At 57.7% G+C, this 115,343-nt stretch carries 97 protein-coding genes, 1 tRNA gene and 2 pseudogenes (1 of these 100 running past the window's edge); 50 read left to right on the forward strand and 50 right to left on the reverse strand.

From position 1 onward, the window contains the following. Window positions 1-205: 205 nt before the first annotated feature. From GFER_RS11110 to GFER_RS11130, 5 genes are all read right to left on the reverse strand, one after another. A complete protein-coding gene (locus tag GFER_RS11110) occupies window positions 206-1,534 on the reverse strand; it encodes an L-lactate MFS transporter (RefSeq protein WP_040099928.1) in 1,329 nt (442 codons plus the stop codon). Between the two features lie 771 nt (window positions 1,535-2,305). Then, a complete protein-coding gene (locus GFER_RS11115; protein ID WP_052446309.1) occupies window positions 2,306-3,562 on the reverse strand; it encodes a cytochrome-c peroxidase in 1,257 nt (418 codons plus the stop codon). A 535-nt stretch (window positions 3,563-4,097) separates the two neighbouring features. Next, window positions 4,098-4,952, reverse strand: coding sequence for a universal stress protein (locus tag GFER_RS11120; protein ID WP_040099642.1), 855 nt, complete (start codon window positions 4,950-4,952; stop codon window positions 4,098-4,100). A 12-nt stretch (window positions 4,953-4,964) separates the two neighbouring features. Continuing rightward, window positions 4,965-6,452 carry a SulP family inorganic anion transporter gene (locus GFER_RS11125; protein ID WP_040099645.1) on the reverse strand — a complete coding sequence of 496 codons (1,488 nt, stop codon included), beginning with the start codon at window positions 6,450-6,452 and terminating at the stop codon, window positions 4,965-4,967. A gap of 368 nt (window positions 6,453-6,820) precedes the next feature. Then, entirely contained in the window at window positions 6,821-7,384 is a 564-nt protein-coding gene (locus GFER_RS11130; RefSeq protein WP_040099647.1) for an elongation factor P, read from the reverse strand. 174 nt (window positions 7,385-7,558) lie between these two features. Here GFER_RS11130 and efp point away from each other — a divergent pair, with 174 nt between their 5' ends. Both efp and epmA read left to right on the forward strand, forming a co-directional pair. Then, window positions 7,559-8,122, forward strand: a complete 564-nt coding sequence (efp, locus tag GFER_RS11135) for an elongation factor P (protein WP_040099649.1) — start codon at window positions 7,559-7,561, stop codon at window positions 8,120-8,122. 6 nt (window positions 8,123-8,128) lie between these two features. Next, the gene (gene epmA / locus GFER_RS11140; RefSeq protein WP_040099651.1) at window positions 8,129-9,043 is read left to right on the forward strand and encodes an EF-P lysine aminoacylase EpmA; all 915 of its coding nucleotides are present in this window, start codon (window positions 8,129-8,131) and stop codon (window positions 9,041-9,043) included. Between the two features lie 86 nt (window positions 9,044-9,129). Here the strand turns inward: epmA and katG are convergent, their stop codons facing one another. Together katG and GFER_RS11150 are read right to left on the reverse strand one after the other, a co-directional pair. Then, the gene (gene katG, locus GFER_RS11145) at window positions 9,130-11,325 is read right to left on the reverse strand and encodes a catalase/peroxidase HPI (protein ID WP_040099653.1); all 2,196 of its coding nucleotides are present in this window, start codon (window positions 11,323-11,325) and stop codon (window positions 9,130-9,132) included. A 105-nt stretch (window positions 11,326-11,430) separates the two neighbouring features. Then, complete coding sequence (locus GFER_RS11150; protein WP_040099655.1) at window positions 11,431-11,868, reverse strand: Fur family transcriptional regulator; 438 nt, start codon at window positions 11,866-11,868, stop codon at window positions 11,431-11,433. A gap of 224 nt (window positions 11,869-12,092) precedes the next feature. On the opposite strand from GFER_RS11150, the gene GFER_RS18920 reads away from it, so the two are divergent. Continuing rightward, window positions 12,093-12,242 (forward strand): hypothetical protein, encoded by a 150-nt coding sequence (locus GFER_RS18920; protein ID WP_153304545.1) that lies wholly within the window; start codon window positions 12,093-12,095, stop codon window positions 12,240-12,242. A 152-nt stretch (window positions 12,243-12,394) separates the two neighbouring features. On the opposite strand, the gene GFER_RS11155 is transcribed toward GFER_RS18920, so the two are convergent. From GFER_RS11155 to GFER_RS11175, 5 genes are all read right to left on the reverse strand, one after another. Then, window positions 12,395-13,456, reverse strand: coding sequence for a KamA family radical SAM protein (locus GFER_RS11155; protein WP_040099656.1), 1,062 nt, complete (start codon window positions 13,454-13,456; stop codon window positions 12,395-12,397). A 91-nt stretch (window positions 13,457-13,547) separates the two neighbouring features. Further along, the gene (locus GFER_RS11160) at window positions 13,548-13,988 is read right to left on the reverse strand and encodes a MauE/DoxX family redox-associated membrane protein (RefSeq protein ID WP_040099657.1); all 441 of its coding nucleotides are present in this window, start codon (window positions 13,986-13,988) and stop codon (window positions 13,548-13,550) included. 15 nt (window positions 13,989-14,003) lie between these two features. After that, window positions 14,004-14,504 (reverse strand): rhodanese-like domain-containing protein, encoded by a 501-nt coding sequence (locus GFER_RS11165; protein ID WP_040099660.1) that lies wholly within the window; start codon window positions 14,502-14,504, stop codon window positions 14,004-14,006. A 3-nt stretch (window positions 14,505-14,507) separates the two neighbouring features. Then, window positions 14,508-14,702 (reverse strand): SlyX family protein, encoded by a 195-nt coding sequence (locus GFER_RS11170; RefSeq protein WP_040099662.1) that lies wholly within the window; start codon window positions 14,700-14,702, stop codon window positions 14,508-14,510. Window positions 14,703-14,779: 77 nt separating this feature from the next. Beyond that, window positions 14,780-15,256, reverse strand: a complete 477-nt coding sequence (locus GFER_RS11175) for a hypothetical protein (RefSeq protein ID WP_040099664.1) — start codon at window positions 15,254-15,256, stop codon at window positions 14,780-14,782. Window positions 15,257-15,529: 273 nt separating this feature from the next. Here GFER_RS11175 and GFER_RS11180 point away from each other — a divergent pair, with 273 nt between their 5' ends. Then, window positions 15,530-16,069, forward strand: coding sequence for a glycine cleavage system transcriptional repressor (locus GFER_RS11180; RefSeq protein ID WP_040099667.1), 540 nt, complete (start codon window positions 15,530-15,532; stop codon window positions 16,067-16,069). A 5-nt stretch (window positions 16,070-16,074) separates the two neighbouring features. Beyond that, entirely contained in the window at window positions 16,075-16,575 is a 501-nt protein-coding gene (gene def / locus GFER_RS11185; protein ID WP_040099669.1) for a peptide deformylase, read from the forward strand. An 11-nt stretch (window positions 16,576-16,586) separates the two neighbouring features. On the opposite strand, the gene hemG is transcribed toward def, so the two are convergent. From hemG to GFER_RS11205, 4 genes are all read right to left on the reverse strand, one after another. Then, window positions 16,587-17,999 (reverse strand): protoporphyrinogen oxidase, encoded by a 1,413-nt coding sequence (gene hemG, locus GFER_RS11190; RefSeq protein ID WP_040099671.1) that lies wholly within the window; start codon window positions 17,997-17,999, stop codon window positions 16,587-16,589. Window positions 18,000-18,060: 61 nt separating this feature from the next. Continuing rightward, complete coding sequence (locus GFER_RS11195; RefSeq protein ID WP_052446310.1) at window positions 18,061-18,597, reverse strand: tetratricopeptide repeat protein; 537 nt, start codon at window positions 18,595-18,597, stop codon at window positions 18,061-18,063. A gap of 164 nt (window positions 18,598-18,761) precedes the next feature. Continuing rightward, window positions 18,762-19,175, reverse strand: a complete 414-nt coding sequence (locus GFER_RS17760) for a cysteine peptidase family C39 domain-containing protein (RefSeq protein WP_161807405.1) — start codon at window positions 19,173-19,175, stop codon at window positions 18,762-18,764. A gap of 144 nt (window positions 19,176-19,319) precedes the next feature. Next, a complete protein-coding gene (locus GFER_RS11205) occupies window positions 19,320-19,727 on the reverse strand; it encodes a PA2779 family protein (RefSeq protein WP_052446312.1) in 408 nt (135 codons plus the stop codon). A 155-nt stretch (window positions 19,728-19,882) separates the two neighbouring features. Between GFER_RS11205 and GFER_RS11210 the strand changes: the two genes are divergently transcribed. Next, complete coding sequence (locus tag GFER_RS11210) at window positions 19,883-20,782, forward strand: DnaJ C-terminal domain-containing protein (RefSeq protein WP_040099674.1); 900 nt, start codon at window positions 19,883-19,885, stop codon at window positions 20,780-20,782. Between the two features lie 96 nt (window positions 20,783-20,878). Here the strand turns inward: GFER_RS11210 and GFER_RS11215 are convergent, their stop codons facing one another. The 5 genes from GFER_RS11215 to GFER_RS11235 all read right to left on the reverse strand — a co-directional run bounded on the left by GFER_RS11215 (window position 20,879) and on the right by GFER_RS11235 (window position 25,615). Next, on the reverse strand, window positions 20,879-21,064 hold the full coding sequence (locus GFER_RS11215; protein ID WP_040099676.1) for a hypothetical protein: 186 nt from the start codon (window positions 21,062-21,064) through the stop codon (window positions 20,879-20,881). Next, complete coding sequence (hemH, locus tag GFER_RS11220; protein ID WP_040099678.1) at window positions 21,061-22,047, reverse strand: ferrochelatase; 987 nt, start codon at window positions 22,045-22,047, stop codon at window positions 21,061-21,063. The genes GFER_RS11215 and hemH overlap by 4 nt, the downstream gene beginning before the upstream one ends. Before the next feature lie 11 nt (window positions 22,048-22,058). Beyond that, window positions 22,059-23,087, reverse strand: coding sequence for a uroporphyrinogen decarboxylase (gene hemE / locus GFER_RS11225; protein WP_040099680.1), 1,029 nt, complete (start codon window positions 23,085-23,087; stop codon window positions 22,059-22,061). A gap of 130 nt (window positions 23,088-23,217) precedes the next feature. Next, window positions 23,218-24,333, reverse strand: a complete 1,116-nt coding sequence (locus GFER_RS11230; protein WP_040099684.1) for a radical SAM/SPASM domain-containing protein — start codon at window positions 24,331-24,333, stop codon at window positions 23,218-23,220. 175 nt (window positions 24,334-24,508) lie between these two features. Beyond that, a complete protein-coding gene (locus GFER_RS11235) occupies window positions 24,509-25,615 on the reverse strand; it encodes an NAD(P)H-dependent flavin oxidoreductase (protein WP_040099686.1) in 1,107 nt (368 codons plus the stop codon). Between the two features lie 136 nt (window positions 25,616-25,751). On the opposite strand from GFER_RS11235, the gene GFER_RS11240 reads away from it, so the two are divergent. Beyond that, complete coding sequence (locus GFER_RS11240; RefSeq protein ID WP_082048040.1) at window positions 25,752-26,699, forward strand: sensor histidine kinase; 948 nt, start codon at window positions 25,752-25,754, stop codon at window positions 26,697-26,699. Then, the gene (locus tag GFER_RS11245) at window positions 26,696-27,409 is read left to right on the forward strand and encodes a response regulator transcription factor (RefSeq protein WP_040099690.1); all 714 of its coding nucleotides are present in this window, start codon (window positions 26,696-26,698) and stop codon (window positions 27,407-27,409) included. Before GFER_RS11240 ends, GFER_RS11245 begins: the two co-directional genes overlap by 4 nt. A 28-nt stretch (window positions 27,410-27,437) precedes the next feature. Here GFER_RS11245 and GFER_RS11250 read toward each other — a convergent pair whose 3' ends face one another. Both GFER_RS11250 and GFER_RS11255 read right to left on the reverse strand, forming a co-directional pair. Further along, entirely contained in the window at window positions 27,438-28,112 is a 675-nt protein-coding gene (locus GFER_RS11250) for a nitrite/sulfite reductase domain-containing protein (RefSeq protein ID WP_040099693.1), read from the reverse strand. A gap of 120 nt (window positions 28,113-28,232) precedes the next feature. After that, complete coding sequence (locus tag GFER_RS11255) at window positions 28,233-28,616, reverse strand: response regulator (protein ID WP_040099695.1); 384 nt, start codon at window positions 28,614-28,616, stop codon at window positions 28,233-28,235. A gap of 328 nt (window positions 28,617-28,944) precedes the next feature. On the opposite strand from GFER_RS11255, the gene GFER_RS11260 reads away from it, so the two are divergent. After that, the gene (locus tag GFER_RS11260; RefSeq protein WP_040099697.1) at window positions 28,945-29,931 is read left to right on the forward strand and encodes an NAD(P)H-quinone oxidoreductase; all 987 of its coding nucleotides are present in this window, start codon (window positions 28,945-28,947) and stop codon (window positions 29,929-29,931) included. Window positions 29,932-30,008: 77 nt separating this feature from the next. Here the strand turns inward: GFER_RS11260 and mltA are convergent, their stop codons facing one another. Continuing rightward, window positions 30,009-31,151 (reverse strand): murein transglycosylase A, encoded by a 1,143-nt coding sequence (gene mltA, locus GFER_RS11265; RefSeq protein WP_082048042.1) that lies wholly within the window; start codon window positions 31,149-31,151, stop codon window positions 30,009-30,011. 215 nt (window positions 31,152-31,366) lie between these two features. On the opposite strand from mltA, the gene GFER_RS11270 reads away from it, so the two are divergent. Next, window positions 31,367-33,949, forward strand: coding sequence for a PEP/pyruvate-binding domain-containing protein (locus GFER_RS11270; RefSeq protein WP_040099700.1), 2,583 nt, complete (start codon window positions 31,367-31,369; stop codon window positions 33,947-33,949). Between the two features lie 75 nt (window positions 33,950-34,024). Here the strand turns inward: GFER_RS11270 and gdhA are convergent, their stop codons facing one another. The 3 genes from gdhA to GFER_RS11285 form a co-directional block, all read right to left on the reverse strand. After that, window positions 34,025-35,374: an NADP-specific glutamate dehydrogenase gene (gdhA, locus tag GFER_RS11275; RefSeq protein WP_040099703.1), complete on the reverse strand. Its 1,350-nt coding sequence runs from the start codon at window positions 35,372-35,374 to the stop codon at window positions 34,025-34,027. A gap of 319 nt (window positions 35,375-35,693) precedes the next feature. Further along, a complete protein-coding gene (gene priA, locus GFER_RS11280) occupies window positions 35,694-37,931 on the reverse strand; it encodes a replication restart helicase PriA (protein WP_279615506.1) in 2,238 nt (745 codons plus the stop codon). 81 nt (window positions 37,932-38,012) lie between these two features. Next, window positions 38,013-39,209 (reverse strand): FprA family A-type flavoprotein, encoded by a 1,197-nt coding sequence (locus GFER_RS11285; protein ID WP_040099707.1) that lies wholly within the window; start codon window positions 39,207-39,209, stop codon window positions 38,013-38,015. 293 nt (window positions 39,210-39,502) lie between these two features. Here GFER_RS11285 and GFER_RS11290 point away from each other — a divergent pair, with 293 nt between their 5' ends. Beyond that, window positions 39,503-40,366, forward strand: coding sequence for a metallophosphoesterase (locus GFER_RS11290; protein WP_052446313.1), 864 nt, complete (start codon window positions 39,503-39,505; stop codon window positions 40,364-40,366). Window positions 40,367-40,397: 31 nt separating this feature from the next. Here GFER_RS11290 and aroF read toward each other — a convergent pair whose 3' ends face one another. Further along, complete coding sequence (aroF, locus tag GFER_RS11295; protein ID WP_040099709.1) at window positions 40,398-41,408, reverse strand: 3-deoxy-7-phosphoheptulonate synthase; 1,011 nt, start codon at window positions 41,406-41,408, stop codon at window positions 40,398-40,400. 264 nt (window positions 41,409-41,672) lie between these two features. Here aroF and GFER_RS11300 point away from each other — a divergent pair, with 264 nt between their 5' ends. After that, window positions 41,673-41,993: a c-type cytochrome gene (locus GFER_RS11300; protein WP_052446314.1), complete on the forward strand. Its 321-nt coding sequence runs from the start codon at window positions 41,673-41,675 to the stop codon at window positions 41,991-41,993. A gap of 99 nt (window positions 41,994-42,092) precedes the next feature. Here GFER_RS11300 and GFER_RS11305 read toward each other — a convergent pair whose 3' ends face one another. The 3 genes from GFER_RS11305 to GFER_RS11315 form a co-directional block, all read right to left on the reverse strand. Further along, window positions 42,093-43,007: a hypothetical protein gene (locus tag GFER_RS11305; RefSeq protein ID WP_040099936.1), complete on the reverse strand. Its 915-nt coding sequence runs from the start codon at window positions 43,005-43,007 to the stop codon at window positions 42,093-42,095. A 36-nt stretch (window positions 43,008-43,043) separates the two neighbouring features. Further along, complete coding sequence (locus GFER_RS18710; RefSeq protein WP_074669441.1) at window positions 43,044-43,841, reverse strand: hypothetical protein; 798 nt, start codon at window positions 43,839-43,841, stop codon at window positions 43,044-43,046. A gap of 204 nt (window positions 43,842-44,045) precedes the next feature. Continuing rightward, window positions 44,046-44,732 (reverse strand): FKBP-type peptidyl-prolyl cis-trans isomerase, encoded by a 687-nt coding sequence (locus GFER_RS11315; protein WP_040099714.1) that lies wholly within the window; start codon window positions 44,730-44,732, stop codon window positions 44,046-44,048. A gap of 329 nt (window positions 44,733-45,061) precedes the next feature. Between GFER_RS11315 and GFER_RS11320 the strand changes: the two genes are divergently transcribed. Next, window positions 45,062-46,657 carry a sensor histidine kinase gene (locus tag GFER_RS11320; RefSeq protein WP_040099716.1) on the forward strand — a complete coding sequence of 532 codons (1,596 nt, stop codon included), beginning with the start codon at window positions 45,062-45,064 and terminating at the stop codon, window positions 46,655-46,657. Between the two features lie 76 nt (window positions 46,658-46,733). Here the strand turns inward: GFER_RS11320 and GFER_RS11325 are convergent, their stop codons facing one another. Beyond that, window positions 46,734-48,155, reverse strand: coding sequence for a sigma-54-dependent transcriptional regulator (locus tag GFER_RS11325; protein WP_040099718.1), 1,422 nt, complete (start codon window positions 48,153-48,155; stop codon window positions 46,734-46,736). Window positions 48,156-48,767: 612 nt separating this feature from the next. Here GFER_RS11325 and GFER_RS11330 point away from each other — a divergent pair. From GFER_RS11330 to GFER_RS17765, 6 genes are all read left to right on the forward strand, one after another. After that, the gene (locus GFER_RS11330) at window positions 48,768-49,469 is read left to right on the forward strand and encodes a cytochrome b/b6 domain-containing protein (protein ID WP_082048043.1); all 702 of its coding nucleotides are present in this window, start codon (window positions 48,768-48,770) and stop codon (window positions 49,467-49,469) included. 81 nt (window positions 49,470-49,550) lie between these two features. After that, the gene (locus GFER_RS11335) at window positions 49,551-50,432 is read left to right on the forward strand and encodes a HAMP domain-containing protein (protein WP_040099720.1); all 882 of its coding nucleotides are present in this window, start codon (window positions 49,551-49,553) and stop codon (window positions 50,430-50,432) included. 22 nt (window positions 50,433-50,454) lie between these two features. After that, complete coding sequence (locus tag GFER_RS11340; RefSeq protein WP_040099722.1) at window positions 50,455-50,991, forward strand: hypothetical protein; 537 nt, start codon at window positions 50,455-50,457, stop codon at window positions 50,989-50,991. Between the two features lie 124 nt (window positions 50,992-51,115). Beyond that, a complete protein-coding gene (locus GFER_RS11345) occupies window positions 51,116-51,403 on the forward strand; it encodes a cytochrome c3 family protein (RefSeq protein WP_040099724.1) in 288 nt (95 codons plus the stop codon). Between the two features lie 201 nt (window positions 51,404-51,604). Next, complete coding sequence (locus GFER_RS11350) at window positions 51,605-52,288, forward strand: 4Fe-4S binding protein (protein WP_235264075.1); 684 nt, start codon at window positions 51,605-51,607, stop codon at window positions 52,286-52,288. Between the two features lie 75 nt (window positions 52,289-52,363). Next, window positions 52,364-52,969 carry a putative metalloprotease CJM1_0395 family protein gene (locus GFER_RS17765; RefSeq protein WP_052446316.1) on the forward strand — a complete coding sequence of 202 codons (606 nt, stop codon included), beginning with the start codon at window positions 52,364-52,366 and terminating at the stop codon, window positions 52,967-52,969. On the opposite strand, the gene GFER_RS11360 is transcribed toward GFER_RS17765, so the two are convergent. Further along, window positions 52,909-54,108, reverse strand: a complete 1,200-nt coding sequence (locus tag GFER_RS11360) for an MFS transporter (RefSeq protein WP_052446317.1) — start codon at window positions 54,106-54,108, stop codon at window positions 52,909-52,911. The genes GFER_RS17765 and GFER_RS11360 overlap by 61 nt on opposite strands. Before the next feature lie 212 nt (window positions 54,109-54,320). On the opposite strand from GFER_RS11360, the gene GFER_RS11365 reads away from it, so the two are divergent. The 8 genes from GFER_RS11365 (at window position 54,321) to GFER_RS11400 (ending at window position 61,495) form a co-directional block, all read left to right on the forward strand. Then, a tRNA-Thr gene (locus GFER_RS11365) sits at window positions 54,321-54,396 on the forward strand. Window positions 54,397-54,471: 75 nt separating this feature from the next. Beyond that, window positions 54,472-55,557, forward strand: a complete 1,086-nt coding sequence (locus GFER_RS11370) for a threonine aldolase family protein (RefSeq protein WP_052446354.1) — start codon at window positions 54,472-54,474, stop codon at window positions 55,555-55,557. Window positions 55,558-55,671: 114 nt separating this feature from the next. Further along, the gene (locus GFER_RS11375; protein WP_040099726.1) at window positions 55,672-56,574 is read left to right on the forward strand and encodes a selenium metabolism-associated LysR family transcriptional regulator; all 903 of its coding nucleotides are present in this window, start codon (window positions 55,672-55,674) and stop codon (window positions 56,572-56,574) included. 51 nt (window positions 56,575-56,625) lie between these two features. Then, the gene (trmB, locus tag GFER_RS11380; protein WP_040099729.1) at window positions 56,626-57,318 is read left to right on the forward strand and encodes a tRNA (guanosine(46)-N7)-methyltransferase TrmB; all 693 of its coding nucleotides are present in this window, start codon (window positions 56,626-56,628) and stop codon (window positions 57,316-57,318) included. Next, window positions 57,315-58,553: a tRNA pseudouridine(13) synthase TruD gene (gene truD, locus GFER_RS11385; RefSeq protein ID WP_074669440.1), complete on the forward strand. Its 1,239-nt coding sequence runs from the start codon at window positions 57,315-57,317 to the stop codon at window positions 58,551-58,553. The genes trmB and truD overlap by 4 nt, the downstream gene beginning before the upstream one ends. A 92-nt stretch (window positions 58,554-58,645) precedes the next feature. Then, entirely contained in the window at window positions 58,646-58,978 is a 333-nt protein-coding gene (locus tag GFER_RS11390) for a DUF4212 domain-containing protein (RefSeq protein ID WP_052446319.1), read from the forward strand. 8 nt (window positions 58,979-58,986) lie between these two features. Next, on the forward strand, window positions 58,987-60,513 hold the full coding sequence (locus tag GFER_RS11395; RefSeq protein ID WP_040099732.1) for a sodium:solute symporter family transporter: 1,527 nt from the start codon (window positions 58,987-58,989) through the stop codon (window positions 60,511-60,513). Window positions 60,514-60,616: 103 nt separating this feature from the next. Continuing rightward, a complete protein-coding gene (locus tag GFER_RS11400) occupies window positions 60,617-61,495 on the forward strand; it encodes a sugar phosphate isomerase/epimerase family protein (protein WP_074669439.1) in 879 nt (292 codons plus the stop codon). 28 nt (window positions 61,496-61,523) lie between these two features. Here the strand turns inward: GFER_RS11400 and GFER_RS11405 are convergent, their stop codons facing one another. Next, a complete protein-coding gene (locus tag GFER_RS11405; protein ID WP_040099735.1) occupies window positions 61,524-61,976 on the reverse strand; it encodes a universal stress protein in 453 nt (150 codons plus the stop codon). 320 nt (window positions 61,977-62,296) lie between these two features. On the opposite strand from GFER_RS11405, the gene GFER_RS11410 reads away from it, so the two are divergent. Both GFER_RS11410 and GFER_RS11415 read left to right on the forward strand, forming a co-directional pair. Next, window positions 62,297-63,079, forward strand: coding sequence for an IclR family transcriptional regulator (locus GFER_RS11410; protein WP_040099737.1), 783 nt, complete (start codon window positions 62,297-62,299; stop codon window positions 63,077-63,079). A gap of 92 nt (window positions 63,080-63,171) precedes the next feature. Next, the gene (locus tag GFER_RS11415) at window positions 63,172-63,981 is read left to right on the forward strand and encodes an alpha/beta hydrolase (protein WP_161807406.1); all 810 of its coding nucleotides are present in this window, start codon (window positions 63,172-63,174) and stop codon (window positions 63,979-63,981) included. Here the strand turns inward: GFER_RS11415 and coaE are convergent. Then, entirely contained in the window at window positions 63,920-64,582 is a 663-nt protein-coding gene (gene coaE / locus GFER_RS11420) for a dephospho-CoA kinase (protein ID WP_235264076.1), read from the reverse strand. The genes GFER_RS11415 and coaE overlap by 62 nt on opposite strands. A gap of 135 nt (window positions 64,583-64,717) precedes the next feature. Here coaE and GFER_RS11425 point away from each other — a divergent pair, with 135 nt between their 5' ends. From GFER_RS11425 to GFER_RS11435, 3 genes are all read left to right on the forward strand, one after another. After that, complete coding sequence (locus GFER_RS11425; RefSeq protein WP_052446321.1) at window positions 64,718-66,535, forward strand: AMP-dependent synthetase/ligase; 1,818 nt, start codon at window positions 64,718-64,720, stop codon at window positions 66,533-66,535. A gap of 137 nt (window positions 66,536-66,672) precedes the next feature. Then, a complete protein-coding gene (locus tag GFER_RS11430) occupies window positions 66,673-68,304 on the forward strand; it encodes a HEAT repeat domain-containing protein (RefSeq protein WP_040099741.1) in 1,632 nt (543 codons plus the stop codon). Then, window positions 68,294-69,604, forward strand: a complete 1,311-nt coding sequence (locus tag GFER_RS11435) for an HD-GYP domain-containing protein (RefSeq protein WP_052446322.1) — start codon at window positions 68,294-68,296, stop codon at window positions 69,602-69,604. The genes GFER_RS11430 and GFER_RS11435 overlap by 11 nt, the downstream gene beginning before the upstream one ends. 60 nt (window positions 69,605-69,664) lie before the next feature. Here the strand turns inward: GFER_RS11435 and GFER_RS17770 are convergent, their stop codons facing one another. From GFER_RS17770 to GFER_RS11505, 15 genes and pseudogenes are all read right to left on the reverse strand, one after another. Then, window positions 69,665-70,243, reverse strand: coding sequence for a HEAT repeat domain-containing protein (locus GFER_RS17770; protein ID WP_052446323.1), 579 nt, complete (start codon window positions 70,241-70,243; stop codon window positions 69,665-69,667). Window positions 70,244-70,255: 12 nt separating this feature from the next. Further along, window positions 70,256-70,525, reverse strand: a complete 270-nt coding sequence (locus GFER_RS11445; protein WP_040099743.1) for a DUF3024 domain-containing protein — start codon at window positions 70,523-70,525, stop codon at window positions 70,256-70,258. 98 nt (window positions 70,526-70,623) lie between these two features. Next, window positions 70,624-71,175, reverse strand: a complete 552-nt coding sequence (locus GFER_RS11450) for a response regulator (protein ID WP_040099745.1) — start codon at window positions 71,173-71,175, stop codon at window positions 70,624-70,626. After that, window positions 71,172-73,631 carry an ATPase, T2SS/T4P/T4SS family gene (locus tag GFER_RS11455; protein WP_040099747.1) on the reverse strand — a complete coding sequence of 820 codons (2,460 nt, stop codon included), beginning with the start codon at window positions 73,629-73,631 and terminating at the stop codon, window positions 71,172-71,174. Before GFER_RS11455 ends, GFER_RS11450 begins: the two co-directional genes overlap by 4 nt. Continuing rightward, on the reverse strand, window positions 73,624-74,928 hold the full coding sequence (locus GFER_RS11460; protein WP_040099749.1) for a sensor histidine kinase: 1,305 nt from the start codon (window positions 74,926-74,928) through the stop codon (window positions 73,624-73,626). Before GFER_RS11460 ends, GFER_RS11455 begins: the two co-directional genes overlap by 8 nt. Before the next feature lie 87 nt (window positions 74,929-75,015). Further along, a complete protein-coding gene (locus tag GFER_RS11465) occupies window positions 75,016-75,684 on the reverse strand; it encodes a GTP-binding protein (protein WP_040099752.1) in 669 nt (222 codons plus the stop codon). A 4-nt stretch (window positions 75,685-75,688) separates the two neighbouring features. Beyond that, window positions 75,689-77,020 carry an HD domain-containing phosphohydrolase gene (locus tag GFER_RS11470; protein ID WP_040099753.1) on the reverse strand — a complete coding sequence of 444 codons (1,332 nt, stop codon included), beginning with the start codon at window positions 77,018-77,020 and terminating at the stop codon, window positions 75,689-75,691. Between the two features lie 96 nt (window positions 77,021-77,116). Then, window positions 77,117-77,950 carry a response regulator gene (locus tag GFER_RS11475; protein WP_040099754.1) on the reverse strand — a complete coding sequence of 278 codons (834 nt, stop codon included), beginning with the start codon at window positions 77,948-77,950 and terminating at the stop codon, window positions 77,117-77,119. Further along, complete coding sequence (locus tag GFER_RS11480) at window positions 77,940-78,860, reverse strand: sensor histidine kinase (RefSeq protein WP_074669438.1); 921 nt, start codon at window positions 78,858-78,860, stop codon at window positions 77,940-77,942. Before GFER_RS11480 ends, GFER_RS11475 begins: the two co-directional genes overlap by 11 nt. Next, window positions 78,857-81,211, reverse strand: coding sequence for an ATP-binding protein (locus tag GFER_RS17775; protein ID WP_052446325.1), 2,355 nt, complete (start codon window positions 81,209-81,211; stop codon window positions 78,857-78,859). The genes GFER_RS11480 and GFER_RS17775 overlap by 4 nt, the downstream gene beginning before the upstream one ends. Continuing rightward, on the reverse strand, window positions 81,211-83,571 hold the full coding sequence (locus GFER_RS11490; protein ID WP_052446326.1) for an ATP-binding protein: 2,361 nt from the start codon (window positions 83,569-83,571) through the stop codon (window positions 81,211-81,213). Before GFER_RS11490 ends, GFER_RS17775 begins: the two co-directional genes overlap by 1 nt. A 179-nt stretch (window positions 83,572-83,750) precedes the next feature. Next, entirely contained in the window at window positions 83,751-84,239 is a 489-nt protein-coding gene (locus GFER_RS11495; protein ID WP_040099757.1) for a single-stranded DNA-binding protein, read from the reverse strand. Window positions 84,240-84,965: 726 nt separating this feature from the next. Further along, window positions 84,966-86,516 carry an AAA family ATPase gene (locus tag GFER_RS11500; protein ID WP_052446327.1) on the reverse strand — a complete coding sequence of 517 codons (1,551 nt, stop codon included), beginning with the start codon at window positions 86,514-86,516 and terminating at the stop codon, window positions 84,966-84,968. A 46-nt stretch (window positions 86,517-86,562) separates the two neighbouring features. Then, window positions 86,563-87,042, reverse strand: a pseudogene (locus tag GFER_RS19770) (TM0106 family RecB-like putative nuclease); the annotation flags it as partial. After that, window positions 87,039-87,935 (reverse strand): WYL domain-containing protein, encoded by an 897-nt coding sequence (locus GFER_RS11505; protein WP_052446328.1) that lies wholly within the window; start codon window positions 87,933-87,935, stop codon window positions 87,039-87,041. The pseudogene GFER_RS19770 and the gene GFER_RS11505, both read right to left, overlap by 4 nt. Before the next feature lie 204 nt (window positions 87,936-88,139). On the opposite strand from GFER_RS11505, the gene GFER_RS11510 reads away from it, so the two are divergent. The 18 genes and pseudogenes from GFER_RS11510 to brxL all read left to right on the forward strand — a co-directional run. Then, the gene (locus GFER_RS11510; RefSeq protein WP_052446329.1) at window positions 88,140-89,222 is read left to right on the forward strand and encodes a CBASS cGAMP-activated phospholipase; all 1,083 of its coding nucleotides are present in this window, start codon (window positions 88,140-88,142) and stop codon (window positions 89,220-89,222) included. A 22-nt stretch (window positions 89,223-89,244) separates the two neighbouring features. Further along, window positions 89,245-90,282: a cyclic GMP-AMP synthase DncV-like nucleotidyltransferase gene (locus GFER_RS11515; protein ID WP_040099759.1), complete on the forward strand. Its 1,038-nt coding sequence runs from the start codon at window positions 89,245-89,247 to the stop codon at window positions 90,280-90,282. A gap of 154 nt (window positions 90,283-90,436) precedes the next feature. Then, window positions 90,437-90,691, forward strand: a pseudogene (locus tag GFER_RS19775) (E2/UBC family protein); the annotation flags it as partial. A 279-nt stretch (window positions 90,692-90,970) separates the two neighbouring features. Further along, window positions 90,971-92,029: a ThiF family adenylyltransferase gene (locus GFER_RS19365; RefSeq protein ID WP_235264078.1), complete on the forward strand. Its 1,059-nt coding sequence runs from the start codon at window positions 90,971-90,973 to the stop codon at window positions 92,027-92,029. Beyond that, window positions 92,026-92,502 carry a Mov34/MPN/PAD-1 family protein gene (locus GFER_RS19780; RefSeq protein WP_074669435.1) on the forward strand — a complete coding sequence of 159 codons (477 nt, stop codon included), beginning with the start codon at window positions 92,026-92,028 and terminating at the stop codon, window positions 92,500-92,502. Before GFER_RS19365 ends, GFER_RS19780 begins: the two co-directional genes overlap by 4 nt. 142 nt (window positions 92,503-92,644) lie before the next feature. Beyond that, the gene (locus GFER_RS11525; RefSeq protein ID WP_040099762.1) at window positions 92,645-94,054 is read left to right on the forward strand and encodes a Wadjet anti-phage system protein JetA family protein; all 1,410 of its coding nucleotides are present in this window, start codon (window positions 92,645-92,647) and stop codon (window positions 94,052-94,054) included. Further along, window positions 94,047-94,706, forward strand: a complete 660-nt coding sequence (locus GFER_RS11530; protein WP_052446330.1) for a DUF4194 domain-containing protein — start codon at window positions 94,047-94,049, stop codon at window positions 94,704-94,706. Before GFER_RS11525 ends, GFER_RS11530 begins: the two co-directional genes overlap by 8 nt. Further along, entirely contained in the window at window positions 94,690-98,175 is a 3,486-nt protein-coding gene (locus GFER_RS11535) for an SbcC/MukB-like Walker B domain-containing protein (RefSeq protein WP_040099768.1), read from the forward strand. The genes GFER_RS11530 and GFER_RS11535 overlap by 17 nt, the downstream gene beginning before the upstream one ends. After that, entirely contained in the window at window positions 98,175-99,365 is a 1,191-nt protein-coding gene (locus GFER_RS11540) for a Wadjet anti-phage system protein JetD domain-containing protein (protein ID WP_040099773.1), read from the forward strand. Before GFER_RS11535 ends, GFER_RS11540 begins: the two co-directional genes overlap by 1 nt. Window positions 99,366-99,454: 89 nt before the next feature. Continuing rightward, the gene (locus GFER_RS11545) at window positions 99,455-100,432 is read left to right on the forward strand and encodes a DUF4917 family protein (RefSeq protein WP_040099775.1); all 978 of its coding nucleotides are present in this window, start codon (window positions 99,455-99,457) and stop codon (window positions 100,430-100,432) included. A gap of 543 nt (window positions 100,433-100,975) precedes the next feature. Beyond that, the gene (locus tag GFER_RS11550) at window positions 100,976-102,214 is read left to right on the forward strand and encodes a hypothetical protein (protein WP_040099777.1); all 1,239 of its coding nucleotides are present in this window, start codon (window positions 100,976-100,978) and stop codon (window positions 102,212-102,214) included. 230 nt (window positions 102,215-102,444) lie between these two features. After that, window positions 102,445-102,978, forward strand: coding sequence for a BrxE family protein (locus GFER_RS11555; protein WP_052446331.1), 534 nt, complete (start codon window positions 102,445-102,447; stop codon window positions 102,976-102,978). Then, window positions 102,968-103,759: a BrxA family protein gene (locus tag GFER_RS11560; protein WP_040099778.1), complete on the forward strand. Its 792-nt coding sequence runs from the start codon at window positions 102,968-102,970 to the stop codon at window positions 103,757-103,759. Before GFER_RS11555 ends, GFER_RS11560 begins: the two co-directional genes overlap by 11 nt. After that, entirely contained in the window at window positions 103,740-104,339 is a 600-nt protein-coding gene (locus GFER_RS11565) for a BREX protein BrxB domain-containing protein (RefSeq protein ID WP_040099780.1), read from the forward strand. Before GFER_RS11560 ends, GFER_RS11565 begins: the two co-directional genes overlap by 20 nt. Before the next feature lie 17 nt (window positions 104,340-104,356). Further along, a complete protein-coding gene (brxC, locus tag GFER_RS11570) occupies window positions 104,357-107,977 on the forward strand; it encodes a BREX system P-loop protein BrxC (protein ID WP_040099782.1) in 3,621 nt (1,206 codons plus the stop codon). A gap of 2 nt (window positions 107,978-107,979) precedes the next feature. Next, the gene (gene pglX, locus GFER_RS18715) at window positions 107,980-112,011 is read left to right on the forward strand and encodes a BREX-1 system adenine-specific DNA-methyltransferase PglX (protein WP_074669434.1); all 4,032 of its coding nucleotides are present in this window, start codon (window positions 107,980-107,982) and stop codon (window positions 112,009-112,011) included. Continuing rightward, window positions 112,008-114,524, forward strand: a complete 2,517-nt coding sequence (locus GFER_RS11580; RefSeq protein WP_040099784.1) for a PglZ domain-containing protein — start codon at window positions 112,008-112,010, stop codon at window positions 114,522-114,524. Before pglX ends, GFER_RS11580 begins: the two co-directional genes overlap by 4 nt. Then, a protein-coding gene (brxL, locus tag GFER_RS11585; protein WP_040099786.1) for a BREX system Lon protease-like protein BrxL crosses the window boundary here: on the forward strand, window positions 114,521-115,343 show its 5' end (the start). It continues 1,292 nt past the right edge of the window; the window shows 823 of its 2,115 coding nt (coding positions 1-823); its start codon is at window positions 114,521-114,523; the stop codon falls past the right edge of the window. The genes GFER_RS11580 and brxL overlap by 4 nt, the downstream gene beginning before the upstream one ends.

The raw sequence follows: 115,343 nt of genomic DNA on the forward strand, positions 1-115,343 counted from the left end.
CTTCTGCCTTCTGCCTTCTGCCTTCTGCCTTCTGCCTTCTGCCTTCTGCCTTCTGCCTTCTGCCTTCTGCCTTCTGCCTTCTGCCTTCTCGCTTTCTCGCTTTCTCGCTTTCTCGCTTTCTCGCAACTGACAACTGACAACTGACAAAAAAAAACCCCGCTTGCGCGGGGTTCATCTAACCTCATTCAAATGTCAGGGGTTCGTGTCAGTCAGCCTTTTGGAAAACCAGTTCTTCCTCTTCCACAGGGGCTGCTGCGGGTGCAGTCGCCAGAGCTTCGACTTTCTTGGGCCGCAGGGAGAGGGACAGCATGGCACCGACCAGGAGCAGTACGCCGGCGACGGCGAAGGGCATGGCGAAGCTGCCGGTCTGGGCGCGGAGCATTTCAGAGAGCCGCACCAGGACAAAGCCGCCGACGCCCCAGGAGGTGAAGAGGATGCCGTAATTCATACCGAAATTCTTCAGGCCCCAGAGATCCTTGGCAAATGAGGGGAACAACGCGAGGTTAGTTCCGTAATTAAAGCCGATAAAGGTGGCCAGCAGGACAATGACAACCGCGCTGGTTCCCTGATTGCCGATCACAGGGATGGCCGCGAACATCAGAGAAGCTTGAAGGACGAGCATAATGATCAGGGTGTTGGCGCGGCCGATTTTGTCAGAGACGATACCTGCGACGATGCGACCGGCGGCGTTACCGATGGCAAGAATCGCAACAGCGAGAAATGCCAGGGTTCCCATGCTCGCCTTGGCCATACCGGCGACGCTGCCGATAACCATGAGGCCCGCGCCGGCACCGATGAAAAAGACCATCCACAGGGTGTAGAATTGACCACTTTTAAAAAGCTGCGAAGGGGTCATGTCGACGCTGGGCTTGGCAGGAGCCGCGGTCGAAGCGGCGGCAGTCTGAGCAGGTGCGCCGACAGGAACGTAACCCTTAGGCGGATTGGTGACCAGCAGTGCCAACCCACTGACGAGCACGGCAAAGGCGACACCAAAGATCAGCATGGATTGCTGAAGACCATAGGCACCGAGCATATACTGGGCCAAAGGAGCGATGTACACCGATGCCAGACCGAACCCCGACACGACGATACCCGCGATCAAACCGGTCTTTGCCGGAGGAAACCACTTGAGCGCCGGTGGCGTGGCGGCCGAATAACCAAAACCGATGCCGGCACCCGCCATCACCCCAAAACCGAGGACCCAGGCCCAATAGGCGGTGGACTGAGAAACCAGCACGAAGCCTGAAGCGACCAGCAACCCACCGATCATGATGGTTAGGCGCGGGCCGAATTTGTCCTGGCACTTGCCGGCCAGAATCATGGAAAAGGCAAACACCAGACAACATACCGCGTAAGGATCGTTGATGGCGGCAGGATTCCAATTAAATGCACCAGCTCCGCCTTGTGCGACCGAATCGGCAATGGCGCCACGGAAAATACTCCAGGTGTAAAGAATGCCGAGTGCCAGGTTGATCCCGGTTCCGGCAAGAACAACGGTCCAGCCCTTGCGGTTGGAAGTTTGCGTTGCGTTCATGGCCTGTTCCTCCTTTTGGTTGTGCTGAATTAGTGAACTGCGAGTGGCAACGTATCGAACCTGAAAGGGAAGCGGCCAGCGTACCGAAAAATTGACCACCGGCTTGCCTCCACCCATAAAAACTTGCCCCTGCCCCCCGGCCCCTGTGGATCCCCTACCGTAGGCCGACCTTTGAAAAAAACTGCACTCCTGATACCGGTCACTGCAAAAAAGATCCTTCCTGCGCGCCTCGCCTGAAGGGACCGCTTTGCAGCGATCTTCTTGTACGGCAAAATAAGGACAAAGACTCGCGTTCATGATCAAATTCTCCCGGTGCGGTTCCGATTTGCCCTTCTTGCGTATACATACAGAGCAACGCGCGTACCAACCCCGGAGATTCTTAAAAAAATCGTTCTATTTCGTTTAATTTCAACGGCTTAGAAAGACCGATCCGTTGGGGGGAGATTCCTATCCAGAGAAGTCCATTTGCAAATGTGCGAATCAGCAGGCCGCAGCACAGCTGTGAAGAAAATCGCTGATCGCGACTGAGCGAGGCTGAAAGCCGCCTGGCGGGCCTTGTGCGGGGAGAGGGGCTACTTTAAAACAAGGTTTTGCAGGACTGCAAAGAAAGGATTTCTGCATTTTCGCAATTGTGCAAATTGCGCAAATCGCTGAGAGGTGACCAGCCTTGATACTTAACAAAAAACTATGGGGGCCGGCGCATGCTTCGCCGGCCCCCACTTTCAAAATGCTCGCGGGCCGCGGAGCGGTCCCGAATTCTGCTTATTCCCGTTATTTGCTCTTACCCTTGCCCTTGCCCTTGCCTTTGACTGCATATCCATCACTCAGGGTCTGCATAAAGGCGACGATGGCCGCCTCTTCATCGGCGGTCAGACCCAGATCGCCCAATTCGTCCTCGTTCATGTTCTCCCAGACCTCCGGAACGATCATACCGGCGGCAATCATGGCGTCGCGACTGTTGTAGAAGCTGACCACCTCTTCAAGACTCTTAAGAGAACCGTTGTGCATATAGGATTTGGCAAATCCGGGGCCGGGGCGCTTGTCGGCATTGCGCAGGGTCGGCACCTTGTGCTTGCCAAAGCTTTCGGCTACGGCAGTTTCTTTATCCAGACCCCACTCGTCAAACACACTTTGCGGCAGGGTTTCCAAGAAACCGGCCAATCCCGGATCGACCCAGGCCGCCCCTTCGGGATTGATGGGCATACCGTCGACATAGACGGTATCCATGCGGTAAAAGGGATTTTCAGGATTTTTCGGAACTCCGAGATTGTCATAGGTAAAATCGGTGAACAGGGGCGCCGGATGGCATGCGCTACAGCGACCCTTGCCGTTGAACAGTTGCAGGCCCCAGGCTTCCTGCTCGGTAAATTCAGCTTCTCCGGCCATCACATAGTCGAACTTCGAATTGAAGGGGCTCACTTCCACGGAACGCTCGAAGGCGGCGACGGCCAGAGCAAAATTCTTGTAGGCGCGCAAATGTCCGTCGGCGTCATAGGCGCTGCAATCCAGGGGCTCGCCGTAGACCACTTCGTAGAGATAAGCATACTTGGATTGCTCCACAATCATGCAGGCGGCTTCTTCACTGGGGAGATTCTGTTCGACGGGGTTGAGGTAGGGCCCCATGGCCTGATCGGCCAGGGGATCGCCGGTCACCCAGCCCGTGGCGCGGCCGTCCCAGAACATGCCGCCGGCAAACAACCATTCGTCCTCGTCCATATCATAGACATAATCAAAGACAGGGCTGTCGCCCGCATAGGAGGCAGTCGGCGGACGCCGGTTGCCGAAACGCTGGCGCTCGGCTCCAGGATAGACAGCTCCTTGCTTGTTGATGCCGGGGATATGCCCGCTGAAACCGCTACGCTCTTCGTGGCAGAAGGCGCAGGACTGATTGTTGGGGCTGGATAGTGAACTATCGAAATAGAGTTCCTTGCCGAACTGTTCCTCAGGAGTCAACTCGGCAGCAGCAGGCATGCCAACCAGGAGCCCTAGCACGGTGAGTGCTAGAGCCTTGCAGATAAAGCTTTTCATAAATGACGTCCTCCCTGAAACATAGTGCGTGTTGAGAAAAAAACCGAAGACCCTCTGCCCGACCACTGAATGAAACAAATGAAAGCCGCCCTGGAACACAGCCAGCTCACCTCCCTTCTCTCAGATTCCAGATGTGCGGCAACAGGGGTTACCAGAAGTAGACGAAATTGCACCTACCCTTTTGTTAGCAGGGAATCACGCCTTGTCAACAAAAGATAAACCTCCATATTTTATGGATTTTTAAGTTTCCCCCGCAAGTTACGCGGGTTTTTCGACCACGGTCGACTCGGTTTTTTTTACAATTATTTTCCCCCAATCTCAAAGCGCCAAAGTCCTTGGTTCAGCTGCGGCCGAGCCTAAAACGCCGCCATGAGGATATTCTTACACCGGGCACAAAAAAACCTCCTTGATAACCAAACCAAGGAGGCGTGTATAGGCAGGCGCAACAAACCGCCAAGCTGTGTGCCTGGCCGATGGCCCCGGGGGCAACGTCGCCGCGTTGCGGCCCACATCTGGTCGGACTAGCGAAGCACAATCACCGCAGCAGCAGCAAAGGCACGGTGGATTTAAGCATCATCTCGGTGGTGGTGCTACCGATGAGCAACTGGCGAATGCGCGAATGGCCATAGGCGCCCATGATCATCAGATCGATTCCATGCTCCTGCTGGTACTGGCTCAAGACGCTGCTTGCCTCACCGGGCAGGATCACCGCCGGTGTTTCGAAGCCGGCAGACTCCAGACGCAGGCGGGCACGCTCCAACTGGGCGCGTGCCTCGGCGGTATCCGGTCCCACCATCACCAGATGACAGGGCAGGCCCTTGAACAAAGGGCTGGCTGCCACCATATCCACCCCTTTGCGAGTGGTGGCGCTGCCGTCAAAGGCGAGCATGATTTTTTGCGGCGCGCGAAATTCGGCGGTTGTCACCAGGATCGGGCGGCTCATGGCACGGATCACCCGCTCCAGGTGGCTGCCCAGATGTTCCTTTGCGACATCGGCCGCCTCACCACGTCGACCGAGCACTAATAGACGGATTCCGCCTTCCAATTCGCTCAAGGTTTCCACCAGTCCGCCATGGCGCTGCAGCGCCTCGGGCGAAGCCACCCCGGCATTTTTCGCACGTTCCTTGGCGGCAGCCAGAATCTGGCGACCGCGCTCCTGGGCCAGTTTGCCGCGCTTGGCATCGAGTTCCGCCAATTCTTCAAGCAAGGATTCGCGCGCACCCAGACCGAGACTGCCGCTCAAGTCGGCCGGGCGGGGTTCCTGCGTTTTGCTCAGAACATGGAGAAAGGTCAGCGGCGCTTCGAGCCGCAGCGCCGCCCAGGCGGCCGCGTCGCACACGGCCGGGGCATAGGTAGAGCCGTCAATACAGGCAAGTACGAGGGTTTTCATGGCAGAGCTCCTTTAATGGCCCATGAGGCGTTCGACCGCGTCGGGCTTGTCATGCACGGCAAACCGATCGACCATGGTTTCGCTGGCCTTGTTGAGGCCGATGATTTCGACCTCGGTGCCCTCACGACGGAACTTGAGGATGACCTTGTCCAGGGCGCCGACCGCGGTAATGTCCCAGAAGTGGGCCCGACTGACGTCAATTTGCACCTTCTCCACCGCCTCCTTCAAGTCAAAAGAGGCGATAAAACTTTCGGCGGAGGTGAAAAACACCTGGCCGATAACCTGATAGTGGCGCACCCGACCATCCTCCGACAGGTGGGTGCCAACATACAGAATTTTACCGATCTTGTAAGCAAAGAACAGGGCACTGAGCAGCACCCCGACCATAACCCCCAGCGCCAGATTGTGCGTCGCGACCACCACGATCACAGTCGAGGTCATTACGATGCTCGAACTTTTGGGGTTCTTGCGCAGATTGCGGATCGACTCCCAGCTGAAGGTACCGATGGCCACCATGATCATCACCGCCACCAGTGCCGCCATGGGAATGCGCGCCACCCAGTCGCCGACAAACACCACCATCAGCAACAGAAACACGCCGGCCAACAGCGTCGAGAGCCGCCCGCGGCCGCCTGATTTGATATTGATGACAGACTGGCCGATCATCGCGCAACCAGCCATGCCGCCGAGAAATCCGGCGCCGATATTGGCCACACCCTGACCGACGCATTCACGGTTTTTGTTACTCGCAGAATCGGTAAGGTCGTCAACGATGGTGGCGGTCATCATCGACTCGAGCAGACCAACAATCGCCAGAGGCACTGAATAGGGGAAAATAATCCAGAGGGTTTCAAGGTTCAGCGGAATGTCGGGGAGCAGAAAAACCGGCAGGCTATCCGGCAAAGCCCCCATGTCGCCCACCGTGCGCACATCCACACCAAAAAAAACCGTAAACGCCGTCAGGCCGACTATGCAGATCAGTGGCGAGGGAATGGCCCGGGTGACATAGGGAAAGAGATAGATAAGGCCGAGACCCGCCGCCAGCAGGGCATAAACTTGCCAGCCGACGTTGGTGATTTCCGGTAATTGCGCCAGAAAGATGAGAATCGCCAGGGCGTTGACAAAACCGATCACCACCGAGCGCGACACGAAACGCATCAGCCCCCCCAGGCGAAAAACACCCGCCAGAATCTGTAGCAGACCCGTCAGCACAGTCGCCGCAAGCAGATACTGCAGACCATGATCTCGCACCAGCAACACCATGAGCAACGCCATGGCGCCGGTGGCACCTGAAATCATGCCGGGGCGGCCACCGACAAAGGCCGTGACCACGGCAATGCAGAAAGAAGCATAGAGGCCAACCTTGGGGTCGACCCCGGCAATGATGGAAAAAGCGATGGCTTCGGGAATCAGCGCCAGGGCGACGACCATTCCCGCAAGAACATCTCCACGCAAATTGAAGAACCAGTTAAGCCGAATCGAGTGCAAAGCATGGATCATTGGTGCAATTCCTTGAAAAAGAGAGTGCTCTCAAACCGGACGCAGTCGCACCTGAGCCCGAAAAAAAGGAACTTTGGGCGCACGGGACCGGAACAGCAGGGGACGAAAGACGCTGAGGGTAAACGCTTATGGCGGGGTTGCGAGGCAGGCGCTAAAAACAGTCAGGGTGGTCAAGGGGAAAGCTTCTTCGCAGATGAGGAACTCTAAATTCAAAAACCAAACATGACGCGCAGGACAAGGCGGCGACCCTATGCCTAATCAGCAAAAAATGCAAGACAAAAATCAACCCTAAGAATAGACACCGGAAATTAAAAACCGCCGCCCGTTCAAGCAGGCGGCGGTTTGCAAAGCAATTCGAGATAAACGCCTCAGGCGCGCGACACGAAACGCCCATCGCGGGTATCGACCTTGATCTTTTCCCCGGACTCCAGATAACCCGGCACCTGCAAACGCAAACCGGTTTCCAGCAATGCCTCCTTGGTCTGGGCGGTCGCCGTGGCGTTCTTGATGGCCGGCGCGGTTTCCGTCACCACCAGTTCCACCACCATGGGCGGATCAACACTCACCACCTGCCCCTGAAACACGCCCAGGGTCACTTCGGCGCCTTCCAGCAGATAGCCCTGCACGGGGGTGAAAAGTTCTTCGTTCAATTCGTACTGCTCGTAATTCTCCAGATCCATGAACACCCCGCCATCGCCGGAAGGGTAGAGAAACTGGCCTTTGCGCCTCTCGAAATCGGCCTCGTCGACCTTGTCGCCGGCCTTGAAGGCTTTCTCCAGAACCTGGTTTGTAAGCAGATTGCGGTACTTGGTCTTGACCAGGGTATTGCCGCCACGCGCCGAGGGCGACTGAAAGCTGACATCGAGCACCAGACACGGCGCCTGATCAAGCTGAATGACCAGCCCGCGCTTGAGATCATTGGTAAGGATCATGGTTGAGGCTCCTTGAAGTTGTGAAGGCTGCGGAAACTTACCATAAAACAAGTCGGCGACACAACGCTCACCACACAATTTTCCCATGACAAAGCCCCCTTGGTTATGTTCTAATTGAGAGCTTTTTCGGCAACCCTCCGCCACCAGAGGGAAAAGACCAAGGAGAACAAGAATATGTACAACTGTTCCGACCTCAAGAAGGGCCTCAAGCTCATGGTCGACGGCGAGCCGCATGTCATTGTCGCCTTCGACTTCACCAAACCCGGCAAGGGTCAGGCCCTCTACAAATGCAAGCTGCGCAACATGATCACCGGCTCACTGTTCGATCGTACCTACCGCTCCGGCGAATCCTTCGAGCCCGCCAGCCTGGAAGACCGCGACATGCAGTACCTTTACCAGGACGAGTCCGGCTATGTCTTCATGGACCAGAAGAATTATGAGCAGGTCACCCTCAGCGCCGAGACCCTGGGCGACGACAAGTACTTTCTCATCGACAATATGGACGTGAAAGTCCTCATGTTCGGTGATCGCGCCATCGGTATCACCCTGCCCAACTTCGTCAACCTCAAGATCACCCAGACCGACCCTTGGGTCAAGGGCGACACCGCCGCGGGCAACAATAAACCGGCCACCGTCGAAACCGGCTACACCCTGCAAGTCCCAAGCTTCGTCGAGGAGGGCGATCTGATCCAGATCGACACGCGCACCGGATCTTACAATACCCGCGTCAAGGAATAAGCCCCCATGGTGGAGCCCAACTGGCGGCTTGCCGGCAAGCGCGCCAAGTTGATGGAACGGGCCCGGATCATCCAGATGATCCGGGCTTTTTTCATCGAACACGATTATCTGGAGACCGAAACGCCCCACCGCGTGCCGGGCAACGCCCCCGAGGGCTACATCGCGCCGGTGGCCAGCGAGACCTGGTTTCTGCACACCTCGCCCGAGTTGGCGATGAAACGCCTGCTTGCCGCAGGCTATCCGCGCCTCTTTCAGATCTGCCGCTGCTGGCGCCACGCCGAACGCGGCAGCCGCCACCTGCCCGAATTCACGATGCTCGAGTGGTACCGCGCGCAGGCCGATTACCGCGATCTGATGGCGGAATGCGAGATGCTGCTGAACAGGCTGGTACCGGGCGGCGAGCTCGTGCGCGCCGGCAGAGCCATCGACCTGAGGCCGCCCTGGGAGCGGCTGAGCGTCGCCGAGGCCTTTGCCCGCCACACCGCCACCACCCCGCAACAGGCGCTGGCCGCGGATCGTTTCGACGAAATCATCGCCTTCGAGATCGAACCGCACCTCGGCTCGGGCAGGCCGACTTTTCTCATCGACTACCCCGCCCCCCTAGCCGCCCTGGCACGAAAAAAGCCCGACAACCCAGAGATTGCCGAGCGTTTCGAGCTGTACATCGCCGGCTTGGAGCTGGCCAACGCCTTTTCCGAACTTACCGAGCCCGTCGAGCAGCGCGCCCGCTTCGCTCAGGAGGAAACCATACGGCGCAGCGCCGGCCAGCCCCCCTACCCCATGCCCGAAAAATTTCTCGCCGAACTGGCGCACATGCCGCCCGCCGCGGGCATCGCACTGGGCATTGATCGCCTGGTCATGCTGCTCACGGGTGCGGCGGCCATCGACGAGGTTGTGGCGTTTACGCCGGAGGATTTGTAGCCTGGGGAGCAAGCCCCCCAGGCTACCTGATTAACCAACCGTTTTCTTCGACCAGTCGGAAACCGGCACAGACGTTAATGCGACGTTCAGACGATGTCGAAACGATCCAGGTTCATGACCTTATTCCACACCGCAACAAAGTCGTTCAAAAACTTCTCCTGGGCGTCCTCACTTGCGTAGACTTCCGCCAAAGCCCGAAGTTGGGAGTTCGAACCGAAGATCAGGTCGACCCGGGTACCCGTCCATTTTAGTTCGCCGCTCTTGCGGTCACGACCCTCAAACAGGTCTCCGGCTTCCGAGGTCGCCTTCCAGGTGGTGCTCATATCGAGCAGATTCACGAAGAAGTCATTGGTGAGCGCTTCTGGTCGCTTGGTGAAGACGCCGTGTTTGGACTGATCGACGTTGGCATTCAAGGCGCGCATACCGCCAACCAGGACCGTCATCTCAGGGGCGGTCAGCGTCAGCAATTGCGCACGATCAATCAACATTTCCTCGGCCGAGACGGTGTATTTGGTTTTGAGATAGTTGCGGAACCCGTCGGCCTCCGGTTCAAGTACGGCGAATGCTGCCACGTCGGTTTGCTCCTGCGAGGCATCCGTGCGCCCCGGCGTGAAGGGTACGCTGACATCGTGGCCGGCATTCTTCGCCGCTTGCTCGACACCTGCGCATCCGCCCAGAACAATCAAATCGGCGAGGGAAACCTTCTTCCCGCCTGACTGCGCGCTGTTGAATTCCTTCTGGATTCCCTCGAGGGCTGCAAGCACCTTCGTCAGTTGCTGCGGCTGGTTAACCGTCCAATCTTTCTGCGGCGCCAAACGGATGCGCGCCCCGTTCGCCCCACCACGTTTGTCGGAGCCGCGGAAGGTGGAGGCCGACGCCCAGGCGGTCGCGACCAGTTGGGGGACCGACAGCCCTGAAGCAAGGATTTTTCCCTTGAGAGAGGCAATATCGGCCGCATCGATCAGCGCGTGATCGACAGCGGGGACCGGGTCTTGCCAGATGAGTTCTTCGGCCGGGACTTCGGGACCGAGATAGCGCGAGATCGGGCCCATGTCGCGATGGACCAGCTTGAACCAGGCGCGCGCGAAGGCATCGGCGAATTCTTCAGGATTCTGCAGGTAGCGCCGCGCGATCGGTTCATAAATCGGGTCGTAGCGCAGGGAGAGGTCCGCCGTGGTCATCATCGGCCGGTGTTTCTTCGACGGATCGTGCGCGTCAACCACCATGTCCTCGTCGTCCACGTCTTTAGCCAGCCACTGATGCGCGCCGGCCGGGCTCTTGACCAGCTCATACTCGTACTTGAACAGCACCTTCAGATAGCCCATGTCCCACCTGGTCGGATGCGGTTTCCAGGCGCCCTCGATGCCGCTGGTGATCGTATCCCCCCCTTTGCCGCTGCCGAAGCTGCTTTTCCAACCGAGGCCCTGCTCTTCGATGGGAGCAGCTTCGGGCTCGGGACCGACATGGGCGGCATCGCCTGCACCATGGCATTTGCCGAAGGTATGCCCACCGGCGACGAGGGCAACGGTTTCTTCGTCATTCATCGCCATGCGCGCAAAAGTTTCGCGAACGTCGCGCCCCGACGCGACCGGATCCGGCTCGCCGTTCGGCCCTTCCGGATTCACATAGATCAGACCCATCTGCACGGCAGCGAGAGGATTTTCAAGTTCGCGGTCGCCTTCATAGCGCTTGTCGCCAAGCCACTCAGCTTCAGAACCCCAGTAAATATCCTCTTCCGGCTCCCAGATGTCTTCACGTCCGCCGGCAAAGCCGAACGTCTTGAATCCCATCGACTCCAGAGCGCAGTTGCCGGCGAGGATCATCAGATCGGCCCAGGAGATTTTCTTGCCGTACTTCTGCTTGATCGGCCAAAGCAAACGGCGCGCCTTGTCGAGGTTGGCGTTGTCCGGCCAGCTGTTGAGCGGCGCGAAACGCTGGTTACCGCTTCCGGCGCCGCCGCGGCCGTCACCCATGCGATAGGTGCCTGCGCTGTGCCACGCCATGCGGATGAAGAGCCCCCCGTAGTGACCGTAATCAGCCGGCCACCAGTCCTGCGAGTCGGTCATCAGCGTATAGAGGTCCTGTTTCACAGCATTGAGGTCGAGACTCTTGAACGCCTCAGCGTAGTTGAACGCCTCGCCCATCGGGTCTCCCATGGGAGGGTTCTGGTGAAGAATCTTGAGGTTCAATTGATTCGGCCACCAGTCCTTGTTTGACGTGCCCCCGCCTGCAATAGGCTTGTCAGTGCGACCTGTGACCGGACACTTTCTTTCTTCGCTCATCTTTGTTCTCCTTTAAAGGGTTCAACTTCTTGAGCAAAAATCCACCAAAAAAAACTTAATAAATACTACCTGGTAAGAACCTTTCCTACAATTGGGCCAAAAAAATCAGGAGTTCATGCAGTCCTTGCAGATTCCATAGATAACGACATTTTTCCTGCCGATTTTCCCCCAACGCGACAAACCCTCCGGAAGCTCAATACATTCAATTGACGGCCACTGAAAATCGGAAATTTTTTTACACTTCTCACAGATCAGATGATGATGTTGCGCCTGGACCACTTCAAACCGCGCCTGGCTCTCCACCGTATCGACCCGGTTGACCAGACCATGCTGAACAAAAGTCGCCAGTGTACGGTAAATGGTGTCAAGGGAGAGTGTCGGCATTTTTTTGCACAGACGCTGATAAAGTTGCTCTGCACTCGGGTGATCTTCTGACATTGCCAGCGCTGTGAAGATTTCAAGACGCTGTGGCGTCAAGCGCAGCTCATGCTCGCGACATTGCTGTTTAAATTTCTTGATCTGCTCTTTAAGAATCGGCGTCATGGAATCCACAATATTTCATAAGAATATTTACTAACAGGGTATCTCATGCAGGAAAAAAGTCAACCAACAAGGACAAATAGGGTAAACTGCCTAAGAGCCGGGCTGGTTCGCGCAGCGTCGCGCAGCCTGGATGGCGGTCCAAAGACCCCTGCGTTCTCTGACGCCACGAACCACATGCGACACCAGGCGACAACTCTTATGCTTGGAATTGAAAGGAGCGATCAATGATGATCAAGCAAGTGATGACCTGGCTGATAACCCTGATGCTGATAATCGGGATGGCCGGATGTGCTGCCCTGGCGCCAGAGCCTGAAACCCGTGTCATCTGCCCGGCGTGCGGATACGACTTCGATACGCCCAAGCAGCATAACTGATTTGGTTGCCGGCTCCCGGGCTGCCGATCGGAAGTTTTTTCGTTGTCCCTGGATTTCAAGAGCCCCGCAGATAAAGAGGCAAGGCGAAAGGGGGAGCAAAACCGTCGGGTCGCGCCCGGCCTGCGCCGAAACCGGCAACGAACTTGTAACGATTATGCAGAAGGATTGTCAGAACAAAGATACTGGGGAAACTCCACCCGCTCGCCGCGGGGCGCGCGCAGCACGGCCACGTCGCCGAGCTTTTCGACGGATTCAGGAACAATCGGCACCTTGCCGCGACCGCCGGGCAGATCGACGACGTAATGAGGAATGGCCAGACCGGAGAGGGTTCCGCGCAGAGCGGCCATAATCTCCAGGCCGGTTTCGAGGCGGGTGCGGAAATGGCCGGTGCCGCGCACCAGATCCATATGGTGCAGGTAATAGGGCCGCACACGCAGTTTGAGCAGTGCGCGGAACAATTCTTCAAGGGTCGCAGCATCGTCGTTGACGCCGCGCAGCAGCACCGTCTGGTTGCCCACCGGCACTCCGGCATCGGCCAGGCGCAGGCAGGCTTCCATCGCCTCGGGGGTGAGCTCGCGGGGATGGTTGAAGTGGGTGTTGACGAACAGGGGGTGGCATTGTCGCAACAGGGCGCAGAGACTTGGTGTAATGCGCGCCGAGAGCACCACCGGGGCGCGGGTGCCGATGCGGATAATCTCGACATGGGGAATGCGCCGCAGGCGTTCAAGGATTTCCTTAAGCAGCAGATCGGACATGAGCAGCGGCTCGCCGCCGGACAGGATCACATCACGCACGCTGGGCGTGCGAGCCACGTATTCGATGCCGGCCATGACTTCGCCGAAAGAAACTTCCATGCCTCGACACCCGACCTTGCGCTTGCGTGTGCAGAAGCGACAGTAGGTGGCACAAGTGCCCGCCACCAGCAACAGCACTCGGTCGGGGTAGCGATGCACGGCATGGGACAAGGGCGCGAGGTGGTCTTCGTTGAGGGGATCGACCTGGGCCTGGTCGTCATGCAATTCCCGCACATCGGGCACGCATTGGCGCCAGATGGCGTCACCGGGCTCTTCGATGAGATCAAGATACTGGGGTGTGATGCGCAAGGGGTAACGGGCGCAGACGGCTTCCAGTGCCGCGGCGTCCAGCGCAAAACGCTCGGCCAGTTGTGCAGGCGTGGTGAGGCTCGCCTTGAGTTGCTGCTGCCAGAGTTCCATGGAATAACCGGTGGGAAAAGGTGATAAGTGATGAGTAACGCCTGATCCTTCAGGTCGAAGAATGTCAGGGGCAAGGGAAATCCTGGGGAAATCAGGCGCTCTCTTTGACCTGATCGCCGCGCAGCCACCAAGTGGCAACCACCAGCACCATAATGCCCAGATCCCTGATCAGCGCCTCGAGGGCGCTGGTATGACCATCGCCGCCGGGGTTGAAACAACCGCAGTCGATGTCAAGGCCGCGCGCGATAACGGTCGCCAACACGATAATGAACACCAGGTTGAGTCCGCCGATCACCAGGGCTGCGGGGCGCACCCGCTGATTGAGGATCAGCAAAATGCCGGCCAGGATTTCTACATAGGGCAGGGTTGCCGCCACCAGGAAATTCCAACTGTAGGGCAGAATCTGGTAATTGGCGACACTGCCGGCAAAAGCGGTGACGTCCGCCGCCTTGATCCAACCGGCATAGAGAAAAATGCCGCCCAGAGACAGGCGCGCCAGATGATAGATGGAAGTCTTCAGGGAAAGAGTCATGACCGGAACCTTCGCCTAACGCGGCGCTTTTTCGACAGGCAACCCAGCGGCCCGCCACTCGGGCATGCCGCCTTCGTAGGACCAGACGTCACGGTAGCCCTCGTCGATGAGGCGCAGACCCAGATCGAAGGAATCAGGGCAACCGTAACCACTGCAATAAAGGATTAGCTGCCGGTCCGGAGCGACCCGGGCGCGGAAATCTTCCAGGTGAGCCTCCACATCGGCAAGGGGCAGGGAAATCGCCCCGGCGATATGCCCATCGCGATAAACCTCGAAAATCCGAGCATCAACCAAAACGGCGCCGGCCTCGCGGGCCGCGATAACCTCGGCGAGACCGATGGGTTGCGGATAAGCCATGACAGGCTGGTCGGGGACGTGCTGAACCACGGGCGCAACCACCTTACCTGAAAATGCATTGAATATCAGGCGATAGTTGATGGAAAGCCCGATCACCACGCCCAATGAGAGGATGATGACGGCTTCAAACACAATGCGCAGTTTTTCGTCGTGGGTCATGGATCAGATATCTTTGGGGGGCATGGGCACATTCTCGCTCAGGCGGGCCAAGTGAAGGCGCAGGAGACGCAGATCCTCTTCAAGTTCCAGAATTCTGCCGTTGCACTCGGTCACCACCTGGTTGAGATCTTCCACTACGCGCTCGTAGTGGGCCTGGCGTGTTTCCAGGGTGAGCAGACGCTCCTGGGTATCCTCCATCACACTTCTCCAGAACACAAAGTTGGAGAATATTCTAACAGATACCGTGCCCTGGAGCAAGGCAATGAGCCCGCAGCTCAACTCTGGGCAAGGCTCGCAAGCAGCGTCTGACGCTTCTTGAGCAATTCCTCCAGATCCTCGAGCAGACCCGCAAGCAGCGCCTGCATGTTCGGACCGCCGCCCTCACGGTCGATACCATCCACGGCACCAGCCAGGGCGGCCGTCTTATCAAGCAGGTTGAGGTCGAAATCCAGCAGCGCCTCTTCCTTTTCGGGAGAAACAGAAATCGAACCTGCCTGCTGCGAATCTGCCTCGACAAGGGTCGCCTTGATCTGCGCCAAGCGGCGTAAAGATTCGCTCAGCGCCGCGCGCGGCCCGCCTTCGGGAAGCCCGGCGACGAAATCGGCCAGCCGTTCACGAATTTCGCCGAGGCGGCCGGAGAGAAAATGTCGCAACAACCGATCGGTTTCCAGATGATGAATCGCCCGGTAACCAGGAAATTCAGGGACATGCCGACCGATAATCTCAATTTTAGGGTGCCGATCTCTCTTCATGATCCATCCTGAAATAACGTCCGCCTGAATAATACGCATTGCAAGCGGCTCCACTAATTTCGCCCGCGGGAACTACCTAAAACTTAGCAGCCCCAAGCAGAGTGTCAACGTTCGGGGCGGCGAAGCTGCTGCGTGGGAAAAAAGGCTGTCCATGACCGCCAATTGGCGCCGCACATCCCGGGAGACTGGCATTTTTTTTCGGGCAATGCTAAAAAAGAGAACGCCGAATTCTGCAGCGTTCCCTTTTTTCTATTTTTCGGGAGGAGATCCGTTATGCCCCATTTCGCACTGACCATCATCGGCCGCGACCGACCCGGCATCGTCTCGCAGGTAACGGAGATTCTTTACCGTCTCGGCTGCAACATCGCCGATTCGAGCTGCTCCATTCTTGGCGGTCAGTTTGCCATGATCCTGATCATCTCGCACCCTGAATATACCGACCGCGCGAGTTTCGGTGATGTTTTCGCGCCCTTGGAGGAAACCAACCTTTCGGTTTTTCTGCGTACCCTGCGTCCCGGCGGCGAGAAACGCCCCGACCTGCCTGGCGAGATCTGCATGATTTCGGTCTATGGCTCGGACAAGCCGGGCATCGTCTATCGCGTTGCCAAGGAGCTGGGTGATCGCCGGATCAATATCACCGACCTCAACACCAAGCTGATCGGCAGCGAAAGCCGCCCGGTCTATGTCATGATGATCGAGGCGGTGCTACCGGACGATCTCTCCAGCGATGACTTGACGCACCTCCTCGACCATCTCAAGGAAGCCTTGCAGGTCGACATCTCAGTGCGCTCCATTACCCCCGTGGAGCTCTGATCCACATGGCCGTCAAGGAAATCCGCCTCTACCCTGACCCCATTCTCAAGCAGGTCTGTGCCCCCGTCGCCGGGATCGATGCGCAGGTTGACGCCCTGGTACAGGATCTGCTCGACACCATGATTGCGGCCGGCCACTCGGTGGGCGTCGCCGCACCCCAGATCGGCGTCGGCTTGCGCGTGGTGGTGGTCGATGTCTCAAAAAGCAAGCTCGGTCGCGACAACAACCACGGCTGTCTGGTACTCATCAATCCCGAGATCATCGAGCGCGAAGGGGAAAAAGTCATGCGTGAAGGATGCATGAGCGTGCCCAATTACACCGGCAACGTAGCCCGCGCCGAAAGTATCGTCGTGCAGTTTCTCGACCGCTCCGGCAACGAGCGCGTGATCAACGCCGACGGATTCGAGGCCGTTGCCATCCAGCATGAAATGGATCACCTCGACGGCATGCTGTTTCTCGATCGGGTGTCAAACCTCAAAACCGACGTTTTTCGGCGCAAAAAATAGCTATTCTGAAATTACCCGGCCTTTGCATTCAATCCTTGGATCACTCGCTCAACAACCTGATGTGAGGCATGTACGCAGTCGTTAAGCCCGATGCCGTAAAAGGCATTACCTGTCAGGTAGAGACCCGGGATATCCTGAAGCCTTTCATCAAGAGCAGCCAACCGCTTGGCATGACCGACAATGTACTGTGGAATGGCCTGGGGATGGCGGAAAATTCGCACAAAGTCCGGTTCGGCGGCAATACCCATGGCGGCATTGAGATCGGCAAGGGTGCGGGCCCGCACTTCCGCATCGGAAAACTCGATGGCGCCCGGGTTGGCCGCCCCGCCCATCATGGAGCGCAACAGCACCATGCCCTCGGGCGCCCGGTTGGGGAAAATGCTGGAATCCCACAGAGTGCCCAGGGTACTGCACCCTTCCTTGCGCGGAATGAGATAGCCGAAACCGTCAAGAGAATGGGCGACCTTATCGCGCTCGTAGCCGAAGCAGATAACGTTCATGGGCGCATAGGGAATCTCATTGAGCAACGTAACCAGAGCGTCATCGAGCCCCACGGCCATTTCGGCCAGGGCATGGGCGGGCGCGGCGCTGACGACCACATCGGCATCCAGGGTACCGCCGCCCTCAAAGCGTAACTCGAAGCCGCCATCCTTGCGCAGGATGCGCTCAATGCTCGCAGCTTTGCGGATTTCACCGCGCACCTTGACCGCGGTGCCGTCGGTGAGTTCCTGAATTCCTCCCGTAAAAGAGGTCAGTACCCCACCGGGGCCGGCGGCACTCGCCACCTGCTTACCTTCCTTGATTTCCTTTTTTTTCTTTTTGGCCAGCTTGACCATTGCTTTGACCAGTCCGCCGTATTCTTCTTCGAGCTGCTGAATCCGCGGAAAGCAGCTTTTGAGACTCATGGTTTCCGGATCACCGGCAAAGATGCCGGACACCATGGGCGCGATGAGTTTGTCCAGCGCTTCGGCTCCCAGACGCCGCCGCCCGAAATCCGCCAGGGTTTCGTCTTCACCGTCGCGCTTGGCCGGGATCAGCATTTCCCCGGAAAGGCGCAGTTTTCCCGGCCAGGAGATGAGCTTGGACTTGAGGAACATGGCCCCGTTTTCCGGCAAACGATGTAGAACGCCTTCGGAGAAAATATAACGTTTGCGGGCATTATCGTCGGAGCGCAGCAGGCGGTTGCGGATATCGAGTTGCTCGCAGAGTTCCAGGGTCCAGGGCTTGCTGTCGAGAAAACCATTCGGCCCCCATTCGCAGAGAAAGCCTTCGTCCCGAATACTCCAGATCTTACCGCCGATACGGTCTTTTTTTTCAAGAACGACAATTTCGAGGTCCAAACCCGCGGCTTGGGCCTGCCGCTCAAGCAGGAAGGCAGTGGTCAGGCCGGAAATACCGGCGCCGATAATAGCAATGCGGGTCATCAAGGGTCTCCTTTTGGAATGCCGGGGGATTACTAAAGCCCCTCAAAAGATTTTCGGATTTTTAATCATGCAGGAGATTCTGCAAATCGTCGTCGAGGGGCAATTCAGGACTCAGTTCCAGGGCGGCCGCCACGGCATCTCGGGCCTCCGCATACTCACCCCGGGCCAGGTGCACCTCTGCCAAAGTTTCAAGGACGAGCGGATTTTCGGGAGCCAGGAGCTGGGCCTGGCGCGCTTGAGCGAGTGACTGATCAAGATCCCCCTGCTGCAAAAGCACCCAGGCCAGATTATTGAGAGCGACGGGATCGACAGGATCGCGCTGGAGCGCACGTTGATAGGCGCGAGCGGCTCCTTGCCAATCCTGCTGCTCAGCCAGGGTGTTGCCAAGGTTGACCAGGGGCACGGCCCACTGCCGGTCAAGCTCGGCCGCACGCTCGTAGGAGCGCACCGCCAGATCGAGATCGCCACGTGCCTCATAGGAAACGCCCAGATCGTTGTGCTGGGCTGCGTCGAGAGGATCGTTGAGTACAATGATGCGCGGCATGGAGCAGCCGACCATAACCACCATCAGCGTTGCGATCAAACAGAAACGCATCATCTTCAATCAGCTCCAGGTTGATAGACAAATAGGGGACAAATCTGATCAAGACGGATCAGAACCGGCAAGCACAACAAAATTCATTTTTAACGTTTTTTTGTCCATCAGAACTTATCCGCTTTGCGTCCGTGCCCGATTTATTTTCCCTGATCCGCGTTAGACTCTCAGGGCAGGTAAAGATACAGCCGGTTCATGGTCTCCCAGCGCCGCTGCAGTTCTTCGGAGGCCATGAACAGACCCGCGGTCCGGCCATCGTGCACCAGAAAGCGCTCGGCATCATAACCGAATACCACAAGATAATGGGGGCGCCGTAGGGGTCCGAAACCCATCTCGACCAACACCGCGACTGGGCGCCCGGCATCCACCATGCGCCGCAGCAAGGCGATATCACCACGTCCCGTCCGGGTCTCAAGCCCTTGGCCCTGGGCGAAGTTCTGCATATCCGCCAGCAGCGACCCGCCCAAACGCTCATCATACACGTACCCTTCGATCTGCTCCAAGGGAATGTCGCGTCCCCGATGTGCCAACAGTGAAGCCAGAGCCGCGGGGCCACAGTCATTACCCGCCTGTTGCGCCACAAAGGGCACCCCCTCAACAAACTGGAGCCCCGGTTGTCCGGGGCTCCAAGTGGGGTGTTGGGCGGAAACGCAGGCAAAGAGAACAATCAACAGACCGAGGGAGGCCCCCCTCAAAAAGACAGCAGAAAAAAACAATTTGAAACCTTATCTGATAATGACCTGCTTGTCGGTGAGTTTTAGAATGACGATGACCAGCAGAATGATGACCAGCACCGTAACAACCACACCCAGACCGTTACCGCCCTCGGCAAGATTATCCGTCAGCCCGGCGATCTGGTGGATCTGCTCATCGGAGAGCGTCGGCAATTTAGCGGCAATCTCCGCGCTGCTGAATCCATAATCGGCAAGGCGCTGAGCCACAACCTCCTGCTGCAAAACCTGACGCACTTTTTCCAAATCCGCCGCACGCTGCGAATAGGCTTCACCCGTGGAGAGGCGGCTTTCCATCAATCCGGCGTGGGTGTTGGTCGGTGCCAGGCACAACAGGGTGAAGGTAAACAACACCATCCAACAGATACGACTGTCAAGAATCCAGAGACGATGCATGTACATCTGTTTTCCTCCTTTATGATCAGTGACTTACATTTACATTTTCATTCTACCCGCGAGAACCGATTTAGCAAGGACAAAATCTCGCCGCTGCCTTGACGCTTGATCCGGGGGTCATTATATTTGCAACAGGCAAATGCCTCGGGGAGATTTTCATTATGGCCAAAGACTATTACGGTACACTCGGCATCAGCAAAAATGCTTCGGCCGAAGAAATCAAAAAGGCCTATCGCAAACTGGCCCTCAAATATCACCCCGACAAAAATCCCGGGGACAAAAAAGCCGAAGACAAATTCAAGGAGATCACGGAAGCCTACGCGGTTCTTTCCGATGCAGAGAAGCGCAAGCAGTACGACCAGTTCGGCGAGACTGGCTTTCATCAGCGTTACAGTCAGGAAGACATTTTCCGCGGCTTCGACGTCGGCGACATTTTCCGCGAGTTCGGCTTCGGCACCGAGGACATTTTCTCCCATCTGTTCGGTGGCGCCGGCCGCGGGGGCGTATCCGGCGCCGGCACCCGCGTAAGACCCCGTCCGCTCAAAGGCCAGGACTATTCCCTCAACGTCGCCTTACCCTTTCGCGAGGCGGTCAAAGGCGGCGAGCGCCGCATCGAGTTTCGGCAAAACGGCCAGACCCACGCCGTGCAGGTGCGCATCCCGCCGGGCGTGGAACCGGGCAGTCGCCTGCGCCTGGCCGGAAAGGGCGGCCCCAGCCCCTCCGGCGGACCTGCGGGCGATCTGTTTCTTCAAGTCGACGTCAGTCCCGATCCCCTGTTCAGCCGCGAAGGGCAGGATCTGCTGGTCAAGGTGCGGGTTCCTTTCAGCGGCGCCTGCCTTGGCACCACGGTGGAAGTCCCGACCCTGGAGGGGACAAAACGTGTCAAGGTGCCGGCCGGCATTCAGTCGGGGGCCAAAATACGCCTTAAGGGTTTCGGCGTTCCCGCCCACAAAAGCAGGCCGCAAGGAGATCTTTACGCGGTGATTGAAATTGCGGTACCTCAGGAGCTGAGCGACAAGCAGAAGGAACTTCTGGAGAAACTGAAAAAGGAAGGCTTATAGTAACTGCTCACCCTGGCGGGGGAGGAGGGGCTCGCGACAGCCCTGTGCTGAATAGTTAGGGTTTATAGAAATCGAGACCGGGCCAAGGCACAACGCTCAGGCGTTAAACTCCCGGCAGTACATCATTCCCAACAGCCCGCGGCTGCCCAGGCAGCGTGGGCAAAGCTCGCCCAGGTCATTCCACTCGCTCTGTTGGGCCATGAAAACACCGGCCTGCATGGCCGGGTCGTCGAGGGGCGTGGCGGGATCGAATTCCTGTTCGCAAACCTTGCAGCTTTTCATCGCCAGTTCTCCAGTTCGTTGCTCACCAGATCCGCCATCCCGGCAAGAAATTCAGGTTGCTCATTGAGAGACGGGCTGCGTTCGAAATGCACGATGCCTTGGGCGCGGGCATGCTCGCGGTATTCGATATCGATTTCATGCAGAGTTTCGATGTGATCGGAAACAAAGGAGATGGGCACCAAAAGCACCGCCGGGCGCCCTTCGGCAGCCAGTTGATCGATAACCTCGACGGTGTCCGGCTCCATCCATTTGACCGGCCCGCTTCGGCTTTGAAACCCCATTCGCCAGGAGCGGTTGCCGATGCGCTTCATCACCCCGCGCGCGGTATCGAGCACATGCTCGAGATAGGGGTCGCCGCGGTCGATGAATTTCTGCGGCAGAGCATGGGCGGAAAACAGGATCTGCACTTGCGGCCGCAGATCCTCGGAAAATTTTTCCAGTCCGGCACGCACGCACTGGGCCAGGGCATCGAGGTAGCCCGGCCAGTCGTACCATTGCTCGATGACGCGATATTTAAGAGCCGGATGCTTCGCCGCGGCGGCACGCTGGAAATCCTTGACGCTGCTGCCGGTGGTGGCACCCGTGTAATGCGGGTACATGGAGAGTACCACGGCCCGCTGAACACCGTCGGCAGCCATTTGCGCAAGCGTTTCGTCGGCCCGGGGATGCCAGTAGCGCATGGCCACATAGGGCCGATACGTAGCGCCCAGCCGCGCGGCAATTCCCTCCGCCTGGCGCTGCGTCCAGTGTAGCAGCGGCGTCTTGCCGCCGATGGCGCGGTAGTTTTCCACAACCTTTTTGGCGCGAAAATGGGAAATCAGCCGCGCAAAAGGCTTCTGCAACAGCGCCCCCAGGGGAAGCTGTATCAGGTCGCGGTCGGCAAAAAGGTTGTAGAGAAACGGCTTGACCGCCTCCAGCGAATCGGGACCGCCCATATTGAGCAGGACGATCCCGATGGGACTGCCGGGGTTCTCATCCTTCATGGTTCAGGCCTTCATCCTTTGGCGCTGAGCCGTTGCACGCACTCGACCATGAATTTGGCATGTTCAGGTGGTACGGTGGGCAGGATGCCGTGGCCGAGATTGAAGATGTGGCCGGGGCGGCCGTCGTTTTCGTCGAGGATGCGCTTTACCTCCCGCTCGATATGCTCAGGGGGTGCGTAGAGGATCGTGGGGTCGAGATTGCCCTGTACGGCCACCTCGGTACCGAGCAGGTTGCGCGCCTTGCCGAGACCTATGTGCCAGTCGAGACCGACCACGTCGGAGCCCGCGCGCTTGACCAGATCAAGCATGGTGCCGGCACCCTTGACAAAATGAATGATGGGTACCCCGGTGCGGTTGAGCCCCTCAATCAACTTGGTGGTGTAGGGCAGAATGTATTTTTCATAGTCACCGGGGGAGACGATGCCGCCCCAGGTGTCGAAAATCTGGATCGCCTGGGCACCGGCAGCAATCTGCGCGTTGAGATACTGGCGATCCATCTCGGTGATTTTTTCCATGAGCGATGCATAGGACTCAGGCGCAGAATACATCATGCGCTTGATCTGGGCAAAATCCTTGCTGCCCTTGCCTTCGACCATATAGCAGGCCAGAGTAAAGGGTGCGCCGCCGAAACCGATGAGAGGCACACGTCCTTCGAACTCACGGCGCAGAATGCGGATGGTTTCAAGCACGTAGGGAACATCTTCTTCCATCACCGGAATACGCAAGGCGTCGATGTCGGCCTGGGTCCGTACCGGACTCTCGAACACCGGACCGGGAGCGAAATCGAGCTTAAGGCCCATGGGTTCGACGGGAGTGAGGATATCGGAAAACAAAATGGCCGCATCGGCGCCGAGATAATCAATGGGCTGGATGGTGACCTCGGCGGCCAACTCGGGTGTTTTGCACAGTTCAAGAAAGCTCACCTTGGAGCGCACCGCCATGTACTGGGGAAGGTAGCGCCCAGCCTGGCGCATGAGCCACACCGGCGTACGATCAACGGGCTCGCCCCAGCAGGCCTTGAGAAAGCGATAATCAGACATGGAATAACCTCCTTGAAAATCCTAAAAAATTCAAAAACGACAGGATTAACGGGATCGACAGGATAGCGAAAAGCAATCCAACCCTATTTTCATGCCCTTATCCTGTGAATCCTGTCAACAATGTTTTTATTTATTTTGACGCCAGTTCGGCCGCTTCTTTTTCCAGGCGCTTGCGGGTCCGCGGCGGCAGATAGCTGCAGAAGGGCTCCTCCTGCATGTAGTCGCCGTAAACCGCATCGGCACGCGCCCGGCAACCACCGCAAACATTGATGAATTCGCATTCGCCGCACTTGCCTTTGTACTTTTTGTTGTCACGCAGGTCGTTGAAAACCCTCGAATTGAACCAGAGTTCCTTGAAAGGCACCTGTTTGACGTTGCCCACCGACGAATGGAAATAGCTACATGGCTTGAGATTGCCGAAGCAGTCGATGAGGCAGATGGTCTGGGCGGCGATGCAACCCTTGCCACCGCCGGTGGAGAAGGTCAGAGAGCGGCGCTGAAAATCCACTCCTTCGGCCTTGGCCATCTGCGGAACGATACGGTAATAGTGCGGCGCGCAGGTCGGGCGCATGAGGATATCGTCCTCGGCGCGCTCCTGCTGATAATGCCACTTGAGAATCTCTTCGTAATCATCCCCGGAGATCAACTCGCTCATGATCTCCTCGCCACGCCCAGTCGGCACGATCATGAACATGTACCAGGCCGTGGCACCGAGACTCTTGGCCAGCTTGAAGGTGGCGCCGATGTCCTGCTGGTTGCGCTTGGTAAAGGAGGAATTGATGAGAAACTTGATGCCGTTGCGGCGCATGGTTTCAGCGGCGCGTACCACGCCTTCGAAAGCGCCGGGACAGTTGCGGAAATTGTCGTGAATCTCGGCCGTCGAGCCATCCAGAGAGAGGGACACCATCTTGATGTCGGCTTCCTTCATTTTGGCGCATACGGCATCGTCGATGAGGGTGCCGTTGGTCGCCATGCACATGCGCAGCCCCTTGCCCGTCCCGTAGCGGGCGATATCCCAGATATCCGCGCGCAGCAGCGGCTCACCTCCGGACAGTACCATGACCGGCTTGCTCACCGCGCAGATATCGTCGATAAGCTTATAGGCCTCTTCCGTGGTAAAATCCCCTTCGGAGGACTGCATGTCCGAGGAACAACGGCAATGAACGCAACTCAGATTGCAGCGCTGGGTGGTTTCCCAGGCAATCCATTTGGGGATAAACTCTTCTTGGGTCTTTGCAGCAGCCATGCGTTCTCCTTTTAAAAACAGATGCCGGAGACAGCGTCCGACACAAGTGGGAACTTTACCCCATACCAAGGCAAAATGGCAAGGATTAAGCCTTTCTATGTTCCTTAATGTCAAAAGGGACGAACCTTGCGGTCCGTCCCCTTAATATCCATTCGCTGAGGCCTGAGCCTGCTTTTCAACCGTTGGCCGCTTGCTCCGAACCCTCAGCCGGCACACTTACGGCCAGGTCGAAAAGTTCATTGAAAATCGCCTGCACCGTGGTGATGCGGTCGGCCTTCCAGGCATTGGTGCCGCAAAAAACCAGGCCGGTGTCGACGTCGCCACGCTGGGCACGATCCAGAGCGTGGACGATGCAGAAGCGTTCCTGCCCTTCTTTATAAGTGCATTTCTTGAGGCAGCCCGAAGGGCAAATCACGCCGTGGTCGAGATCGCGCTGCCGGACGTTGTCGATATTGGCGCGAATCGCTCGTCCGGGCAAACCGGCGGGGCTCATGACCAGGCCGATATCCTCGGACCGGCAGTTGAGATAGGCCTGCTTGTAGGCAAGGTCGGCATCGCATTCTTCGGTGCACACGAAACGACTCGCCATCTGCACGCCGTCGGCGCCCTGTTCCAGGGCATGGAGCACATCTGCGCGGTCCCAGATGCCGCCGGCGGCAATCACCGGCACTTCGGCATCGAAAGCTTCGCGGAAATAAGCCTTGACGCCCCGCACCGTGGCATACTGGTCGTACTGTCCGGTACCGATGTTCTCCAGCTTCTCGCCCAAGTGACCGCCGGCGGTATCGGGATCTTCCACCACGACCGCATCGGGCAGCCGATCAAAACTCTTCTTCCATTTGCGGGCGATCAGCTGCGCCGCCTTAAGAGATGAGACGATGGGCACCAGAGCCACATCGGGGTAGTCGGCGGTCAGTGCCGGCAGGTTGAGCGGCAAGCCGGCGCCGCAGACGATGACTTTTGCACCGGCTTCGCAGGAAATCCGCACCAGATCATCGAAATCGCTCACCGCGACCATGCAATTGGTGCCGACCACGCCGTCGGGAGCGATTTCGTAGGCCTTGCGGATTTCGTCGCGCAGGGCCTGGGCATTGGCGGGGAAATAATTGTTTTCCTGGTAATAGGAGCTATTGATCCCGATGCCCGCGGTGGCGACGATGCCGACGCCGCCGCAACGGGCCACATGACCGGCGAGGCTGCCGCCGGAAACGCGCACACCCATCCCGCCCTGTAATAGAGGATAGGGAACGGTGTGCTTGCCGATGGTCAGGGATTTAGTCATTGCGATTCCTCGATCAATGGTTTTAAGATAAGACTTTCCATATGTTAGCAGACATTTTCCGCTAGCGTATGTAATATTTACGTAAAAGCAATCCATGCACTCGGGCAACCCCTTATTTAGCGAGTACCGACCTGTAATGAAATTCTGGCGCAAGCTCTTCAATCCCTTCATCGCCTTGGTTGCCATTCAGCTCGCCTGGCTGCTGGTGGTGCTGGTGTGGATCCGCTGGTTCGTCAGCAGCCACCAGAGACTGCGTGAACTGGCGGAGAAATACAGCCCGGAACTGCTGCACGGCACCATCGACTGGGTACTTCTGGCTGAAGGATTGGTATTGCTGGTGCTGATCCTCGGCGGCGTCTATGTGATCTTCATCTACTGGCGTCGTCAGGCGGCGCTGTACCGCGAGCAGAAAAAATTCATCTCCCAGGTGACCCACGAGCTGAAATCACCGCTGGCTTCCCTGCAACTGCATCTGGAAACAATCCGCCTGCGCCACCCCTCTCCCGAGCAGCTGGAGGGCTTTGTTTCGACCATGCTCGCCGATACCCAGCGCCTCCATGGACTCATCAACAACCTGCTCACCGCCAACCGCCTGGAGCTCAAAGCGCCGCGTCTGGCCTTGCGCAAGGCTGATCTTTCGGTTTTTATCAGAAAGTATTTCGATCAGCAGGGTCCGACCTTGCCGCCCGACACACGCCTGAACCTGGAATTGCAGGAGGGTCTGGTCAGCCGCTTTGAAGCCGAATCCCTGGAAGTTGTGCTGCGCAATCTGTTGGAAAATGCTCTGTTTTACAGCGATCCTCCAGCAGACATCAGTGTCCGATTGAGCGGCGACAAACATCACTGCCGGCTCATCATCAGCGATAGGGGACGCGGACTTGCGCCGCAGGAGCAAAAAAAGGTCTTTCGCATCTTCTACCGCGCAAACCGCGGCAGCGAAAGGGTGCCGGGCACGGGCCTCGGACTCTTTATCGCGCGCGCCATCATCCGCCGCCACCGCGGCAAAATCTGGCTCAACAGCCCGGGCCCCGGCCAGGGAACCAGCGTCCACATCCAGTTGCCGCGTGTCCTGGAGAACCTATGAGCAAGCAAGAGTCGCCACCCTACCGCATCCTGCTCGTCGAGGATGAACGCCACATCGCCCAAGGCCTGGTGTTCAATCTGCGACACGAAGGATATGTCGTCACCCATGTAGAAACGGGCGAGCAGGCACTGCTCGCTTTGGACCAGGCGCCCTACGATTTGCTGGTCCTTGACCTGATGCTTCCCGGGATCTCGGGACTTGAGGTCTGCCGCCTCTGTCGCGAGATCTACCCTCACCTTGCGATCCTCATACTGACCGCTCTGGGCGATGAGCGCGACCGCATTGCCGGACTGGCTGAAGGCGCCGACGATTATCTTACCAAGCCTTTCAATCTTGAGGAATTCCTCTTGCGGGTCAAAGCCATCCTGCGCCGGGTGGAGCGCAAGCACGGAGACAGCATCCAAGCGCGCATCTACGCCTTCGGCGACAACCAGGTGGATTTGCAGGGCGCCCAGGCGCAAACGCTGCATGGCACCATTGATCTGACCGAACTGGAAGTGAAAATGCTGGAGATGTTTTTCGCACGGGAAAAAGAATTGGTCACGCGACAGGAATTATTGCAGAAGGTCTGGGGCATGGCGCCCGATACGGAGACCCGCACCCTGGATAATTTCATCGTGCGGCTGCGCAAATACTTCGAAAAAAACCCCGCCCGCCCCGTGCACTTTCGCACCGTGCGCGGGCGGGGTTATCGTTTTTTTCGTGAGTAAGGGCGCCGCATTCTGCACCCATTAGGGATCAGGCGTTAAAATCGCGCAGCACCTCTTCGCGAAACGCATCAATTCCCATCTCCTCGACAAACTTACCGAGGCGGCAACGCCGATTCTGCTTTTTGAACCAGTTGACGATGTGATCCACCAGAGCCAGGGCCTCTTCATCCGTGGGCACCTGCTCCACCAGTTTGTGGGAGAGGCGCGGTTGAGCGCCGCCGTTGCCCCCGACCATGACATTCCAGCCCTTGGGCGTGCCGATCAGCGCCACGTCTTTGATGCAGCCTTCCCCGCAGTCATTGATGCAGCCGGATACGCCCATCTTGAACTTCCACGGCAACTCCATGCCGTGATACCTTTCATCCATCTCCAGCCCCACCTTCACGGAATCCTGCTGCCCGCGCTTGCAGTAGGTTGTGCCGGGACAAATCTTGACCGAGCGGATGCACAGGCCGATGGCGGCGCCAGGTTTTTCGCCGAGTTGTTCCCACATGTTGTCGATATGTTTCTCGTCGAACCCGACAATGGCGATACGCTGGGCGCTGGTGATTTTGAGCGCCTGGGCCTGGAACATTTCCGCAACTTCGGCGATTTTCCGCAACTGGGCGGGGCTGGTGATCCCTCCCGGAATATGGGGGGCAATGGCATAGGTTTCCTTATCGCGCTGAATGATCGCGCCTTTTTCAAGAATATCTTTTTTCATGAAACATCTCCTGAGGGGCTGGGAGTAAACGTTGAATTGGCGAAATCGCAGAGGAGCTGCCAAAGCTGCCGCCCGGCGACTCTGCAGGAAGAGGAATTATTGAGAAAATTGCTTCGTCTGTCAACCTTTGGCGGGCGTGGTGTCGAGAAGCCGCTCGACTTTGGTCAGCAAATCTCTCAGCTTAAAGGGCTTGGCGAGATAGTCGTCGACTCCCGCCGCGAACGCCTTGGTGCGTTCGGGCTTCTGATCGTTGGCGGTGAGCATGATGATGGGACAGTCCCGGTTTTCGGGCTGGGCGCGCAAGACCCTGACGGCGTCAAAGCCATCCATGCCGCCGGGCATCATAATATCCATGATAATCAGATCGGGACGCTTGGTGCGCGCCAGTTCTATGCCTGCTTCGCCGCTCTCGGCATGCAGGACCTTAACTCCACGGGTTTCAAGAGTCATTTCGACCAGCCTGCGCACGGGCAATTGATCGTCGACAACCAGAACTTTTTTCATGCGCCCCTCCCTCGCATTCAATTGTCTGTAAATTAATATCATAATTGTGCGCTTCCCGCACCTCGGCACGGGATTTTTCCAGTTGCATGCCCCGCAGGATACCCTATAATCGACAACTATGTTTTAAATCGGTGAAACGACGCAGCTGCAGCACTCAATTGCAGCGCAGAATATGACGATTGAGTGCCGCGGTGAATGTCTGAGCCGCAGGCGAGTTTTTGCCCCAAGCGCTGCCGTCGCGGCCGGCATTGCACTTGAACAGTTGCAGATCAACCACCCTTAGAGCGCAGCGACACGACAAACCGGCTGCGCAAGGAGGACCAAATTTATGAAAGCTGTTTTACTTGATGGTTTTGGTGGCGTTGACGTACTTAAGGTCGGCGAGGCGGATCGCCCATCCCCCAAAGAGGGAGAGGTTCTGATCAAGGTCGTCGCCACCTCCATCAACCGCCCCGACCTGGTGCAGCGCGAGGGAAAATATCCGCCCCCGCCGGGTGATTCGGAAATTCTCGGACTGGAAGTTGCGGGCACCATTGAAGAAATCGGGTCCGGCGTGAACGGCTGGAAGAAGGGTGAGCGGGTCATGACCCTGGTCGGCGGCGGCGGCTACGCCGAATACGCCGTGGCCTATGCCAGCCACCTTATGCGCATTCCCGAGAGCCTGAGCTTTGAAGAGGCGGCATGCGTGTGCGAATCCTACATCACCGCTTTTCTCAACGTCTTTATGCTCGGAGAATTGCGTGACGGCCAAACCGCCATCCTGCATGGCGGCGGAGGCGGGGTGAACACCGCCGGCATTCAACTGTCCAAGGCACTTACCCCGGCCACAAAGTTGATAATCACCGCGCATCCCAGCAAAATGGAACGCGTCAAGGAATTGGGGGCGGATCTGGTCATTGATTTTACCCAGACGCCCGACTTCACCGACGTCGTCAAGGAGTTCACCAGCAAGAAAGGCGTCAACCTGATTCTCGACCACGTCGGCGCCAAGTACCTGGCGCCCAACATGAATTCGCTGGGCTACACCGGCCGTCTGGTGATTATCGGGGTGATCAGCGGCATCAAGGCCGAACTCAATCTGGCACTGATGATGGTCAAACGCCAGCAGATCATCGGCTCGGTGTTGCGCTCGCGCCCCGTTGCCGAAAAAGCGGAGATCGTCGCTGAATTCACCCGCCGCGCCCTGCCCAAATTCGCCGATCGCAGCATTGTGCCCATTATCGAAAAAGTCTTTCCCCTTGATCAGGTGGTGGAAGCACACCGCATGATGGAAGAAGACCGTCACTTCGGCAAGATCGTCCTGAAGATCCAATAACCAGAACCGCACACCTATTGAAAAAAAACGCCCGCCGCGGACCCTGTGCGCGGCGGGCGTTTTTCATCGGGGAACCCTCAGTCGCCCGCACCGGCCGTGCGTGGCAGCAGCACCCACATTTGTCCCTGTTGGCGCATGCGCCCTGCATAATGGCCGCCTTCCTCGCCCAATCCCCAGTAAAAATCGGCCCGCACTTCACCCTTGATGGCGCCACCGGTATCCTGCGCACCCATCAACCGCCGCAGCGCTCGCTCCTCCATGGGCCAGGCGGTGGCCAGAAAAACCGGCGCCCCCAGAGGCACGAACCGCGGATCGACAGCCAGACTGTAACGCGGTGTCAGCGGAACTCCCAGGGCGCCGGGGGGATTTTCCACCTCGCCCGGCAATTCGCGGAAAAAGATATAGCGTGGATTCTCGTTGAGCAGTGGCTGGGTGCTCTCGGGATTGTCGCGCGCCCAGGCGCGGATATTCTGCATGGACATCTGGTCGCGGGTCATGGCGCCGCGCTCCAGAAGCAAACGGCCGATGGATGTATAAGGATGACCGTTCATGTCGGCGTAGTTGACCATGATCCCCTCGCCGCTTTCAAGATGGATGCGCCCCGAGCCCTGAATATGCAGAAAGAAAAGCTCCACGGGATCGTCCACCCAGAATAGTTCACGACCCGCCAGCGCGCCCTTGCCCGCCTCGATTTCGGCGCGCGTGTAATAGGGCACGACGCGACGCCCCTCGACCCGGCCACGCAGCTGATAGTCGCTCAAGGCAGGGTGTAGGTCACGCATGTCGATTCTCAGCATGTCGTCGGGCGGCCCATATAAAGGCCAGGCGTAGCGCTGCGATGGCGTGCGACTGCCGCGCAGATTGGGCACATAATAGCCGGTAATCAAGCCGGAGGAGTCGCCGTCGGGTTTTTGCAGCCGGTGCGGCAAAAAATGGGTGTGAAAAAATCGCAGCACCGCCGTGCGGTCCCCGCCATCGATCTCCGCAGCCGCCGCGCATACGTCTCGCCAGGGTTCGCGGCCACCGATGGCCCGGCAACTATTGCGGAACACCTCGAAACCCGGGCGCGGGTCACCTTCCGCCCAGCCTTCCAGACGGTCATAGGTGGTGACTTCGCGCACCGCCCGTGGCTCCGTGGGCGCGATGTCGGCCGGTGCATGCAGGCACCCGCCGAGCAGACCGAGCAGGCCGGAAATCACTATCCATCGCTGAAAAAACATGTTCAACCCTCCTGGTGCGAATTGTCGCACAGCTTAACATTTTTCACGGCCCGCCGCCCACTGAATCCGGCCCAGGAGTCGCGCAAAAATCCTTGTCCCGCCAAGGTGCCCATGTTATAAGCCAATGACCAGAGCGACAGGCAAAACCCCCGAAATAATGACCATTTTTTCACCAATTGCGCGGCCTTCCGAGGACCGCCGGCGAAGGAGGTTGCATGACTGCCGAAAAAGTGAGCACAGGCTTGCCTGCCCTTGACGAGGTTCTTGATGGTCTGCGTCTTGGCGACAATGTGGTGTTGAATGTCGACGATATCGAAGAATATCGGCTTTTCGTCACCCCCTACGTCAAAAGCGCCCTCGCCGCAGGGCGGCCGGTGCTCTACATGCGCTTCGGCAGCCACGCTCCCTTGCTGGAACCGCAAGACGGCCTTATCATCCACGAACTTGATCCACGTGCGGGGTTTGAGTCCTTCGCCGTGCGCATCCATAACCTGATCACCAACGCGGGACGCGGCACTTTCTATGTCTTTGATTCCCTGTCCGACTTGCAGTCGGCCTGGGGCACCGACCAGATGGTGGGTAACTTTTTCTGGGTAACCTGTCCCTATCTCTTCGAGCTCGACACCATTGCCTATTTTGCCCTGATTCGTGACCGTCATTCCCTGAAAACCCTTGCGCGTATCCGCGACACCACCCAGGTTCTGCTCGACGTGCTGAGCGATGATGGGCGCATTCACGTTCACCCTCTCAAAGTCTGGCAGCGCCACAGCCCGACCATGTTTCTGCCGCACCTCATGGAGGATGAGCGCTTTATCCCCTTGGCCGACAGCTACCACGCCACCCGCCTGCTCAGCCGTTGCGCGCCGTCAACACCCGACACGGCCCGCCGCCACCTCGACCACTGGTACCGGCTGTTCCTGCAAGCCGAAGAGTTGGCCGAAACCGAAGCCGACAGCGAGCAATACGGCGACATGGTGCGCCACCTGTGCCGCCACATGATGGGCCAGGACGAGCGTATGCTGGCCCTGGCGCGCGAGAATTTTTCACTCGACGACCTGCTGGCCGTCAAAGGGCGCATGATCGGCACCGGCTTCATCGGCGGCAAGGCGGTGGGCATGCTGCTGGCGCGCGACATCCTGCTGCGTGACACCGAATTCGACTGGTCCGCGCACCTGGAGCCCCATGATTCCTTTTTTGTCGGCTCCAATGTCTATTACACCTACATTGTGCATAACGGGCTCTGGCCCCTTTACGTCCGCCAGAAAACCCCCGAGGGCTACTTTGAGGCTGCCGCCGAATTGCGCGCCAAGATGCTCGAAGGCAGCTTTCCCGACGAGATCCGCGCCGGGTTCCAGCAGATGCTTGAATACTTCGGCCAGTATCCCATCATCGTACGCTCCAGTTCCCTGCTCGAAGATGGTTTTGGCAATGCCTTTGCCGGTAAGTACGACAGCTTTTTCTGCGTCAACCAGGGCAGTCCCGAGCAACGCTTGACCCAGTTCGAGGACGCCGTGCGGCGCATCTACGCCAGCGCCATGAGCGAAGACGCCCTCGCCTACCGCCGCCAGCGTGGCCTGGAACACCTCGACGAACAAATGGCACTGCTCACCCAGCGTGTATCGGGCACCTATCGCGGACACTGGTATTTTCCCGAACTGGCCGGGGTCGGCGTGTCCTACAACACCTTCGTATGGGACAAGGACATGGATCCACGTGCCGGCATGCTGCGGCTGGTGCTGGGCCTGGGCACGCGTGCCGTCGACCGGGTCGAGGGCGACTATCCGCGCCTGGTGGCCCTGGATGCGCCCCTCAAGCGTCCCCACAAAGGCTTCGAGGATGCACGGCGCTTTCTCCAGCGCGATGTGGACCTGCTCGACATCAACAGCAATTCTCTGGAGACCCTGCCGCTGCTCAAGCTGGCCAACAGCGACACCGGATTGCCCCTCGACCTGTTCGCCACGCGCGACGAGGAAATCACCCGCAGGCTGGAAGAACGTGGCCGCAAGGGACAAAAGGCCTGGCTGCTGACCTTTGATCAACTGCTTTCAGAAACGCCCTTCTGCGAAGTAATGCAGCGGCTGCTCAAAACCCTGGAAAAGGCTTACGACTATCCCGTGGACGTGGAATTCACCGTCAACTTCAGCGCCGGCGAGCCGCCGCGCATCAACGTTGTTCAGTGCCGGCCTTTGCAGACCCGCGGCGAGCGCCAACGGGTTGAGGTCCCCGACCATCAGGATGATCGCGAGGTGCTGTTACGCAGCGAGGGCAACTTCATGGGCGGCAATGTCAGCCTGCCCCTGCGACAGATCATCTGGGTCGATGCCGCAGGCTACAGCCGCCTGCCCCTGAGCGACAAGTACGAGGTTGCGCGCCTGGTCGGCCGCCTCAACCGCCGCATCAGCCGCGAGCAAGAGCCGACTCTGCTCATGGGTCCGGGCCGCTGGGGCAGCAGCACTCCGGCTTTGGGCGTGCCCATCTCCTTTGCCGAGATCAACAACATGGCGGCCCTGGCCGAAGTCGCATTCAGCAGCGAGGGTCTGATGCCCGAGCTTTCCTTCGGCTCGCATTTCTTTCAGGATCTGGTGGAAGCCGACATCTTCTACCTGGCGTTGTTTCCCGAAGCGCGCAATGTCTTTTTCAACCGCAACTGGGTGGAAAATCAGCCCAATGCCCTCGAAGGCATGATGCCGGCGAGCAGTCGCTTCAAGAGCGTGGTCAAAATCATTCGCCTCGATCAACAGCCCCTGCAACTTCTGGCCGACGTGGTCAGCCAGCGTCTGGTATGCACACTGCCCTGAGCATAGCGCTCGCACCAACGCAAAAAGCCCGGCCGATCGGCCGGGCTTTTTGCGTTGGTGCGATGACGGATAATTTTAAACCAGGCCCAACGCCACCATGGCCTTGGCCACCTTGATGAAACCGGCAATGTTGGCGCCGTTGACGTAGTTGCCGGGAGTCCCGTATTCTTCGGCGGTTTCATAGCAGGTGTCATGAATGTTCTTCATGATATGCTGCAGGCGCTCCTCGGTGTATTCAAAGGTCCAGGAGTCGCGGCTGGCGTTTTGCTGCATTTCCAGAGCGCTGGTCGCCACTCCGCCGGCATTGGCGGCCTTGCCCGGTCCGTAGGCGATTTCCGCCTGCAGAAAGATGCGCACCCCTTCGGGCGTGGTAGGCATGTTGGCCCCTTCGCCGATGGCGATACAGCCATTTTGCACCAGAGTCTTGGCATCCTTGCCGTTGATTTCGTTCTGCGTTGCCGAAGGCATGGCCACTTGACAGGGTACCTTCCAGATGTTGCCCGCTTCGACGAATTTGGCATCCTTGTGATAATTGATGTAGTCCTTGATGCGGCGCCGCTCGATTTCCTTGAGTTGTTGAACCAGTTCCAGATCAATGCCGGCTTCATGATAGATGTAGCCACCGGAATCGGAACAGGCCACCACCTTGCCACCCAGCTGATGAATCTTCTCGATGGTGTAAATGGCGACGTTGCCCGAACCCGACACCACGCAAGTCTTGCCTTCCAGAGAGTCGCCCCGCGCTTTGAGCATTTCCTGCACGAAGAAGGTCGCGCCGTAGCCGGTGGCTTCGGTACGGACCAGGGAGCCGCCCCAGTCAAGGCCCTTGCCGGTCAAAACGCCGAGTTCATAGCGGTTGGTGATGCGCTTGTACTGGCCGAACATGTAACCGATTTCACGTCCGCCGACGCCGATATCACCGGCCGGCACGTCCGTGTATTCGCCCAGATGGCGATAAAGTTCAGTCATGAAGCTCTGGCAAAAACGCATGATTTCGCCATCGGACTTGCCCTTGGGATCAAAGTCTGAACCGCCCTTGCCGCCACCGATGGGCAATCCGGTCAGGCTGTTCTTGAAGATTTGCTCGAACCCGAGAAACTTGACAATCCCCAGATAAACCGAAGGATGGAAGCGCAGACCGCCCTTGAAGGGCCCAAGCGCGCTGTTAAACTCTACGCGAAAACCACGGTTGATTTGATCCCGACCCTTGTCATCCGACCAGGGCACGCGGAAAATGATCTGCCGCTCAGGTTCGCAGATGCGCTCGATGATTTTATGGTGGGTGAACTCGGGGTGCTTGACCAGCACCGGCCCAAGACACTCAAGAACTTCACGAACAGCTTGATGGAACTCGGTTTCACCAGGGTTGCGCTGCAACACTTCCTGAAAAATCGGCTCAACTTTTTCATCCAATGGAATGGTCATGGGCAATTCCCCCTTTGTAGAGTATCGGTCACCGCAACGCAGCCGGTGCCTGTTTTTTGTTCACAAATACGAACCCAGAGAACAGCACGGGTCAGAACACCGGCATAAAAGCAAAAAGCAAACCAACTTCTGGTGACATTTTACCCACATCGGTTAACCCTTGAACGTGACTGTGTTTTTTCTGCACCTTTACTGATCCTGGAAACTTCGTCCTGCGCCGGCCCTCTGCGAGTGGGTATATTGACTACTCACAAAAAGCTCAACTTTGAAAACTTACTCCACAGGCCTACCCTCTTTGCGAATTCAGTCCGCGAGGAGATCAGAGCATGTCCAGGGGATCAACATCGACGGCGAGACTCAGAGTGCGGGGCAATTTGCGTCGCCGACTGTCGACAACGCCCAGCAGCCGATGCAGAGGCGCACGGGCGGCCGCCTTGAGCAGAATCTGGTAGCGGGTCTTGCCGCGCAACCGCGCCAGGGGGCAGGGAGCAGGACCGAGAATTTCGACCTCGCCGGCCTTGCGGCTCAGCTCCTCGGCCAGCTCCGCCGCGCACCGCTCAACCTGCAGGGGCTGATTGCCCGCCAACACCAGGTTGATAAGGTAGCCGAAGGGTGGATACCCCAGCTCGCGGCGAAACGCAATTTCCTGCTCATAAAACCCTAAATAGTCGTGCCGGGCGGCGCAGGCCAGGGCATGATGGGTCGGCGCATATGTCTGAATCAGAACCCGACCCTGAAGTGTCCCGCGGCCCGCCCGGCCGGCGACCTGGGTCAGCAGGGCAAAGGTGCGCTCGGCGCTGCGAAAGTCAGGAAAATTGAGACTGGAGTCGGCGCCAATGACGCCGACCAAAGTAACACGGGGAAAGTCATGTCCCTTGGCGACCATCTGGGTGCCGATCAGAATGTCGATCGCCCCCTGCTCCATGCCGTCGACAAGGCTTTGATGCGCGCCCTTGCGGCTGGTGGTGTCGCGGTCCATACGTGCGATACGCGCAACGGGAAAAGCCACGGCGAGCTCTTCCTCCAGACGCTCGGTTCCCGCGCCTTCCGGCTCGATACTCGTGCCGCCACAGCCGGAACAGCGTTCTGGCGGCCTTTGTACATAATCACAATAATGGCAGCGCAGCCTGCGACGCGACTGGTAATACGTCAGGGTAATCTCACAGTTGGGGCAGCGAAAGGTCGCCCCACACTCGCGGCACAGCAAATAAGGCGCAAAGCCGCGGCGATTGAGCAGCAACAACGCCTGCTCTTTGCGCTCCAGGGTCGCCGAGAGGGCCTCCATCAACTCCGGCGCCAGCGCTCCCGACAGGCGCCGCCCGCCGAGATCGACCAACTCCACCTCGGGCAGGGGCCGCCCCAGAACCCGGGCATCCAAGGATAAATAACCGGTGTCGCCGGCTTGGGTCCGGTAAAAGGTGGTGAGAGCCGGAGTCGCGCTGCCCAGCACCACCACCGCGGCAGATCCCTGCGCGCGCAGCAAAGCCAGGTCGCGAGCATGGTAGCGCCAGCCCTCGCTCTGCTTGTATCCGGACTCATGCTCCTCGTCGACGACGACAATCCCAAGATCCGGCAAAGGCGCAAAGACCGCCGAGCGCGCGCCGATAACGATCTGCACTTCGCCACGGGCGATGGCGCGCCAGGCGTCATACCTCTCGCCCTCGGAGAGCGCGGAGTGCAGCACGGCAACCCGCGCGCATGCAGCCTGGAAACGTGTCCGGAAACGCGCCACCAGTTGCGGGGTCAGGGCGATTTCCGGCACCAGAACCAGGGCCTGGCGCCCCTGCTCCAGGACCGCGGCGATGGCATGCAGATAAATCTCCGTCTTGCCGCTGCCGGTGACTCCATGCAGCAGAAATTGAGCAAAACGCCCCGCCGCCAAAGCGTCGAGCAGGGCCGCCAAGGCCTGTTGCTGGTCAACGCCGAGCACGGGGCGCACATCGACGGGCACCGGCTGGTCGAGAAAGGGATCGCGGCGCCTCTCTCCCTCACGCACACTGAGAAGATTGAGTTCGACCAGGCGTTTGAGCACCGCATGAGGGGCGGGAAAGTGGCGGGAGATTTCAGACAGGGGCACTTCTTCCCGACCACGCAGCCAGGCAAGGATTTCGCGCTGGCGGGCGCCGGGCGGGTCTTGCACGGCACACGCGGCACGATAAAAACGCTCGGTCACAATATTCACCCGCGTCTTGACCGCAGTCAGCCCGGCAGGCAGAGCGGCGCGCAGAACCTCGCCCAGGGGATGATGGTAATAAGCGGCGGCGCGCCTCAGAAAAGCCAGCATAGGCGAAGACAGCAGAGGCTGAAGATCAAGCACCTCTTCCACGGGGCGCAGCCCCTCCACGCCCGCGGACGCAAGCTCAAGGATTACCCCCAGCGCGCGCCGATTCCCAAGCGGAACGCGCACCCGGACTCCCGGCGCCACCTGCTCGCGCAGAGCAGCCGGCACCTCATAGGAAAGAGGCTTGTCCAGCGGGGCGAACACCGCAACCACGGCGCTCAATGCCGACGGGCAGCCCCCCTCACCAGTCTGTGGACCTGGGTCCATGGGGCGCATGCCGAATCCTCCGGATAAAAAAACGCATCCCCTCCGCGCGCCGAGAAACCAGGCGCGCGGAGGGGATGCGCAACACGAGAATCAATCTTCCTGGTTCAGGCTTTGGGCCAACTTACGGCCGAACTCCCGGCAGCCTTCCACATCCGCATCCGTTGGCGTGAAGCGAAAGGAAATACCAGGTATCGGCAGCTGATACTTGAGACCGCGCAAGCGCTCCTCGATCAGCTTGACCGCCTCGCCGCTCCAGCCGAAAGAGCCGAACACTCCGGCGACCTTGCCTTTGGGTGTCACCGATGACAACAACGACAGCACCCGCCACACCGGCGGCGGCGCGTCGCGATTTATCGTGGGCGATCCGACCACCAGGGCATCGGCTTTTTCGAGTTCGTCCCGCACCAGTTCGTCGTCGAGATCGACCAGGCCGAATTCGGTGACGCTGATATCGGCTTCTTCCAGCCCCGCGCGCACCGCTGCGCCCATGGTGCGGGTGTTGCCGTGCGGCGAGAGGGTCAACAGGAGTACCTGTTTTTGCGGGGAAGCCGGGGGCGGCGCCGCCCAGGCGCGGTAAGCGTCAATGGACTTCTGGGGATCACGTCGCAAGATCGGTCCATGCGACGGACAGACCAACGTCAGGGGCAAATTTTCAATTTTCGTGAGCGCCTCGCGGATGGATGATTTAAAGGGGCGCATGATGGTGTCGAAATAAAAACGGAATTCTTCGGAAAAATCCTCGACCTGGTCATTGTAAAGACCCTCGCCGCAGAAATGAGCCCCGAAGGCATCGCAAGAAAAAAGCAGATCCTCTTCGGGAAGGAAGGTGAACATGGTATCGGGCCAATGCAGGTTGGGGGCCAGAATAAAGCGCAGGGTTTTGTCGCCGAGGCTGATTTCCTCGCCATCACTGACCGCATGGACCGTAAAAGGCTGCACGTAGAGTTGCCGCAGAAAGTTCTCGCCGGCACGGGTGCAATAAACCCTGATGTCGGGATTGATCTCCAGAAGTCGTCCCAGGGCGCCCGTATGGTCGGGCTCGGTGTGATTGACCACGACCAGGTCGATATCCGACAAGGGAACGAGCTTCTGCAGTTTATCCAGATACTCGTCGGTAAAAGGCTCCTTCACCGTATCGATCAGCGCGATTTTTTCCGACCCGCGGACCAGATAGGCATTGTAGGTGGTGCCGTGCAAGGTGGGAAAAAGCTCATCGAAGACTTCCAGGTCGGGATGACGGGCCCCCACCCAGAAGATATCCGGACGAATCTCGGCAGAACTGGACATAATGGGTTCTCCTTGAAAATCAAAATCGGCGGATCAATGGTTGACAATTCAGGTAAACTATAATGCCCTTGGCACCGATTGGCAAGAAGGCCCTAAAGCCACACTGGCAGAGAGAACATCAAAAATGCTATAGTTGCAGCTTAAAAAAAGGAAAAAACCTATTCAGCTGCAACGCTCAATTGCGCGGCAAGGAGTGGCGCTTGAGTGTAGCGGTCACTGTTCAGGCCGCACGCGATGGTGCTGCGTCCTGCGTTGCGCGCTGAACCGTCACAAAAGAACAGAGGTTTGTGCTGATGAATGACCCCGACGCCCCCCAAGTCCCTCCGGAAAAGCCGGGCATTTCCAGGCGCACACTTCTGATCTCGGTCGGATTGGGCGCCGGAGCCCTGGCGCTGGGCAAGGGATTGTGGCACGAACCACGCACGGCGCAACTCGAACAAATTCACCTGCCCCTCGACAAAATCCCCCCGGGTCGGCAACTGCGCGTCGTCCAGCTCTCAGACCTGCACATCCGGCAATTCACCAGATATCACCTGAGCGTGGCGCGGCTGGTCGACAAGCTCGCTCCTGATCTGATCGTCATCACAGGCGACTTTCTCGATCAGCAGCGCAACCTCTCCGCCGTAGGCAAGTTTCTCGACCACCTGCAAGCGCCTGCCGGCATCTTCGCGGTGCAGGGCAATTGGGAATACTGGGCGCGCATCGAAGGCGATAAATTACGCCAGGCTTTTGCCCGCTGGGGCGTCACCCTGCTGATCAACGAACGCCTCGACCTTGAGGTCCAGGACACTCCGCTGTCCATCCTCGGCCTGGACTATCCCTCAGCGGCCGATGCCTTGAAAAAACTCCAACAACAAAGCGACCCCGCACGGGTGAATCTGCTGCTTTCCCATGTTCCGGCCTTTGACCACGACCTGCTTGACGGTCGTCTCGATCTGCTGCTGGCGGGCCACACCCATGGCGGACAGGTGCGGTTTCCGGGGGTCACGCCCTTTTATCTGCCACGCTTCTCTGAACCCTTTGTCTCCGGACTCTACCATGTGGGCCCCGGCACCCCCCTTTATGTCAATCGCGGGATCGGTACCAGTTTTATGCCGGTACGCTTTCTCTGCCCGCCGGAAATCACCTTATTCAACTTGACGTCTACAAGGGTTTGAACCGCCGCCCACGCGGCACCGGGCAACTCCTTCAGTAGCCCAGGTAACTCAGCAGCGCCCGAATATCGCCCATCATTTCACGAAACTCCTCGCCGTCAAGGCTCTGGGCTCCGTCGCACAACGCCTTGGCCGGGTCAGGGTGTACCTCGACCATAATGCCGTGGGCTCCAGCGACCAGAGCGGCCTTGCTCATGACCGCAACCAGTGAACGCTTACCGGTGGCATGGCTGGGGTCGACAAGAATCGGCAGGTGACTCAATTCACGAACCAGCGGCACCACGGAGAGATCCAAAGTGTTGCGCGTTGCACGTTCAAAGGTGCGGATCCCTCGCTCACAGAGAATCACCCGCGAATTACCCTCGGCCAGGATATATTCCGCCGCGGCCAGAAACTCTTCAAGCGTCGCACTCATCCCACGTTTGAGCAATACGGGATGGCGACACTTCCCAACCTCCTTGAGCAGATCAAAGTTCTGCATATTGCGCGCACCGATCTGCAGAATATCGGCATAGCGGCACACCGCATCAAGCTGTTCAATCCGCATGATTTCGGTCACGACCGGCATACCCACCGCATCGCCCGCCTGCCGCAGATATTTAAGGCCTTTTTCACCGAGCCCCTGAAAGGAGTGGGGGCCGGTGCGCGGCTTAAACGCACCGCCCCGCAGGATCTGGGCCCCGCCATCCCGGGCGATCCGCGCTGCAGCCACCATCTGCTCCGGACTTTCAATACTGCACGGGCCGGCAATAACCACCGGCGGATGCCCATCGCCGATCTTGACCGCTCCGACCTCGACCAGAGTGGACTCCGGATGAAAATCCCGCGAAACTAATTTATAAGGTTTACTGACGTGAATGCATTCGCGTACGCCCGGCAAATTGCGAATCGCCGTGTCATCAACGTAGCCCTGATTGCCGAGAACCCCGATGGCGGTCCGCTCGCGGCCGGGTATCGGCGCGGCTTGCAAACCCATGGCTTCGACGGCTTCTTGCACTGCCCGCACCTGGGCGGCACTGGCATTGTGGTCCATAACAATGAGCATGGCTGAGAACTCCTCACAAAAGATAAGGCCCGGGGCGCTGTCGCAAGAGCCGAGCAGGGCACTCAGAGTACCGGGCAAAACGCAACATTTCAATCTATTTGCAACACCCGAGCATCGATCAGCTTGCCTGATGACAGGTTTCGGTTATCCTATCTGCTGGAAGTTACACGCACAAGCCAGGGCATCGTCATTCAGAAGGATGCTTCCATCCCTTCCTCCTGAATACGAAAACACTCTTACTCTAAAAAAGGAGTCCCGCAAACCATGAAATGGAAACTCGCCAAAACGGCAACCCTAGCCGCGATCTGCGCTCTCATTACCGCCGCTCCGGCCGCGGCAGATGAGGCCCGCGGACGTGAACTGATCAGCTCTCTCGGTTGCAAAGGTTGCCATCAATTCGAAGGCAGCGGCGGCACCCTGGCTCCAGCCCTTGACGGAACCGGGGAGAGATTCGACGCGGAACGGATCAGGAAACAACTGACCGAGCCCGGCAGCCTCAACCCAAACACCATGATGCCTTCCTACTCTCATTTGCCTGAAGAAGAGCTCAAAAGCCTGGTCGACTTTCTGGCAGAGCTGAAGTAAGCCGAAGCAACGCAAAACTGGGGTGCCTCAACGACAAAGGCGCGGCCTGTATGGCCGCGCCTTTGTCGTTGGCATTACATGAACGCCTGTTCGGTGAGACTATCTGCGCCTGACGGGCAAGTCATGCACGTTGAGATGGCACGTCAGACAGTTGGGGAAGCGCTCGTGCAGGTTTGCGCTGTGCGGCGCCCCGTGACAAGAGGCACAGGTGGGGATCAGCCCGTGGTCCGTGTGGCAAACGGTGCAGTTGACCTGACCGTGCTTGCTCGGCGTCTTTTCCCAGTCGGTATAAGCCGTGGTATGGCAAGCCTCACAGGTGCGTGCGCCGGTGGTCGCGGTAAACGTCATCTCCAGCGGCTTATGCACCGGATGACACTCAGCGCAACTCACGAGCGGTTGCCCCTGATAGTGAGGCCCGTGACATTCAAAGCAGGACGGCACATAACCGTGCTGATCATAATGGCAAAGGGTACAATCCTGCTCGGTATGCAGGCTCGGAAACTGAGCAAGTTCCGCCGCGGGGCCGCCGTGACAATCGGCACAGACATCCGCGACCGGAGTCTGCGCATAGGGAATATAAAGCGGCGCGTGTGGATTAATGTGGCAGCCCAGGCAATCCGTGAGTTTTTCACCGTGCGGCAAGGTATGGCAACTGGCGCAATCAGGCATGATGTCGTCCCAGTTCTGGCGCACCGGGCTGTAAGCGTGAAAAACCTCATGGCATTCGCGACAATCGAAGCGATGCTTACCGCCCTCATCCCGAATTGCCTCGAAGTAGGTGGGATGACACTGACCGCACTGCGCCAGAGTCAATGGCACGATCTCGACATCATAAGGGTCGCGAGCCGGTTCGGGGGCAGGTGCCCGCGCCGCTCTGAGTTCGGTGGGCTGCGCGGCGGCGACCGCTGGCTCGGCAGTCTTCGCCTCGCTCGTCGGAAGTGTGCAGGCAGCCACCGCCATAAGACCCAGTAGAACCAAGGCAGTGAACAGCGAATGTTTAAAACCTCTTTTCATGCTTTTCATTGCTTACTTCCCCTTTTCCCGGTTGGCTCAATAGGTGAGGTCGTGAGCGGTATTGTGGCAGCTACCGCAGCTGGGGAACTTAGCATGAATTCCCGGCGCATGCGGCGAGCCGTGACAATCTGCGCACAACGGCACCATCATGTGCTTGTCCTGGTGGCAGTAGACACAGGCCAGCGACTGGTGCTTAGAGGGGTTGGCAAGAAGCTCCTCATTGGCGACGTCGTGGCAGGCCGCGCAATGCATGTTCGGCAGGTCGTCGTCATAGACCACATGCAGAGGCTTGTGCGCGCCGTGGCAGCTCGCGCAGTCTGCGTTGGTCTGCTCGGGAGAATGGGGACGGTGGCATTGTACGCAATCGGGAACATAACCGTGGGTATCCGCATGACAGAAATTACACGCGACATCCTTGTGAGCGCTGGGATGAGCGGCAAGCTGCTGCCCGATGGGCATGTGGCAGGTCAGACATTCGTTGACCAGATCACCCTGGAGGGTCAGCTCCAAAGGGGTATGGGCGTTGGTGTGACACTGCGCGCAATTGGGCAGATCAAAATGCGGCGTGCCGGCATGACACATGGAGCAGGCGGGAATGGCATCCGCCACTGCAGGGGGATGCCCAATGTGGCAGTCAAGGCAGTTGACTGCGGTTTTGTGCGCACGGCCCTTTTCAGCAATTTCCCTGGGCTGCGCCTCGTGGCATTTGATGCAATCGGCGTTCTGCAAAACAGCCGCTTCGGCCTGCGTGGAAAACCCAACCGCAAGCGCCAGCCAACCTAGGAGCACAAAGGCCCCCAAACCAAGGCGACACAATCTCTTGTTCTCTCTCATTTGTTCTTTCCTCCTGTCCCAACTCCGTTAATAAAACAACCCCCGCAGGGAATGGATCTTGATAATTACATGCACAACTCCCCCTTGGGGGAGAGCACTCCAGCGACCCTATCTTAATTAGCCCACCCGGCGGACAATGTCAACACGAAGGACAGGCACGCGACGGCCGCGCCGGAAAAAATTTTGGGTAGAAACAGCAGAACCCTAGTTTACCGAAAGCAGTTCGACGTCAAAAATCAGGGTTTGATTAGGTCCGATGACCTGCCCGGCACCCTGCTCGCCGTAAGCGAGTTCGGCCGGGAGAAAAATTTTCCACTTGGCGCCCTCTTTCATCAACTGCAGGGCTTCGGTCCAACCGGGGATCACCCCGGAAACAGGAAAGGTAACAGGCTCGCGGCCGTAGGAACTGTCGAATTCCGTGCCGTCGACCAAGGTGCCACGATAATGCACGGTGACGGTACTATCAGGGCCGGGTGATTTGCCCGAGCCTGCTGTGATTACCTGATACTGCAGACCGCTGGCGGTGGTTTTAACGTCCTTTTTCTTGGCATTTTCCGCCAAAAAAGCCTTACCCTTTTCAAGGTTTTCACGACCCATTTGCTCCTGCATCGCCATATGCCGCATCATCATCTCGCGCTGCATCTCTTCCATGGCAAGCTCCATTTCCTCGTCGCCCATGCGCGAGGTTCCGGCCAGGGCATCACGAACGCCGTCAGCGATCAACTCGGGAGTCACAGCCACACCGCCCATTTTCAGATCCCGCCCAAGTTGTTGACCCAGGGCATAGGAAAACCGATCGGTGTTCGAATCCAGGGGCGGATTCTGTACGGCGCCCGCCGACACAGCGACCATAAGCAAAAAGCAAAGCAGCAGAATACATGATTTATTCATGAGAAGAACATCCTTTCACAAACGGCTAAAAAAAGAAAACCCTCCGAAAAAAACCTTACCAATCCGCACGACTGCGGGTGCCATTCTAATACCGCGACAGACACCAACTGTCAACCGCAGAAAATTCATGGACCGACCACGCACCAGAACCTTCCTTTTCCCACGGAAAAAGGCGTAATCGTCCAAACTCAAATTGACTGCCCGGAAGGAAGGTTGGATAATGACACCGATAAAATCTCAGGATAGTTCAGGCTGGCGGTCTTCACGCGCCGGCCCTTAGGGCTAGGCAACATCGTGGTTGCGACTTATCGCAACAAGAGGAGAGTGCTGTGCGCGTCAATCTCATCACCAAGGTGACCTTGGTCACGGGTGTCGTCCTGCTGGTGGCGATGGTGCTGTTCGCATTTATCAACGTCACGACACTCAAAAAGATCTTTCTTGAAGAAGCCATTCACGATGTCGACAATCTCAGCGAAACCCTCATCCGCTCAACGCACTACCAAATGCTAGAAGATGACCGCAAACGCGTCTACCAGATGATTCAGGAGGTCGGTACGCAGCGGGGCATCGAGCATATTCGCCTGATCAACAAGGATGGGGAAATCACCTTTTCAACGGAGCGCGCCGAAATCGGCACGATTCTCGACAAAAACACCGAAGGCTGCAATGTTTGTCACGCCGAAGACACGCCCCTGATCCACGCTTCCTCCATGAACCGCAGTCGCATTTTCGCAGATCGCGACGGCAAGGAGGTGCTCGGCATGGCCAGGGCCATCTATAACCAGGAAAGCTGCGCCACCGCCGACTGCCATTTCCATCCCCCCGACCTCAGCATGGTCGGCATTCTCGACGTCATCGTTTCCCTCGACGGCATGCATATGCAAACCGCCACCTATCGCAACAACATCATCGTGCTGACCCTGATGCTCTTGCTGATTGTGGCGTCCTGCCTGACCCTGGTGACACAGAGGTTCATCACCAACCCACTCAGCAAACTACTCCACCATACCCAGAGGATCGCCCAGGGCGATTGGTCGCCTGTCGAGCTGAAGTCTCATGATGAATTCGGCAAGTTGGCCGGCGCCTTCAATGATATGACTCACAACCTCAAGCAGGCCCAGGACGAATTGGCCCAGTGGGGCTCTCAGCTCGAGGCCAAGGTTGAGGAACGCACCCATGAAATCAAGAACATGCAGTCACGCCTTATTCGTTCGGAAAAAGTTGCATCCCTTGGTGAATTGGTGGCCGGCATCGCTCATGAACTGAACAATCCTTTGACCGGGGTACTCATGTTTTCCTCGATGATCGCCGAGGATCCGCGACTGGACCCCGCCCTTAAACCCGATTTCGACACCATTATCCACGAAACCCAGCGGTGCGCCGAAATCGTGCGCGGCCTGCTTGATTTCGCCCGCGAAAGCGTGCCCCAAAAATCGCACTGCGCGGTGGAACAGGTTCTCGAGCAAACCCTGATTCTGGTATCTCACCATAGCTCCTTCCACGATATCCGCGTGGAGCGCGACTACGGTTCCCCCCCCCAGATTCTGGCCGACCCCAACCAACTTGAACAAGTATTCATGAACCTTCTCATAAACGCCAGCCAAGCCATGGAAAACGGCGGAACGCTGAAGATCAAAACAGGAACCCTGAACCGGGATGCGCAGGTGTTTGTAAAAATCAGCGACAGCGGCTGTGGGATTGCGGAGGAAAATCTCACCAAAATCTTTGATCCGTTTTTTTCCACCAAGGGTCACAAGGGAACAGGACTGGGATTGTCCGTATCCTACGGCATCATCGAAAACCACGGTGGAAAAATCGAGGTGCAAAGCCGCATGGGGGAAGGCACCACCTTCACCGTTCTGCTGCCGGCCAGCTTTGAGCAGAAAAAACAGCGTGCCGAAAGCGGCCTGGCCGCCACCGCCTGAGATTTTTGCCAAAATCGTTCACGAAAAAAGCCGCAGGGAAATCCCCTGCGGCTTTTTTCGGTCAATAAGAATACCCTTATGAATTTGCGGAATGCTCACGCACCGAGATACCCTGCTTTTTCAGCAAGGCCTGAAAGTTGGGGCGCAGCATGCCGACTTCTTCGGCGGCCCGCGTGATATTCCAATCGTTGCGTTTGAGAGCGTCGAGCACGAACGCTCGCTCAACAGGCGCCACGGCCTGCTCACGCACATGACGTTTGGTTTCCTTGAGTTCATCGGCCGTGCGCGGAACAAAATGACAAAACAATTGGTCATCTTCGCCCGCGGCGGACGGCAGCTCCAGGTCGTCCTCTTCGATCAGGTCATCTGCCGCCAGCACCACCGCACGCTCGATGACGTTTTCCAACTCGCGCACATTGCCGGGAAAAGAATGACGCTCGATACACGCCATGGCCGCCGGAGTCATTCCGCGAATCTCCTTCCCCATTTCCCGCGAGAATTTTTGCAGAAAATGACCGACGAGGATCGGCAGGTCCCCAAGACGCTCTCTCAGAGGCGGCAAATCGACGGGGATGATATTGAGACGAAAAAACAGGTCTTCACGGAACAGGCCCTCGCTGACCATCTCCTTGAGGCTTCGATTGGTCGCCGCGACCAGGCGAATATCAATGGGTACCGGCTTGGTGCCACCGATGGGCGTCACTTCGCGTTCCTGCAAGACCCGCAACAATTTGGCCTGAGTGGTGAGGCTGATATTGGATACTTCATCGAGAAACAAGGTGCCGCCATCCGCGACTTTAAACAAGCCGGTTTTGGTCTGTACGGCCCCGGTGAATGATCCCTTGACATGGCCGAAAAGTTCACTCTCCAGCAGAGTTTCCGCCAGAGACGTGCAGTCAACGGCAACAAACGCCTGATCTTTGCGCGGGCTGTTGCGATGGACCGCCCGGGCGACCAATTCCTTACCGGTGCCGCTTTCGCCGGTGATCATGACGGTGCTATCGGTGGGCGCGACCTGAATAATACGACGATACACCTTCTGCATCGCCTTGCTTTCACCAACGAAGGAATCAAAGCCGTGACGGTCTTTGAGTTCCTTCTTGAGATAGAAATTTTCTAGAAGCATCGCCCGCTGCCCGAGGGCTTTTTCGACGATGCCGAGGATCTGGTCAGGCGTGAAGGGCTTGGCGAGATAGTCGAAGGCGCCGTTCTTCATGGCCTCGACAGCGGTATCGACGGTCGAATAGCCGGTGATGATGATCACCGGCACGTCGGGCTGCAGGATCCGGATGGCCTTGAGAACCTCCATGCCGCTCATGCCGGGCATTTTCAGGTCGGTAACGACGATGTCAAAATCATCCTCCTGCAGACGCTCAACGGCAACCTGACCGCTGGCCGCTACATCGACCCGATACTTGTTGTTTTCGAGAATGCGCCGAATACCCTCGCGTATCACGCTCTCGTCGTCAACCACCAGAATGCGCGCCTCATCCCTCATCTGACCTGCTCCCTCCAACGGCAACTATGTGCATGCTGAGCCCCTTGCCCGCGCCCCCAACCTATCATGGACTCCAGGTATCCCTATTTCTATACACAATATACGCAATCTGCTTTTTCATCCACCTGAAAAGGAAACATTTGCGCCGGTTATTGGGTATACGAAAACCTCCCCGGAACGCACCGATCCAGAGATTTCCGCGAAAAACATAGCGGCAAGATCATAACAGAACATTGTGCCCAACCCAAGAAGTGCCTGGGCCGGCGCCCCAAACTGCTATTTTTTTGCCGGGCACGTACATTTTTTTTATACAGGCCACCACACGCACCCGCACATCCCCTTACACGCAGGCCTTACCCCTGCCTGGCGGCAGTAAAAAGACTTATCGCAACGGCTGGCTGCATATAATAAATATACATCTCGGCGAAAACTGAGTTCTTGCCCCTTTGCCGGAAAAAATCAAAACCTTCCTTATTATCGGGAAGTTAAAAAGAATTTGGTCAATCGGCTGCAGCTTGGCACAGCCAATGCTACGTTCCATGTTCAGTACAGCTTATGCCGCAAAAAGAAAGTGGTGACCGGCATTGGTCAATCGACGGGAGGAGGCGAGGGATGAAGCATAAACAAAAAATTTATCTGACGCCAACGCCGGTGCGCATCTGGCACTGGCTCAACGCGTTCGGCTTTCTCGCGCTGATCTTCAGTGGCGCCCAGATTCGCTATCCTGAATACGTTAACTTCTTCGGCAGTTACAAGGCTGCCATCAGACTGCATGACACCGCCGGCATCGTGGTGTCCATTTCTTTCTGCCTGTGGTTGATTTATTACCTGATCGTGGCGCGCAGTCTTCTGAAACTCTACCTCCCCACCAAGGAAGATTTACGTCTTGGGCTCTTCAGGCAGGGCCTGTTCTATTTTTTCAATTATTTCCGCGGAAAACCCAATCCCCACGTCACGACGCCGGAAAACAAATTCAACCCCTTGCAGAAATCCGCCTATGTAATCATCATGATGGTGCTGGTGCCACTGGTGATACTCTCCGGCTTGCTGCTGATGAATATCGAGCTGTTGCGCCCTGTCGTGTTGTTTCTGGGTGGAGTGAAATTCGTCGCGGGCGCCCACTTTTTGTTGGCCTGCGCGCTTATCGCCTTTTTATTCACTCACGTCTACCTGGCGACCCTCGGACACACCCCTTTTGCCCACTTCAAACCCATGTGGACGGGATGGGAGGAGCACGAGGACGCTACAGGGAAAGACGATGCTCCGGGCAGCCAGGCAAAGCCCGCAGCGCGCACCGAGCCAAAACAGCACTGAGATGTCCAATACAAAATATCCGCGCCGGCGTGGCCCCCACCCCGCCCTTTTCTTATCGAGCCGAGCGAACCGGGAGGTAGCGTGAGCACTCTAAAAACCATTGTCTCAAGGGCCCTGGTGCCGGTCGGCCTGACCGTCACCGGGTTCGTCATAGTCTGCAGCATCCTTCTGTACTCGTTCGTCAAGCAAGACCTGATTCAGGACACCATTCAGCGCGAAATCCAGCTCGCCGATATCATTGTCAAGGCAACGCGCTATTCCATGCTCAAGGATGACCGCGAATCCCTGCGCCAAACCATCAACGATATCGGTGGGCAAAAAGGCGTCGAACACGTACGCATTTTCAATAAACGCGGTGTGATCATGTTCTCCGCCCACGAGGAGGAAGTCTTACAGATGCTGGACAAGGAAGTCGCCGGCTGCATCGAGTGCCATGCCGGCGAAGTTCCAGCTGTACACCTCGGCCCCATGGACCAGGCGCGTGAATTCAAAAACGAGCAAGGCAAGCCGGTTATCGCCATCACCGCCGCCGTTTACAACGAGCCAAGCTGCTACACCGGAGCCTGCCATGTACACTCGCCCGATGAACAGATTCTCGGCACCCTTGACATCGGCATGTCCCAGGCGCCCCTACTGCAATCCCTGGCCACCTTGCGCATCCGCCTGATCATCTTCTGCCTGATGGTCATGGTCCTCACCGTGGGCGGCGTCATTGCCTTGCTGCGGCGCAACGTCTTGCTGCCGGTGCGCCAGTTGGTGTATTTTGCCGACAGGATCAGCGACGGCGACCTGAAGGCTCAGGAACCCGAAGGTACCGAGGAAGTGGCAAGCCTGGCCGCCAATTTTAAGCGCCTCGCTCAAGACCGCCACCAATGCGATGTCAAACTGGAGGAACTGCAGAAGAGAATCGACGACCTGACGCGCGAGATCAAGGCGCGGGAAAACGCCTCCAAAAGCCTGTAATTTCGGGAGTAGCTATCATACCATGAGGATCCGGCAGAAATTGCGCCGCCCGCCCCCGGAAACGCCGGAGAGTGGTACGTCCAACGACAAACAGGCGGACGCTCAAGCGCGCATCCAGCACCTTCAGGTCCTATCGCGTCGCGGCCTTTGGGGGTTGGCCGTTTTTCTGCTGATGAGCCTTGCGGCCTTCGGCCACGAAACCCTGTTGCCGCAAATTTCCCCCGGCGTACGCTCCGCCCTGGGCAGCGCCCCGCCCACCAATTTCATCAGCATCGCCCTTGTGGTGTACAGTTTCTCCGCCCTGGTGCTGATTCTCTCGCGCATGAGTTCTGGTGAAGGCAAATACAAAGGCTGGTCGCACCTCGGTTATCTGTTTGGCTTCTATGCCTTTTACTATTACGGCGAAGCGCTCGGCACTAATTTCTGGGCCGTATTCGCCGCCGGCATCACGATCATGTCACTGGAATACTATCAGATGTGGAGCTTCTGTTCCGAGTCCATCGCCAAGGAAAAAGAGGCCCTCGCCAAAGCCGAACGCCTGGAGAAATTCAACTCTTAGCCCCCCGACTAAGCTTGCCGAAACTCTTGCTTTTGGACCGATCGGACTTGACAAACCGTCACTTTCCCATTACAAATTTACCGCAGATGTTTTTTTAACCTTTTTTTTTGACAGGAGGCTTGAAATGAAGAAGTTCGTCGTGATTGCCCTGGTCGTCCTCTTTGCCGCTGCCACCGGCATTGCCGCCCAGAAAGCCCAGGATATCTACACCTACGAAGCCCGCAATGGCAACGTAACCTTTGACCATGTGAAGCACATCGAATATGAAGATGGTACCTGCGTTGCCTGCCATGGCGAAGGCGAGCCCGGCGCCATCGCTATCGATCGCGACTCCGCTCATGGCGCGTCCTGCAAAGACTGCCACGACCAGAAAGGCGGCCCCACCCGCTGCGGCGAGTGCCACATCCGCTAATCCCGACCAAACAGACCGACCCGAAAAGCCCCCATCAGGGGGCTTTTCTTTTTTCCTGCGGCATCCCCCCAAAAAAACGTTCGCCACCTCACCACATGCCCGAGATGCTCACGCCCATAAGACACAAGGCTTGACATATTCTATACTTTCATATATAAAGCTTTCTGCATCTAAAACAAACGCCAACCAAGGAGCCGCCTCGTGTCTACAGAAGCCGTCATTCACCCAAAATACCAGATGGTCTCCCAGCGTCGGGTACTGCAATGGGTGCTGCTGCCCATCATGCTGATCACCATTGCTCTGGGCTGGAAATATCCGCTGCTGGGCTTTAGCGTCGCGGCCGCCATGGCGACCGGTATGGTTGGCGGGGTCATCCGCGGGCGCTATGTGTGCGGCAACCTCTGTCCACGCGGCGCATTCTTCGATCGAATAATCGCCCCCCTTGCTCCGCGCGGCAAGGTTCCCGCGTTCATGCGCGGGATGCCCTTTCGGCTGGTGGTTCTCGCCGCGCTGATGGGGTTCATGGTGTGGCGCATTGCGCAGAATCCCGGCGATCTCAACCACTGGGGGTTTGTTTTCTGGACCATGTGCGCGGTGACCACCGCTGTCGGCCTGGGTCTAGCTTTCACCCTGCATCCCCGTGCCTGGTGCGCCATCTGTCCCATGGGCACCATGCAGAACCTGCTTGGCGGGCATAAACTGCGCCTGCAGATTGCCGCGTCCTGCCGCTCCTGCGGCAAGTGCGAAACGGCTTGCCCCATGAATCTGTCCATTGCCGCAGACAAACGGCTGGGCGCTCTCCAGGATCGAGATTGCCTCAAGTGTCCCGAATGCATTGCCGCCTGTCCGGCCAGTGCGCTGAAATGGCCGGAAGCCAAAAGCTAAGCATAAGCTTGTCGGCGAGCAGGAAATCGATTACAATCTCCACAGATAGCGACGCGATTTCCCAGGAGATGTCTTGTGCCCTCGCCACTTGGAACTGTAACCTTCATTGCACGCTATGCACGCATGGCCGACGCCAGCGTGTTTCAGGTATCGCGCCCCACCGCGGCGCCCGCGGTGGGGTCGGACCACAGCCCGGAACGCCGCTACTCTGCAAACAACAAACGCGATATTTCGGCGCCGACCGATCGCGTCACCCTGAGCGCCGAGGCCGAAGCGATTCGTGCCCTGCAAGTCCGCGACCGCCAGGTTCGCGCGCATGAGGCGGCCCACGCCGCCATCGGCGGCGCCCATGCCGGACATCCCACCTACACCCTGGAGCAGGGCCCCGACGGCAGCACCTATGCCGTCGCCGGCGAAGTCAGCATCGATACCAGCAGGATTCCAGGCGACCCGCAGGCGACGTTGGAAAAGGCTGAAATCGTTCGCCGCGCAGCCCTTGCTCCCCTTGATCCTTCACCCGCGGATCGGGCTATTGCCGCAAAGGCCACGCAAATGGCTGGTCAAGCCCGCCGGGACCTGATAGCGGGAGAAGATTCACCCGGCGCCTTCACCCTTGCCCCTCAAGATTCATCCGTCGATCGCAGACCTCCCCGCGGAGGCCTTCTCAACGTGCTTGCCTGATTTTCATCTGGATCCTGATTCGTCGGTCCCGATTTCCAGACCGCCAGCCAAGTCAGCAATGCCGCCCCGAAAAGTCCCCAAATCATGCCCTCCCAGCCGAAAATCCGATACACCGGCCCCGGCGCATAGGATCCCAGCGCCCCCCCGGCGTAATAAAAAGATACATAGAGCCCATTGATGACCCCCTTGTTGGCACCGGCACAACGGTTGAGCAGCCCCGAGGCCGTCGCGTGAGCGAGAAACATGCCTGCGCAAAACACAAACATGACACCGAACAACACCGGAACCGAAGAGACCAACATGCCGCTCAGCGACAAGGCGAACAGCCCCAGGCCCAGGCGCAGAGCCGGCATCTCGCCTCCCAGCCAACCACTGATGCGCACAGCGCTCAAAGACGTAACCAGACCCATGAGATAGCCGCTGTACATCAAGCCGATGCGAAACTCGCTGGCGTCGTCGCTGATCTCGGTCAAGCGGAAGGGAATGAAGTTCATGATGGCGGCAAATACCAGAAAAAACCCGAAGACCGCCAGATAAAGGCGTAAAAACCCGGGGCGCCGGAGGACTTCCAGCAACACCCGCGGGTGCGGTTTGCTGAGATTCAAAGAAGAGGCGTCGCGCAACCGGCCGAGAAGGAAGAAAGCCAGCAGCAGACTCGCGGCAAGTACCAGGAAGCTGTAACGCCAGCCAAAGCTTGTCGCCACCCAACCGGAAAAGGCCCGCCCCAGAAAGCCGCCCAGGATGGTCGCCGACACATAAACAGCCATGGCCCGCTGCACTGAACCCTTGCCGCTGGCCTGGGATACATAAGTCATGAGCGCGGTCAAAATGGCGGGGATCAGCGCCCCCTGGAACACGCGCACGGCCAGCAGAAATGAGAAGGTCGGGCCCCAGAAAAAAAGAACCTGGGAAATCGCCAGAAGAAAAACGCTCACCCGCAGCATCCGCCGCGGCGGTACGGACTCCAGCACATAACCGTAAACCAGCGGTGCCACGCTCAACGGCAAAAAGCAGACGGTGGTGAGCAAGGCAGCGCTGGAGCGCGACACATCAAACTCGCTCATGATCACCGGCAGGAGGGGCTGCGGCGCATAGAGAACGGACAGGGCGAGGACGGTGGTGAACAAAATCGTCGGCATAGAAACTCCATCCAGCAGGACCGGAAGGCAAACCCCGGCCGCGCTAACCCCAGGGTTTTTCGGCGAACCAGCGGCCGCAGGCAGACCTTAGCACGTATCTCCAGCAAAATCGATGACAACGCCTTGCCCCCTGAACCTGCCGCGGCCTCACCTGAAAAGCCATTGACTCCGCCGCGCGCTTGCGGTAAATACATGACCTCATGCAAAAAAACGCCACCCTAGCTCAGCTGGTAGAGCAGCTGATTCGTAATCAGCAGGTCGTCGGTTCGAATCCGATGGGTGGCTCCAACCAAACAAAAGGCTTACGGTTTTATCCGTAGGCCTTTTGTCTTTGTTTTCCTCCTGCCCCTGGGAATCGATATCATGATGAAATCAGCTCCCGCGCCGGTCCTGCAAAAAAACCAATTCGCCAGCGACAACTATTCCGGCATCTGTCCGCAAGCCTGGCAGGCCATGGCCCAGGCCAATCAAGGCACTGCCGCTGCGTACGGCAATGATCCCTGGACAGCACGGGCCTGCGATCTGCTGCGCGATTTTTTTGAAACCGATTGCCAGGTGTTTTTCGTCTTCAACGGCACCGCCGGCAACTCTCTCGCCCTGGCTGCCCTGTGCCATTCTTACCACAGCGTTATCTGCCACGAGAGTTCGCATGTGGAAACGGATGAATGCGGTGCCGCAGAGTTTTTCTCCAACGGCACGAAAATCCTGCTGGTCCCCGGCGAACACGGCAAGGTTGATCTTGACGCCGTGGCTCATACCGTCGCGCGCCGCAGCGACATCCACTACCCCAAGCCCAAGGTGCTCTCCATCACCCAGGCCACCGAACTGGGCACCGTCTATTGCCTGCAGGAGCTGCAGGCAGTCGGCGCTCAGGCGCGCCACCTGAATCTGCACCTGCACATGGATGGCGCACGCTTTGCCAACGCCCTGGCGAGCCTGGCCGCGTCCCCGGCCGACATTTCCTGGCGCGCCGGCGTCGACGTGCTCACCCTCGGCGGCACCAAAAACGGTATGGCCGTGGGCGAGGCAGTGATTTTCTTCAACCGCGGCCTGGCCGAGGAATTCGACTACCGCTGCAAACAAGCCGGCCAGCTCGCCTCCAAGATGCGCTTTCTCGCCGCACCCTGGATCGGCTTGCTGGAAAGCGGCGCCTACCTGCGCAACGCCGCCCACGCCAATCGTTGCGCGGCGCTCCTCGAAAGCGAACTGCGCAAGATCAAGGGCGTCACACTCACCCACCCACGCCAGGCCAACGCCGTCTTTGTCAGCATGCCGCCGTCTTTGATCGAGAGCTTAAGGACGCGGGGCTGGCACTTTTATACCTTCATCGGCTCGGGCCATGCCCGCTTCATGTGTTCGTGGAACACCCTGGAGGCGGATATTGCAGCCCTGGTTGCCGACATGCGCGAACTTGCCGCCAGGCTGCCGGATCAGGCGCCGCCCGAATAGCTGAACCAGACCTAAGGATTCAGCGGCAATGCCCAATCGCGCCGCAGGCGATGCCGTCGCGGTCTGCGGTGCATGCTGAACAGTTACAACCTGACCTACCCTTCAGGAGTCTTCATGGATCTTAAACGCCTCGAAGTATTTTGCCGCACCGTCGAGCACAAAAGCTTCACCCGTGCCGCCGAAGCGCTGCTGCTGTCCCAACCGACGGTCAGCGAACATATCCGCCACCTGGAGGAAATGCTCGGCGAAAAACTGCTCGACCGGCTCGGACGCGAGGTGCAACCAACCCCGGCCGGACAAATTCTTTATCAGTATGCCCAGCGCATCCTGCGCCTCAAGGACGAGGCGTGCCAGGCCCTGGAACACTTCCGCGGCAACCTCGCGGGCCATCTCAGCCTGGGCGCCAGCACCATTCCCGGCGCCTATCTGTTGCCGCGTCAGATCGCCGCACTCAAGCGGCAAGTGCCTGCCGTGCAGGTGAGCCTGCAAATATCCGGCACCAGCAACATCGAGAGTGGACTGCTGCAAGGCGAGCTGGAACTGGCCCTCATCGGCGCCCAGGCCAAGGACGCGCGCCTGGAGTGCCGTGAGCTGTTCCGGGATGAAATCGTTCTGGTCGCACCACCCGAGCATCCCCTGACGCGCAGACCCCAGGTCAGCCTTGAGGATTTGCGGGACGAGGATTTTCTCTTGCGCGAGCGTGCCTCAGGTACCCGCACGGTCACCGTGCGGGCGTTACGCGAACAGGGCTTCGACCTGGAAAAAGCCAGGGTGGTGGCCGAACTGGGCAGCGGCGAGGCCATTCGCGAAAGTGTCAAGGCCGGCATCGGCATCGCCTTTATCTCATCGTTGGCGGCCGCCGAGGAGCGCAGCCGCGGCACCCTGGCCGTCGTACCCCTGACGGACTTCTCCCTGCGGCGCCCCTTTTTCCTTGTCCATCGGCGCAATCGCGAGCTAACTCCCGTGGCGCAACTTTTCTGCCGGCGCCTCGCCGAAGCCGCGGCCATTGCAAAATAACCGGGATTATGTTACCAAATCGTGCCGATGTTGCGGCAACGAGGATGTTTTATGACCCAACGCATGATTCTGATCAATTCACCCTTCTTTTTTTCCGAGGAACGCGTTAAGACCGTGGCCGACTGGTCAGAGGTGTTCGGAAACTCTGCCCCCCTATCCCTGGAAATCGGCTGCGGAACCGGCCACTTCATCGTCGAACGGGCGCGGCGCAACCCGCACCGCAACTACCTCGCCATCGATATCTTCAACCGCGGCTGCCACAAAACCTGCCGCAAACTCGAAGACGAAGGCATTAGCAACGTGCGGGTGGTGCGCGCCGAAGCGCGCCATTTTCTCAGCCACCATATCCGCCCGGCGAGTCTCGGCGAAATTTTCATCAACTGTCCCGATCCCTGGCCGAAAAAACGCCACCGGCGGCGCAGGCTGGTCAGTGCCGAATTTCTTCCCCTGATGGACTTCGCCCTGCGCGCGGATGGGGATTTTTATTTCAGCTCCGATGTCGCGGACTATGCCCGGGATGTGGCACACCTGCTAAGCGAACATCCGGGCTATGGACCCGCCCACGCAGCGCCTCTGCTCAACGAGTTGCCCGATTATCCGCGCTCGAAATATATGCTGCGCTCCCTCGAACAGGGCGGCCCCATGTATTTCGTCCATTTCCGCCGTCAGGCGCGGAACGTTGAGGTCGCTCCACCTCTCGTCGGCCCCGGCTTTCGCGTGAACTGGGCAACGAGTTGTCCGTGACACCCTATCTATCCGCGCATTTTCCCGGAACCGGCGGGCACATCAAACAGACCCCTGAAGATTTCGAGGTCGAGGAACTTCCCCTGTATCGGCCCTGCGGCGAGGGGGAACATCTGTACCTGTTTGTCGAAAAAAGGGGACTCACCACCCTGGACCTGCTGCGTCACCTGGCCCGCGCTTTCGGGCTGCGCGAACGTGATCTGGGTTACGCGGGGCTCAAGGATGCCCGCGCCCTCACGCGCCAATGGATTTCCCTACCCGGGGTGCGCCGCGAGCAGCTTGGCGAACTCGATCTGCCTGGCGTGCGGATCCTCGAAGCTGACTATCACCGCAACAAGCTGCGCCTCGGTCATCTTGCCGGCAACCAGTTCCGCATCCGCATTCGCGGGGCAAACACCAACACCCTGGAAACCACCCGCGACGTTCTCCACGTCCTCGCGCAGGTGGGCGTCCCCAACATCTTCGGCTCCCAGCGCTATGGCGTGCTCAACAACAGCCATCTCATCGGGCGCGCCCTGGTGGCCGGCGACTTCAACGAAGCGGCCCGGCAGATCCTCGGCGACCCGGCTGCTATTCAGGATCCCCGCTGGCGGCAGGCAGCCCAATCCTTTCGCGACGGCGATTTGAGGGCAGCCCAGGCAGCGCTACCCAGACACATGGCGGATGAACGACGCCTGGTGAATTCGCTAATGTCCGATAAGGATGTGCGCCGTGCTGTCCTGGCCTTTCCTCGACGTAAGCTGCGCCTGTATCTTTCCGCCTGCCAGTCCTGGCTATTTGATCGCCTCGTCGCCATGCGCTTATCGAGCCTTGACGTGCTCTGGCCCGGCGATCTGGCCTATATCCACGGCAAGGGCGCCTGCTTTCAGGTGGATGACCCGAACATCGAGCAACCGCGCGCCGACAAATTTGAAATCAGCCCCTCGGGACCGCTTTTCGGCACCAAAGTGCGCCTGGCGACCGCCCAGGCCGGCCTGCTCGAAGAAAGTCTGCTGGCCGAAGCCGGCTTAAACCTGGAATCCTTCCGCCTGCCCGCCGGCTTGACCATGGAGGGCGAACGGCGTCCGCTGCGGGTGCCTCTGCACCAGCCGGCGGCTCATCCGCTGGACGCTGACCTTGAAGTCACCTTTTCCCTGCCGCGCGGCAGCTACGCCACCAGCGTGATACGCGAGATCATCAAGGACGGCGGCTGCGTCGCCGAAGAACCTGGGCCGGGCGGCGCACAAAACGGCTAAGCAACTTCTCAGGACGCCGCGTCTATGGTAAAGTTTCTCTCACTTCATCCAACCGGCCCGGCCTCTTGCGCCTGCGGCCACGGAGGAACCCCATGACCAGCCGCGCACCGCAGTCAAAACCGCCCAGCGATGATTACCGTGTCAATTTCTTTCGTCCCCGCCCCGGCTACATGCGCCAGAAGGTGACCTACATCTGGGTGCTGCTCACCAGTTGGACAGTCTTTACCTTCGGCTTTCAACTGCTGCTGGCCTGGACCAGCCGCACGCCCGAGGGCGAGGGCCTTTTCACCGATCTCAGCATCTTCGGATTTCCCTTCCATTTCTGGTACAGCGGACATTTTCTGATCGTCTGGTTCATCGTCTTGTGCTTCCTCTTCAATACCTTCGTCGATCGCCTGACCCAAACCTATCGCCCGCGCAAGTAGGAGCTGCCATGATTTTTGAGGGGTTCAAATGGAGCCCGGCCCTGATTCTGCTTCTCACTCTGGGGGCGTTTCTCGTCGCCGGCCTGTTCAGCCGGATTCGCGGCGGCAGTGAATACTATCCGGTTGCCGGCGGCACCACGGGGGTCGTTGGGGCCGGCGCGTCCATCGCCTCGAACTGGATGAGCGCCGCGTCGCTGCTTGGCATCGCCGGCATTTTTTATCTACAGGGCTATTTCGCCCTGGCTTACGTCATCGGCTGGACCGGCGGCTATGTCCTGCTGCTCATCCTGCTTGCCGGGCAATTGCGGCGCTTCGGCAAATTCACCGCACCCGAATTCGTCGAAGAGCGCTACGCTTCACCCGCGGCGCGCCTGCTCTCGGCCATCATCGCCATCATTATTTCCCTGATCTACTGCGTCGCCCAATACAAAGGCATCGGCCTGATTTTCTCCTGGATCTTCGGTTTCGACTACACCCAGTCCCTGCTGTTGGGCGCGGCGGTTGTCATGACCTACATTGTTCTTGCCGGCGCCCTCGGCGCCAATCGCAACCAAAAATTTCACTATACGGTGCTGATTCTGTTTTTCATCGTTCCGCTGATGGTCATCGCCAACAAAATGAACTTTTTCTGGGTCGTGCCTCAGTTCGGCTACGGCCCCGCCCTGCACGAACTCAGCGGGCACACCCGTGGTGCCTTCACCCAGCCTTTTGCCCATGCGGGAGTGCTGCAATGGTGCGCCCTGGCCTTCACTCTGATGGTCGGCACCGCCGGCCTGCCCCATGTGCTGTCGCGCTTCTATACCGCGCCCAACCTGCGCGATGCCCGCTGGAGCGTCCTCTGGGGCATTTTTTTCATCGGCCTGCTGTACTGGAGCGCACCGGCCTACGCCATCTTCGCCCGCATCTGGCAGGCGCGGCGCGGTATCGTGCCCGATGCCGAAACCGCCCGGCAGACCGCGGACATCGTCGTCATCCTGGCGGGCGAGTGGATCGGATTGCCACTGTGGCTCACCGGCATCATCGCCACCGCCGCCATCGCCGCCGCCTTTTCCACCGTGACCGGCCTGCTCATCACCGGTGCCGGTGCCTTCTCCTACGACATCTATTTCCGCCTGCTCAATCCCAACGCCAGCCAGAGCCAGTGCGTGCGGGTCGCCAAGGGCGCAACCCTGGTTATGGCCCTGGTGGTGGTCCTGCTGGCGGTCAATCCGCCGGGGCTGATCGCCGAGATCACCGCCGTGGCCTTCGCTCTGGCCGGCAACACCCTGTTCCCAGTGTTCGTACTCGGTATCTGGTGGGATCGCACCAACAAGTACGGCGCCATCGCCGGCATGCTTACCGGCATAATCGTGACCTTTTCGGCCTTCTTCCTGCCGCAGATGGTGCCCGCCCTGCAAGGGATACTGCACCCGACATCCTCAGCGCTCCTTGGCGTTCCATTGGTTTTCGGCGTAATGATCGGCGTTTCCCTGGTTACCCCGCCGCCGCCGGAAAACATCCGGCGTTTCCTCGCGGAAAAAGTGCATGCCCCCTGACGCGGCCGCCGACCATCGGCGGCGCGCGTGGCGTTGACAGCGTAGCCAGGTTCTGTAAAATGCGAAATTTTAAAACAATGTTCTATTTTTACGGGGATTGTACATGAAGCTGATCCTCTCAGCAGGCAGCCTTCATACCCTGCCCCTGGAAAAAGTCTTTGAACTGGCCAGGGACACAGGTTTCGACGGCGTGGAAGTCATCATCAACTATGACTTCCAGTACCAGGACAATCTCGCCTACGTTCGCGACCTGCAACAGATTCTGCCTATCGCCTCACTGCATGCGCCTTTTTTTGAGATCGACGGCTGGGGGAACAAGATGAATCAGCTCACCCGCACCGCCAATCTCGCCCTGGAGGCCGGCATTCCCTTGATCAACTTCCACCCGCCCTCGTGGATGGCGTTTGAGTGGCGGTTCTGGCGCTGGCTGAAAAAGATCCGTGATTTTCAAGAGCAAATCGGACACAACCAGGTGATCATCACGATGGAGAACATGCCCTGCACCGGCGCCTTCAAAAGCAATCCCTACTATCTCGGCCAGACCCGAAAAATGATTGACTTTCTCAAACACCACAACCTGTTTCTGACTTTCGACACCGCCCACATGGGCACGTCAAAAGCCAACTTTCTAAGTGATTTTCATCTTTTCTACGATTCGGGCATGATGCGCAACATTCATTTCTCCGACTACGGCTATGGAAGGGAACACTTGCTGCCCGGCCATGGCATTCTGCCCCTGACCCGTTTTCTTAACCATCTGCGCGAAACCCAATACAATGAAGCGCTGGTACTCGAACTTACGCCACGAGAATTTCCGGAAGAAGAGGAGATGATTCGCGAGAGTCTGGCGGAAATTTTTTCCTACCTGTGCCAGGAAACCCGCCACCGGGTGCCGTTGCGCGATCAAGATCGCGCGGCTGCGGAGGGAGAGGATGAATTGGTTTCCGAAGAGAACCTCGGCGGGGAGCCGTTGGGGGTTTAGTCGACACGGACTCGGTCGTATCGGCGGACTAGCGGACGATATACACCGAACAGCGGGCGTGCAGGGCGACCTTGGTGGAAACGCTGCCGAGCAGAGCGCGCTTGACGCGCCCGGCCCCCGAGGAGCCGATGACGATGACCGAAATTTCTTCCTGCTCGGCGAAAGCGAGTATTTCTTCCGCCGCATCACCGTAAACCACGACGTTTTCAAGGGCCACTCCGGTTTCGGCGGCGACTTTTTCCACCACATAGAAAATGCGCTTGCGCTGCTCCTCCCAGCCGGGGCGCTCCGTGGGCGGAGGCGAGGGCATGAAATCGGTGAAGGATGGCGCGCGCGTCCCGGGAAGGACAATAATGGCGTAGATTTTGCTTCTGAAACGTGTTCCAGAAGCGACAGCCAGGCGCACGGCCTCCTCGGCCGCCTTGTCCGACTGGGGTGAGCCATCGATGGCCACCAGTATCTTCTTGCTGAGATTAAGCATGTTTTCTCCCCGGTTGCGTACTGAAAGATCCGCAGTCAAAGGTAGCCAACCGGCGGGGTAAAGTCAACAACGGCACGGCGGCGGCCACAGAATTGTTTCATTATGCTTTGTGTTGACTTTCATAAAACAACATTTTATATTTCTTGTGTTTGTTCTACCTCAAAGTCGTGCTGAAACTCATCGCAAACACCTGTACGGCCGGGGTTTGCATGGTCGCGACCACGCATTGTTGCTTGACATATGGTGCATATTCTCTAAGATGGTAAATCTTTTTATTTCCTTTGTCCGCGTAATCGATTCGAAAAAGGATCAAGACCACCATGGCCAGAAAAGAGAAATCCGAATATATCATTCAGGCGGTCTCTCACGCCCTCGATCTGCTTGAGCAGTTTCACGACGATGTCGACGAACTGGGTGTCACAGAGCTGAGCAAACGGCTGAAGCTGCATAAAAACAACGTCTTCCGCCTGCTCGCCACCCTTGAGTCGCGCGGCTACATCGAGCAGAACAAGGCCACCGAGAATTACCGCCTCGGGCTCAAGGCTCTCGAACTCGGACAGACGTTCATCAAGCAAATGGGGCTGTTGCGCCAGGCCAAGCCGATCCTGGAAAAAATCGTTGAGCAGTGCAACGAAACTGCCTATGTCGCCATTTTCAAGGAAGGCTTCATTGTTTATCTTGACGTGGTTGAAACCAATCTGACGGTGCGCGTGGTTTCACGCGTCGGATCGCGCATGCCGGCCTACTGCACCGCCGCGGGCAAGGTTCACCTCGCGCACATGTCCGACGAAGAGGTCGACAGCCTATTGCCGACGCGTGAACTCAAGGCCTTCACGCCCAACACCATCAAGGATCGCGACACCTTGCACCAGCAGTTGCGCGAAGTTCTGGAAAAAGGCTACGCCATCGACGACGAGGAACTTGACCTCGGTGTGCGTTGCGTGGCCGCGCCCATTCGCGACTATACCCGCCGCATCGTCGGCGCCATCAGCGTATCGGGTCCGACCATGCGTCTTGGCGAGGAGCGCATCGCGCAGGAAATCGTGCCCCTGGTTCTCGAATCGGCGGAAGAGCTTTCCACCCGCCTGGGCTTTCATAAATAGTCCCGGACCAACCAGCGTTCATACACCCAACGCCTCCTTGTTTCAAGGGGGCGTTGCTTTATCCGGATAACCGACGGGGAGATGGCGGCACCGTGCAGAGCCTGATTGAGAGCGAAATCGCCCGCGCTCGCGCCGATGGCTGCACACGGCAGGAAAATCTACCGTTTGTGCTGGGCGACGGAGCGGCTCGTAACGCGGTGCTTCTGGTTCACGGTTTTTCCGGCTCGCCCTGGGAGATGCGGCCCTTGGGCACCTATCTGGCGGGACGCGGCTTTCTTGTCTACGGTTTGCGCCTACCCGGCCACGGTACAACACCCGAAGATCTCGCCGGAAAAACCATGGAAGAGTGGCTGGAGACAGTCGCCGCAGGCCTTCGCCGCCTCTTTGCCACAGGGACCTCAGTTTCGGGAGTGGGACAAAGTACCGGAGCGTTGCTGTTGCTGCTCGCCGCCTTGGAGCAGGCCCCTGCGGGGATGGTGCTTTTGTCGCCCTTTCTCCAGGTGCGCCACCGCCTGGCCCCCGCAGCCGGCATTCTGCGCTTCTTCAAGACCTATCAGAACACCTCGGTCACCCCGCAGAACCTGCCCTTTTATTATGATCGGCGGCCTGTTGAAGGCATGCATCAGATCAACCGCATCACCCGTTGCCTGCGCCGCCGCCTGAAGCAGATCAAGAGCCCGACCCTGATCGTCAGCGCGCAGGGCGACCGAACAATCCTGGTGCCGAGCGCCATGAGGCTCTATCAAGAACTGGGCAGCGCCCATAAGGAATATCATCTGTTCGGCCCCGAGGCTCCACATGTGCTCACCACTCCCGACAATCCCCGGCAGGGCGAAACCCTTACCCTGACGGCAAGCTTTCTGGCTGGTCTCTACCGGCAGCAGACGTCGTCAATTTTCTGAACAAGTCCCTGACCTGCACCTGGGTCTGAGCGGGGGAGCCCGAATTGTCGATGACATAATCGGCCCGCGCCAGCTTATCCTCCTGGGGCATCTGCGCAGCGATACGCAAGCGTGCGGCCGTTTCATCCAGGCCGTCGCGCGCCATCAGTCGGCACAACTGGACCTGAGGTGCGACCTTGACCACCAGCACGGCGTCGACCCGCCTTTCAGCACCGACCTCAAACAACAACGGCGCCTCGTACACCACGAGCGGCGCCTGGGTGTGCCGCAGGCGCTCAAGATGCGCCTGCGCAAGCTGCGCAATAGCGGGATGCATTATGGCATTAAGATCGCGGCGCGCTTCTTCGTCGCCAAAAATAACGACCGCCAAAGCCTCCCGGTCAAGGCTGCCGTCCGCGGCTAGGATCCGGGGGCCGAAGCGCTCGCGCAATTGCCCCAGGACCGGCGAGCCCGGCAGCACAATCTCACGCGCCAGATCATCGGCACTGAGCGTCGCCGCACCCAGCTGCCGAAAGGCCTCGGTCACGCGGCTCTTACCTGAAGCGATGCCGCCGGTGATCCCCAACACCCGCACTGACTCTGTGCCCTCTGGTCTTGCCATTGTGCGCCCCTTCAGCCTACCGACAGGCTTTTTTCCTTGTGATATAATCAAGTTGGATACTTTGTAGCTGGTCAGCATGCAGCTGAATGGATCGCGACATCTTTTATCGAGACGATCAACCTCCCGGAGCCGCCCATGAATGACACCATTGTTCGCATGGTTTTGAGCAATGCCGAGAAATGGTCCCAACAGCCGGCCCTGATGCATAAGGAACAAGGCACCTACCGCAACATCACCTGGCAGCAACTCGGCGAAGAAATTCATCGCTTCGGCCGCGCGCTGTTGGCGCTGGGCACCACGCCCGGCGCACGGGTGGCCATCATCGGCCCCAATTCACCGCGCTGGGCCTTTGTCGATCTGGGCTCCATGGCCTGCGGCGCAGCCACAGTTCCTGTTTACCACACCGAAGGACAAGACGCCATCGTCCACATCCTGGCCGACTCGGGAAGTCGAACCGTTTTTGTGCATTCGGCGCGCATCGGCGCCGAACTGTTACATCGACGGCACGAGTTGCCGGAACTCAAACAGCTTGTTTTCCTTGCGCCCGAGCTGAGTCATCCCGGGATCCTGTCCCTTGAAGAATTTCTTTCCGGCGGGGACAAGATTCCACCCCGGCAGCTGGAAAGCACCTTAGCCGCGGGCAAACCGCGGGATCTCGCCACTCTGGTTTACACCAGCGGCACGACAGGCGCGCCCAAGGGCGTGATGCTCAGTCATGCCAACATCCTGTCCAACATTCAAGACGTGGCATCGTTGTTCCCCATCGGCCCCAGCGACATCTGTCTGTCTTTCCTGCCCCTGTCCCACGTTTTCGAGCGGGTCGACGGTTACTATTTCATGCTCTACCGGGGCGTCACCATCGCCTACGCCGAGAGCATCGAGGCGGTGCCGGTCAATCTCGCCGAGATTCACCCAACGATCATGATCAGTGTGCCGCGTCTTTACGAAAAGATGTTCGCCCGTATCATGGAACGGGTTCTCTCCGGCCCCTGGCTGCGCAAGCAGATCTTCTTCGGAGCGCTCAAAGCCGGACGTTCCGGAGCCGCCCTGCGCCTCGCCGGAAAAGAACCAGGGGCGCCCTTGGCCCTGCTTCTCAAGTTGGCCGACCGGGCGGTGTTTTCCAAGTTGCGCGATCACCTTGGTGGCCAGTTGCGCTTTTTCGTTTCGGGCGGCGCACCGCTGAGCGTCGATATCGCTGAATTTTTCCTGGCAGCGGGGATCGACATTTACGAAGGTTACGGCCTGACGGAATCGGCCGGCGGCATCACCGTCAACACTCCTGACGCGCGTCGCCTCGGCACCGTCGGCCGACCCTTTGCCAGCATCGAGGTGCGCATTGCCGAGGATGGTGAAATTCTGCTGCGCGGCCCAGTTATTTTCCAAGGGTACTGGCAGCGCCCCGAGGACACCAGCGCGGCCTTCGACGACGGCTGGTTCAAAACCGGCGACAACGGCGAATTCGACGCTGATGGATTTCTGCGCATCGTTGACCGCAAAAAAGATATCATCATCACCGCCAGCGGTGAAAACATTGCTCCACAGAACATCGAAAACCATCTAAAAACAGATAAATTCATCGCCAACGCCATGATCTACGGCGACCGCAAGCCCTACCTGACCGCGTTGCTTGTTCCCAACCTCGACAACCTGGAAAAATTTGCGCGGGAACAAAAACTCGATTTTCTCGACCATTGCGACCTGGTCAATCACCCCCAGGTGCTCTCCCTGGTGCGCAGCCGCGTCGACCGCTTGCAAAAGGACATGGCATCCTTTCAGCGCATTAAGCGCTTCACCTTGCTGGCGCAGGATTTCAGCAAGGAGGAAATCACCCCCACCATGAAGCTCAAACGTCAGGTGGTCACCGACCACTATGCAGACATTCTTGAGGGAATGTACGCCGCCAAGGACCATGGTGTGCATGACAGCGGGTTCTGCCAGGTCGAAAACACCTGAGCGGGAGAAAAGATCCTTATACAAACCCGCCCGCGCAGGTCCCCGCGCGGGCTTTACAAATACCGGTTCCGCGGCTATTTTAAAGGGGCTCGACCCTCCCCCGGCAGTGCTGAGGCAAGAAAGGAACCACACCTTCGGTGAGCACTTCGTCAACAGATCCAGCGCACCTTGAAGAAACCTTACGCAACCTGGGCATCGTCATCAGGGCGGTGAACCTCTACCCGCCCCACCATCCGGCCCGAGCCCAGGCTGTTGATGCGGCGTGCGCGCGTTTTGCCCAGGCACTCGCGGGCCATGAACATCTAGATATTCAGGTCCGTAAAGACCATTTCGAACACCGGGCTCAAGCCATCGCTCCCGGCAACCAGGCGCTCAAGAAACTTGCCCGCCGGCTTTTCGAGCGGCGCGTCGAAATGTTGATCGTCCTGCCTGACCTCAACCCCCGTGATCTTGAGGAATGGGCCGGCCTTATCGCCTTCGAGCCCGAAGAGATCTTGCGCCGCGGCGGTCTACCGAAATTAATGCAAGGGGCAAACATTACCACGCTCTGGGTCAACGAATCGGATTTCGCCCGCATCCTCTCCCTGCGCCGGAAGCTGGAAGAGCAGGCCACCGAGGAAGAAGCACCTTCCGCCAACGGACAGGAGACGGATGAGGAAGCTGAGCATGCCGAGGCGCTGCTGGAAAATCTTGCCGCGCTGATGGCTGCCGAGGCCTCTTCGCAGTCGGCCGCCAAGGCACAAGGCCCGGAGGAGATACTGGCACGCATGGAGGAAGAGGCCAGCGACGAAAACTATCGCGTGCTCTTGCGTGAAATGGTGGACGCGCTCTGGAGAATTGATCCCTATGACGAATTTCCGCGTCTTTCGGCCTGCCTGCGTGCGTTGGGCCGCAAATGTCGCGATCCACGCTTGAGCGAAACCCGCCGCGATGCCTGCCGCCGCGCCCTGGAGGATCTGGTCGATGAAGACTTGCGGCAGGGCCTGATTCAGGAAATGTGCCGCCAGGATACGACCCACGACAACTCAATCCAGGTACAGAACTTGCTGCTTCTTCTTGGCGAGCCGGCCGCCGAAACCCTTGCCGCCCAACTGGCGCAGGAGCCCGAGGCCCACGCGCGCAAAATTTTGGCTCAGACTCTGGCACGTTTTGCCGCAGCGGCCTTGCCTGCCCTGACCCGATTACTCCACGACGATCGCTGGTATGTCGTGCGTAACGCCTTGGCGATCATCGGCGAAATCCGCGACCCCACTCAGGTCGGGAATTTGGCGGTATTTCTCGGTCATTCCGATGTGCGCGTGCGTCGCGAGGCGATTCGCGCCCTGACCCGCGTCGGCACACCACAGGCCATGGATGTCTTGCTGGTAGCGGTGGAAGAGGGCAACGAGGATCTGCAACGCCAGGCCCTGCTGTTTCTCGGCGCACTCAAACAACGCGCGGCCCTGCCGCACCTGCTGCGCTTTGCCACCCGGCGTGATCCCCTGATGCGGCGCGCCGAGCTGACGCGCGGTGCGGTGCGTGCGTTAGGAGAAATCGGGGACGCAGAGGCGGTGCCTGCGCTGATCACACTTCTCAACCGTCGCAAGCGCCTGCGCCGCAGGCGTTACCAGGACATTCAGGAGGAAGCAGCCCTGGCCCTCGCCCGCATCGGCAGTGACGAAGCTCTGGCGGCACTGGCAGCGACCATGGAACAGAACAACGGCAGGCTGGCCCAGACCGCCGCGCGTGCGCTTCAGGAAAGGACACAGACCGGCGACCATGGACATTGAAGCTCTGAAAAAATTTGTTCAAACCTTGGCCGGAGCAGCCCAAAGTATCCGCCTCTACCCTCCCCAACATCCTCTGGTCACCCGTCAATTGCAGATCTGCGCGGGCAATCTGGCCATGCTCTTCGAAGAAAAAAGCGCCCTGCGGCTCGGTCTGGCCGACGGCATCCTATTCTGCGATGAGTACCTGTTCAGAGAATCAAATCCGGCCCTGGCCGAAATGACGCGACTACTCCAAGCCCTGGAACTCGAGGGGCTGGAGTTGCGCGCCGGAATCCAGCCTGAGGAATTCACGGAGTTTTTCACCCTGGTCAATCAGGGTGGATGGCAGGCGCGCGGCCTTGAGCAGACCCTTGAGGCGCAGGGCATTCACCACATTATTCCCCTGCGCAAGGAAGACGAGCCGCGCAAGATCTTTCGTCGGGCCCTCGCCGTTGCCGAACATATCTGCCAGGATGTCACCCTCGGCCGCACCCCGGCGACGGATGACGCCGCCGCGGCGGTGCGCGACATGGTCAGATCGACCCTGAGCAATCCCCACGCCTTGACGGCTTTATCCCTCATCAAGGATTACGACAATTACACCTTCCAGCACTCGGTGAACGTAGCGGTCATTGCCATCGCCGTGGGCCGCGCCTGCGGAGCCAGCGAGTTGGAATTACATATTCTGGGCCTCGGCGGCCTGCTACACGATCTGGGCAAGCTCAAAGTCGATATCGGCATTATCAACAAACCCGGCCGCCTGACCGACGAGGAATTTGAAGCGATCAAAAAACACCCCCGCCTCGGAGCGGGGATTGTTGAACAAATGCAGGGTATTCCACAGGAAGTTATCGACATCGTGGGCGGCCACCACCTGCATTTCAACCGCAAGGGTTATCCCGCTGACCTGGTCGGTCGCCCCCTGTCACGCCTGGTCGACATGGCGGCCGTCGCCGACGCCTTCGACGCCATGACCACCCTGCGCGCCTACCGGCGACCGGTCAGCCCCCGTCAAGCCGCCCAGGAAATGCGTCGGGCGTCGGGGACACTGCTGCACCCCGAGTTCCTCGAAAAATTTCTCCGATTCCTCGGGCCGTATCCCGTCGGCACCGCCGTGCGCCTGCGCAGCGGTGAAATCGCCCTGGTCACGCTTATCGCCGGCGAGGAACGTCAGGATCTGCGTCTCAAAGTTCTGTTCGCAGCCTCTGGCGCACACCTTGAGAGACCTTATTTTATCGACCTACCCGAGGAAAACCTCGATCAAATCGTTGGTGAGGTTGACCCTTTCCTCCTCAACATCGATCTCGATCAGCATCTCTGAGGATGGTATCTAACCCCGTGCCAGGCACCCTCTTCGGTGCGACCCATTTTTTCGCCCCTGTCAGGGTTCATCTTTGATTTCCAACCGTCCCAGGGCGACGGCGGCGGCGCGACGCACCGGCGCGCGACTGTCACGCAACAAAGCCAGCAAGTATTTTTCACTTTCAGCGGCCCCGATGCTCCCAAGGGAAGTGGCCGCCGCCGCAACCACTCCGCTGTCCTCATCCCTGAGCACTGCCGCCAGGTAGGGCACCAGGCGCGCATCGCGAAAGGCGCCGAGGACTTCGGCGGCATACATGCGCACCGCCGCCTCGGGGTCGCGCAAGCGTTTGGCCAATTCGGGCAAAGCCCGGGCCTCGGCGCGCGCGCCCAGCACCTGCACCGCAGCGGCGCGCACGTCGGGATCCGGGTCCTCGAGCAGCCTGAGCAAGGCCTCCGGCACACCGGGGGCACGGACCTTTTCCAGGGCGAACAAGCAGTGGATGCGGTGACCACGATCCGCCACAGCAAGTCCTCCGAGCAACTGCTGCAGATGCAGCAGCGGTTCCAGCGCCTCAAGGGATGCCGCCGCTGCGATGCGCACCTGCGGATCACCATCTTCCAAAGCCGCCATCAAGGCCTTGCGCCGTGTTTCCAGCATAGATTTTGTCCGCTATTCGAAAAAAAGATAATGGGGATGCTCACCGAGATAATCGAGGCACGCATCCAGAGTTCCCTGAAATTCAATGATTTCCCAGCGCTCCTGGTTGTGAAAATACTCCATGCGCCAGCGTCCCGCGGACGGCGTCGGAATCAGACGGGCAAAAAGGTCATCGCCTCGGGCGAGATGCACCTCGGCGTCCTGGCGCGTCGCCCGGCAACCGGCCAGGCGGCTGTGTTCGGCGATTTTTTGTCGTACGATGTCGAGTTGGGTATCTTGCATCAGCGCACCTCCCCATGGCTGGCCCTAACGAGCTTCTGCGTCAAGTATACGCCAAGGGGACGGGAGGAAAAGCGCCGCGCATAAATTTCCCCACCGGCTTAGCGCTCCACGCCGAGTTCGCGCAGCAGATCGTCGATCTCCTCAGCGGCCGGCATGGTCAGATCGTGCGCCCCGTCCTGGCGGCGCAGGCGGGTGATTCCGGGGTGCTGGGCTTCAAGCTGCCGCAATCGGTAAGTCTGACAGCGGGCCACCGTCATCAGACGCCGCACACGCGTTTCGAGGTCGAATTTTTCCATGGCCGCGCGCAGCGCGAAGCGCAACTCCAGATCGGACCAGGGCTTGGTGAAAAAGCGATAGATTTCGCCGCGATTGACCGCCTCCATGATCCCGCTCAGAGTGGCATGACCGGTGAGCATGATGCGCACGACTTCCGGATGGCGCAAGCTCACCCAGGCGAGAAATTCACTGCCTTCCATGCCTGGCATCTGCTGATCGGAGATCACCGCCTTGAAGGCGCCGCCCGCTAAAAGCGCCTGAGCTTGCTCGGCGCAGGTCGCGCCGCTCACTTCTATGTCCTCATCGAGAAGCGCGCGGGCAATGGCGCGAATCACCTGAGGCTCGTCGTCCACCACCAAGACCGCGTTTTTCATGACAGACTCCTTGGTTTCAGCGTTTCCAGGGACGCGCCGGCCGCGCTGCCGGCGCGCTTTTCCCCACAAAAGGCACACACCAGCCAGTCGCTCTCCTGCGGCAGACGGCAGCGCACGCAGATCTCCTGGCGAAAATGCCCGCAGTAGGGGCAGAAGGCAAAGCGCGCCTCGATGCGGCGCTCGCAGTGCGAACAGGTGCGCTCATGCCGGATCTGCGGCCCCACCACGCGCAGCAACTCCTCCAGGGTGGTCGCGCCCTGGTGGACCTTTTCGATCCCATCGTCGATCAGCAGGCGCATGCCCCCGCCGCGCGCCATTTCCAGCAGCTCGCCTTCTTTGTAATTCTCACAGATGAAATGGCGAAAATCCTCATTCATGGTGAAGATCTCGTAAATGCCGACGCGCCCGGCATAGCCGGTGTTGTTGCAGCGCGCGCAGCCGCGCCCACGCATATTGCGCCCGGCCAGATGGGCGGCGGGGATGCGCAGCAGCTCCAGGGCTTCGGGATCGGGGTCTTCCGCCACGCGGCAGTGCGGGCAGATGCGCCGCACCAAGCGCTGGGCGACGATGCCCTCCAGGGCCGAGGCGATGAGATAGGGCTTGATGCCCAAATCGATCAAACGTGTAATGCTGGCGATGGCGTTGTTGGTGTGCAGGGTGGTCAGCACCATGTGGCCGGTAAGCGCCGCCTTGAAGGCCACATCGGCGGTTTCCAGATCGCGGATTTCCCCCACCAGGATGACATCGGGATCCTGGCGCATGGTGGAGCGCAGAATCGAAGCGAAGGACACACCGATGCGTTCATGGACAAACACCTGGTTGGCCTCTTCCAGAAAGTATTCGACAGGATCTTCGATGGTTTCAAAATTCTTGGTGCTCTGCATCATTTCCTTGAGCACCGAATAGAGCAGAGTGGTCTTGCCGCTGCCGGTGGGGCCGGTGGCGACGAAAATGCCCTGGGGTTTGCGAATCACGCGCCGTAGCTGATCGCGCGCCGCGGGCAAAAGGCCCAGATCCTCCAGATTGAGGATGGCGGCATTCTTGTCGAGGACGCGCATGACCAGCTTTTCGCCACTGATGGTGGGCATGGTCGAGACGCGGATATCAACCAGCCGGGTGCCGGCGCGCACGGTGATGCGCCCGTCCTGGGGCTTGCGCCGTTCGGCGATATCGAGGCGCGCCATGATTTTGACCCGCGAGACCGTGGCCGGGTGCAGGTCGGCGGGGATCTTGATCTTGCTGTGCAGAATGCCGTCGATGCGGTAGCGCACGATGCTGCATCGGGTCTTGGGCTCGATGTGGATGTCGCTGGCGCGATAGCGCACCGCTTCGGAAATGATGGCGTTGACGATGCGGATGATGGGTGGAATTTCCGACGAATCGAGCAGCTCCTGCACATTGATGTCGACGTCATCCTCTTCGATGATGATATCGACTTCGTCCATGGGCTCGATGTCGGGGATGTCGCCGAACACATCGCTCAGCTCCGCGCCTTCCTGCCAGACGTCGTTGAGCCGGCGGGCGATATCCGAACTCAGCGCCACCACCGGCTGCACCTTGAGTCCGGTCATCAGGGCGATGTTGTCGCATTTGTAGAAGTCGGAGGGATCGGCCATGGCCAGGGTCAGGCGGTTGTCTTCCAGGCGCAGGGGCAGCAGGCGGTTTTTCAGGCACAGGTCCCTGGGCAGAAAACGCGCCACGTCGCGCGCCACGGGGATTTCCTTAAGATCGACGAACTCCAGGCTCAGATGGTGTTGCAGGGCGCGCGCAACCTTGGTCTCCTTGACGATAGCCAGCCGCTCCAGGGCCTCGATAATGAATTCGTCGGGCGCCAGTTCGCGCTGGGCGCGCTGAAATTCGGCGCGGTCCACCAGTCCCGCCTTCTCCAATACGGTGCCGAGAATGCCGCGATTTTCCGTGAGCAGAGGCGCCGCACTCTTGAGTTTTTCCTGCTGGCTGCGGGTCAGCTCGCGCAGGCGACGATTTTCGCGAATAAGCACATACTGTTGCAGTCCCAGGCTCACCGTGAGGCGCAAATCCTCATCGTTCCACGGCTTGGTGATGAACTTGAAGACCGCCCCCTCGTTGACCGCGCCCATGATGGACTGCACATCGGCATAGCCGGTGAGCATGATGCGGATGATGCGCGGCCAGCGTTCCTTGACCTGGCGCAGCAGTTCAGCGCCGGTCAGGCCAGGCATGCGATGGTCGCTGACGATCAGATGCACTTGGTTGGCGCTCAACAGCTCCAGGGCCCGATGGGCATCCGAGGCGATGAGGATGTGGTAGTTCTCATCCATGAAAATGCGCTGCAAGGCGCGCAGCACCCCCGGCTCGTCATCCACCAGCAGCAGGGTGAAGCGCTCCTGCTCGCCCGAAGGCTCCTGCGGCTGCGCCTTTGCGTCGGCTTGCGTCTCGGGGTCCAGGGAGCGAAAGAGTTCGGCGAATTTAGCCATGGGCATCCTCCGCTGCCGCCAGATACAGGGCAAATTCGGCACCGCCGCCGGGCGCCGCTGCGACCTCGACATGCCCGCCGAAAGCGCGCGCGGCATCGTGCACCAGGGTCAACCCCAGGCCGACGCCCGCGCCGACCTCGCGGGTGGTGAAAAACGGCTCGAAAATTCGCGAACGCAGCTCTTCGGCAACCCCCGGACCGTTGTCGCGAAACATCAAACGCACCCCGTCCGCGTCCACCTTCCCCTGAATGTGCATTTCCAGACCCTCGGGGCGGGCCTGCGTCGCATTGCGGATCAGATTCATGAACGCCTGACAGAGCAGCGCCCCGTCGCCGCGGAGTTGGGGCAGGCCGTCAAGCTGCGCGCTGACGCGCGCATCCGGCGGGATCTCCGGCTCCATCACCGCCAGGGTGCGCGCCAGGGACTGAGCAATATCCACCGTGGCCCCCGGCGCCACATCAATGTGCGCAAAGGCCCGCAGATCGGCAATGATCTGTTTGACCCGCTCGGCCCCGGAAATACATTGGGGCAGCAGCTCGCCGACATCCTCGGTGACATAGTCAAGGCGCAGCTCGCGCCACTTGTGACGCACCGCCTCCTGAAGATCGGCGCTCAAACAGGTGCCGACGCGATGGTGAAAAAATTCGAGCATGTCGACGAAGCGTCCGACATACTTCTGCAGGGTATTGAGATTGCTCAGGATAAAGCCCAGGGGGTTGTTAATTTCATGGGCCATTCCGGCGGCCAGTTGCCCCACAGCCGCCATTTTCTCCTGCCGCAACAGGCGCGCCCAGGCGCGCTCCAGCTCGACGCCGCGCTCACGCACCCGCTCTTCGAGATTTTCGGACAGCTCGCGGTAACGGCTTTCGGAAGCGCTCAACTCACGGTTGGCCGCCAGCAACTCCTCATAGGAGAGGCTCACCACCTGGGTGTGAATCTCGGTGGTCAGCATGCGTTTGAGATTGGCGTTGATGGTGCCGTTGAGCGCCGCCGCCGCCATTTGCGCCATAGCCGCCATGATCCCCTCGGCCGTTGCGGCCTCGATGCGCACCTCGCCGACCTCCTCGCCCTCCAGCCACAGGGGCTGTGCGGCGCGTTGCGTGCCATACGGCGGCGCCACCTCGGAGTCGCGCGCGGGCCACTGCCAGAGCACTTGCGCGCCTGCAACCACCAAGGCACGCTGTGCGCCGGCGGTCACCGCGGCACGCAGCAGCGGCTCCACCTCGGCGACGGTGAGCACGTCGGTGAGCGTTTTTTCGGCGCCGACCAGAAATTCGATGCCTTCCGCGTCAACCATGGGCAGAAATCCTTTTTTGGTGAGTCACTCTTCCTCCTAGGGGCTCGCGGCCTCCATGGCGGAGGTGTCCGGCGCCCGGACGGCGATTCACAATCCCTCAGCTTCCCGCGCGGGCACCACCAGTTGGCGCACAAAATCGTCCCTGGTCAGGCCATGGGCGGCGGCCAGCTGCCATTTGTCATCCAGTTGCGCATAGGTGCGCGCGGCCAGGGTGGCGAAGGTTTCCAGCACGCCCTCGCCGTTCAAGGCCGAAGCCAGATGAATGGGAATGCCGGTGGGCTGCCACACGCGTTCGATGTCGTTCTGGGAGACCACCCGCGGTAAATCGCGCTTGTTGAACTGGATGACCAACGGCACCTGGGCGATATCCAGACCAACCAGGGCCAGGTTTTTCTCCAGGTTTTCAAAGCTGGCCACATTGTTGCCCGTTTCCGAGAGCTGCGAGTCGGCGATGAACGCCACCCCGTCGGCGCGCTGCAACACCGCCTTGCGCGTGGCGTCGTGGCGCACTTGGCCGGGCACGGTGTAGACCTTGATCTTGATGCGCAACCCGCTGGGCGCCGTAAGAAAAAACGGCAGGAGATCGAAATAGATGGTGCGGTCATCGCGCGTGTCGAGCACCATCAGATCGCCGCGGCCCTTGCGCGCCAACAGCTCGTGCAATTGCAGCAGGTTGGTGGTCTTGCCCGAAAGGGCCGGCCCGTAATAGACGAGCTTGAGCACCATTTTATTTTCAGCCTGGTTGAACTCGATCACGACCTCACCTCTTCTTAACCAGCACGGCGATGCCCCGGCGAAAGGGGTCCAGCTCATGGTAACGAAAGATGGCGGCAATCGCCTCGTCGTCAAGCACCGTGTTGCGGCTGAGCAGCAGCAGGCCGGTGCTGCTGAACAGATCGTCGTTAAGCACCATGCCGTTGTTCAGTTCGGCGGGCCGCACCAGGCGCGGCACCATGCCTGCGGCGTCGGCGGGCGGCCCGTAATGGGCGCGCACCACCTGTTCGAAAAAGGGGTAGAGGCTGGTGTCGAAGCGGCTGCCGAGATAGGGCTGCAACAGGGTCAACACCAGGTCGGCGGCGCGTTCGTCATGGCGCGGCAGGTTGCGATCGATGAAATCGGCCAAAGCGATGATGCGCGCCCCCAGGGGAATGGCGGTGCCCCCCAGGGCGTCCGGGTAACCGCTGCCGTCGTAGTGCTCATGATGATGGCGGATGAGCACCCCGGCGCCGCGCAGATCGGAGATGGCGTCGATGGCCATCTGGCCGCGCACCGTATGTTGCAGATATGCGTGCAAGTCCTCGCCGCTGAGCTCCTCGGCGCGGCGGCGCAACAGGCCGTCGGGGGTGCCGATTTCGCCAATGTCGTGCAGCAGCGCCGCCACCTGCAACTCGTCGCGCTCCTCGGCGCCAAGGTTCATGGCCTGCGCCACCCCCAGGGCCAGGGCGCTGACATTGCGCGCGTGGTTGCGCATGTGCGGCGCGCGCATTTCCAGCAGGCCCGAAAGCGCCCCGATGGTGTCGCGGTAGTTGGCCTTGAGGCGCGTGTTCTTGGCGCGCAGCTCCTCGTTTTTCTTGCGAATTTCAGCCGTCTGCTCCAGCACCCGGCTTTTCAGCCGGGTGTTCCACTGGCGCAGTTCTTCGTTCTGGCGATTGACGATCTGGTGCAGGCGCTCGTTTTCACGCTTGAGGCGGTATTGGGTGGCGGCCTCGCGCACGGTCATGAGCAGCGCCTGGTCGTCCCAGGGCTTGGTGAGATAGCGATAGGCACCGCCCTGGTTGATGGCGGCGATGGTCGCCTCCATGTCGGCATAGCCCGTGAGCAGGATGCGCAGGGCCTGGGGCGCGATCACGCGCGCCTGTTCGAGAAATTCAACCCCCGTCATGCCCGGCATGCGCTGGTCGGAGACAATCACCCCCACTTCGGGCGCGTCTCTGAGCATCTCCAGCGCCACGCTGCCCGAGGCGGCGGTCAGCAGCTCGAACTCCTCGTCCATGAGCAGCCGCCGCAATGCGGTCAGGATGTTGGGCTCATCGTCCACCAGCAGAATGCTTAAGGGGATCTCTTCTGCAACCAACTCCGGCGTCTCGCTCATGGCGCCTGTTCCTGTGTGCAACGCGCGCGCGCCAGATCGGCCGGCAGCCGCCCCGTGAGCCGCACAGGGGGCTCATCATCGGCGAACAGTATCGTTTCACGCATGCGTCTCTGCCTCCTCGTTAAAAGTCAGGATGATGCCCTGCTGAGCGCCGAAGCACATACGCACCCCCTTGACGCGCAGCAGCGCGCCGCCCAGCTTCACCCGCAGGTAGGCGGCGCCTTCCCCGGGCAGGCCGTCGATAAAGGCATTGATGTCCGGCGGCAGGGCGGCGTGGCGATCGGCCGCGATCAAGCCGCCCTCGACATCGGCAAAAAGCTCATCCGCCGAGGCGTTGCTGTACACCACCTGGTCGTCGCAATCCAGGCCGACAACCGCCAGGGGCAGGGCGTGCAGAATATTCTGCGCGCCGGTCAGCGCCTGATTGCGAAATACCAGCTCGGCGGTGCGCTCATTGACCAGATCTTCAAGATTTTCGTTCATCAACTGCAGCTCTTCGTTGGACAGACGCAGATCTTCCATCAGCTGGCGATTGCGCGCGTGCAGAAAGTAGCGCTCCAGGGCGTTGTCGATGGTAACGCGCAGTTCGTCGTCGTTCCACGGCTTAGGGATGAATTTGTAAATCTGGCCCTCGTTGATGGCATCGACCACCGCCGCCGTATCGGCGTAGCCCGACAGCACGATGCGCACCGTTTCGGGACGCCGCCGGCACACCTCATGGAGAAAATCCACGCCGGTCATCTCGGGCATGCGGTAATCCGAGATCACCACCTGGATGCCCTCCTCGCGCTCCAGAATCTCCAGCCCCTGCGGTCCGGAAAGGGCGGTGAAAAGTTCATAGTCCTCGTCGAGAAACACCCGCTGCAAGGCGCGCAGGACATTCTTTTCGTCGTCGACGCACAGAATCTTAATGACCTCGTCAGTTTTCATGCCCATGCTCCTCGGCCACCGGGAAAGACAGGGTAAAGGTGGTGCCGACTCCCAGACGGCTCTCGACGCTGATGCGCCCGCCGTGCTTGTTGACGATATCCGCAACGATGGCCAGCCCCAGACCAGTGCCCTGGCCGACGTCCTTGGTGGTGAAAAACGGCTCGAACACACGCTCCAGATGTTCAGGCGCGATGCCGCCGCCCGTGTCGCTGATGCTGACGTTGACCGCGCCCGCCGCGCGTCGCGTGCGCAGCAGGATGCGTCCCTTGTCGGTCATGGCATGTGACGCATTGACCAGCAGGTTCAGGAACACCTGGGTCAATTCCTGGCGGCGGCACAACACCTGCGGCAGCGGCTCATAGTCGCGCTCGATCTCAACCTTGTATTTGAGTTCGTTCCACACCAGCTTGAGTGTGTCCTCGAGACACGCCTGAAGATCGGCGGGCTGCAGCGCGTCGCTGCCGGCGTGAGAAAAGCTCTTGAGCCCCTGGACGATGGCGCTGACCCGCTGCGCGCCGTCCAGGGACTCGGCGATGAGCTGGTCGATATCCTCGACCACGAAGTCGATCTTGAGCGCCTTGCGCGCCGCCTCCAACCGCTGCGCGGCCGCCGGCGCATCGTAGGCCCGGATGATATCGTCCTGCACGCTGATAAATTCGGTGAGCTTTTGCAGATATCTGGCCAGCGAACTCAGATTGCTGGCGATAAACCCCACCGGGTTGTTGATCTCATGGGCCACGCCCACCGCGAGTTGCCCCACGGCGGCCATTTTTTCCTGGTGGAAACTACACAGACGCGCCTGCTCCAGCGCCGCGCGCGTTTGGGTCAGTTCACGCTGTAATGCCGTTGCGTCCGGCTGTTGGCCACCCGGGCATGGGCGCGGTGTGTCGAAATCTCGCTGTTCCCTCATACAGATATCCCCTCGTTTGCTTCCAGAACTTCGAGCTCGGCACCCACCTGCGCAAGAGGCAGGCGCACGGTAAAGGTGGACCCCTCGCCCACCCTGCTCTCCACATGGATTTCTCCACCGTGATTTTTGACGATTTCGTAGGCGATTGACAGGCCCAGCCCGGTCCCCTGGCCCACCTCCTTGGTGGTGAAAAACGGATCAAACAGCCGACCAAAATGCTCAGGCGCGATGCCCCGGCCCTCGTCCCGCACGGCAATGCACACCCAGGCCCCCTCCCGCCGAGAACTCAGGCGGATGGTTCCCTGGCGCTCCATGGCCTGAGCGGCGTTGACCAGCAAGTTCATAAAGACCTGACTGAGCTGCCGGGGGCGGCACATCAGCGGCGGCAGATCCTCATAGTCGCGCACCAGTTCGGCCTTGTATTTGATTTCGTTCCAGGCGATGTTGACGGCGCTCTCCAGGCACTCGCGCAGATCGGCGGGCACCGTCTCCCCGTCGTCCAGGCGCGAGAAGGTCTTGAGATCCTGCACGATTTTGGTCACCCGCGCGGTCCCCTCGCGGCACTCGCCCAGCAGCAGCGGCAGATCTTCGAGAATGTGCGGGATTTTCAGCGCGTCGCGCCGCTGCGCCAAATCGGCGCCGCCATCGCTCAGGCCTTGCTCCAGCAGGGCAAGATACTCCGTAAGGCGCCCGAGATATTTCTCCAGAGTCCCCAGGTTGCTGGAGATATAACCCAGGGGGTTGTTGATCTCATGGGCCACCCCGGCGGCCAGCTGGCCGATGGACGCCATCTTCTCCTGCTGCTGCAAATAACTTTGGGTGGTCTTGAGCTCTGCGTAGGCCTGTTCGATCTGCAGGTTTTTTGCCGCCATGGCAGCCAGCAGTTCCTGCAACTCCACCTCGCTGCGCTTGCGCTCGGTGATATCCTGGATGGTGCCGAACAGTCGCTGCGTGCGCCCCTGGGCGTCGCGATAAAATTGGGTTTCGCTGTGCACCAGACGCACGTCGCCGTCGGGACGCAGGATGCGATGCTCCATGACGAAGGAGCCGCCGCCATTGAGGGCCGCCGCCACCGTGCTTTGCACCCAGGGGCGATCCTCGGGATGCACACGGGACAAATATTCTTCCCGGTTGAGGGGCGGCTGCTCCGATGAAACGCCCAGGATGCGATACAACTGCGCTGACCACTGAATGCCGCCGGAGGCCGAATCCATCTCCCAATGCCCCATGCGCGCCATGCGCTGCGCCTCGCACAGCAACGCCTCGCTGCGTTGCAGCGCCGCGGCCTCGCGGTCGATTTCGGTGACCAGATGATTGAAGGCCGCGCCCAGGGTGCCGATCTCGTCCGCGCTGGCCCACGTGAACATCCGTGCTTCGGCCTGCTTGTCCCCCATGTCCTTGACATGTCGGGTCAGGTCGCGCAATGGCGCGGTCAGGCGCCGGGCAACCAGCCAGACCAGGCCGATGGACAACAGGGCGACGGCGGCGATGGACAGCAGCAGCACCAGGCGGGCGCGTTTGATAGGCGCATAGGCTTCGGCCAATGGCGTGGTGGCGCCAAGAATCCAGTCCGTCGCCTGCAACTGTTTGTAACTCACCAGCATGGGCACGCCGCGCGAATTGACGGTTTCGCCGCTGCCCTCGAACCCCTCCAAGGCACGGTCGAACAGGGGGTTGACGCCGGGCGGCACATCGCGCTGCATGATGCGGCTCAGATCCGGGTGCATGATCATGGTGCGGTCGGAGGCAAACAAAAACAGGTATCCCGTCTTGCCTACACGCGCATGCGTCAGCTTGCCAAGGACGTTATCGCGGGTGAGATCCAGGCTGCCGAGCAGCACGCCCCAGATGGCGCCCTCGTCATCGAAGATGGGGGCGGTGAGCATGACGATGGGGCGACCGTGCGCGCGCAGGGTGTGAAAAGGCTTTGAGATCAAACCCTGCCCGGTGCGCAGGGTTTCCTGCAGATATTCGCGGTGGGAAAAATCGCGTTCGAACATCTCGGCCTCAAAGGGCTCGATGGCAAAAAGCCGCCCGTCTGGCGACAACAGGGCCAGCCCGTTTTCAAACAGGCTCTGGGCGAAGCTCTGCCGGGCGATATAATCCTGGGCACCGGCGAAATCGCGCGGAAAGGTTTTCGCCATGGCGGTCAGGCCCCGATGCGCCAGGCGCAGTTCCTCGTCGATCTCCCCGCCCAGGGCCGCCACCAACCCGTACTGATGCGCGGCGATGGTGCGCTGAAATGCCTTTTCGAAATAGGCCAGGGCGCCCCAGCCCAGCAGGCCGAGTGCGACGACCAGCAGCAGGCTCACGGCCAGGGTCAGGCGGGCCTGAATGCTCATGGATTTCATCAAGCGCCACCTCCTGTATCGGCAAGGATTCCCTGCCCGCTATTCCCCAGGGGCAGACGCAGGGTAAAGGTCGAACCCTCACCAGGAGTGCTGTCCACGCTGATTTCGCCGCCATGTTTCTTGACGATCTCATAGGCGATGGCCAGACCCAGCCCCGTGCCCTGCCCCACTTGCTTGGTGGTGAAAAACGGGTCGAAGAGCTTGCTCAGATGCTCGGGCGCGATGCCGCCGCCCGTATCGCTCACGGCGATGCTCAGCCAGTCGCCCTCATGGCGGGTGCGCACACAGATGGTGCCGCGCTTGTCGATGGCCTGAGCGGCGTTGACCAGCAGGTTTATGAATACCTGCCCCAGTTGCTGCGCATGGCACACCAGGGGCGGCAGCGCCTCGTAGTCGCGCACCAGCTCGGCCTTGTATTTGATTTCGTTCCACACGATGTTGATGGTGCTCTCCAGGCACTCCACCAGATCGGCGGCCAGCGGCTCGCCGGCGTCGAGACGGGAAAAGTTTTTCAAATCCTGCACGATCTGTTTCACGCGCTGCGCCCCTTCCAGGGATTCGTCCAGCAGATGGGGAATATCGGCAAGAATATGGTCGATTTTGAGGGCGCGGCGCTTTTGCGCAAGGTCTGCGGTCGCGGCGGAATTTTCCGGGAGCCATTGCTCCTGGGCGGCGAAAAATTCTTCCAGGCGCGCCAGATATTTTTGCAGGGTGCCCAGATTGCTCGACATATAGCCGATGGGGTTGTTGATCTCATGAGCCACCCCGGCGGCCAGCTGGCCGAGGGACGCCATCTTTTCCTGTTGCAGAATGCGCTGCTGCCCGGCCTTGAGGTCGTCATAGGCCTGCTGCAACTCGCGGCGCTTGGCTTCCAGGGCCCGATTAGCCGCAGCCAGCTCGCCCGACATGCGGCGCATGCGCGTGACATCCTGCAAGGTCACCACGGTGCCGGACTCACCGGCGCCGCCCTCGCTGAAGGAATAGGTACGCGACAATAGGAAGCGTCCCGTAGACGGATCATGCAGCATGACCCCGTCGCCGAGGCCGCTTTCGGCGTGGACTTCCAACGCGCCAAGCAAATCGGTCAGCGGCAGTCCGATGAGGCTATGGTAATCGCCCGCCATGACACTTTGCAGCGCGCGATTGCAGCGACGGATGCACCCCTGCGCGTCGGTGAGCACCACGATGTCGTCCAAACAGTCAAGGGTCTGCTCCCATTCCTGCTTGATGGTTTCCACCTGATGGAAAAGTTGGTGCAACTCCTCATGCTGGCGAAAGAGCCGGTTCTGGTTTTCGAGCAGGGCCTCGTTCATGGCCCGGCGCACCGAATAGTCCGCCAGGGACACGAAGCTCTGGCGGGTGCCCGCAATGCGGTTGGCGGCCATGAGGACGTAGCGCAGCTGGCCCTGCCGTGAGCGAAAGCGGATCTCGGCATTGACTGAGGCCGGCCCCTGTTCGTCCCACAAATCACCGTCGAGCTTTTCCATGGCGGGCAGATCGACGGGATCGATAAAGGTGCGCCAGTTCATGACGCCTTCCATTTCGGCGCGGGTATAGCCGAGCTGGATTTCCGCCTGGGAATTGCAGCGCAGGATGGTACCGTCCTGCGCAATAATGAGCTTGATATTGCCGCTCGTCTCGAACATGGTGCGGTACAGCGCTTCGGAGTGGCGCAGGGAATTCTCGGCCAGCCTGCGCGCGGTGATATCGCGGTGACTGACCACCACGCGCGGCGCGCCGTCATAATGCAATGCCCGCACCCGCCCGATGAACCAGCGCTGAATTCCGGGGGAGTGGCAGGAATATTCCAGGGCGAAGCTCTCCTGTGCGCCACGCAGCACCGCGTCGATGCCCTGCGCGAAGTCCCTGGCCTCGCGGGCGTCCTCGCCTTCGGCGGCGCGGCACACGCCGTAGTAATCGGCCCCCTCGTTGACGTTGCCGTTCACCGGTCCGTTCTCCTCGGCAAACCGTCGCCAGCCGTTATTGACCGCAAGGATCTTGCCCTGCGCATCAAGAATCGCGATATGGTCGGGCAGGGCGTCCAGGGTGGCGCGGAGAAAGCTTTCCGAGCGGCGCAGCCGCTCTTCGCCGGCGCGGTATGCGGCAATGAGGCGCGCGTAGGGTTTGAGCAGCAGCATGTACCCCAGAGGGCCGACAAGCCCGACGAGAAGCCCCAGATTGATCAGGGCGACTACGACAAGGGAAAAATCCGGATACAGCCAGTGCATCATCTTGTCGATAAACAGGGCGATGGCGGTCGTCGCCAGCAACAGCACCAGCATGGCGCCACGCTTGGGCAAGGGCGTGTGATCGGGCCGGGTGGCGTGAACGGACTTGGTGTCAGATGATTTAAGCGTCATGGCGCCCACTGGAGAAAATCATTATCCTTAATAAATAAACCGTCCTTAATTGTTACCATAGATTTCGCCAAGAAACAATTTTTTTTGCCGGCGCTCACAGCGCAGCCCGCAAACGTAAAAAGGCCGACAACTTGGCAGGTTGTCGGCCTTTTTACGTTTGCGGGAATTTCCTTGAGAACTTAGAACGGAATATCGTCATCGGGGTTGAAAGGCGGCTCTTCAAAGTCGTCGCGACTGGGTTCGCGCTTCTGTCCGCCGCCGGCTGCCGGGCGCTGGTCGCCGCGCGGCGCGGCGGAGCTCTGCCGGCCGTAACCACCACCGCCACTGCTGCCTTCGTCGCCGCGCCCGCCGAGCATCTGCATCTGGTCGGCGACGATTTCGGTGATATAGCGGTCGTTGCCGTCGCGGTCCTGATATTTGCGCGTCTGGATTTTTCCTTCGATATAGATCTGCTTGCCCTTGTGCAGGTATTTGCCGCAGATCTCGGCAAGCTGGCGCCAGGCGACGATATTGTGCCACTCGGTCTTTTCCTGCTGCTCGCCGCTTTTGTCCTTGTAGCGCTCGCTGGTGGCCAGGGAAAAGGTCGCCACCGCCACGCCCGAAGGAGTGTAGCGCAGTTCCGGGTCTTTGCCGAGATTGCCGACCAGAATAACTTTATTGATTGACATGAGGTCCTCCGTTGATTGCGAATTGTGAAATGCTAATTGTTATTGTCACTCGCTAAAAGAAAATGTCATTTGCTAAAATAATATGTCACTGGCCAAAAGAAACTGTCAGCCGCCGGAATGCATTGTTCAGTTCACAGAGACAGCCCCTAGGCCGCACGATCTCCCTTTTGGCATCTACTTTTGGGATATCGACAGATGCCGCCAAGGCGGCGGTAGAGCCCGGTATCCTTCACGGGGCATAGGTCCTCTGGTGAGTAAGGATATGCCCAATCTGAGGACGCCGACAAAACGCACACGTCTTCACATCAAGACGCCAGCACTGGAATCTTGCCGCACTTAAAGGTATTTTGTCAACGAATAAATCCAAAAAAATCAAGGACATAGGCAAAACACGAGCACGATTGATTTATTACAACCAAGCCATGCTAGCACCCACATTCGGCAACCCAACACAAAGTATTGGCCAGAGCCATCTGCTCGACCGTATGACACCTTATCGCCATCAACTTTGGACTCGCTACTAGCAGTGCCAGGCAACGAGCCCGGGAGATGGCCACATTCAGCCGGTTTTTACTGTAAAGAAATCCATGAACCGAGGCAGGTAGTCGCCGCTGGAAGTAGCCATGGAGACGATCACTGCCTCGGCCTGTTGCCCTTGGAATTTGTCAACGGTACCCACCCGTGCGCCGGCGGGCAAAACCTCCCTGAGGAGATTCACCTGCATGTTTAGGGGGCGACGACAAGGATATTTTCTGCGGACATGGCGTGCTCCCGCCCTTGGCGATCCATGTATTTCTGCTGGAGGAGGCTTTCATAGAGATTGCACGCAATCTCTGCTTCCTGTTCGCTTCTCTGCGAACACCCGTCGTGCTCGACTCCGATGAATCGGATCCCTGTAGCTCTCAGCTTGGGGTGGGCATCGGGAGCAAGAATCAGGCACTGTTTTTGGTTGTCCGGCTCTGGCCGCAGGCGGCTATCATAGACCGCATCAGAGATGAAACTGCAGACATCCTCATGCATGCGCCACGAGGTGTGGAGAAAAACGCCCCGGTCATTCGGGATAGTTCCCTGGCCCTTGAGAAGATAGTCGAGCGTGGATTCGCCCGAGTGCCCCGGGTGAACACCCTGGAGTGGCTGCTGAAGTTGCATCTGGTCACCCAAAAGGACGAAGTTCTTTGCGCAGGTTCCCATGGCGACGAGGTTGGCGAGGGCGACCTGCCCGGCCTCGTCGACGAAGAGGTAGTCCAGAGTCTGATCGAAGTCCGGATCTGCAAACAGCCAGGCGGTGCCCGCCACCAGACTAGCCCCAGAGGCGATGACCGCCGCCTTTTCGGTAACATCGACGATCAGTTCGCCATTGAAGAGTGAATCAGGTCCGGAAGACTTCTTGAATCCCCGGAACCTCACCCCCTTTTCTGCCGCCCGCTTTTCCACCGCATCAAGGAGGTTGTTTATAGCCTTGTGGCTATTGGAAGACACACCAACTCTGGCGCCCCTCGCGAGCAGATCGACAATGACGTGGGAGCCGGTGTAGGTCTTGCCGGTGCCCGGAGGACCCTGGATAAAGAGATAGCTGTTCTGAAGACGGCTAACCGCATCACTGATCTGGCCGGTCGAATCGCCCGTATCAGAAATAATCGGCGCTCCCGCAGAGAGTCCCTTGATGGCTGGGTGCTTTCTTTTCAGGATCGCCTCAAGCGCCGCATAGCGGTGGTCGTTGGCAATCAGGCTGTCTGCGAACCGATAGACTGCTTCCTTGAGAACATCCGTCTTGATGGGCCCAGTAGACATCACTGAAATTTTTTCAGGCAGAGTGCCGCTCTTTCTTCCGAGTTTTATGCGGATAAGTTTCTTTTTCTCATCAATCGACGCGATCTTTCCCGCCCTCTCCAAGGTGTCGGTGCGAAGGCAGTCGTAATCGACCTTGAGTTTGAACTCCTGCTCTGGATACCGAAAGGTATAGACGCTCGACTGTTTCACGGCCTCGGGCGGATGCTCAGGCGCCGCCTCCATTCCGCCGATACATTCAGGGTCATCGATCAGTTCCTCCTCAGTCATTTCCTGGCGCGCAAACATGGCCCACCATACGGGCTTATCTGCTCGGCGGTGGAAGTCAAGAAGTTGGAAAACGAGTTCCCATAAATAGTGGTCATCGGTCCATTGTTCCCGATCCTCCGGCAGAGGATTCAGCAGATTTTTCCCATATTCGGCCAGACGCATCTCGGCCTCGTGGACCCGCTCGCTCTTCTGATTTTCTGACTGCTCGCCTAGTCCCATGGTGCCAGGTTAGATCCTCCGGGCGAATCTTCAGCAGCCACTCACGCAAGAGATAAGTGGAACGGCAATCATCCTCGCTGTAGTCACAAATTTGCTGGAGAAGGTCCGGATTCCGGGTCTCTTTCCAATGCTCGTAACAGACGATGCTCGCGCCAGCGTTTGTGACCTCGCCTTCCCCTTTCTCCATGTAGAAAGTTTCAAGGTTTTTGATGGAGTAACGCGGTTCGGAGACCTGAATCCCCTCACGGACGACCTTGTACAAATCGACCAGTCTTTCGGTGCGTAGCAGGTGGTCAACTTCCGCTTCGCAGGTCCCATGGAGGGACATCAGCCTCTTCAGCGCGCTCTCCTCATTGGTGGCATAGTGATAGATATGCAAATTGGGAAATCGTTTGAGAGGCGCCATAACAAAAGCCATGAAATTTTCGAAGGCTTTTCTCTCCTCCTGCCGGTTGAGTAGAGGATAGAGCCGTCCAGTTTTTGCATGAAAGCAAGCCCTCCATGTTTTGGCAAGCGAACTGCTCAAAACCCTATGGGTTTGTAATTATCTGGAATTGACTCTGCATTTAGGAGAACAATATGTTGACCTGCCATCTCATCTTGAGCGCATTTGTGATCCAGGCCATATCTTCTCAAGAAATATGACAATAATGATTGCCTTACATAAACCTCCTTAAAACCATTTTCCATTCCATATTCCATCTCAATTGTGTTTTTTTGATTTTCCGATAAATTAGGGTTTGGTCCAATTTTTAGCGTAATGAAAGTATTCCATTCATTGTCCTCTTTCTCTTCAGCTTCAGTTGGTCTCTGGGCTTTGATTTCCCATATTCTGCCAATGGCAAAATCTCTAAAATCCTTACGCGTAAAACAATATGACCTTATGTGCCAGCGGAAGCCGTCGTATGCAAGAGATTTTGGTGCAATCCATCTCCAACTAGGATCTTGCCTGGACATTGACTGGTAGAAAACATTTAAGTCTGTTTTATTCTTTAAAGAATGGATGATGGTTTTAAGGGTATCATTAGGTAATTTTCTTTCTAAGACTGGGATTAAATACGTGTCTGGGACACTTTTTATTATAGATTCATTTTGAGTTATTAGTCCTGAAGAGATTTGTTTTAACTGTGATAGATAGTCATCTGATGTTGGCTCATAAAATACCGGCTTAAATTCTTGGGTAGCAAAGTAAAACTTTCCGCTTCGATCATAGTCGAGGTTTCTTGGAGCAAGTTCTTGATACTTGCTTAAGTCGTTTGAAGCCTGGGGTATAGAAATGCCGAAAAAATCGGTCAAATCTCCTCTGTTCACCCGACCTTCCCAATACAGCCGGAAATCGATAAACTCCAACCGCTTGGAGGCTTCCCAGCGTATCCCCTCGTCCATGCGGGATTTTTTGTCATACTTGACCGTCCACATTTAGATCACCTCATGCGAATAAAAATTAGATTGACATAGAAACTATGCGCGTATATTCTATACGCGTTTTCTGGGGAGGTCAAACGGATTTCCACGAAGTTGTGCGCTTTTTAACAGCCCATCGCTTCGCCTACCAAAACCGCAGTGGGTTAAGTTCATCTCCCTTTATTGTCTCTGCATAGAGAGGGCGAGCAGGAGAGCAAAATGCCATTCAGAGTGCTTAGCGTTAACGGCGGAGGGATGCGCGGCATATATGCTGCAACCTACCTTGAGTCTTTGGAAAAGGCCTTCGCCTCCCGCCGCGATGTTCAGGCTCTCGATATCGGAAAAGGCTTCGACCTGATAGTTGGGACGAGCACCGGTGCCATAATCGGCTGCGGGCTTGTCCAGGGGATCCCCCCCTCAGAAATGGTCAAGTTGTACAAAGAGAACGGAGCCAAAATTTTCCCGCAAAAACTCCCCAATAAATTTGGGGTTGACCTGTTCAAACAACTTCTAAATCGTCCAAAGCACCTACGCCAAGGAGAACAGGCTCTCCGAACTGCGCTCACCGAAGCCTTCGGTGACACTACCGTCAAGCAGGTCTGGGACGACAGACAAATCGCGCTGGCGGTAACGGCGGTCAAGATGAGCAACTATGAACCGTGTGTGTTTAAGACTCCACACAATCCCGATTCTACCGGGCGAGACAATGAATGCACGCTCGTCGATATCTGTCTTGCGAGCAGCGCCGCCCCATTATTCCGTTCTCTGGCTGCCATAGACCATAAGAATCACGGGACCTGCAACGTCTTCACCGACGGTGGTTTATGGGCCAACAACCCGGTCATTGTCGCAATCACCGAGTCATTGCGGATACTTAAAGATCAGGGCAGGGATGATGAGACGGTGGAGGTTTTCTGTCTCGGCAGCTGCGGGAAGCCGGAAGGAAACATGATTGCCAGGGATAATCTGGCAAGAGGCCTCATTGGCTGGCGCTTCGGCGGTGAGGCCGCGCAGGTTTCAATTGCGGCACAGGAATACGCCTACGATTTCATAGCGCAGGAACTAACCAAGTATTTCAGAAGATCCGTTACGGTTGTCAATTTTCCCGCAGGCAGGGTCCACGGTGATTTGCTGGAATACCTTGACCTCGACGAAACCCGGGAGGTAGGTCTCAACGCCCTCATAAACAAGGCCAGGGACGATGCCGAGAAGACAAATAGTTTCATCCGCGGCGACATCACATACGGCCCCATGATTACGGAATTATTTGAATCTATGCCCCCAATGCAGACCCGGAACTAAAGCCCGCCACAGGAGAATTGTCATGAAAGACTGTTCGAAAGACGTACTGGCGTACCATGATGACAAGGTAACCCTGCCGCAAGCGGAGCGGACCAATATGCGCGACCGGAGGGATGCCAACCGCGAACGACTCCGGAAACGGCTCAAGGAAAGAGAAAATCCGTCACCTCAGGAGTTTGTCAAACAGGGCTCCTACGCAATGCTGACCATGGTGCAAGATGCTGCCAACGATTACGATATAGATGATGGAGTGTACTTCACCCAGGCGTCGCTGAAAGGATCGAAGGGAGGTGACAAGCCAGCTATGGAAGCCCGGCAGATGGTATGCGACGCCCTTGCCGACAGCCGCTTCAATAAAGCACCTGAGGTGAAGAGAAACTGCGTTAGAGTTTTCTACAATGACGGATACCATGTCGATATGCCCGTTTACCGAATCAGGACGAGCGACGGGGATTACGAACTTGCCTCTGGTTCGGACTGGAAACATTCGCGCGCCGCGGACGTGGAAGAATGGTTCAATCAGGCAAACCAGACAAAGAGCCCGGATGAAAACAATGGCCGTCAGTTCAGGCGCATCGTACGGTTGCTCAAGAAATTCGCCAAAAGCCGTAATTCCTGGAAAAGCCAGACTGCGAGCGGCTTCTCCATTACTATCCTTGCTGAAGAGCAGTATGTTTCGAACAAGGACCGCGAGGACGCCGCCCTGCGGGACACGATGAATAAAATTTACAACCGGCTCCTCTGGAACCTCGAAGTCAGCCATCCTGTCACGCCAGGAGCCAAGGTCACGAAGGGACCTGACGACACAAAGATGAGGGTCTTCCGGGACAAACTCAAAGAGGCCTTGGACAACCTGGCCGTGCTAGATGATGCGGACTGCACTCGGGAAAAGGCCCTGAAGGCATGGGACAAGGTTTTTAATACCGATTACTTCATGAGTCGTTATAAGGGGGAAGAGAAAGTCAAGGATTCCGAAAATTCTGCTTTCCTGTCAAGCCTTATTGCTACAAAAAGCGAACCCGTCGCAGTACAGAAAAACGGAGGGGGCCGGTTTGCCTGAAAGTCACTATGCACGGGGAGTTGAGCGACTTGAGTCATTTATTGCTCAATTTCCCGAGTGGCGTCGATTGATTCCCTCGGACCTGAATTCATACGGAGGGAGGTTTACCGCAGGTTGGGAATTCCCCGGTCTGTGTGACGACCCTGCCGTCCACTTGAGAATCCTTGTCGACGCAGAATTCCCGTTCAGATCTCCCAGGATTGCCGTTTTCCCTCCACCCGCCGTACTTACGCGCCCGAATCTGGAGGAGCAGGGGATTCTCTGTCTTCTCGTGGAAGGGGCGCTGACTTCCACAGAACGCATTGAGTCGGTCTCCATGGAGTTGCTTGCCGACGCCAGAGACCTTGTCAATGGGTGGCACTCGGGGGCTTCACTGGAACGATTCGAGGACGAGTTCCAGAGTTACTGGAATCGTTGGCAGCGTAACACTGAAAAGTTCATATCTCTTTGCGCCATCGACGGTCCGTCCCGGTGGGTCTGCGCCTTCCATGAACGAAACTTCACTATCGTCGCAGACGACGAGAAAACCCTAAAATCGTGGGTTTCGAACTATTTTACTCCCAACTCAAAAGCTACCCTTCAATCAATTCCCCTCATCAGGGTGCCCAGACCTCTCCGGCCGTCAGAGTATCCAAACTCTGTCTCAGATCTGTACGCTCTTCTCAGGAGCGACACAGATGCGCTGTCGATGTTGCAAAATCTCGTTTGCGTGAACAGGGATAAGCGCAAGGGTTTGTTACTTGCCTTTCCCGGTCGCCGAGGTCACGGTTTTGCGGGTCTTATGTTGCCTAGCGCCAAAAAGGAAATCGATTATGGTTTCCGCAAGGGACATATGTCGCAGCACATCCTTCTGCAACGCTATGGCGTTTACCCAGTCAGAGGTGCGTCGGTTATCCGCTGCGATCCTTCCTGGGTCCACGGCCGCGATCACAATCCCGATGTGACGATCCTTGGAAACAAGACTGTCCTTCTGCTGGGGGTTGGTTCACTGGGAAGTGGGGTCGCTGAGCTCCTAGCGAAGATGGGCATTGGCAAACTTGTTCTGGTTGACCCGGAGGCTTTATCGACGGAGAACACAAGTCGACATACACTTGGCGTTCGCTCAATGTCACGGATGAAAGCTGCGGAACAGGCGAATATCCTCTCTAAACGATTTCCCCACCTGCAGTTTGAGTCACATTGCGAGCGATGGGAACTCTGCTACAAAAAGGATCGGTCCATATTCACCTCTGCAGACCTTATCATCTCAACGATTGGTTCCTGGTCGGCGGAAAGCAGTCTTAGCGCTCTCACCTATAACTCCAAGGAATTTCCTCCCGTCATCTTCGGCTGGCTCGAAGAGCAGGCAGCAGCCGCCCATGCGGTTGCTTTCTTTGGAGAGGAGGGATGTCTTCGCTGTATAACCGATGACATGGGACGCCCAAGAGTGCCGGTTACAAAATGGCCTGGTGTTGGAACTCAAAAAATGGTGCCCATGTGCGGTGGTGTATTTCAGCCCTACGGTGCGAACGAACTCTCCTATTCGCAGACCCTCGTAGCGGATCTCGTTGCCGATATCCTACTTGGACGAGTAACCTCATCTGCCCATCAAGTTTGGATTGGCCAGAAGAAATTGCTGGAACGCGAAAATGGGGAATGGCATCCTGATTGGATAGTCCGCCATGGGAGCCCTGAGAACGGCGGCAGAATGATGATTGTTCCCTTCAAGAATGATGTGAGTTGTCCTATTTGCGGTAGACCACTATGATCCTTGCATATAGCACCGAAACTGGTGGCCCTTTGGTAATACTGAACAATGAAGTAGTCGCTTCCCTGGTTCGCCACCGCCAATTATCTGCGAAAGACAAGGAAGCGGGAGGACAACTCTTCGCCAGATTCGACGGCGGCAATACGATTATCGTTGAAGCAACTGAGCCCAAGCTACTTGATCGGAGAGGGAGGTATGGGTTCCTTCCGAACCGTCTTTTACAACGACAGGAGATAAAAGCTCGGCACAAGAAAGGAAGGCATTTTGTGGGGGACTGGCATACTCACCCACAGCCGATACCTTCCCCTTCCGGTGAAGACATCAGGAGCATGGTTGATTGTTTTCGCAAGTCACGTCACGAACTGAAGACATTTCTTATGATTATTGTGGGAACTGAGGAACCGCCGGAAGGCCTATTGGTTTGCCTTGTAAATGAAAGAGGGGTGCTTAATCTTAGATGCGTACCACTCTGATCCTGTCAAGCTCATTACTCAAGGGATATGGATAATATAGTTTGGATACTGCAACATGATGTTTTATTTCGAGGTGGAATCATAATAAGCGCCGAATGCACTTTTGTGCGCCTTAGGTATCCCAGAGCGAGAGATTGATATAATGCTTTTCGGCAAGCTCCCAGACGATATCTTTCGGCCCCTAGCCGGTCCTAATCGCCACCTCTTCGAGAAGGTGCTCAAGCGTCTCCACACGCTCTTCTTTGATGACGACAACCCGGACTCCGACGCGCCGCGGCGCGAGATCGTTCAGCACGAGATCTATCAAGTGTTGGCAATCGAGGAAACTCTCGCCCTGAAAGACGAGGAGGCCGAGGCGGTCTACGACACGATTCCGCTGGCCGCCGATTACATTTATCGCCGCCTCGTTAACACCGGATGGCTGGAGCCCGAGGAGGACGGATACCACACCAACGTTGTTCCCAACCCGAACGCCAGGCTCTTATTGGAGGCTTTGCTCGGAATTGAGGCGCACGAAAAAAAGAACTACGGCCGAACAGTCATCTCGATCCTTGCCCACATTGAATCAGCGATCAACAACCCGAAGGAACGGGGCATCGTTTTTCTGGATGCCGTTTCACAAACTCGGGAGTTCTCCAACCATCTCAGGGGCATTTTGTACAGCCTGAAAGAGGTGCAGGATCTTCTGGCTAAGATCAATGACCCCAAGAAGGTGCTGGCCTCCTTCTTCGAAGAGTTCGTTGAGAATATCCTTATCGCAGACTACAAAACACTCAATTCAGCCGATAATCCATTCCGTTTTCGTGGACGGATTATCAGCTTGCTCCAGCAGGCCGAGCATATCGACAGCATTTTTCATCCCCTTGTGGAGGCGTATGCCTCTCACTTCAGTATTGGCGAAGATGATGCCGCTGCGCGTCTTCGGAGGGATATGGACTACATTTCCAGGGTTTTCCGGTCAGTAGACAGACGCCTGGAAAAAATCGATTCCTTCTGTTCCCGACTTCAAAACAGGATGGAGGAGACCGTTCGCTTTATCGATCGAACTATGCCTGGCATATCCAATCGGCTTGTCGATCTTCTCAGCAGTCTCGGTCCAGTTCTACAGGATGATGGTGATCTCCCGGACATCCCAGGCCCCCTTCTTAGCAATCAGACCAAGGTCCTAAGCCCCTTCAGCCTATACAGTCCCCGCGGTCGCAAAGAAAAACCGGCGGCGCAGGTTCTCAGGCCCAAATCAGTGAATCCAGAGGTGAAGCTGCGCAAGGAACTCATCCGCCGGTTTATGAAAAAAAGAGCTTTCGAACCACACCGGGTCGTGATGTATCTCGACCGACAGATGGGCGCGCGGACGGTGATGAGCGCCTCCGAATTCGAAATCCTAACAGTAGACGACCTGATTTCTTTTTTGCTCATCCGACATCTACCCAAAATGTATGGCCGTGGTCAGTTCAAGGCCAAAGCATACAGTGTCAGACGAAAGAAGGATTTAGTTCAGACGGACTGGATCTCTTGTCCCAACTTCATCGTCGAAAGGCGTAAAAATGCTTAAAGATCTGAAGAGGATCGTCGAGCAGAACGAGCTAATCGAAGCCGACCACCTGCGGCGCGCGGCGGCCGTCCTCCTAGAGAGGCAGTTCCTGTATTCCGATGCCGATAAGGATAGGAAAGTGTACTCCGCCCTAGTAAATTTCTCGGATTACTATCGCAGCCTATTCGATGCAATGAATCACGAGTATATCCATGACCGGGAAATTGGCATGGTCGGCATTCTGCCTCGGGGTCGTACCAATTCGCTGCGGCTTAAAAAGGAGGAAGCCCTCTTGCTCCTTACTCTGCGCCTCGTCTACGAGGATGCTTTGGAGAACTTCAGGATTAAAAACAACTGCGCATACACCAACTCGGAGAAGGTGCTGGCGAAGTACGAGGTCTCGACCGGCGTCGACAAGCGACCGCTGCTCACGGAGCTTCGCCGCATTCTCAACGACTTCAGGCGCATGGGGGTTATCGACGACATCGAAGAAAACGAGAGGGTGATCGATTTTCGTATCCGTCCAGCCATCCGGTACGTGCTCAACGAAAGTTGGTTTCGTACGCTGGAGGTTTATGCTGGAATCCAATCCGCCGGAAATCTGGACCCTGCTGAGGTTGATGAAATCGATGCTGAGGAAATCGAGGGGGCACAAGATGAAGCATCTCGTTAAGATCATTTTCGTCCAGTGGTATCTGTTTGATATCCAAGAAATTCCGATCGTCGGCACTACCGCCGTTCTCGGTGGCAATGGAGCAGGAAAATCCTCCATTCTGGACGGGGTACAGGTCGTCCTGGCCGGTGGCGACAAAAACAAGATTTATCTAAACAAGGGGAGCAACGAACGCTCAGCACGAACAATTCGCGAATACTGCCTCGGAATTGTCAGTGATCCCAATGCGCCGGTGAAACTCCCGTCCCGCGACAGGGCGAATACCTATATCGTCCTGTGCTTCTATGACGATCAGAAGGACGAACATATCTGCGCTGGGGTTGCTATATGGGCAACGGCGGCGGAGCCAAGAGAGGACATCCTCGGGTATTTCATTACAAAAGGTGCCCCCCTTTCAGTCGATGATTTCAACGAAGATACATCTGAAGGGGCAGCATCCCTTCCCTGGGCACGCGTCAAAGACCGCCTGACTCGTCGGTTCAGGTTGGGCGAATCACTTGAGCTTCCCAACAAGGGCCCAGGGGATTTCACCCGCAAGTTCTACACGCACATGAGCGCTGAGCCGGCCATGCCGATGAGCGCTCCCACTGTGGTCAAGTCTCTTTTGTCAGCCATCTCCTTCAAACCAATCAATGATCCGACGAAATTCGTCCGGGAGAACATGCTCGACAGCGATCACATCAATATCCGTGATCTCAGTGAATCGCTGAAATTTTGGCGCGGCCTGCGCGATAAGGCCGTGAAAACCAGTGAGCTAATTTCGGAGCTCTCTGATCTCGATCGAATCTGTCGCAACGTTGAGGGTTTGGATGGAGAGATTCTCCATCACGAGCACGCATCGTACGCTGCACGCATTGAAATGTGCTATGAGCTGGCCAGCCCCGTTCAGATGGAACTGGACGAGATTAACGACGATCTCGTGCGCCTTGACAAAGAAGCTAAGGAGTTGGAGGAGGAAAAAGAGACGGTTCAGAAAAAACTTTGGGAAAAACAACGTGACCTGGAAAAGGAGGATGTCACTCAGCGGATTCAGAAACTGGAGGATGAGAGGAATATTAAGGAGAAAAACCTACGTCAGACAAGGAGTTCTATCGACTCCAGGCGTATGGATTGTCTAAGCCTCAAAACCCTGAGCGATGGCGCATCCAACATTCCTGAGGAGCTTTCCAGTGCTGCCAAAGAGTTGCTCGCCGAGGCCGATATCGACGATTTGCTCGGGCAGGCATGGCCGCAGTCACCGACTCATTTCGACATGTTGGTTGAAAAGTTTACAAAAGCCTCCACCAACGCTTTGCCTTCGATTTCCGCTCAGTCCGCAAATCTCTGGCAGCAAATTGTGCCGTTGCAAGAGAATAAGAGGGAACTAGAGGCGCAAGCTGCCATGCTCGCCAGAAAGCAGGCTCCTATAGGAAAGGCGACCCGCGGCTTGATGGAACTACTCGCCAAGAATCAAATCGAGGCGACTCCCCTGTGCGATTTGATAGATGTCAGCGATGAGCGGTGGCGAGACACCATCGAAGCTGTCCTCGGTAATGCTAGGGAGGCGCTCATCGTTCCGCCGGAAAAGAACAAGGCTCGCGATGCTATCCGAATCTACCGCTATGAAGGGAAGGGGTTCCGTGGTTCGCTCGTCGTCAATACCACGAAAACTGCAGAGTGGGAGAACCTGTCGAAAAAAGACTCTTTGGCCGAGAAGGTAACTACGGATGATCCTCACGCCCGCGCCTTTATCAATTTGCGCCTCGGTAACATCATCTGTGTCGAGAAAGAATCAGATCTGCTACAGCACCGTCGAGCGGCCACGACCGATCTTATGCTCGCCTCGGGTGGCACCGTCACAATGATGTCGGAGGTGCCGTATTCCATTTTGGGAAGACAGAACCGAGAGGCGCTGCGCGTTCGCCTCTCGAAATTGATCGAAACCAAAGCAGTGGAGATTGAAAAGCTCACCGCGCATCAAAATCGCGTCGAAGACGCCGTCCAGATCATTAAGGGCTTCGTCGCCAAGTTCACCAATGCCGAATGTGTTACCGATCTTGCTTCCGAACGAAGATCCTTGGAGGATCGGATAGAGGAGTTAATTAGCGAAATCGAACTGCTGAATCAGAAGGAGAACACGAAACTTAAGCAGCTCATTACCGATTTGAAGGGCACTCTTGATGATGTGGTGAAAAGGTTGATGGAGGCCCGAAGTGAAGCGGAATCTAAAAGAGAATTCCGTGTCCACCTGAGCAACTTCATTGCTGAGCGAGAGAGAGAGGCCGAAGCCTTCGAGGCCTCCCTGGGGGAAATACGCGAAGATTCCCGTCTCGATCCGGCGCTCGCCTCGGAAACCTTGTACAGACTGCGCGTCCGCTTCGCCGAGAGCGAAAATGTTTATGAAGCTGTGATCAATCACATTCATGGGCACCTCGAAAGCCGGCGGAAAACTCGCGCCACCTCCAAGGAAAAGGTCATGGTGGGTCTTACGAATTTTCTCAGCAAAAACTTTGCACAGACATTTTTGCTGGGTGATGGCGCACTTGACTTCGAGACTTTTGAACAGCGGGCGAAGTTCATTGCTGAAGAGAAAACGCGCCTGGAGGAGACAACTCTCGCAGAATACGAGACAAGGGCGGAGAACGCTCTGAAGGAAGTAGAGGTCACCTTCCGTACCAAATTCATCAGTCGTCTCGTCGAACGCCTCGGGGCAGTGCGCGACAATATTGCCGGGCTGAACAAAATTCTCAAAAACCGCCCCTTCCACGGGGAAATCTACCAGTTTCGCTGTGTCGCCAATCCTGAATTGGACAAAGTCATTAAATTCGCAAAGGCGATTGAAGAAGACCGCTCCAGCCAATACATGGGCGGTCTTTTCGACCCGGCCAACGATCCCGATTCGCCGCACCGTGAAGCGATCGAGTTCATCAACTGGGCTTTTCAGGACGATGACGCCGCCAAACTCGTCTCCGACTACCGTAACTACTATGTCTTCGATGTGGAGATGTTCGACCGTGATGGGAATAAAGTAGCAAACCTCAAGCACCGCATAGCCAAAGGTTCCGGAGGAGAGAACATGGCGCCGTTCTATGTGGCCATCGGGTCCTCTCTTTCCGCCTCATATCGAATCACCAAAAGACTCAATGGCACAGTGGCGGGAGGGATGAATCTAGCTCCCTTTGATGAGGCATTTTCAAAACTTGATGCTGCCAACTGTTTTAACTGTCTGGAATTTCTTAAGGATACCGGTCTACAAGTGCTGTTGGCAGCGCCCGACGAAAAGTACCCGACACTGGCCGCACAGGTCGACACGGTCGTCTGGGTTTATCGCGACGGCGTTGACGTCGAGATTGAGACGGAATTCTTGTCAACGAAAGCGCATGACCTACTACGCTCCGATAATCCCTTTTTCATAAAAAAAGAAGATGATGGAACCGAGAAGGAATCGGATTCTATATCCATCGAGCGTTCCGTTGTCGGGGGCACCTGATGAACCCTGGTCATGATCTCCTTCGGAAGCTTTTCCAAATCTGGCAGCGAAATCCGGATGGAAAACAGAGAAAGACCCTTACGATCACAAAGGAGCGGGCTCCAGCATATTTTCAGACAATCGATCCCGATGCCAAAGATCAGTTACATGCTTGCTTGAAAAACGCCGCCGCCGAGGGATGCATCGAGCTGGTTTGGGGAAAGCATTTTGAAAGCCATCTTCTGCGCAAAATCATCCTCCTGGACGGAGAAACGCTAGGACGATTTTTGGGAGTGCCGCTCGCCCGCGAGATTGCCGCCGAAGCACAGGCGAAGTTGATGTTCCATGTCCCCCCTGAAGAGTCTTGGCTCTCGGATCTTGTTGCCCGGGTAGCAGAAAAATGGTCCCGTGGAGAGGCAGCTTACCGGATTTCCCCTGGAGAGGTCGGGGAAGTTAAGCTCCTGATCGACGCCTTGGGCGCGGTTAAAGAAGGCAAACAGAAAGGCCTCGATTTACGCACCTTCAGCGCCAGGGTACTGGGTGACTCGAAGGCGATGGAGAGAATGTACGACCGCTTCGCCCGCATCTGGAATGAACAGTTCGATACTGGCTTGGAGCCAAAGGAGCTTTTCGAAAGTCTGGGCCTAGTCAAATTCCCACAACCCCTGTTTTTCAAAGGGCCAGTGAGGATAAAAAGTGGGGGAGATTGGCTGAACATGGAGCCCCTAAAATGGGGATTCGGAATTCCTCCCGATGCGATTGAAGATATCGCGTTTGCGCTAATGCCCTCCTATATTCTGACGATCGAGAATCTCGCCTCCTTTAACCGGCATGTACGTGAGGTGGATGATGAAGGTCTAATCGTCTTTTCCGCCGGCTTTCTCAATCCGCATACAGCAGAGGTAATTCAGACCCTTGAACGCAAACTGGACTCTCATACTCCCTTTTTTCACTGGGGGGATATCGACGTCGGAGGTCTCCGCATCGCCAATCATCTGCAGGCGCAAATCCGAAGGGACCTTCGACTCCATCTGATGAGTCCCGAAATCCTTTCACGGCACGGAGAAATGGTCACTGGCAGCCTGCCGCGGTTCAGGGCAAAATCCATAAGCCCGCAGATTCAGGATTTGATGGACGCCTTGGTGAGTCATGACCCAGCTATTATTTTGGAGCAGGAAAGTATCGACCCGCAGCCTCCACAGATTCCCTGAAACCAAGCTTCTTTAGAAAATATCGTATGAGCGGGGATGTACGATCAATTCATGACTCTCCCCCCATCTCCAGTGGTTAGGATGACAAGATGACGTTTGAAGAAATGCGGGAAACTATTGGTGAAGAAAGGATTTCCGTTCTCTTAGGCAACGGATTCTCCCGAAGCTGGTGCGACGAGCCATTTCATTACGAAACCCTCTACTATGCAGCCAGATTCGGAGATCGCGAACGTGAAATACGCCAACTTTTCACAGTCCTGGAAACTCAGGATTTCGAGAAGGTGACGAGCCGTTTGCGAGCATCCAGAGATATTCTCCGATTGTATGCGGCGAACGAAGCTCTGGTGACACAACTTGAAGCTGATGCGCAACTGATTAAGGATGGCCTTCTGAGGGCTATAGCCGAAACCCATCCAAGTCGTCCAAATGAAATTTCCGATACCGAGTATCGGCACGTGAGATCTTTCTTGGCCAGATTTAAAAATATTTACACAGTAAATTATGATCTTTTGATGTACTGGGCGCGTAACCAGAATGATCTGCCGCCAGACGACTGGGATACGGATGATGGTTTTCGGGGTGACAGGCTTTGGGTGGGACCAGATACAGATCAAGAAATTTTCTTTCTCCACGGTGCACTACACCTATACGAAACTAGGTACGGTGTAAGGAAACATTCCTTTACAAAAAGGGGACAAGCGATAATCGACACTGTGCAAGAAAATCTTCGCCAAAATGTTTTCCCTTTGTTTGTTTCTGAGCCTACATCTGAAGCAAAGCTCAATCGAATTAATAAAAATCCATATTTGAGTTATTGCCTGCGGCAGCTAGCGAAAGAGTCCGGTTATATGTTTATCTTCGGCCATGGGTTCTCAGATGTTGATCGCCACATCTTCTCTGCAGTTGACCATAGCAGCGTGAACCATGTTTTTGTAGCTATTTTCGGAGACCCGAACGCCGAAGACAACCGCAGAATACGCGGCAACGCCACTGCGTATCTCCAGACTGAGTTTAGGCGTGTCTCCTTTGTAGAGGCTACGAGTGTGCCGATTTGGCGAGATGTGTGAAGCCCTTGTCACGCTTTGACTGGTGACTTAAACAGCGTACTCCCTGACATGAGTACATCATTGGCACCTGAAAATGGACCGTATCGGAGGGAGGTTCGCGCAAGGCGCCAAGCTGCTGCGGGAAAATACAAACCTGAGCGAATTCGTCTGTTGTTAGTGGAAGAAGCACTCCAAGCCGAAGCACTACCCCCCCAGTCAAGGCGACAGTTTTGATACCGCTCACAAGGATCTGAGAGCTGCGGACTGTAATAAACGAGCGATTGTATTTCCGTTCAAGCGGGCAACAAGCCCGGTTCCGCGAACAGTTCTGGGATCGGTATCTCGAAAAAACAGTTCGAGACCACTTTGTAATACCACCGTTAAAGGAGCTTGCCTCGCCAGCTCCTGAGCACCTTCTCAATGCGGCCCCTTTCACAGTCGAGGAGAGGTGAAGCTGGGAGCGTTTGTCTGTCCACTTGCATGTAACCTCTCCAGAGCTCGGCGCAATTTCAGAGTTCTTTATTCTTGCATTTTGGGACGCGATCATCGTCGAGGAGACACTCGATGGCCATCACGCGCGAGAATTTGTATGAGGAGGTCTGGGCAGAACCGATGATCACGGTAGCCAAACGCTACAATGTGTCGTCGAGCTTCCTCGCCCGTGTCTGTAAGCGGATGAATGTGCCGCGACCGGCCAGAGGGTATTGGGCCAAACTAGCGGTAGGAAAAACCAGTAAACAGCCTCCGCTCCCAGAAGCTCAGCCTGGGGACGAATTGGAGTGGTCACGCGATGGTGAACCGATAAGAGCCCCGCGAAAACTGCCACAGCCGCCGCAGGGTAGGCGTAGAAGAAAAGCCCACCCTCGTACCGACTCCAGCGGACAGCATAACCTCCTGGTGGGCGCCCGTGAACACTTCGATGCTGCTCGCGAAAAGGACGATGGCTATCTGAAACCACAAAAAAGACTCCTGGTCGATCTGATTTTGTCGAGAGAATCCCTTGCCCGTGCCTTGGAATCAGCGAACACCCTCTTCTTGGCATTAGAGAATCGTGGCCATCGGGTCGTATTTTCCCCCAGCTCAGAACATTTTAGAAGGGCCACGGTCGATCCCCGGGAGCATGATCTAGGATATCCCCCAACCCTGTGGTGCCCATACCGTACAACCGTTGTCTTTGTCGGAACGGTCGCGATCGGGTTAACTCTCTTCGAGATAGCAGAATCGGTCGAGGTACGCTGGGTCGATGGCAAGTACATTCGTGTCGCCGATGCTCCCCCGCCGAAGCGCAGGGGATATTCATCAAGCTCCTGGGTAAGCAAACGAGATCTGCCAAGTGGCAGGTTCTGCCTGCAGGCGTACTCACCTTATCCCAGAACAGACTGGAAGCGGCAGTGGCGAGAATCTAAGAACGGAGACCTGGCCAACAAAATCCCATCTATTGTACGTGAGCTTGAGCGCGAAGCATCCACCATCGCAACACTCGTTGAGGAGGCCGAACACGAAGCTGAACTGGAACGGCAACGATGGGAGGCGAAACGACTGCAGTGGGCACGTGAAGAAGCTGAGCGGAAACGCATGCAGGCACTGGAGGAGAGCCGTGAGCAGCTATTCGACATCATCGAAAAGTGGGCAGAGGCCAAGCGCGTCGAGGAGTTTTTTGATGACGCTGAGCGTCGGGCGGCCGAAATGAACACTGAGGATAACGCATTTTTCCAGGAGCGGCTTCGAAAAGCTCGCGCTCTTCTAGGAGGAGTGGATACCCTCCATCGTTTTCGCCAGTGGAAAGCGCCTGATGAGATTTAGGAAGACAATGAACCCGAGGTTTCCGCATCCAAGTAATACATGATTTCGAATCGTTTAATCTGGAAAAACCGACTATTGTAGGCTAGGATAAGAGCCCTATCTAATTTCATTTCTAATCTTTTTGGCAGATCTGGCAATGCGGGGGGCCTCCTTCTTCCATTCTGAAGTACCTACCCCCGTTCACAATCCTTGAATGCCCTTATGAGAGCATTAGCCACATCGGAGATGGTATGGTAGCCGATTTAAAAAACACTTCTCAGGTATTGAATCAATTTATCCTGATGCGTTTAGCCGTCGGCTATCTCGGGCAGGGCAAGCAGGCGGGATGGTGGGACTGCAACTTTCTCGATGCCACCGGCATCCGCTTCCTCGAAACCACCTTCCCGCGGACAGCCCGCGCCGCGGCTCTACGGGCCACTACCGAGGCGGCTTGCTCGGTACATGACAAGGCACTCGGGCGGGTCGGCTCCTATCATCTCTTCCGTCTGCCGCCGGCTATGGAAGATCTCCTGGAGCAAACCCTCGAACGAGAAGACATGAATGCCTTATTCAACGAGATCCAGTCTCACGAGGCAGCGCTGGAGACGCTCCATCACTTGGCCGATGCCTTGATCCACGCTCCTACGGGTCCGGTGCAGGTCGGAGTGGAAAGCCGGATTTTGACGCCGACAGCGGTGCGAGAGCTCGCCGCACACTATCATTCCGCCTTCAGAGAGGGCGTTCGGTCCTACCCTTACTTCGCCCCGGACAAAGATGCACGCTGACGAGAGATATACGACTCAGCTTCAGGCTGGGCTCGGGATGATTCCGGAGACGATGGATTTGCTGCGCCTGTGGGAGCCCGGGATGATCCCGTCTCACCTGGCTGACCGGGCGGTGGAGGAGGGATTGTTTTCCCGGGCTACCGCCAGGCGGACCAGGAATTTGGTGGCCGAGATGTTCGCGCCCCGCTACCTGGTGGAGCAGGGCGCGGTTGCTTCCCGCCTCAAATTTCTTCTCGAACAGCGCTTCCCGTCAAGCGCTCTGACCCAGGTATTTTACCTGCAGACGGCGCGAGCCCAACGAGTCTTTGCAGATTTCGTGATCGAGGTCTACTGGCCGAAGTACATGGCCGGCGCTCTTTCACTGGTCCGGGAAGATGCGGAATCGTTCATCCATCGGGCGCTCGATGCAGGGAAGATGCAGAAACGCTGGTCCGAAACGACCATTAAACGGATATCCGGATATCTCCTCGGGTGCTGTGTCGATTTTGGATTGTTGGAAAACGGACGGGGGAAAGAGCGCAGGATCAACCGTTTTTCGATCCGCTCGGATGTTGCCCTTTATTTAGCCTACGATCTCCATTTAAAGCCCCTGAGTGACATGTCCGTTGTTCATCACCCGGACTGGCGGCTGTTTGGCCTGAACAGTCAGGAAGTCATCCGCCTACTGAAGACGCTCAGCCATGATGGTCATCTGTTGATCCAGTCGACCGCAGATCTGGTCCAGATTTCGTGGAAATACCGCAGCATGGAGGAATGCCTCAATGCACTCACTCAAAGATAAGTTTGACGAGGTCTGCCTGCGTCTGGGGCACGGCCGGCGGCTGGAGAGTACCGGCTCCGACCCTATTTATTATCTGGTATTCCCGGTCAGCGAAATTCTCGCCGTGAAGCGTAATACCCGCGCCTGGGTCGCCAAACTGGAGAATCTGGGTTGGCGGGTGGTTACCCTTTCCATGGCCGAGGCGCTAAACTCAATCCTGCGACAGCACAAGCTGCGCAGGCAATGGCTCCTTGGCGAGAAGATGGTCCTAGATCAGGCCGCGCGCACAGGCAAGCCCATAGAGTTTGGCGAAATTAATAAAACTTTGGCTAAGGCCCTGACCGAAGGCACCGATCTCATTATGCTTCTGAGGGCCAAAATGGAGGAAGCGACCGCGCAGCCCAATGGTATCCTCCTCCTTACCGACCTGGAAGCGCTGCATCCGTATCTGCGCATCAACAGTATCGAGGCCCAGCTACAGGGATCGATCCGCTGTCCGGTAGTGGTCCTCTACCCTGGCAAGCGCGAAGGAAAGACCAGTCTACGGTTCCTGGAATTCTACCCCGCCGACCCCAATTATCGTTCCGAGCACATCGGATAACCGAAGGAGCTTTCGCTATGGCAACGATTCGTACCCTCTTCGATTCATCTCGGGCCCTCAGTCGCCCCATCGAGAAGGTGATTACCTATCAGAACCGCAGCGAAGCTCAGTTGCGGACCGAAATCTCAGAATACGTGGTCACCGAAAACATCGAGGAGAACTTCGCCGACCTGCTCAAGAAAATGCAGGCAGCAATGCAGGGAGGGGACGGTCACGAAATCGGGGTCTGGGTCTCCGGCTTCTATGGCTCGGGTAAAAGTTCATTCACCAAATATCTCGGTTTTGCTCTCGACCGAGGAATGAAGCTCGGTGATGACTCCTTCCTCCACCTTCTGCAAAATCAACTCAAGACAGTTCCGGTCCGCGCTCTTTTCAATCAAGTCTCAGCCACCTACGATGCGGCCGTCATCTTCCTCGATCTGGCCAGCGAGATGCTTGCTGGCGCTTCGATGGAGGATATCTCAACCGTCCTCTACCTGAAGGTGCTTCAGTGGGCCGGCTACTCCGAAGACCTCAAAGTCGCCGAGCTGGAGCGGATGTTGGAGATGGATGGGCGGCTCGATTCCTTTTTGAGCCGCGCCAGCGAGGAGCTAGACGGTATTGACTGGAAAGAGGTGCGCAACCAGCCCCTGGTCGCCAACCAGATCGCCGCCCGCCTGGCCTGCGAGTTCTACCCGAAGCTCTTTCCCAAGGCCGAGGACTTCCAAAACCTGACCCTGCACGTGAGCAAGTCCGAATTGAAGCGGGCCGAGGAGATGGTCGAGCTGGTACGCCGCAAGTCGGGCAAAAAGAACATCCTCTTTATTGTGGATGAAGTCGGTCAGTACGTTTCCGCCAAGCCGAACCTCATCCTCAATCTCGATGGCCTGGCGAAAAACCTGAGGCAGATTGGGGGCGGGACCGTCTGGCTGTTCGCCACGGCCCAGCAGACGCTCACCGAAGACAACATTTCGGCGATGCTCAACGCTCCCGGTCTCTTTAAGCTCAAAGACCGTTTCCCAATCCAGATCCATCTGGAGGCCAGCGACATCAAGGAGATCTGCCATAAGCGCCTCTTGACCAAGTCCACGCCGGGCGAGCAGGAACTCGGAAAATGGTTCGACAACCATGGACCGTCCCTTCGCACCGCCACCCAGCTCAGGGATTGTGGGGTCTACGAGACCGGGTTGGGTCGGAAGACCTTTGTCGACCTCTACCCGTTTTTGCCTGCTCACTTTGAAATTCTGCTGCAGTTGCTCGGTCGCCTGGCACGCAAGACAGGGGGGCTGGGGCTGCGTTCGGCCATCAAGGTCGTGCAGGAGGTCCTGGTTGAACGTAGCGGACAACAAAATTCCCTCGCTGATGAGCCGGTCGGACACTTGGCCAATACGGTCACTTTCTATGACGCCCTGCGCCGCGACATCCAGACGAGCTATGCACACATCGTCGAAGGGGTAGAAGCCGTCGTCCATCGCTTCCCGACCGAACAGTTGTACAACCAGGTGGCCAAATCGATCGCCGTTTTGCAGATTCTCGAAAACCTCCCGGTCACCGCGAATAACATCGCCGCTTTGCTGCAGCCCACCGTTGATGCGCCGGCCCGAAAAGATGAGGTCGAGAAGGCAATCGCTGCCATGCTCAAAGACGGCATGATACCGCTCGGGGAAAAGAACGGCAGCCTTCGTTTTCTCACTCAGACCGGCATCACTCTGCAGAAACAGTTCGATCTGATCGAGTTTCGGCAGGTCGACCTCCGCGCGGAAGTCAATGGCGTGTTGCGTTCCATCTTCAAACCGCTCCCCTCTGCCCGCTTGAGCGGAGTTCGGCCCGTCACGGCCGGTTTGAAGATCGTCATTGGCGGAGGTCAGTCGGTTTCCCTGGAGGGGGAGAAGGAAGCGATTCAGTTTCATGTCGAGTTCGTGCCAGCCGTCAGTTACGATGAAACACGAAACGAGCGGGAGAACGAATCCCGCACCGCGCGTGAACGTGTCAGCATTTTTCTCATCGGACGCGCTGATCCCGAAGCCGACCAGCTTGCGACCACTCTGGTGCGCTGCCGTAAGTTTCTCGATCAGCACCGCACGGCCTCCGACCCGGAAACCCAGGAGTTCGTCCGCATCATCGTTGAGCGCCTGACCCGCACTGCCAACGAACTGGAGCGCAAGCTCCAGGCGGCCCTTCTCGCGGGATCATTCATCGCCCACGGAGCGCACCAGCCGGTGTCCGAGCGGGGAGCGGATGTGATGGAGGCCGCCAAAAGTTTTCTCGCCGATGCCGCGGCGCGAGTCTTCGACCGTTACCCGGAGGCGCCTCATCAGGCGGATACCGGTCTTGCCGAAAAATTCCTCAAAACTCCCCTTGATCGCATAACCACAGCCGAAGATCCCCTCGGTCTGGTCAGCCGGGCCGGCGGCCGAGCCCAGATCAGGACCGACCATAAAGCGATCGTCTCCATCAAGGACTTCCTCGGGCAGCAGGGGCAGGTCGAGGGTCGGCGGCTGCTTGACCATTTCGCCGCTCCCTCCTTCGGTTGGGCCAAAGATACGATTCGCTATCTGCTCGCCGGTGCCTTCCTCGGTGGTGAAATCAAGCTCCGCATTGCCGGTCATGACCATGTGGTCAAAAACGATGAGACCTTCGCGGCCTTCTCTTCCAATAGAGCGATCGGTGCCGTCGGGATCTCCTTGCGGCAGGAGCGCCCTGACCCAGAGGCGTTGGTTCGCGCCAGTGATCGGCTGAGGGTTCTGACCGGCGAAAACATTCTCCCACTGGAAGACGAGATCGCTGCGGCAGCCAAGAAATACTTCCCGAGCTATCAGGCTGCCTTCGCTCCACTTGCCATGGAGCTTTGCGCACTCGGCCTTGACAACACCGATCAGGCGGACCGAGCAGAAAATCTGGCGAACGATCTTACCGAGGTGGTCAGCGGTGACGGCTCCGACGCAGTCAAACGTATGGGCGGGATCGAAAGTCCGCTCTACGATTCATTGATATGGGGGCGAAAGCTCAAAATGGGCCTGGATAACGGACTGCGCTCGACGTTGACACATCTCACGCGATTGCGTCGCGATATTGAGGGGCTGCCGGATTCCGGCATTCCGGCACGGCTGAAAGAGACCGCTGCAGAACCGTTGGCGACCGTAAGCGACATCCTGGGCCGGGATTCCTTTTTCGATGAAATATCCTCGTTAGGAACGGCTGCCGCTGAGATCGACCGACTGGTTGCGGCTGCCGTCAACGATCTTTCCGGCCAGCAGGCGGAGCTGATCGCAGCAGAAGAGGAAAAGTGGAGCGGGTCTCCGGATTGGAACAACCTGTTGGAGGCCGAGCGTGAATGGTTCATCAGCCAGACCGGTACTCTCACCGTGAAGGCTGAAGGTAATCTTGACGGGCTGAGAAAACTTCTTTCCCACGATTTCACTCTGAACCACCAACTCCGCGATCTCGCATCCACCATGTCTGAAATGGCCGCTACGAATAAGACCAAAAAGCGAGATCCTGAACCGGAGGTGAAGGATGTTGAGGTGACCGAATTGGTTGTGCCGAAGGTATTCACCTCCACCAACGATATCGATCTGCTGATTGCTGAACTCAACAAACTGCGCGCACGGTTCTATCTGGACAAGAAGGTTCGCATTCGCTGGAAGGAAATCGACTGATTATGGCTTTTGATAAACCGACCCGCAATCGTCTCGCCAAGTTCGTTGCCGATGCCCGCCGTGTTATCGCCGATGAGTTCACAGAGCAGTTTCAGAGTCTCTACGGCATTTCCGCTAAGGGCGATCTCGCTCCACTCGACAAGCTCAGCCACCTTGACGACATCGGTCTGGCCACTGCCGCCCTATTGCGGGAGCGCATCGATTATCTGGTAAAGACTCATCCCGATGACAAAGACGGTCGAAAGGCTGCTGTCGACCGCCTGGCCCGAGAGCAGGCCTTTACCGTCCTTAACCGCCTCGCCGCCATCCGCATGGCGGAAAAGCGCGATCTCATCGTCGAATCCGTCGGCCGGGGCTACCAGTCACGCGGTTTCAAAGTCTTCGAGACCGTCGCAGGCTCTGCTCTCGGCGATACCTACCATCGCTACCGCCGCTATCTCTTCTGCCTCTTCGACGAGTTGGCCGTCGATCTCGGTGTCCTCTTCGACCGGCGCTCGCCCCAGGCCCTGCTCTTCCCCCGCGAGCCCGTCGTCCTGGCACTGCTCGACCTCCTCCACTCCGCGGACCTGGAGCCCCTCTGGGCGGAGGATGAGACCATCGGCTGGATCTACCAGTATTACAACGACCCCGAGGAGCGGAAGAAAATGCGCAAGGAGTCTGCAGCCCCGCGCAACTCCCGCGAACTCGCCGTCCGCAACCAGTTCTTCACCCCCCGCTACGTCGTCGAATTCCTCACCGACAACACTCTCGGCCGCATCTGGTATGAAATGACCCAGGGGCAGACCCGTCTCGCTGAGCAGTGCCGCTACCTAGTCCGGCGTCCCACCGAGATCTTTCTCGCCGAAGGCGAAATCGCTCCCGAAACGCCCGATCAGGAAGGCCTTAGCCAAGAGGCACTCCTCAAGCAACCCGTACACATCCCGTACCGTCCGCTCAAGGACCCCCGTGATATCCGCCTCCTTGATCCCGCCTGCGGGTCCATGCACTTCGGGCTTTACGCATTCGACCTCTTTGAAACCATTTACGAGGAAGCGTGGGACAACGGTTTCTGTCCGGCTCTCCAGATCACCTACGTATCCAAGGAGGACTTCCTCAAAGACGTCCCCCGCCTCATTATCGAACACAACATCAATGGCATCGATATCGACCCTCGCGCCGTCCAGATTGCCGGGCTCTCTCTCTGGCTACGCGCCCAGAAAGCGTGGCAGGCCAGGAACGTCAATCCCGTCGATCGCCCCCGCGTCCGCCGCTCGAACATCGTCTGCGCTGAGCCCATGCCCGGCAGCCCCGAAATGCTCCAGGACTTCGTCACCACCCTCGACCCACCCCTGATTGGTGAGCTGGTGAAGACCGTCTTCGACAAAATGCAGCTCGCCGGCGAGGCCGGCTCTCTCCTCAAGATCGAGGAGGAAATCCGCACCGCCATCGACAGAGCCCGCAGGGAGTGGCTCAAGCAGCAGGGCGACCTATTCACCCGCATGGACAGCTCACAGGAGGAATTCTTCAACCCAGCCGAGCAACAGGTAATCGACGCCCTCCGCGCGTACGCCGAGCAGGCAGACGCCGGTTCCTACCAGCGCCGTCTCTTCGCCGACGATGCCGCCCGCGGATTCGCCTTCATCGACCTTTGCCGCAAACGCTACGACGCGGTGGTGATGAATCCTCCATTTGGGGAGTGGTCGGCTCAGTACAAGAACTTGGCAAGGGATGCATTCCCTAACAGCTATAACGATATCCTCGCTGCATTTATAGAACGGGGCGGGCAGCTTCTCAGGCACGGCGGCCATCTTGGAGCGATTACATCACGTACGTGCTTTTTTCTCTCTTCTTTTGAAAAATGGCGAGAACGGGTAATACTTTCGTTTCTGAAGCCTGAAATTATTGCGGATCTTGGACTTGGCGTCATGGATGCTGCAATGGTTGAAGCTGCTGCCTATGTCCTTTCTATTCCGATGGACCCCCGTCAGAAATCTGAGATGAATTGTTTTAGGGCCCTCAACGAACAAGATCCTGCTAGAAAAATACAGAGTATGGTTGCCTCTATTTTAAAGGGCAGTCGCCCTGAAAACTATTATATAATCAATCCTTCCAGCTTCTTTGTTGTTCCCGGAGCTCCATTCAATTATTGGGTACCAGATAGAATTCGGAGCGCTTTCCGTTCATTCCCAAGCTTCGAGCCCAATACGGGAGTAGTTAGAGTCGGGACACAAACCTCCAATGATGAGCGCTTCGTCAGGACTTGGTGGGAGGTCAAAGAAAGCTCCATCATCCGGCGGCCAAACTCCCCCGTGGGCAACGACGCATGGGTAGCCTTCTCCAAAGGAGGTGGAATGTCACGATTTTATTGTGACTTTCCCCTAGTCGTAAACTGGCATAGAGATGGGAAAGAAATCAAAGATTTCAATGAGAATACCGGGTCTAACAAGGGTGGGCACTGGTCACGAAATGTTAGAAGTATTGAATACTACTTCATGCCAGGGCTAACGTGGGGGATGCGTGCATCGGCTCTAGGAATTTGTGCAATGCCCTCAGGTTGTATCTTCAGCACAAACGCTTATGGCTGCTTCCCAGTAGAAGATCCGTTAATTGTGCTCGCAATACTATCATCACAACCTGCGGCTTATTTGATTGATATGATGCTTGAGAGGGAAGGATTTTCGAAGTTTGTCCCTGGTATCGTTCAAAGATTGCCATTCCCAAAATACATACCGCCAGAAGTCAGAGAGGTTCTGCGAGACGCTGCTCTGAATTTGTGGAAGTCTGTTCGTGATGAGCGCTCTTGGTCAGAAACCTCTTACTCTTTCGAAGGAACATTGATCCCCGATAAAACAAAAAAACTTAATGCTTGTTTTAAAGACTACCGATTGACCATCGAAAAGCTTGAAAACGATCAGATGCTACACGAAAACCGTATCAATTCGGTCACTTACTCCATTTATTTATTTACAGGTGAAGACCGTACTGTTATTGAAAAGCGCTTCTCATCGCATTCAGAAAAGGGAAGTGAAGGTTCATCTTCCCGAAAGGAAGATGAAGATGTGAGCCTCTCTGACACCACTTCCTACGTGCAAAATCTTGTTAGTTTTGCTCTAGGCACAATTTTCGGCCGTTGGGAAGTCCGGTATTCTACTGGCCAACGCCAGGTTTCAAATTTGCCAGGTCTCTTCGAGGCGCTTCCTATTTGTCCACCCGGCATGCTCCAGAACGCCGAGGGCCTGCCCGCCGAGCCGAAAGATGTGCCCGCCGATTACCCGTTGCGCATTTCCTGGCCCGGCATTCTGGTGGACGACGAGAACCACCCAGAGGACATTGTCGCCCGCATCCGCGAAGCCATCGAGGTGATCTGGAAGGACCGCGGCGAAGCCATCGAGCAGGAAGCCTGCGAGATCCTCGGCGTGAAGTCCCTGCGCGACTACTTCCGCCGCCCTGCCACCTTCTTCGCCGACCACCTCAAGCGCTACAGCAAAAGCCGCCGCCAGGCCCCCATCTACTGGCCGCTCTCCACCAAGTCCGGCAGCTACACCCTCTGGCTCTACTACCACCGCCTCACCGACCAGACCCTCCACACCTGCCTGGCCGACTTCCTCGATCCCAAGATCCGCAAGGTCCAATCCGAACTCGATGCCCTTACCGCCTCGGGCCAGAGCGGCACCCGCGCCGGCGAGCTCCGCGAGTTCCTGGACGAACTTAAGGACCTGCGCGACGAGATCGAGCGCATCATCAAGCTCCCCTGGAAGCCCAACCTCAACGACGGCGTCCTCATCACCGCTAGTCCCCTCTGGAAGCTCTTCCGTCTGCCGAAATGGCAGAAGGACCTGAAGGTCTGCTGGGAAAAGCTCGAAAAAGGAGAGTACGACTGGGCGCACCTGGCCTATAGCATCTGGCCCACTCGGGTGGAAGATGTCTGCAAAAAAGATCGTTCTATCGCTATCGCCCACGGTCTGGAGCACCTCTGCAAAGTGGCGCCGCCAAAGGCGAAAGGCACGCGGGGGAGGAAGAAGGTTTCTCCCGTTACAGAGGAGCTTGATTTATGACGATTCGGGAATACATCCGTGATCAGGTCTTCCGCCGCAGAGCCCAGGAGAAAGGTGCACTCGTCATTTATGACCCAGTTCGCCGCTATTACGATGTTGCTCTGGATATGGCATGGGAAAAATGCCAGGTGATCGACGTTTCCCCATCTATCATTGAGCAGCGTGAGGCAGCTACGGAAGCTCTCAGCTCCTTGGCGGACGGTAACATCCATCAACTGGTGATCTGGATTCCGGCGCCTCCTCCCGCGGACAGCGATGCCAAGCAGCGAGACCCCTTTGCCGTTTTCGCCGAGATCGGAGCCGTCTTCCCCTCGGGCGATGGCGATGATTACGCTTCCATTTGTCGCCGGGCCAAGCCGGATCATGTCCCGGAAATCAATAGGCTTTTCGAAGACGGGGAGCCGACCTTTGATATGATGGATGCGCTCGACCAGGGGGGCTCCTGGCCCAAACTGAAAACCCTGCTGGGAGCCTCGTCCGCGAGAGAAATCCTGATCGGCATCGTATCGCCGAAACCGGAACAGGAAGAGGCGCTCAAGCAGGACCCGACCTGGGTGGGAGAAGCCAGGGAGTTTGTTCATCGCAGCCTTGGGCAAAGGCTTAAGACCAAGGGGCAGACACGTCAGTCGATCGCTGACGAGTTGTGGCGGATCATCCTTTTCAGCGAATTCGTATTCGATTCCGGGAGTGAAATCCCCTCGGCCCTTGCGACCCTTCCGCAAGCCGGGATCGAGGCGAAATCTCTGATCTACGATCTCTGTGATGAGTTACGCAAGCACGAGGACCATAAGGATACCTACACGATCTTTGCCTTGGAGATCGAGCAGGAGCTTTCACTCGCGGAGCGTACTCGCGAGATGACACAGTTTGGGGAGCGGGATACCTTCTCCTTTGAAGAGCGCCTTTTCCTGCAGCGCATGGTGGACCAGGCCCTTGATGGTGAGCTTGAAAAAGCAAGGGAAATCTGGGAGAGCCGCAGAAAGTCCATCTGGATGGGGCAGGAGGAGCGTTTGGCCGAGTGGACCCTTTCCTTGAGGGCTCTCGATCTTCTCGATACAGCCAGTCGTCTGAGCACCCCCCGCTTCCCCACGCTTGAATCGATCATCCATGGCTACGCTTTGAACTGGCGCGACCTGGACCGCCACCACCGAGAGATGGAACAGGCCGTCAATGAGTGGCAGGGGGACCACGAAGGGCTGGAAACATTGGTCGCCCGCGCCCGTTCTGCATACTTCCGATCTGTTGAGGCTCTTCAAGCCGAATTCGTTCGCCTGGTGGCTACCGAGGGGTGGCCGGTCAGTGGGGGCCAAGTGCTCTGGAACTGCCAGATCTTCTCGAAAATGGTCGCCCCGGCCCTCGACGCCGGCGAGCGCGTGGCCTATTTTCTCATTGATTCTCTACGCTATGAACTGGGCGTCGAGATCGAAAAGCAGCTATCTGACAAGCGGCCGGTTATCCTGCACACCGCCTGCGCTCAACTGCCGACTTATACCGAAGTGGGGATGGCCAGCCTGATGCCCGAGGCCGAGTCTGCTCTCAAGATGATCAGCAAGGATGGGAAACTGGTCACGACCCTCGGTGGACAGGTGGCAACTGCCCCGGCTACGCGCTTGGCCTACCTGCAATCGAAAAAAGGTGACCAGTGCGGCGATATCGACCTTGACGATTTGGTTCGCCAGAAGAAACCGAAAATGGGAGACAAGGTGCGACTGCTTCTTGTCCGCACCCGTGATATTGACTCCATTGCCCATGATACCCCTCATCACGTCCTGCAATTGATCCCGACACTTGTGCGCCAGATCCTTCGCGGGTTGACCAAGGTGGCGGATATGGGCTTCGATAGAGCGATCATTGCCACTGACCATGGATTCATCCTCTTCCATGAACAAGGGGCAGGGAATGTTGCCCCGCGCCCGGCAGGTAACTGGCTGATCGAAAAAACTCGGTGCATGCTCGGCCAGGGCCAGGCCGATGCAGCGAACTTGGTGCTGAAACGCGAAGATCTAGGTATCCCAGGTGATTTCGAAGAATTTGCCGCGCCCAAAGCTTTGGTCCCTTATTCCCGCGGACAGATATACTACCATGAGGGGTTATCCCTCCAGGAATGCGTGCTTCCCTGCCTCAACGTTCAACTTGTCTCTGGCAAGAAAGGGAAAAAGCTCTCACCCGATAGCCTGGTATTGACTTATCGCCAGGGGAAAACCAACCGCATTACCTCTCGTCGTCCTGTCGTGGATTTGGCCTGGCCGCAGGCTGGGCTATTCACCGAAGAGGGAGAAATCGAGGTCGTTATCGAGGCCGCCGATCCCAAAGGAAAGATCGTAGGTTGGGTAGGCTCCTGCCCGACAATTAACCCCGCGACTGGCGGGGTGCGCATCAACCCCGGCGCCGCTCTCTCTGTAGGACTCCGGATGGAGGATGATTTCTCTGGGGACTTCACCGTGCGGGTGCTCGACGCAGCGACAAACGTATTGCTGGCCAGCCTTCATCTTGAGACGGGATATTTCGAATGAACCAGGATGCCCTCGACATCAAACTAAACGACGTCTTCTTCGGCAAGGTGGTGCGCAAGGATCTGCTCCTTCAGGTAAAAAAGGGGACCAACGTTCCATCCTTCGTGCTGGAATTTCTTCTGGCTCGCTACTGCGCCAGCGATGATCCGCGAGAGATACAGGAGGGGATGGCTGCGGTTCTGGAGACCATTCAGAAGAACTACGTGCGCCCCGACGAGAGCAACAAGGCGCAGATGATCGTTCAACAGAGGGGCAAGCACACCTTCATCGACAAGATCCACGTCAAATATTTTGAGAAGGAGAAGCGGCCTTGGGCGCGGATGGAGAATTTCAATTCCTCACGCATCGCTATAAACGATCGCTACTACCAATCTGAAAACGACCGCATCTTCGAAGGGGGGATCTGGGCGGAGTGCACCGTTGCCCACAACGATGTTGAAGATGACCCTTATGCCTTCTACATCGAAAAGCTTAAGCCGATCCAACTTTCCAGGTTTGATTTCGATGGGTTCGTGGAGGGGCGCAGGCAGTTCACCCGGGACGAGTGGATCGATGTACTGATCCGCTCGTTTGGCATTGAGCCGAGCTGGATGAGTCCGCGCCTGAAGTTTCATTATCTGGCCCGACTCGCTCCCTTGGTGGAGGCGAACTTCAACTTCATCGAGCTGGGTCCGCGCGGGAACGGGAAGTCCTACACTTTCAGCGAGTTCTCACCTTATTCGACGTTGCTCGGTGCACCGACCTCTGCCGCAACACTCTGGTGGAATAACGGCCGCAAGCAGGTTGGAATTATAGGCTTTTGGGACGTAGTGGCTTTTG

The organism is Geoalkalibacter ferrihydriticus DSM 17813 (assembly GCF_000820505.1).
Lineage (GTDB): Bacteria > Desulfobacterota > Desulfuromonadia > Desulfuromonadales > Geoalkalibacteraceae > Geoalkalibacter > Geoalkalibacter ferrihydriticus.

Excerpts from the sequence above, each read along its gene's own strand:
- GFER_RS11110 (WP_040099928.1), bottom strand. The coding sequence starts at position 1,534 with ATGAACGCAACGCAAACTTCCAACCGCAAGGGCTGGACCGTTGTTCTT.
- GFER_RS11115 (WP_052446309.1), bottom strand. The coding sequence starts at position 3,562 with ATGAAAAGCTTTATCTGCAAGGCTCTAGCACTCACCGTGCTAGGGCTC.
- GFER_RS11120 (WP_040099642.1), bottom strand. The coding sequence starts at position 4,952 with ATGAAAACCCTCGTACTTGCCTGTATTGACGGCTCTACCTATGCCCCG.
- GFER_RS11125 (WP_040099645.1), bottom strand. The coding sequence starts at position 6,452 with ATGATCCATGCTTTGCACTCGATTCGGCTTAACTGGTTCTTCAATTTG.
- GFER_RS11130 (WP_040099647.1), bottom strand. The coding sequence starts at position 7,384 with ATGATCCTTACCAATGATCTCAAGCGCGGGCTGGTCATTCAGCTTGAT.
- efp (WP_040099649.1), top strand. The coding sequence starts at position 7,559 with ATGTACAACTGTTCCGACCTCAAGAAGGGCCTCAAGCTCATGGTCGAC.
- epmA (WP_040099651.1), top strand. The coding sequence starts at position 8,129 with ATGGTGGAGCCCAACTGGCGGCTTGCCGGCAAGCGCGCCAAGTTGATG.
- katG (WP_040099653.1), bottom strand. The coding sequence starts at position 11,325 with ATGAGCGAAGAAAGAAAGTGTCCGGTCACAGGTCGCACTGACAAGCCT.
- GFER_RS11150 (WP_040099655.1), bottom strand. The coding sequence starts at position 11,868 with ATGACGCCGATTCTTAAAGAGCAGATCAAGAAATTTAAACAGCAATGT.
- GFER_RS18920 (WP_153304545.1), top strand. The coding sequence starts at position 12,093 with ATGATGATCAAGCAAGTGATGACCTGGCTGATAACCCTGATGCTGATA.
- GFER_RS11155 (WP_040099656.1), bottom strand. The coding sequence starts at position 13,456 with ATGGAACTCTGGCAGCAGCAACTCAAGGCGAGCCTCACCACGCCTGCA.
- GFER_RS11160 (WP_040099657.1), bottom strand. The coding sequence starts at position 13,988 with ATGACTCTTTCCCTGAAGACTTCCATCTATCATCTGGCGCGCCTGTCT.
- GFER_RS11165 (WP_040099660.1), bottom strand. The coding sequence starts at position 14,504 with ATGACCCACGACGAAAAACTGCGCATTGTGTTTGAAGCCGTCATCATC.
- GFER_RS11170 (WP_040099662.1), bottom strand. The coding sequence starts at position 14,702 with ATGGAGGATACCCAGGAGCGTCTGCTCACCCTGGAAACACGCCAGGCC.
- GFER_RS11175 (WP_040099664.1), bottom strand. The coding sequence starts at position 15,256 with ATGAAGAGAGATCGGCACCCTAAAATTGAGATTATCGGTCGGCATGTC.
- GFER_RS11180 (WP_040099667.1), top strand. The coding sequence starts at position 15,530 with ATGCCCCATTTCGCACTGACCATCATCGGCCGCGACCGACCCGGCATC.
- def (WP_040099669.1), top strand. The coding sequence starts at position 16,075 with ATGGCCGTCAAGGAAATCCGCCTCTACCCTGACCCCATTCTCAAGCAG.
- hemG (WP_040099671.1), bottom strand. The coding sequence starts at position 17,999 with ATGACCCGCATTGCTATTATCGGCGCCGGTATTTCCGGCCTGACCACT.
- GFER_RS11195 (WP_052446310.1), bottom strand. The coding sequence starts at position 18,597 with ATGATGCGTTTCTGTTTGATCGCAACGCTGATGGTGGTTATGGTCGGC.
- GFER_RS11205 (WP_052446312.1), bottom strand. The coding sequence starts at position 19,727 with ATGTACATGCATCGTCTCTGGATTCTTGACAGTCGTATCTGTTGGATG.
- GFER_RS11210 (WP_040099674.1), top strand. The coding sequence starts at position 19,883 with ATGGCCAAAGACTATTACGGTACACTCGGCATCAGCAAAAATGCTTCG.
- GFER_RS11215 (WP_040099676.1), bottom strand. The coding sequence starts at position 21,064 with ATGAAAAGCTGCAAGGTTTGCGAACAGGAATTCGATCCCGCCACGCCC.
- hemH (WP_040099678.1), bottom strand. The coding sequence starts at position 22,047 with ATGAAGGATGAGAACCCCGGCAGTCCCATCGGGATCGTCCTGCTCAAT.
- hemE (WP_040099680.1), bottom strand. The coding sequence starts at position 23,087 with ATGTCTGATTATCGCTTTCTCAAGGCCTGCTGGGGCGAGCCCGTTGAT.
- GFER_RS11230 (WP_040099684.1), bottom strand. The coding sequence starts at position 24,333 with ATGGCTGCTGCAAAGACCCAAGAAGAGTTTATCCCCAAATGGATTGCC.
- GFER_RS11235 (WP_040099686.1), bottom strand. The coding sequence starts at position 25,615 with ATGACTAAATCCCTGACCATCGGCAAGCACACCGTTCCCTATCCTCTA.
- GFER_RS11240 (WP_082048040.1), top strand. The coding sequence starts at position 25,752 with ATGAAATTCTGGCGCAAGCTCTTCAATCCCTTCATCGCCTTGGTTGCC.
- GFER_RS11245 (WP_040099690.1), top strand. The coding sequence starts at position 26,696 with ATGAGCAAGCAAGAGTCGCCACCCTACCGCATCCTGCTCGTCGAGGAT.
- GFER_RS11250 (WP_040099693.1), bottom strand. The coding sequence starts at position 28,112 with ATGAAAAAAGATATTCTTGAAAAAGGCGCGATCATTCAGCGCGATAAG.
- GFER_RS11255 (WP_040099695.1), bottom strand. The coding sequence starts at position 28,616 with ATGAAAAAAGTTCTGGTTGTCGACGATCAATTGCCCGTGCGCAGGCTG.
- GFER_RS11260 (WP_040099697.1), top strand. The coding sequence starts at position 28,945 with ATGAAAGCTGTTTTACTTGATGGTTTTGGTGGCGTTGACGTACTTAAG.
- mltA (WP_082048042.1), bottom strand. The coding sequence starts at position 31,151 with ATGTTTTTTCAGCGATGGATAGTGATTTCCGGCCTGCTCGGTCTGCTC.
- GFER_RS11270 (WP_040099700.1), top strand. The coding sequence starts at position 31,367 with ATGACTGCCGAAAAAGTGAGCACAGGCTTGCCTGCCCTTGACGAGGTT.
- gdhA (WP_040099703.1), bottom strand. The coding sequence starts at position 35,374 with ATGACCATTCCATTGGATGAAAAAGTTGAGCCGATTTTTCAGGAAGTG.
- priA (WP_279615506.1), bottom strand. The coding sequence starts at position 37,931 with ATGCGCCCCATGGACCCAGGTCCACAGACTGGTGAGGGGGGCTGCCCG.
- GFER_RS11285 (WP_040099707.1), bottom strand. The coding sequence starts at position 39,209 with ATGTCCAGTTCTGCCGAGATTCGTCCGGATATCTTCTGGGTGGGGGCC.
- GFER_RS11290 (WP_052446313.1), top strand. The coding sequence starts at position 39,503 with ATGAATGACCCCGACGCCCCCCAAGTCCCTCCGGAAAAGCCGGGCATT.
- aroF (WP_040099709.1), bottom strand. The coding sequence starts at position 41,408 with ATGCTCATTGTTATGGACCACAATGCCAGTGCCGCCCAGGTGCGGGCA.
- GFER_RS11300 (WP_052446314.1), top strand. The coding sequence starts at position 41,673 with ATGAAATGGAAACTCGCCAAAACGGCAACCCTAGCCGCGATCTGCGCT.
- GFER_RS11305 (WP_040099936.1), bottom strand. The coding sequence starts at position 43,007 with ATGAAAAGAGGTTTTAAACATTCGCTGTTCACTGCCTTGGTTCTACTG.
- GFER_RS18710 (WP_074669441.1), bottom strand. The coding sequence starts at position 43,841 with ATGAGAGAGAACAAGAGATTGTGTCGCCTTGGTTTGGGGGCCTTTGTG.
- GFER_RS11315 (WP_040099714.1), bottom strand. The coding sequence starts at position 44,732 with ATGAATAAATCATGTATTCTGCTGCTTTGCTTTTTGCTTATGGTCGCT.
- GFER_RS11325 (WP_040099718.1), bottom strand. The coding sequence starts at position 48,155 with ATGAGGGATGAGGCGCGCATTCTGGTGGTTGACGACGAGAGCGTGATA.
- GFER_RS11330 (WP_082048043.1), top strand. The coding sequence starts at position 48,768 with ATGAAGCATAAACAAAAAATTTATCTGACGCCAACGCCGGTGCGCATC.
- GFER_RS11340 (WP_040099722.1), top strand. The coding sequence starts at position 50,455 with ATGAGGATCCGGCAGAAATTGCGCCGCCCGCCCCCGGAAACGCCGGAG.
- GFER_RS11345 (WP_040099724.1), top strand. The coding sequence starts at position 51,116 with ATGAAGAAGTTCGTCGTGATTGCCCTGGTCGTCCTCTTTGCCGCTGCC.
- GFER_RS11360 (WP_052446317.1), bottom strand. The coding sequence starts at position 54,108 with ATGCCGACGATTTTGTTCACCACCGTCCTCGCCCTGTCCGTTCTCTAT.
- GFER_RS11370 (WP_052446354.1), top strand. The coding sequence starts at position 54,472 with ATGATGAAATCAGCTCCCGCGCCGGTCCTGCAAAAAAACCAATTCGCC.
- GFER_RS11375 (WP_040099726.1), top strand. The coding sequence starts at position 55,672 with ATGGATCTTAAACGCCTCGAAGTATTTTGCCGCACCGTCGAGCACAAA.
- trmB (WP_040099729.1), top strand. The coding sequence starts at position 56,626 with ATGACCCAACGCATGATTCTGATCAATTCACCCTTCTTTTTTTCCGAG.
- GFER_RS11390 (WP_052446319.1), top strand. The coding sequence starts at position 58,646 with ATGACCAGCCGCGCACCGCAGTCAAAACCGCCCAGCGATGATTACCGT.
- GFER_RS11395 (WP_040099732.1), top strand. The coding sequence starts at position 58,987 with ATGATTTTTGAGGGGTTCAAATGGAGCCCGGCCCTGATTCTGCTTCTC.
- GFER_RS11400 (WP_074669439.1), top strand. The coding sequence starts at position 60,617 with ATGAAGCTGATCCTCTCAGCAGGCAGCCTTCATACCCTGCCCCTGGAA.
- GFER_RS11405 (WP_040099735.1), bottom strand. The coding sequence starts at position 61,976 with ATGCTTAATCTCAGCAAGAAGATACTGGTGGCCATCGATGGCTCACCC.
- GFER_RS11410 (WP_040099737.1), top strand. The coding sequence starts at position 62,297 with ATGGCCAGAAAAGAGAAATCCGAATATATCATTCAGGCGGTCTCTCAC.
- coaE (WP_235264076.1), bottom strand. The coding sequence starts at position 64,582 with ATGGCAAGACCAGAGGGCACAGAGTCAGTGCGGGTGTTGGGGATCACC.
- GFER_RS11425 (WP_052446321.1), top strand. The coding sequence starts at position 64,718 with ATGAATGACACCATTGTTCGCATGGTTTTGAGCAATGCCGAGAAATGG.
- GFER_RS11435 (WP_052446322.1), top strand. The coding sequence starts at position 68,294 with ATGGACATTGAAGCTCTGAAAAAATTTGTTCAAACCTTGGCCGGAGCA.
- GFER_RS17770 (WP_052446323.1), bottom strand. The coding sequence starts at position 70,243 with ATGCTGGAAACACGGCGCAAGGCCTTGATGGCGGCTTTGGAAGATGGT.
- GFER_RS11445 (WP_040099743.1), bottom strand. The coding sequence starts at position 70,525 with ATGCAAGATACCCAACTCGACATCGTACGACAAAAAATCGCCGAACAC.
- GFER_RS11450 (WP_040099745.1), bottom strand. The coding sequence starts at position 71,175 with ATGAAAAACGCGGTCTTGGTGGTGGACGACGAGCCTCAGGTGATTCGC.
- GFER_RS11455 (WP_040099747.1), bottom strand. The coding sequence starts at position 73,631 with ATGGCTAAATTCGCCGAACTCTTTCGCTCCCTGGACCCCGAGACGCAA.
- GFER_RS11460 (WP_040099749.1), bottom strand. The coding sequence starts at position 74,928 with ATGGTTGACGCGGAAGGCATCGAATTTCTGGTCGGCGCCGAAAAAACG.
- GFER_RS11470 (WP_040099753.1), bottom strand. The coding sequence starts at position 77,020 with ATGAGCGAGACGCCGGAGTTGGTTGCAGAAGAGATCCCCTTAAGCATT.
- GFER_RS11475 (WP_040099754.1), bottom strand. The coding sequence starts at position 77,950 with ATGAAAACTGACGAGGTCATTAAGATTCTGTGCGTCGACGACGAAAAG.
- GFER_RS11480 (WP_074669438.1), bottom strand. The coding sequence starts at position 78,860 with ATGAGGGAACAGCGAGATTTCGACACACCGCGCCCATGCCCGGGTGGC.
- GFER_RS17775 (WP_052446325.1), bottom strand. The coding sequence starts at position 81,211 with ATGAAATCCATGAGCATTCAGGCCCGCCTGACCCTGGCCGTGAGCCTG.
- GFER_RS11490 (WP_052446326.1), bottom strand. The coding sequence starts at position 83,571 with ATGACGCTTAAATCATCTGACACCAAGTCCGTTCACGCCACCCGGCCC.
- GFER_RS11495 (WP_040099757.1), bottom strand. The coding sequence starts at position 84,239 with ATGTCAATCAATAAAGTTATTCTGGTCGGCAATCTCGGCAAAGACCCG.
- GFER_RS11500 (WP_052446327.1), bottom strand. The coding sequence starts at position 86,516 with ATGGGACTAGGCGAGCAGTCAGAAAATCAGAAGAGCGAGCGGGTCCAC.
- GFER_RS11505 (WP_052446328.1), bottom strand. The coding sequence starts at position 87,935 with ATGTGGACGGTCAAGTATGACAAAAAATCCCGCATGGACGAGGGGATA.
- GFER_RS11510 (WP_052446329.1), top strand. The coding sequence starts at position 88,140 with ATGCCATTCAGAGTGCTTAGCGTTAACGGCGGAGGGATGCGCGGCATA.
- GFER_RS11515 (WP_040099759.1), top strand. The coding sequence starts at position 89,245 with ATGAAAGACTGTTCGAAAGACGTACTGGCGTACCATGATGACAAGGTA.
- GFER_RS19365 (WP_235264078.1), top strand. The coding sequence starts at position 90,971 with ATGTTGCAAAATCTCGTTTGCGTGAACAGGGATAAGCGCAAGGGTTTG.
- GFER_RS19780 (WP_074669435.1), top strand. The coding sequence starts at position 92,026 with ATGATCCTTGCATATAGCACCGAAACTGGTGGCCCTTTGGTAATACTG.
- GFER_RS11525 (WP_040099762.1), top strand. The coding sequence starts at position 92,645 with ATGCTTTTCGGCAAGCTCCCAGACGATATCTTTCGGCCCCTAGCCGGT.
- GFER_RS11530 (WP_052446330.1), top strand. The coding sequence starts at position 94,047 with ATGCTTAAAGATCTGAAGAGGATCGTCGAGCAGAACGAGCTAATCGAA.
- GFER_RS11535 (WP_040099768.1), top strand. The coding sequence starts at position 94,690 with ATGAAGCATCTCGTTAAGATCATTTTCGTCCAGTGGTATCTGTTTGAT.
- GFER_RS11540 (WP_040099773.1), top strand. The coding sequence starts at position 98,175 with ATGAACCCTGGTCATGATCTCCTTCGGAAGCTTTTCCAAATCTGGCAG.
- GFER_RS11545 (WP_040099775.1), top strand. The coding sequence starts at position 99,455 with ATGACGTTTGAAGAAATGCGGGAAACTATTGGTGAAGAAAGGATTTCC.
- GFER_RS11550 (WP_040099777.1), top strand. The coding sequence starts at position 100,976 with ATGGCCATCACGCGCGAGAATTTGTATGAGGAGGTCTGGGCAGAACCG.
- GFER_RS11555 (WP_052446331.1), top strand. The coding sequence starts at position 102,445 with ATGGTAGCCGATTTAAAAAACACTTCTCAGGTATTGAATCAATTTATC.
- GFER_RS11560 (WP_040099778.1), top strand. The coding sequence starts at position 102,968 with ATGCACGCTGACGAGAGATATACGACTCAGCTTCAGGCTGGGCTCGGG.
- GFER_RS11565 (WP_040099780.1), top strand. The coding sequence starts at position 103,740 with ATGCACTCACTCAAAGATAAGTTTGACGAGGTCTGCCTGCGTCTGGGG.
- brxC (WP_040099782.1), top strand. The coding sequence starts at position 104,357 with ATGGCAACGATTCGTACCCTCTTCGATTCATCTCGGGCCCTCAGTCGC.
- pglX (WP_074669434.1), top strand. The coding sequence starts at position 107,980 with ATGGCTTTTGATAAACCGACCCGCAATCGTCTCGCCAAGTTCGTTGCC.
- GFER_RS11580 (WP_040099784.1), top strand. The coding sequence starts at position 112,008 with ATGACGATTCGGGAATACATCCGTGATCAGGTCTTCCGCCGCAGAGCC.